At 44.2% G+C, this 115,343-nt stretch carries 95 protein-coding genes, 3 tRNA genes and 2 pseudogenes (1 of these 100 only partly in view); 49 read left to right on the top strand and 51 right to left on the bottom strand.

Features of this window, described 5'->3' with window-relative positions; translation table 11 throughout:
* From PSM36_RS03595 to arfB, 3 genes are all read right to left on the bottom strand, one after another.
* Nucleotides 1–2,577: the 5' portion of a SusC/RagA family TonB-linked outer membrane protein gene (locus PSM36_RS03595; RefSeq protein WP_076928926.1), read on the bottom strand. Its footprint begins 621 nt before the window's first position; only the first 2,577 of its 3,198 coding nucleotides appear in the window; it begins with the start codon at nucleotides 2,575–2,577; its stop codon lies beyond the left edge, outside the window.
* 265 nt (nucleotides 2,578–2,842) lie between these two features.
* Nucleotides 2,843–4,138 carry an O-acetylhomoserine aminocarboxypropyltransferase/cysteine synthase family protein gene (locus tag PSM36_RS03590; RefSeq protein WP_076928924.1) on the bottom strand — a complete coding sequence of 432 codons (1,296 nt, stop codon included), beginning with the start codon at nucleotides 4,136–4,138 and terminating at the stop codon, nucleotides 2,843–2,845.
* A gap of 348 nt (nucleotides 4,139–4,486) precedes the next feature.
* Nucleotides 4,487–4,900 (bottom strand): alternative ribosome rescue aminoacyl-tRNA hydrolase ArfB, encoded by a 414-nt coding sequence (gene arfB, locus PSM36_RS03585; RefSeq protein WP_026327335.1) that lies wholly within the window; start codon nucleotides 4,898–4,900, stop codon nucleotides 4,487–4,489.
* A 161-nt stretch (nucleotides 4,901–5,061) separates the two neighbouring features.
* Here arfB and PSM36_RS03580 point away from each other — a divergent pair, with 161 nt between their 5' ends.
* Both PSM36_RS03580 and PSM36_RS03575 read left to right on the top strand, forming a co-directional pair.
* Nucleotides 5,062–5,706, top strand: coding sequence for a response regulator transcription factor (locus PSM36_RS03580; RefSeq protein WP_019539570.1), 645 nt, complete (start codon nucleotides 5,062–5,064; stop codon nucleotides 5,704–5,706).
* Between the two features lie 383 nt (nucleotides 5,707–6,089).
* Nucleotides 6,090–7,295 carry an NAD(P)/FAD-dependent oxidoreductase gene (locus PSM36_RS03575; RefSeq protein WP_019539568.1) on the top strand — a complete coding sequence of 402 codons (1,206 nt, stop codon included), beginning with the start codon at nucleotides 6,090–6,092 and terminating at the stop codon, nucleotides 7,293–7,295.
* Between the two features lie 53 nt (nucleotides 7,296–7,348).
* Here PSM36_RS03575 and PSM36_RS03570 read toward each other — a convergent pair whose 3' ends face one another.
* Both PSM36_RS03570 and PSM36_RS03565 read right to left on the bottom strand, forming a co-directional pair.
* Nucleotides 7,349–7,765: a Fur family transcriptional regulator gene (locus tag PSM36_RS03570; RefSeq protein WP_019539567.1), complete on the bottom strand. Its 417-nt coding sequence runs from the start codon at nucleotides 7,763–7,765 to the stop codon at nucleotides 7,349–7,351.
* A gap of 132 nt (nucleotides 7,766–7,897) precedes the next feature.
* Complete coding sequence (locus tag PSM36_RS03565) at nucleotides 7,898–9,856, bottom strand: heavy metal translocating P-type ATPase (protein ID WP_076928921.1); 1,959 nt, start codon at nucleotides 9,854–9,856, stop codon at nucleotides 7,898–7,900.
* A gap of 280 nt (nucleotides 9,857–10,136) precedes the next feature.
* Between PSM36_RS03565 and PSM36_RS03560 the strand changes: the two genes are divergently transcribed.
* Both PSM36_RS03560 and PSM36_RS03555 read left to right on the top strand, forming a co-directional pair.
* The gene (locus PSM36_RS03560) at nucleotides 10,137–11,774 is read left to right on the top strand and encodes an ATP-binding cassette domain-containing protein (RefSeq protein WP_019539565.1); all 1,638 of its coding nucleotides are present in this window, start codon (nucleotides 10,137–10,139) and stop codon (nucleotides 11,772–11,774) included.
* Nucleotides 11,775–11,885: 111 nt separating this feature from the next.
* Nucleotides 11,886–13,484 carry an ATP-binding cassette domain-containing protein gene (locus PSM36_RS03555; RefSeq protein ID WP_076928919.1) on the top strand — a complete coding sequence of 533 codons (1,599 nt, stop codon included), beginning with the start codon at nucleotides 11,886–11,888 and terminating at the stop codon, nucleotides 13,482–13,484.
* Between the two features lie 12 nt (nucleotides 13,485–13,496).
* Here PSM36_RS03555 and PSM36_RS03550 read toward each other — a convergent pair whose 3' ends face one another.
* Nucleotides 13,497–14,405: a metallophosphoesterase family protein gene (locus PSM36_RS03550; RefSeq protein ID WP_076928917.1), complete on the bottom strand. Its 909-nt coding sequence runs from the start codon at nucleotides 14,403–14,405 to the stop codon at nucleotides 13,497–13,499.
* A gap of 203 nt (nucleotides 14,406–14,608) precedes the next feature.
* On the opposite strand from PSM36_RS03550, the gene PSM36_RS03545 reads away from it, so the two are divergent.
* The 3 genes from PSM36_RS03545 to PSM36_RS03535 all read left to right on the top strand — a co-directional run bounded on the left by PSM36_RS03545 (nucleotide 14,609) and on the right by PSM36_RS03535 (nucleotide 18,438).
* Nucleotides 14,609–17,137 (top strand): outer membrane beta-barrel family protein, encoded by a 2,529-nt coding sequence (locus PSM36_RS03545; protein ID WP_083710915.1) that lies wholly within the window; start codon nucleotides 14,609–14,611, stop codon nucleotides 17,135–17,137.
* 211 nt (nucleotides 17,138–17,348) lie between these two features.
* A complete protein-coding gene (locus PSM36_RS03540; protein WP_076928914.1) occupies nucleotides 17,349–17,852 on the top strand; it encodes an RNA polymerase sigma factor in 504 nt (167 codons plus the stop codon).
* Nucleotides 17,839–18,438: a hypothetical protein gene (locus PSM36_RS03535; protein ID WP_076928912.1), complete on the top strand. Its 600-nt coding sequence runs from the start codon at nucleotides 17,839–17,841 to the stop codon at nucleotides 18,436–18,438. Before PSM36_RS03540 ends, PSM36_RS03535 begins: the two co-directional genes overlap by 14 nt.
* A gap of 447 nt (nucleotides 18,439–18,885) precedes the next feature.
* Here the strand turns inward: PSM36_RS03535 and PSM36_RS03530 are convergent.
* Nucleotides 18,886–18,970: transfer RNA gene (locus PSM36_RS03530), tRNA-Ser, on the bottom strand.
* 136 nt (nucleotides 18,971–19,106) lie between these two features.
* Here PSM36_RS03530 and PSM36_RS03525 point away from each other — a divergent pair.
* A pseudogene (locus tag PSM36_RS03525) lies at nucleotides 19,107–20,354 on the top strand (DEAD/DEAH box helicase); the annotation flags it as partial.
* Between the two features lie 468 nt (nucleotides 20,355–20,822).
* Here PSM36_RS03525 and PSM36_RS03520 read toward each other — a convergent pair.
* The 15 genes and pseudogenes from PSM36_RS03520 to PSM36_RS03455 form a co-directional block, all read right to left on the bottom strand.
* Nucleotides 20,823–21,377: a 2-oxoacid:acceptor oxidoreductase family protein gene (locus PSM36_RS03520; RefSeq protein ID WP_076928909.1), complete on the bottom strand. Its 555-nt coding sequence runs from the start codon at nucleotides 21,375–21,377 to the stop codon at nucleotides 20,823–20,825.
* A gap of 14 nt (nucleotides 21,378–21,391) precedes the next feature.
* Nucleotides 21,392–22,153, bottom strand: coding sequence for a thiamine pyrophosphate-dependent enzyme (locus PSM36_RS03515; protein ID WP_076928906.1), 762 nt, complete (start codon nucleotides 22,151–22,153; stop codon nucleotides 21,392–21,394).
* A gap of 145 nt (nucleotides 22,154–22,298) precedes the next feature.
* A complete protein-coding gene (locus PSM36_RS17520; protein WP_173823114.1) occupies nucleotides 22,299–22,460 on the bottom strand; it encodes a hypothetical protein in 162 nt (53 codons plus the stop codon).
* 14 nt (nucleotides 22,461–22,474) lie between these two features.
* Nucleotides 22,475–23,557 (bottom strand): 3-methyl-2-oxobutanoate dehydrogenase subunit VorB, encoded by a 1,083-nt coding sequence (locus tag PSM36_RS03510; RefSeq protein WP_076928903.1) that lies wholly within the window; start codon nucleotides 23,555–23,557, stop codon nucleotides 22,475–22,477.
* A gap of 37 nt (nucleotides 23,558–23,594) precedes the next feature.
* Nucleotides 23,595–23,825 carry a 4Fe-4S dicluster domain-containing protein gene (locus PSM36_RS03505; protein ID WP_076928900.1) on the bottom strand — a complete coding sequence of 77 codons (231 nt, stop codon included), beginning with the start codon at nucleotides 23,823–23,825 and terminating at the stop codon, nucleotides 23,595–23,597.
* Between the two features lie 151 nt (nucleotides 23,826–23,976).
* Nucleotides 23,977–24,735 carry a Rossmann-like and DUF2520 domain-containing protein gene (locus tag PSM36_RS03500; RefSeq protein WP_076928898.1) on the bottom strand — a complete coding sequence of 253 codons (759 nt, stop codon included), beginning with the start codon at nucleotides 24,733–24,735 and terminating at the stop codon, nucleotides 23,977–23,979.
* A gap of 18 nt (nucleotides 24,736–24,753) precedes the next feature.
* Nucleotides 24,754–25,248 (bottom strand): gliding motility lipoprotein GldH, encoded by a 495-nt coding sequence (locus PSM36_RS03495; RefSeq protein ID WP_076928896.1) that lies wholly within the window; start codon nucleotides 25,246–25,248, stop codon nucleotides 24,754–24,756.
* Nucleotides 25,249–25,288: 40 nt separating this feature from the next.
* Nucleotides 25,289–26,407, bottom strand: a pseudogene (locus tag PSM36_RS03490) (PSP1 domain-containing protein); the annotation flags it as partial.
* Between the two features lie 179 nt (nucleotides 26,408–26,586).
* On the bottom strand, nucleotides 26,587–27,696 hold the full coding sequence (locus tag PSM36_RS03485) for a DNA polymerase III subunit (protein ID WP_076928891.1): 1,110 nt from the start codon (nucleotides 27,694–27,696) through the stop codon (nucleotides 26,587–26,589).
* Complete coding sequence (locus PSM36_RS03480; protein WP_076932017.1) at nucleotides 27,696–28,646, bottom strand: methylenetetrahydrofolate reductase; 951 nt, start codon at nucleotides 28,644–28,646, stop codon at nucleotides 27,696–27,698. The genes PSM36_RS03485 and PSM36_RS03480 overlap by 1 nt, the downstream gene beginning before the upstream one ends.
* A gap of 83 nt (nucleotides 28,647–28,729) precedes the next feature.
* Entirely contained in the window at nucleotides 28,730–30,052 is a 1,323-nt protein-coding gene (gene rseP / locus PSM36_RS03475; RefSeq protein ID WP_076928889.1) for an RIP metalloprotease RseP, read from the bottom strand.
* A gap of 42 nt (nucleotides 30,053–30,094) precedes the next feature.
* Nucleotides 30,095–31,267 carry a 1-deoxy-D-xylulose-5-phosphate reductoisomerase gene (locus PSM36_RS03470; RefSeq protein ID WP_076928886.1) on the bottom strand — a complete coding sequence of 391 codons (1,173 nt, stop codon included), beginning with the start codon at nucleotides 31,265–31,267 and terminating at the stop codon, nucleotides 30,095–30,097.
* Between the two features lie 105 nt (nucleotides 31,268–31,372).
* Entirely contained in the window at nucleotides 31,373–31,894 is a 522-nt protein-coding gene (gene rimM, locus PSM36_RS03465) for a ribosome maturation factor RimM (RefSeq protein ID WP_076928883.1), read from the bottom strand.
* 4 nt (nucleotides 31,895–31,898) lie between these two features.
* On the bottom strand, nucleotides 31,899–32,492 hold the full coding sequence (locus PSM36_RS03460) for a DUF4290 domain-containing protein (protein ID WP_076928880.1): 594 nt from the start codon (nucleotides 32,490–32,492) through the stop codon (nucleotides 31,899–31,901).
* Nucleotides 32,493–32,561: 69 nt separating this feature from the next.
* The gene (locus PSM36_RS03455) at nucleotides 32,562–33,512 is read right to left on the bottom strand and encodes a glucosaminidase domain-containing protein (RefSeq protein WP_076928878.1); all 951 of its coding nucleotides are present in this window, start codon (nucleotides 33,510–33,512) and stop codon (nucleotides 32,562–32,564) included.
* 1 nt (nucleotide 33,513) lies between these two features.
* On the opposite strand from PSM36_RS03455, the gene cdd reads away from it, so the two are divergent.
* A complete protein-coding gene (gene cdd, locus PSM36_RS03450; protein ID WP_076928876.1) occupies nucleotides 33,514–33,993 on the top strand; it encodes a cytidine deaminase in 480 nt (159 codons plus the stop codon).
* Here the strand turns inward: cdd and PSM36_RS03445 are convergent.
* Entirely contained in the window at nucleotides 33,985–34,482 is a 498-nt protein-coding gene (locus PSM36_RS03445) for a DUF4348 domain-containing protein (RefSeq protein ID WP_076928874.1), read from the bottom strand. The two genes, cdd and PSM36_RS03445, sit on opposite strands and share 9 nt — an antisense overlap.
* A 176-nt stretch (nucleotides 34,483–34,658) precedes the next feature.
* Here PSM36_RS03445 and PSM36_RS03440 point away from each other — a divergent pair, with 176 nt between their 5' ends.
* The 4 genes from PSM36_RS03440 to PSM36_RS03425 all read left to right on the top strand — a co-directional run bounded on the left by PSM36_RS03440 (nucleotide 34,659) and on the right by PSM36_RS03425 (nucleotide 40,056).
* Nucleotides 34,659–35,501: a DUF4922 domain-containing protein gene (locus tag PSM36_RS03440; RefSeq protein WP_076928872.1), complete on the top strand. Its 843-nt coding sequence runs from the start codon at nucleotides 34,659–34,661 to the stop codon at nucleotides 35,499–35,501.
* 60 nt (nucleotides 35,502–35,561) lie between these two features.
* Complete coding sequence (gene serB, locus PSM36_RS03435; RefSeq protein WP_173823111.1) at nucleotides 35,562–36,794, top strand: phosphoserine phosphatase SerB; 1,233 nt, start codon at nucleotides 35,562–35,564, stop codon at nucleotides 36,792–36,794.
* 24 nt (nucleotides 36,795–36,818) lie between these two features.
* On the top strand, nucleotides 36,819–37,730 hold the full coding sequence (locus PSM36_RS03430) for a hypothetical protein (RefSeq protein ID WP_076928868.1): 912 nt from the start codon (nucleotides 36,819–36,821) through the stop codon (nucleotides 37,728–37,730).
* A 106-nt stretch (nucleotides 37,731–37,836) separates the two neighbouring features.
* The gene (locus PSM36_RS03425) at nucleotides 37,837–40,056 is read left to right on the top strand and encodes a tetratricopeptide repeat protein (protein WP_076928866.1); all 2,220 of its coding nucleotides are present in this window, start codon (nucleotides 37,837–37,839) and stop codon (nucleotides 40,054–40,056) included.
* 7 nt (nucleotides 40,057–40,063) lie between these two features.
* On the opposite strand, the gene nadD is transcribed toward PSM36_RS03425, so the two are convergent.
* The 4 genes from nadD to PSM36_RS03405 all read right to left on the bottom strand — a co-directional run bounded on the left by nadD (nucleotide 40,064) and on the right by PSM36_RS03405 (nucleotide 42,929).
* Nucleotides 40,064–40,648: a nicotinate (nicotinamide) nucleotide adenylyltransferase gene (gene nadD, locus PSM36_RS03420; RefSeq protein WP_076932016.1), complete on the bottom strand. Its 585-nt coding sequence runs from the start codon at nucleotides 40,646–40,648 to the stop codon at nucleotides 40,064–40,066.
* A 111-nt stretch (nucleotides 40,649–40,759) separates the two neighbouring features.
* A complete protein-coding gene (locus tag PSM36_RS03415) occupies nucleotides 40,760–41,008 on the bottom strand; it encodes a GlsB/YeaQ/YmgE family stress response membrane protein (protein WP_076928865.1) in 249 nt (82 codons plus the stop codon).
* A 138-nt stretch (nucleotides 41,009–41,146) separates the two neighbouring features.
* The gene (gene nspC, locus PSM36_RS03410) at nucleotides 41,147–42,289 is read right to left on the bottom strand and encodes a carboxynorspermidine decarboxylase (protein WP_076928863.1); all 1,143 of its coding nucleotides are present in this window, start codon (nucleotides 42,287–42,289) and stop codon (nucleotides 41,147–41,149) included.
* Nucleotides 42,290–42,392: 103 nt separating this feature from the next.
* Nucleotides 42,393–42,929: a nitroreductase family protein gene (locus PSM36_RS03405; RefSeq protein WP_076928861.1), complete on the bottom strand. Its 537-nt coding sequence runs from the start codon at nucleotides 42,927–42,929 to the stop codon at nucleotides 42,393–42,395.
* Between the two features lie 165 nt (nucleotides 42,930–43,094).
* Here PSM36_RS03405 and PSM36_RS03400 point away from each other — a divergent pair, with 165 nt between their 5' ends.
* The 4 genes from PSM36_RS03400 to sucD all read left to right on the top strand — a co-directional run bounded on the left by PSM36_RS03400 (nucleotide 43,095) and on the right by sucD (nucleotide 46,833).
* Entirely contained in the window at nucleotides 43,095–43,808 is a 714-nt protein-coding gene (locus tag PSM36_RS03400) for a hemerythrin domain-containing protein (RefSeq protein WP_139233462.1), read from the top strand.
* Nucleotides 43,801–44,406 (top strand): helix-turn-helix transcriptional regulator, encoded by a 606-nt coding sequence (locus PSM36_RS03395; protein ID WP_076928857.1) that lies wholly within the window; start codon nucleotides 43,801–43,803, stop codon nucleotides 44,404–44,406. The genes PSM36_RS03400 and PSM36_RS03395 overlap by 8 nt, the downstream gene beginning before the upstream one ends.
* Before the next feature lie 309 nt (nucleotides 44,407–44,715).
* Nucleotides 44,716–45,846 (top strand): ADP-forming succinate--CoA ligase subunit beta, encoded by a 1,131-nt coding sequence (gene sucC / locus PSM36_RS03390; protein ID WP_076928854.1) that lies wholly within the window; start codon nucleotides 44,716–44,718, stop codon nucleotides 45,844–45,846.
* Nucleotides 45,847–45,966: 120 nt separating this feature from the next.
* Entirely contained in the window at nucleotides 45,967–46,833 is an 867-nt protein-coding gene (gene sucD / locus PSM36_RS03385; protein WP_076928851.1) for a succinate--CoA ligase subunit alpha, read from the top strand.
* Between the two features lie 104 nt (nucleotides 46,834–46,937).
* Here sucD and PSM36_RS03380 read toward each other — a convergent pair whose 3' ends face one another.
* From PSM36_RS03380 to PSM36_RS03340, 9 genes are all read right to left on the bottom strand, one after another.
* Nucleotides 46,938–48,365 (bottom strand): Gfo/Idh/MocA family protein, encoded by a 1,428-nt coding sequence (locus PSM36_RS03380; protein WP_076928848.1) that lies wholly within the window; start codon nucleotides 48,363–48,365, stop codon nucleotides 46,938–46,940.
* A gap of 90 nt (nucleotides 48,366–48,455) precedes the next feature.
* A complete protein-coding gene (locus PSM36_RS03375; RefSeq protein WP_154670955.1) occupies nucleotides 48,456–48,737 on the bottom strand; it encodes a hypothetical protein in 282 nt (93 codons plus the stop codon).
* Between the two features lie 49 nt (nucleotides 48,738–48,786).
* Entirely contained in the window at nucleotides 48,787–49,401 is a 615-nt protein-coding gene (locus PSM36_RS03370; RefSeq protein WP_076928843.1) for an HU family DNA-binding protein, read from the bottom strand.
* A gap of 104 nt (nucleotides 49,402–49,505) precedes the next feature.
* Entirely contained in the window at nucleotides 49,506–50,798 is a 1,293-nt protein-coding gene (gene rimO, locus PSM36_RS03365; protein WP_076928840.1) for a 30S ribosomal protein S12 methylthiotransferase RimO, read from the bottom strand.
* A 15-nt stretch (nucleotides 50,799–50,813) separates the two neighbouring features.
* Nucleotides 50,814–51,767 (bottom strand): signal recognition particle-docking protein FtsY, encoded by a 954-nt coding sequence (gene ftsY, locus PSM36_RS03360; RefSeq protein WP_076928837.1) that lies wholly within the window; start codon nucleotides 51,765–51,767, stop codon nucleotides 50,814–50,816.
* Nucleotides 51,768–51,986: 219 nt separating this feature from the next.
* A complete protein-coding gene (locus tag PSM36_RS03355) occupies nucleotides 51,987–52,148 on the bottom strand; it encodes a DUF4295 domain-containing protein (protein WP_019539519.1) in 162 nt (53 codons plus the stop codon).
* A gap of 13 nt (nucleotides 52,149–52,161) precedes the next feature.
* Nucleotides 52,162–52,350: a 50S ribosomal protein L33 gene (gene rpmG, locus PSM36_RS03350; protein WP_076928834.1), complete on the bottom strand. Its 189-nt coding sequence runs from the start codon at nucleotides 52,348–52,350 to the stop codon at nucleotides 52,162–52,164.
* Nucleotides 52,351–52,369: 19 nt separating this feature from the next.
* Nucleotides 52,370–52,609 carry a 50S ribosomal protein L28 gene (gene rpmB / locus PSM36_RS03345; protein ID WP_026327329.1) on the bottom strand — a complete coding sequence of 80 codons (240 nt, stop codon included), beginning with the start codon at nucleotides 52,607–52,609 and terminating at the stop codon, nucleotides 52,370–52,372.
* Nucleotides 52,610–52,812: 203 nt separating this feature from the next.
* Nucleotides 52,813–53,355, bottom strand: coding sequence for a hypothetical protein (locus PSM36_RS03340; protein WP_154670954.1), 543 nt, complete (start codon nucleotides 53,353–53,355; stop codon nucleotides 52,813–52,815).
* A gap of 263 nt (nucleotides 53,356–53,618) precedes the next feature.
* On the opposite strand from PSM36_RS03340, the gene PSM36_RS03335 reads away from it, so the two are divergent.
* The 5 genes from PSM36_RS03335 (at nucleotide 53,619) to PSM36_RS03315 (ending at nucleotide 56,600) form a co-directional block, all read left to right on the top strand.
* Nucleotides 53,619–54,323 carry a tetratricopeptide repeat protein gene (locus tag PSM36_RS03335; protein WP_076928830.1) on the top strand — a complete coding sequence of 235 codons (705 nt, stop codon included), beginning with the start codon at nucleotides 53,619–53,621 and terminating at the stop codon, nucleotides 54,321–54,323.
* A 7-nt stretch (nucleotides 54,324–54,330) separates the two neighbouring features.
* On the top strand, nucleotides 54,331–54,822 hold the full coding sequence (gene ribH, locus PSM36_RS03330) for a 6,7-dimethyl-8-ribityllumazine synthase (RefSeq protein ID WP_076928828.1): 492 nt from the start codon (nucleotides 54,331–54,333) through the stop codon (nucleotides 54,820–54,822).
* Nucleotides 54,823–54,847: 25 nt separating this feature from the next.
* Nucleotides 54,848–54,930: transfer RNA gene (locus tag PSM36_RS03325), tRNA-Tyr, on the top strand.
* Between the two features lie 93 nt (nucleotides 54,931–55,023).
* Nucleotides 55,024–55,099, top strand: a tRNA-Gly gene (locus PSM36_RS03320).
* A gap of 121 nt (nucleotides 55,100–55,220) precedes the next feature.
* Nucleotides 55,221–56,600 (top strand): MATE family efflux transporter, encoded by a 1,380-nt coding sequence (locus tag PSM36_RS03315; RefSeq protein ID WP_154670953.1) that lies wholly within the window; start codon nucleotides 55,221–55,223, stop codon nucleotides 56,598–56,600.
* 65 nt (nucleotides 56,601–56,665) lie between these two features.
* On the opposite strand, the gene PSM36_RS03310 is transcribed toward PSM36_RS03315, so the two are convergent.
* The 9 genes from PSM36_RS03310 to PSM36_RS03270 form a co-directional block, all read right to left on the bottom strand.
* The gene (locus PSM36_RS03310; RefSeq protein WP_076928823.1) at nucleotides 56,666–57,874 is read right to left on the bottom strand and encodes an alanine dehydrogenase; all 1,209 of its coding nucleotides are present in this window, start codon (nucleotides 57,872–57,874) and stop codon (nucleotides 56,666–56,668) included.
* Nucleotides 57,871–58,410 carry a shikimate kinase gene (locus PSM36_RS03305; protein ID WP_076928821.1) on the bottom strand — a complete coding sequence of 180 codons (540 nt, stop codon included), beginning with the start codon at nucleotides 58,408–58,410 and terminating at the stop codon, nucleotides 57,871–57,873. The genes PSM36_RS03310 and PSM36_RS03305 overlap by 4 nt, the downstream gene beginning before the upstream one ends.
* 91 nt (nucleotides 58,411–58,501) lie before the next feature.
* Nucleotides 58,502–59,932 carry a cardiolipin synthase gene (cls, locus tag PSM36_RS03300; RefSeq protein ID WP_076928819.1) on the bottom strand — a complete coding sequence of 477 codons (1,431 nt, stop codon included), beginning with the start codon at nucleotides 59,930–59,932 and terminating at the stop codon, nucleotides 58,502–58,504.
* Nucleotides 59,929–60,891 (bottom strand): ribosome small subunit-dependent GTPase A, encoded by a 963-nt coding sequence (gene rsgA / locus PSM36_RS03295; RefSeq protein WP_173823108.1) that lies wholly within the window; start codon nucleotides 60,889–60,891, stop codon nucleotides 59,929–59,931. The genes cls and rsgA overlap by 4 nt, the downstream gene beginning before the upstream one ends.
* Entirely contained in the window at nucleotides 60,891–61,448 is a 558-nt protein-coding gene (gene frr, locus PSM36_RS03290; protein ID WP_076928817.1) for a ribosome recycling factor, read from the bottom strand. The genes rsgA and frr overlap by 1 nt, the downstream gene beginning before the upstream one ends.
* 81 nt (nucleotides 61,449–61,529) lie before the next feature.
* The gene (gene pyrH, locus PSM36_RS03285) at nucleotides 61,530–62,237 is read right to left on the bottom strand and encodes a UMP kinase (protein WP_076928815.1); all 708 of its coding nucleotides are present in this window, start codon (nucleotides 62,235–62,237) and stop codon (nucleotides 61,530–61,532) included.
* A 76-nt stretch (nucleotides 62,238–62,313) separates the two neighbouring features.
* Nucleotides 62,314–63,066, bottom strand: coding sequence for a biotin--[acetyl-CoA-carboxylase] ligase (locus tag PSM36_RS03280; protein WP_076928813.1), 753 nt, complete (start codon nucleotides 63,064–63,066; stop codon nucleotides 62,314–62,316).
* Nucleotides 63,050–63,412, bottom strand: coding sequence for an MmcQ/YjbR family DNA-binding protein (locus tag PSM36_RS03275; RefSeq protein WP_076928811.1), 363 nt, complete (start codon nucleotides 63,410–63,412; stop codon nucleotides 63,050–63,052). The genes PSM36_RS03280 and PSM36_RS03275 overlap by 17 nt, the downstream gene beginning before the upstream one ends.
* Nucleotides 63,413–63,480: 68 nt before the next feature.
* A complete protein-coding gene (locus PSM36_RS03270) occupies nucleotides 63,481–63,843 on the bottom strand; it encodes a YraN family protein (protein ID WP_076928809.1) in 363 nt (120 codons plus the stop codon).
* Nucleotides 63,844–63,976: 133 nt separating this feature from the next.
* Between PSM36_RS03270 and PSM36_RS17500 the strand changes: the two genes are divergently transcribed.
* From PSM36_RS17500 to PSM36_RS03255, 3 genes are all read left to right on the top strand, one after another.
* Nucleotides 63,977–64,204 carry a hypothetical protein gene (locus PSM36_RS17500; protein ID WP_394333045.1) on the top strand — a complete coding sequence of 76 codons (228 nt, stop codon included), beginning with the start codon at nucleotides 63,977–63,979 and terminating at the stop codon, nucleotides 64,202–64,204.
* Between the two features lie 110 nt (nucleotides 64,205–64,314).
* A complete protein-coding gene (locus PSM36_RS03260) occupies nucleotides 64,315–64,752 on the top strand; it encodes a nucleoside deaminase (protein ID WP_076928804.1) in 438 nt (145 codons plus the stop codon).
* Nucleotides 64,753–64,909: 157 nt separating this feature from the next.
* On the top strand, nucleotides 64,910–65,458 hold the full coding sequence (locus PSM36_RS03255; protein WP_076928801.1) for an NADPH-dependent FMN reductase: 549 nt from the start codon (nucleotides 64,910–64,912) through the stop codon (nucleotides 65,456–65,458).
* 83 nt (nucleotides 65,459–65,541) lie between these two features.
* Here the strand turns inward: PSM36_RS03255 and PSM36_RS03250 are convergent, their stop codons facing one another.
* Together PSM36_RS03250 and PSM36_RS03240 are read right to left on the bottom strand one after the other, a co-directional pair.
* Nucleotides 65,542–66,915 (bottom strand): Gfo/Idh/MocA family protein, encoded by a 1,374-nt coding sequence (locus PSM36_RS03250; RefSeq protein ID WP_076928799.1) that lies wholly within the window; start codon nucleotides 66,913–66,915, stop codon nucleotides 65,542–65,544.
* A 474-nt stretch (nucleotides 66,916–67,389) separates the two neighbouring features.
* Nucleotides 67,390–68,553: an IS4 family transposase gene (locus PSM36_RS03240; protein WP_076928794.1), complete on the bottom strand. Its 1,164-nt coding sequence runs from the start codon at nucleotides 68,551–68,553 to the stop codon at nucleotides 67,390–67,392.
* Between the two features lie 105 nt (nucleotides 68,554–68,658).
* On the opposite strand from PSM36_RS03240, the gene PSM36_RS03235 reads away from it, so the two are divergent.
* The 6 genes from PSM36_RS03235 (at nucleotide 68,659) to PSM36_RS03210 (ending at nucleotide 77,603) form a co-directional block, all read left to right on the top strand.
* Complete coding sequence (locus PSM36_RS03235) at nucleotides 68,659–70,218, top strand: alanine/glycine:cation symporter family protein (protein WP_232001506.1); 1,560 nt, start codon at nucleotides 68,659–68,661, stop codon at nucleotides 70,216–70,218.
* A 199-nt stretch (nucleotides 70,219–70,417) separates the two neighbouring features.
* Nucleotides 70,418–72,460 (top strand): methionine--tRNA ligase, encoded by a 2,043-nt coding sequence (gene metG / locus PSM36_RS03230; RefSeq protein ID WP_076928792.1) that lies wholly within the window; start codon nucleotides 70,418–70,420, stop codon nucleotides 72,458–72,460.
* A gap of 208 nt (nucleotides 72,461–72,668) precedes the next feature.
* Entirely contained in the window at nucleotides 72,669–73,190 is a 522-nt protein-coding gene (locus PSM36_RS03225) for a hypothetical protein (RefSeq protein WP_076928789.1), read from the top strand.
* Nucleotides 73,191–73,394: 204 nt separating this feature from the next.
* Nucleotides 73,395–75,905, top strand: a complete 2,511-nt coding sequence (locus PSM36_RS03220; protein ID WP_076932014.1) for a YfhO family protein — start codon at nucleotides 73,395–73,397, stop codon at nucleotides 75,903–75,905.
* Between the two features lie 235 nt (nucleotides 75,906–76,140).
* Nucleotides 76,141–76,953 (top strand): copper resistance protein NlpE N-terminal domain-containing protein, encoded by an 813-nt coding sequence (locus PSM36_RS03215; RefSeq protein ID WP_083710911.1) that lies wholly within the window; start codon nucleotides 76,141–76,143, stop codon nucleotides 76,951–76,953.
* Nucleotides 76,950–77,603, top strand: a complete 654-nt coding sequence (locus PSM36_RS03210) for an HAD family hydrolase (RefSeq protein WP_076928787.1) — start codon at nucleotides 76,950–76,952, stop codon at nucleotides 77,601–77,603. Before PSM36_RS03215 ends, PSM36_RS03210 begins: the two co-directional genes overlap by 4 nt.
* Here the strand turns inward: PSM36_RS03210 and PSM36_RS03205 are convergent.
* Both PSM36_RS03205 and PSM36_RS03200 read right to left on the bottom strand, forming a co-directional pair.
* Entirely contained in the window at nucleotides 77,581–80,592 is a 3,012-nt protein-coding gene (locus PSM36_RS03205) for a PD-(D/E)XK nuclease family protein (protein ID WP_076928785.1), read from the bottom strand. The two genes, PSM36_RS03210 and PSM36_RS03205, sit on opposite strands and share 23 nt — an antisense overlap.
* A gap of 312 nt (nucleotides 80,593–80,904) precedes the next feature.
* Complete coding sequence (locus tag PSM36_RS03200; RefSeq protein ID WP_076928783.1) at nucleotides 80,905–81,138, bottom strand: hypothetical protein; 234 nt, start codon at nucleotides 81,136–81,138, stop codon at nucleotides 80,905–80,907.
* Between the two features lie 397 nt (nucleotides 81,139–81,535).
* Here PSM36_RS03200 and PSM36_RS03190 point away from each other — a divergent pair, with 397 nt between their 5' ends.
* From PSM36_RS03190 to PSM36_RS03170, 5 genes are all read left to right on the top strand, one after another.
* Nucleotides 81,536–82,891, top strand: a complete 1,356-nt coding sequence (locus PSM36_RS03190) for an IS4 family transposase (protein ID WP_083710910.1) — start codon at nucleotides 81,536–81,538, stop codon at nucleotides 82,889–82,891.
* A 62-nt stretch (nucleotides 82,892–82,953) separates the two neighbouring features.
* Entirely contained in the window at nucleotides 82,954–84,222 is a 1,269-nt protein-coding gene (locus tag PSM36_RS03185; protein WP_232001505.1) for a RagB/SusD family nutrient uptake outer membrane protein, read from the top strand.
* Nucleotides 84,223–84,233: 11 nt separating this feature from the next.
* Nucleotides 84,234–86,096, top strand: a complete 1,863-nt coding sequence (locus tag PSM36_RS03180; protein ID WP_076928774.1) for a glycoside hydrolase family 127 protein — start codon at nucleotides 84,234–84,236, stop codon at nucleotides 86,094–86,096.
* 14 nt (nucleotides 86,097–86,110) lie between these two features.
* A complete protein-coding gene (locus tag PSM36_RS03175) occupies nucleotides 86,111–88,585 on the top strand; it encodes a glycoside hydrolase family 127 protein (protein ID WP_076928772.1) in 2,475 nt (824 codons plus the stop codon).
* A gap of 118 nt (nucleotides 88,586–88,703) precedes the next feature.
* Complete coding sequence (locus PSM36_RS03170) at nucleotides 88,704–90,746, top strand: beta-L-arabinofuranosidase domain-containing protein (protein ID WP_076928770.1); 2,043 nt, start codon at nucleotides 88,704–88,706, stop codon at nucleotides 90,744–90,746.
* A gap of 120 nt (nucleotides 90,747–90,866) precedes the next feature.
* Here the strand turns inward: PSM36_RS03170 and PSM36_RS03165 are convergent, their stop codons facing one another.
* Nucleotides 90,867–91,925 (bottom strand): class I fructose-bisphosphate aldolase, encoded by a 1,059-nt coding sequence (locus PSM36_RS03165; RefSeq protein ID WP_076928767.1) that lies wholly within the window; start codon nucleotides 91,923–91,925, stop codon nucleotides 90,867–90,869.
* A gap of 423 nt (nucleotides 91,926–92,348) precedes the next feature.
* Between PSM36_RS03165 and PSM36_RS03160 the strand changes: the two genes are divergently transcribed.
* The 8 genes from PSM36_RS03160 (at nucleotide 92,349) to PSM36_RS03125 (ending at nucleotide 105,902) form a co-directional block, all read left to right on the top strand.
* A complete protein-coding gene (locus PSM36_RS03160) occupies nucleotides 92,349–94,196 on the top strand; it encodes a ChbG/HpnK family deacetylase (RefSeq protein WP_076928764.1) in 1,848 nt (615 codons plus the stop codon).
* Between the two features lie 492 nt (nucleotides 94,197–94,688).
* Complete coding sequence (locus PSM36_RS03155) at nucleotides 94,689–95,225, top strand: RNA polymerase sigma-70 factor (RefSeq protein WP_076928761.1); 537 nt, start codon at nucleotides 94,689–94,691, stop codon at nucleotides 95,223–95,225.
* Between the two features lie 97 nt (nucleotides 95,226–95,322).
* On the top strand, nucleotides 95,323–96,312 hold the full coding sequence (locus PSM36_RS03150) for a FecR family protein (RefSeq protein WP_076928759.1): 990 nt from the start codon (nucleotides 95,323–95,325) through the stop codon (nucleotides 96,310–96,312).
* Between the two features lie 182 nt (nucleotides 96,313–96,494).
* Nucleotides 96,495–99,716 (top strand): TonB-dependent receptor, encoded by a 3,222-nt coding sequence (locus tag PSM36_RS03145; RefSeq protein ID WP_092117942.1) that lies wholly within the window; start codon nucleotides 96,495–96,497, stop codon nucleotides 99,714–99,716.
* Nucleotides 99,717–99,727: 11 nt separating this feature from the next.
* Nucleotides 99,728–101,266 carry a RagB/SusD family nutrient uptake outer membrane protein gene (locus PSM36_RS03140; protein ID WP_076928756.1) on the top strand — a complete coding sequence of 513 codons (1,539 nt, stop codon included), beginning with the start codon at nucleotides 99,728–99,730 and terminating at the stop codon, nucleotides 101,264–101,266.
* 161 nt (nucleotides 101,267–101,427) lie between these two features.
* The gene (locus PSM36_RS03135; RefSeq protein WP_076928752.1) at nucleotides 101,428–102,828 is read left to right on the top strand and encodes a cadherin repeat domain-containing protein; all 1,401 of its coding nucleotides are present in this window, start codon (nucleotides 101,428–101,430) and stop codon (nucleotides 102,826–102,828) included.
* Nucleotides 102,829–103,032: 204 nt separating this feature from the next.
* Nucleotides 103,033–104,550: a glycoside hydrolase family 30 protein gene (locus tag PSM36_RS03130; RefSeq protein ID WP_076928751.1), complete on the top strand. Its 1,518-nt coding sequence runs from the start codon at nucleotides 103,033–103,035 to the stop codon at nucleotides 104,548–104,550.
* Between the two features lie 20 nt (nucleotides 104,551–104,570).
* Complete coding sequence (locus PSM36_RS03125) at nucleotides 104,571–105,902, top strand: DUF5121 domain-containing protein (protein WP_076932011.1); 1,332 nt, start codon at nucleotides 104,571–104,573, stop codon at nucleotides 105,900–105,902.
* Nucleotides 105,903–106,081: 179 nt separating this feature from the next.
* Here PSM36_RS03125 and gdhA read toward each other — a convergent pair whose 3' ends face one another.
* On the bottom strand, nucleotides 106,082–107,419 hold the full coding sequence (gene gdhA / locus PSM36_RS03120) for an NADP-specific glutamate dehydrogenase (protein WP_076928750.1): 1,338 nt from the start codon (nucleotides 107,417–107,419) through the stop codon (nucleotides 106,082–106,084).
* Between the two features lie 288 nt (nucleotides 107,420–107,707).
* On the opposite strand from gdhA, the gene trmB reads away from it, so the two are divergent.
* The 5 genes from trmB (at nucleotide 107,708) to PSM36_RS03095 (ending at nucleotide 115,000) form a co-directional block, all read left to right on the top strand.
* Nucleotides 107,708–108,445 (top strand): tRNA (guanosine(46)-N7)-methyltransferase TrmB, encoded by a 738-nt coding sequence (gene trmB / locus PSM36_RS03115; RefSeq protein ID WP_076928749.1) that lies wholly within the window; start codon nucleotides 107,708–107,710, stop codon nucleotides 108,443–108,445.
* Nucleotides 108,446–108,465: 20 nt separating this feature from the next.
* Entirely contained in the window at nucleotides 108,466–109,575 is a 1,110-nt protein-coding gene (locus PSM36_RS03110; protein WP_076928748.1) for an Mrp/NBP35 family ATP-binding protein, read from the top strand.
* A 97-nt stretch (nucleotides 109,576–109,672) separates the two neighbouring features.
* Nucleotides 109,673–110,197 carry an NUDIX hydrolase gene (locus PSM36_RS03105; protein ID WP_076928746.1) on the top strand — a complete coding sequence of 175 codons (525 nt, stop codon included), beginning with the start codon at nucleotides 109,673–109,675 and terminating at the stop codon, nucleotides 110,195–110,197.
* An 8-nt stretch (nucleotides 110,198–110,205) separates the two neighbouring features.
* A complete protein-coding gene (locus tag PSM36_RS03100; RefSeq protein ID WP_076928744.1) occupies nucleotides 110,206–113,196 on the top strand; it encodes a tetratricopeptide repeat protein in 2,991 nt (996 codons plus the stop codon).
* A 94-nt stretch (nucleotides 113,197–113,290) separates the two neighbouring features.
* Complete coding sequence (locus tag PSM36_RS03095; protein ID WP_076928743.1) at nucleotides 113,291–115,000, top strand: TonB-dependent receptor; 1,710 nt, start codon at nucleotides 113,291–113,293, stop codon at nucleotides 114,998–115,000.
* The last annotated feature ends 343 nt before the right edge of the window (nucleotides 115,001–115,343 follow it).

Here is a 115,343-nt window from a genome sequence, read left to right as displayed (position 1 = left end):
TTGTCCATCAGGAGCATACACGAAATCATAACCATACAATTGTCCGTAACTTTCACCCTCCTGGGCAACCAAACTGACCAGTGAAGTACTTAAATCGAGACGGCTTACGGCATCGGAAAGTTCGATGATCCTGTTGCTGTTTTTAGAGTAATTGACTGAAAAATTCCAGTCAAGATCGCGGGTTCTAACCGGATTCACTCCAAGAATCACCTCAACACCTTTGTTATTGATCTCACCGGCGTTAATCAACTTTGAAGAGTAACCGAACGCGTCGGAGGTAGGAAGCGAAATAATCTGATTGCGACTTGTATTGTTGTAATAAGTGAAGTCGATACTCAACAGGTTTTTGAACAGTTGGAGTTCTAACCCGGTTTCAAGTGAAGAGGTAATTTCGGGTTTGAGGTTCAGGTTGTTCAACTGGTCCGGTAACGTATAGGCAATATTCCCGTTAATGGGTGTGATAGCCTGATATACTTTATAGAGCCGATAGGGATCGGTATCGTTCCCAACCTGCGCCCATCCCAAACGGTATTTTGCAAACGACAGCCATCTTTGTTCTCTCAAACCGGGTAGTTCACTCAGGATAACCGATGAAGTTACCGAAGGATAAAAATAGGAATTATGCCCTACAGGCAAAGTCGAGGACCAGTCGTTACGGAATGTACCGTCGAGATAAACAGTACTTCTCCATCCATAAGAGACACTTCCGAAAACAGAAGAGAGTTCTTTTTTGTATAATCCTGTTTCAGGGCTGATGACTGTAGAGGTAGCGTTATTCAGACTGTAGTAATTAGGCACAATCAATCCGCCCGAAGTAGATATATCGCTGATACGACGGTTCCTCTGTAGGAAGTTTGTCCCTAAATTAGCAACCAGTGAATGGACATCCCATGAACGATTGAGGGTAGTCAATAATTCGTAATTAAATTCGCCATACTTTTGGCTATATTCCTGGTACATGGATTGCGAACGGGAATTATACGCAATCCTGTCCTGAAAGTTGTACTGAAAAACATCGGCATAAATACGGCCGGTCACCGAAAACCATGATACGGGGGAGACTTGTATTCCGAAATTTCCGTACAATCTGTCCCTGTCTTCCTCAAGATAACTCTCATAGGCAGACCAGTAGGGATTGTCGATATATTTTGTCTTTTCGTCTTCAACCGTGTTTCTGTAACCGGTACGGTTCCATGCACGGGGCGTTCCGTCCGGGCGTTTGTATTCACTCAGTTTCTTGTAATCCACCTGCACCGCTCCCCATTGGTACGCTTCGAGGATGATATTCCGGTTGGATGCACCTGTCCACGGACGGCCTTTGGATACCGTCTTCAGGTAATTGGCACTTGCAAAGAACGAAACATATTCTCCGTCCACGTTTCCGGAAAGAATAAGCGAGTTCTTGTCGAGTGAAGCATTCGGAATAGTTCCCGTTACGTTTTTATTGGTGAACGATACCCGGAAAGCAGAATTTTCATTTGATTTGGAGAGCGAAATATTGTTTGTATTGGCAATCCCGGTTCTAAAGAAATAATTCACATCGTTCTCGGGATATACCCATGGTTCCGGTCTCAGGTATTGATCCGGATATTCGGGATCGAGATTGTACCAGTGCAACACAGGGGTACCGTCTAATTTAGGCCCCCAGCTTTCGTCGGCAGCATAATCCACTATATTGTAGGTCTGGCCGTCGATGGTCGCCGTGGCAAAACTCATATTATACCCGCCACCGTATAATTTCTGGCGTTCCGGCAATCGTACCACATTTTCAAATTCCAGGCCGGTATTGATTTCAATGGCAATCTTACCGGCACTGCTCTCTCCTTTTTTAGTGGTGATCAGGATCACCCCATTGGCAGCACGGGAACCGTAGAGAGCAGCTGCGGATGGACCTTTCAGCACGTTTACTGAGGCAATATCATCCGGATTAATATCCTGGATAGTACTGCCGACATCTTTCCCTGCACTGCCGTGGATTGTAGAGGAGCTGTTCAGATCGCTGTTATCCAGCGGAACACCATCGATAACATACAACGGTTGGTTGGTTCCGGTGATGGAATTAATTCCGCGCAAGGTTATTCGCGAAGAACCACCAAGGTTACTTCCACCCGAGATAACCTGCAACCCTGCTATCTTACCGGAAAGGGCTGTCAACGGATTCGTCGGCCGCGTCTGAAATGCATCGGATGAAACATTCTGCACCGCATAACCAAGCGCTTTCCTTTCTCGGGGGATATTCAGGGAAGTAATCACCACTTCGCTCAACGTCGTAGTGCTTTCCTGCAGGATGATATCGATTCTTTCCGATTTTGATACCTGAACCTCCTGACTTGTAAAGCCTATATAGGAAAATTCGAGGACTGTTCCACTTTCAATGTTTATACTGTAATCGCCCTCAATATCAGATACCGTCCCCACTGCGGGATTATTCTTATCCACAATGGTAACACCGGTAAGCGGACTTCCTTGTGGATCGGTTACATTTCCGGTAATGGTAACCGTGCCTCTATTCTGTGCCGAAAGACTAAGCACAAAAAGGCTGAGAAATAGAACTAGACTTGCTTTGATAACCTTCATCTTCTCTCAATATTTATGTTAGAAAAATATCTTTTCTCTGTTTTAATAATTTGTGAAGTTTCTCTTCTAAATGTTGACTACAAATTGTCTCCTATGAAAAACGGCTGATTCATTTTAATGATCAGCCGTTTCTTTTTATATACCTGTTTCACCTATGTACATAAGAGATACCGACTGTCGGGTAATTTGCGACAATTCATCATCGTGATATGCATGCGCTTAGCGTTGAACAGGTGCATCTGGTTGTTATTTAAAGGGTTTATTCTTAAATTTTGTCAAGTGCCTGCTGCAGGTCGGCTTTGATATCATCGATATTTTCAATACCCACAGAAATACGAAGCAATCCAGGTTCCACACCGCTTGCTCTTTGGGCTTCAGGCGATAATTGCTCGTGCGTAGTAGCTGCCGGATGAATGATAAGCGACTTAGCATCTCCAACGTTGGCAAGATGGCTTAATAACTGTACACTATCGATCAGTTTGTCAGCATCCTCAGGTGCACCTTTCAATTTGAATGTAAGCACGGCTCCCGGTCCTTTGGGGAAATATTTCTGTGCCAAAGCATAATATTTACTGCTCTTCAATCCCGGATAGTTTACATATTCTACCTTCGGATGCTGCTCGAGCCATTCGGCCAGCGCCTGCGTATTCTCCACATGACGTTCCAGGCGAAGCGACAGGGTTTCCAATCCTTGTACAAGGAGGAAAGAATTGAACGGGCTGATGGTATTTCCCCAATCGCGCAATCCTTCTACCCGCGCACGGATATTGAAAGCAATATTCCCAAACGGGCCATTCGCACCAAATACATCCCAGAAAACCAATCCATGATAGCTTTCAGAAGGTTCGGTGAAGGAAGGGAATTTACCATTTCCCCAGTTGAATTTACCGCTATCCACAATCACTCCTCCAAGGGAGGTCCCGTGGCCGCCAATCCACTTAGTAGCCGACTCTACCACTACTGCTGCACCGTGTTCTATGGGACGGAAAAGATAACCGCCTGCACCGAATGTATTGTCCACGATCAGTGGAATATCGTGTTGACGGGCGACCTCGGCAATGGCATCGAAATCGGGAATATTCAGTTCCGGGTTACCGATCGACTCCAGATAAATGGCTTTGGTATTATTGTCAATCAGTTTTTCAAACTCTTCAGGATTTTCATTGGGAGTAAAACGAACTTCAATACCCAATCGTTTGAACTGCGATTTGAATTGATTATACGTCCCACCGTAAAGGAAAGGAGTCGAAACAAAATTATCTCCTACCTGTAAGATATTATTCAGTGCGATGAATTGCGCCGATTGTCCCGAAGAGGTGGCCAATCCGGTCACACCGCCCTCTAAAGCTGCCACACGTTTTTCAAAAACGTCGGTCGTCGGGTTTTGCAAACGGGTATAGATATTCCCGAATTTGCGAAGTCCGAAAAGATCGGCTCCGTCCTTCGCATCTTCAAACACATAGGATGATGTCTGATATATCGGTAAAGCACGGGCATGCGTTGTTTTATCCACTTCTTGTCCCGCGTGTACCTGCAGGGTTTCAAATTTATAATTGCTCATATTGGTAATGTTTTAAATAAAATACAATGTGTAAATAGAAAAATATTGAAGTTTTGCGATTGCAAAAAGGGTATGTAGAATTGCAGGTGTGCTGTCAGCAGCACATTCGGCTTAACGGGAGAGAAGCCTTATGGAGGTTGTTTGTATAGGGAAGAGAAGCAAAATAAATGTCTGTCGTTTTCATTATTTTTTTACTTTTAGTCTTGTTTAACGATGCAAAGATAGGGCAAGGGATAAAGTATGGCAATACCATAAATATAGTATATTTAAAAAAGAGTATCGTAGGGAGATATTTTTCGTTCTAAAGATGGATAAGTAGAATAGCATATCCGAAAGATTCGAAAAAATCTACATATCAAAATCACCGGAGCGGAGGCGCTTCTTCCCGGATTGTTGTTTTTTATCATCCAACCGTTTTTGTATGGATTGAAATGTCGGTTTGGTCGCAATCCGTTTCATTTCCGGTTTCAGGGCCTGACGGATAAGAAGCCGGAATTTTCCTATTGCTGTTTTTTTGTTCAGCCACTGGGTGCGTTCGGAATCGCTACTGACCTGCAATACTCCGTTTTTATTGATACGGTTGGATAATTTCCCGAGGATCAACTGTTTCTGGACATCAGTAAGGGCTTCCGAGGCGTTCACATCGAACGAGAGCACGACCTTCGAGGCTACTTTATTCACGTTCTGTCCCCCACTGCCACTACTCCTTACAGCAGTAAAAACACATTCCCCGACCACCTTCTCTATATCGATATCCATCATTACTACGGTTTGAAAACTGAATCACAAACATAATAAAAGCCAAGACGAGGCCCATCTTATGTTCTGCAAATATAACCTTATTTATACAAAAACTGAGCTTCCATAAAGGATGTTTTGAAACTTTTGTTTAACTTCGTAGTCAGTTCATTCAGAATAATAAAATGCGTACTTATCTCATCGCCGATAATCAGGATATTACACGGGAAGGACTTATATCTGTACTGAGATCACAGGATATGAAAAACCGTGTGGAAACGGCTCGTACCCGCAGCGAGCTGCAGGCACGATTGCGCAGCTATCCCGAATCGGTTGTGATACTGGATTACACGCTATTTGATTTTGTTTCCGTCAATCAACTTTTAAACATGAAGATGGGAGCAAAAGCATCGTCATGGATTTTGTTCTCTGACGAGTTGGAGGAGCGTTTTTTACATCAGATATTGTTGATCGATCCCAGTATCAGCGTAGTGATGAAGCACAATCCACTACAGAATATCCTCGATGCCATTACCTGTGCCACCTACGGTGAAACCTATTTATGCGATATTGCAGAGTCGGTACTAAAGGACGGAAACTTTCAGAAAAAAGAGTCGGATACTCTGACCCCCTCAGAGAAGAGTATTCTGCGGGAAATAGCCCTCGGGAAAACCACTAAAGAAATAGCTTTTGAGAAACACCTCAGTTTCCATACCGTAAATACCCACCGCCGGAATATTTTCCGGAAACTGGCCGTAAATAATGCGCACGAGGCCACAAAATATGCGCTGCAAGCCGGTTTACTCGATTTAATGGAGTATTATATTTAGAACGAAGAGACCGCCAACAATTTATAATCGAGATTATCGGTCGTAAGATCAAATTCCAGTGCGTGGTTTTCCTTAATACCGGATTATATTGTAACTTTTACTTTACATTACCCCATTTATCGTCATTTTTTTCTGACTCCACGACTACCACTACTACGAACATTTATAGTTTAATATTACAACAAACTAAATTACCGAAATGTTGTTATAAGAAAAATAAGTTTAAATTTTATTCATTCTTAAAAAATCAAAGCCTTATGAATACAGAAAATTTAAGTAACCATGCCGCCATTGACAAATTGAAGGAACTGATGGATAAAATCGACATCGGCAGGGAAGGGAAATTGTACTCATAATATATTACCACTTTAATACCAAGTAATATGGATGTAAAATCTAACGAACCATTCTGGTTGGTAAAGAACGGATTACTGGCATCTTATCCCTCGCTTCACAATGATGACGAATGCGACGTGCTGGTGGTTGGCGGCGGTATTACAGGCAGTTTGATAGCACACCAATGTGTTGGAGAAGGATATAAAACGATACTGATAGACAAGCGCGAGGTATGCAACGGAAGTTCTTCCGCTACCACCTCAATGCTCCAATTCGAGATTGATACTCCTTTGTATAAATTGATTGAATTAGTCGGCGAGAAAGGAGCCGTAGCAAGTTACGATGCTTGTTACAAGGCAATAGACCAATTGGGAGAAATTGCTTCGAAGATAAAATCGAAAGCCGGTTTCAAGAAAAAAGACTCACTCTATTTTGCCGCCTTTAAAAAAGATATGGATTGGCTCAAGAAAGAACTTGAAACAAGAAATAAGGCCGGATTTGAGGGAAAATGGCTCGAAGCAGAAGAAATCCTGAAAAAATATGGTATACACGGAACATACGGAGGCATTCTTTCTAAACAGGGAGCGAGCATAGATGCTTTCTGCCTGGCACACGAGTTGTTGGAATACAATCACAAGAAAGGATTACAGGTCTATGATAAAACCGAACTGACCAGTGTCGAGTACAAAAGAGGGTTCAATCACTGTACGACTGCTACCGGAGCGGTTATCAAAGCGAAAAAGGTCGTCTATTGCGTAGGTTACGAAGCCGTCAATATGATCAGGGAGAAGTTCGTGGACCTGCTCAGTTCCTATGCCATTATTTCGGAAGTGGACGAAAAACTCTACTGCCAATATAAAGATATACTCATCTGGAATACAGCAGATCCTTATTTATACATGCGTACTTCGGATGACGGCCGTTTCCTGATTGGAGGCGAAGACGAAGAATTCCGGAATCCATCCAAACGTGATGCACTGATCGGCAAGAAAGAGGAAAAGCTGGTCCAAGCATTCAAAAAACTGTTTCCCGATAAATCATTCTATTCCGATTTCGCATGGGCAGGTACTTTCGGCGAGACCAAAGACGGCTTACCCTACATCGGTGAACACTCCGATTTCAAAAACTCTTATTTTGTCTGTGGTTTTGGCGGCAACGGTATCACCTTCTCCGTAACTGGAATGGAGATGGTCTCCAACTGGCTTAAAGGGAAAAAGCATTTGTTATCACCCTATTTTGCTTTTGGACGCTAAGCAGTTTATGGAATATAAAAAAGCCAGTTTGAATTATTATTAACCGGAATTGTTTACCGGACGCACTGCGCACAAACTCCTTTCATCACGAAATTAACATTCTCAAGACGAAAGTTCCGGGGTAAAGGTATATCAGGGATGGAAATACTTTCCATACAGTAAGTGTTTCCACATTTATTACAATGGAAATGTACATGAAGGTCGCCAAGGGAGCATTGGCAATCGTCACGGCAGACCGAATATTTAATGGAGCCGGAACCGTCGTCTATGCTATGGATCAGATGATGTTGATGGAAAAGGTTTATCGTTCGCGATAGCGTAGACTTATCGACTGTTCCCATTTCACCCTCCAGATCGGAAAGGCTGAAAGCTGAATCATGATGAAGCATGGCTTCCAATACCAGCATCCTGATGGCGGTCGGCTTTATTTCCCTATGGTGAAGTATCTTTTCTATATGTTTCATATCCATAATTTACCAGTTCAACTTTCGCAAGTTGGTTTATTGCAACTAATGTATTTGTGAAAATATAGTTACTAATTATTATCCAATATAAGAAAGTATAAAGATAACCATTCTAGTCCGACTAAAAGCAAGATAGCACTAAAACTTCTTTCGCATGATACGGATGGCATTGAGTATAGCCAGTAACGATACGCCTACATCTGCAAATACCGCTTCCCACAAAGTGGCCAGTCCTCCGGCTCCAAGAATTAGCACGATAAGTTTAACACCAAAAGCCATTGTGATATTCTGTATTACGATCTGACGGGTAGCTTTGCCAATACGGATCGCCATAGGGATTTTAACCGGCTGGTCGGTCTGAATGACTACATCTGCCGTTTCTATAGCCACATCACTCCCCAAACCTCCCATCGCGATACCCACATCACTCATAGCCAGCACAGGAGCATCGTTTATTCCATCTCCCACAAAAGATACCTTATTGCCCGGATTAATAGAAAGTTCCTCAAACCGTTGTACCTTGCCTTCGGGCAACAGATCTCCGTAAGCACGGTCGATGCCCAACTCTCCGGCCAACTTCGAGACGATAGCTTGTTTATCACCCGAAAGCATCACGATATCTTTTATCCCGGCTTTGCGTAACTCTTCGACCGCCACTTTTGCATCCTCCTTAAGCTCATCGGCTACAACAATGTACCCGGCATACTTCCCATCTACTGCACACAAAACAGTAGTTTCGGGAATATCTGCCACTTCCGGAGGATAAGCGATACCATTGGTCTCCAACAGTTTCATGTTTCCGGCTAGGATCTTCTTCCCGTCGAGTTCAGCCTCCAGACCTTGTCCCGCCACCTCTTTGACATTTACCGGTTGTGCAAAGGGTATTCTTTCTTTGGGTACCGAAGAAACAATGGCTTTGGCTATCGGGTGGTTGCTCTGCGTTTCCACAATAGCCACGGCGTGCAACAATTCTTCTTTCGAAAAACCCTCTTCGGGAATGATATCCTGTACCTCGAATACACCTTTGGTCACCGTACCGGTCTTGTCCAACACCACAGTATTGATCCTGGTAATAGCATCCAGATAATTGCCGCCTTTGAACAGAATCCCCTGACGCGATGCGGCACCGATCCCACCGAAATAACCTAATGGTATACTGATCACCAATGCACATGGACAGGATATCACTAGAAATACCAATCCACGGTATAACCAATCATTGAACAGATACATAAACTCAGGGTCAATCAGCGACCACATCCAGGGCAATACCACAATCAGCACAGCCAACATAGTGACAACCGGGGTATAGATACGGGCGAATTTACGGATAAACTGTTCGGCCGGAGCCTTACGTTCAGTGGCATTTTGCACGAGTTCTAAAATACGTGCAAGCGCACTTTGCCCGAATGGTCTGGTTACTTTTATCCGGCAGACGCTATCCGTAGCGATCATACCCGCCAGTACCTCTTCCTCTTTTTTGATATTTCGGGGAACACTTTCACCCGTCAGCGCAGAAGTATTGAACGATCCCGAATCAGTGAGCATAATACCGTCCAACGGAACCCGTTCGCCGACCTTTACCTCGACCGTTTCACCTACACTGACCTCTTCAGACAAAACTGTCTCAATACCATTATCCCTGATCACAGATGCTTTCTCGGGACGGACATCAAGTAATGCCCCAATATTTCTCTTGGCCCGATTGACAGCCGCTTGCTGGAATAGTTCCCCGATGGAATAAAACAACATGACCGCTACGCCCTCCGGGTACTCTCCAATAAAGAAAGCCCCGATTGTGGCAATACTCATCAAGGTGAATTCATTGAAAATATCTTTTTCCTTCATGGCTTCCCAGGCTTCTTTTAATACGGGAATACCTACCGGAAAATAGGCAATAAGGTACCACACCAATCGTACCCATTGATTTTCGAAGAAGGAAATATTCGTAGCGGACATGGTTATTCCACCAATCAACAACACAAATGATATCACAGCTCTTGTAATGGGGCCTTTCTGAGATATCTTATCTGTTTTATTGGCGCTTAAAGTGGCCGGAGTTACCGAACAAGAGCCATTACTACAACAATTTGCCATAATATCGTATTTTGCTATTCAACTTTCGAAAGTTGAATAATTGTCACTAAATCATTCTCTGAATTTTTTCGACTTAATCGTATATTTTCATCTGATGTACTCGCGAAAGTTCAGTTTTAATATATCTAATGCAAAAGTACAACCAATCCGGTGCAACTGGGTTGCAATCTCCCATAGTCTTATTCGTTTTGTGGCTTTTATTTGCCTAAAATAATTATCTTTGCTGATAATAAAACCCATTCAATTTCAGCAAAAGGGAAATTAAGATCACAGATAATTAATGAGTTCAAATCAGGAAAGCGCTTCACAATGGCTGGGTAAGAGGATAGCAGAAGCAAAAGGAGCATATTTAGCTGCCTCGGTATTTACCGTTATTAGCGCGGCATCTTTTGTTGTTTTTTGCTGGTATTTGTCGGAATTCGCTGCAGCGTGGGTCGACAAGGGGATTGTACAACCCCATAGATTGCTGTATGCATCACTGTTTCTCACCGGCAGGTATGTTTTCGCCCATTTTGCTTCACAGTTCAACTACAATGCCGGCAATATAATCGTTTCCAAAATCAAGAAAAAAATATATCCTCTGTTACTTAACAACAGCCAACTGGACTCCACCTCAAGCGCTTTGTACGTTACGAGGATAAGCGACGACCTGAAGCCTTTTTACGCTTTTTTTATCCCCTATTCCGTGGCTACGGCTTTGGTCAGTACAGTGTTATTGATCGCCTGTTTCTGGATTGAAAGATGGGTAGGGATTATATTACTGGTATCGTTGCTGGTCATCCCCATGCAGATGGCGGTCATCGGTATAGGCGCTGAAGCGCTTCACAGAAAACATACCAATCTCTTCCTTAAATATTCAGCTGTGTTTTATAACCGTCTTCAAACCATTGCGGAGATCGTCAATCTGGACAACTTCAAAGCACAGTACCGCTTTTTATCGGGAAAGAGTAAGGAACTGAGTAAAGCGACAACCAGTGTCATGCGGGTTGCATTCCTATCGTCCACAGCGCTGGAACTTTTCGTTACAATTGCCATTGCCGCTATTGCCATTTACCTGGGGATGAGCTTACTTGGGATTATGCCCGGTCCCAATTACGGGAAAGGTTATGATTTCGGTACTGCATTGTTTTTGCTGACTATTACACCTTATTTTTTCTTCTATTTGCGGAAATTCGTAGGTGCTTATCACGACCGGAACAAGGCTTTGGCCTCGGCAGAACTATTGATGCCGATACTGAACCAGGAGATCATCCCTCCTTTATCCGACCTAAATGAAAAGATCAATAGTTTTGAGATCAAAGGTTTGCATTTTGCTTATCCCGATTCGCCGGTCAAAGTGCTGAATAATATCAACCTGCAACTGCCTGTAAAAGGATTGGTATTGGTGAAAGGTATTTCGGGTTCAGGAAAATCCACCCTGCTGAAAATCTGCACAGGTAGCCTGTTCCCGCAGGAGGGTATGGTTTCAGTCAATGGCAAGGACAACGAGTGGTCTCACCAGTGGTTAAAAGAGAACTCGTCGTATATGAACCAGTTTCCATTCATTTTCGACGGAACGCTGCGATACAACGTCTTCCTTGAGAAAGAGGCAGAGAAACAGGCCTGGTATCCTGAATTCCTGGACAAGATACTTGCTAAAAAGGAGGATGGATGGCAGACCGAATTGAGTCATAACGGAAAACAACTTTCGGGTGGAGAAAGACAACTGGTGACGCTTGCAAGGATGATGTTACATCCCAGGCCGGTAGCGATCATGGACGAACCGACGGCCAATTTGGATAGCGATACAATCGAAATCATTCTTCCTCAAATTGTTAAATTGGCCGAAGAGCGGTTGGTAATTGTTGCTTCGCACGAGAAAATGTTCGACGCTGTGGCCGATGTCACATTAAACTTAAACTGGGGGGAACAGATTTAATGTGCCAATATGCCAATGAGAATAATGTGAATAATAGAACTGATGGGACAATGGGACTAATGAGCCGCCCGATATCTCATTCAATTATGGTCAAAAAAGTAAATTAACCGTATGCATAAGTTTGTTGTAGAACATATATTGCAACCCTTCGCAGGTAAATGGGTAAGAGGTTTCTTGCTGCTCGCCCTATGGACGGCGGCATTTATAGCCCTTCCGGCTATCTCGGGGTGGTTTCTGGCCATCTGTAGTGTAGCATTCATCACGGCCAGCACCACATTCTCCTATCTGATCCCGTCTGCCATCATCCGTCTATTGGCGCTGCTACGCACTGCGACAAGGTATTTCGAGCGGATAGAAAATCACAAAACCACCCTCGACGCACAGCAGCGTATCCAGTTAAGGATATTCCGGGCGGTAGCTAAATTTCCCTATTTCAAGAAACAGGTCAACAACAACTCGACATTGTTGGAGAACAGCACACAAGGTGTTGAACAGATACTGAATTACATCCTCTTATGGCTTTTACCGCTCACGGCATTGGTAGTTACCCTTATCATCTACTTTGTTTTTCTTATCCTGTTCTCACAGGTCATAGCCATAGAGTTTTTGATTTCTGCCGCCATACTCCTGTTCATTGTCCCCCAACTCTTTTTCCGGAAAAACGGAAAACTCTACAAGTCATTGAAAACATATCGGGACGAAAACAACCAGGAACTTATCCAAAGTTTCCGGGGGCGGATAGAGATCTCAAAATACAATATGGAGGAAAAGGTGATCGGACAATACGAGCAAAGATTGGGACAACTTGAACGATTGGAAAATAAACTACAAACCAACTCATTCTATCTGCAACTGATTGCCGGACTCGGATTTAGCTATATAGCCGCTTTCCTTCTCTGGAATTCGGGTAATTACGGTATTGAGGCTTCCACCGCCATCGGGATATTCTTTGGTATCATGGCACAGGCCGAATTATCGGAGATGCTTTTCTCAGGAAAATCGGAAAAAAGCTCGGTCAAGCAGCAGATCAGTGATGTGGAGTCGATTATCAAGCAAGGTGAACAACCCGTTGAGACGGTACAGGTAAGTTCTGCCCTGGAAAATCTAACCCTGAATGGTGTAAGTGCGAAAATCCCCGATACGCCCGTACGCACTGCTGATGTGTCGTTAGAGATTAAAAAGGGAGAATGGATCGCACTCTTTGGCGAAACAGGGAAAGGGAAAACCACCCTGCTGAACAGCCTTTTTTACCCTGAGTACCGGCGTAGCGGCTCATTGACCTGGAACAGTGACAAGGAGTTGACTCATTTACCCGTGCCTGAAGCTGTCTATGTCACTCAAAAAGCCTACCTACTTACCGGCACCTTACGTGAAAATTTCGAAGGCTATCCAGATGAAGCGATTGAACAGGTGTTGAAAACAGTCGATCTCTCAAGCTGGCGGTCATCACTTCCCGATGGTCTGGGAAGCTGGCTGGGTGAAAACGGCGAAACGCTGAGCGGCGGACAGCGGAAGAAGTTACTGTTGGCACAGGCGCTCCTCAAAGAGCCACAACTGCTGGTCGTTGACGAACCCACTGCCGGTATCAGTTCCGAAAACGCAATTGATATTTTCCGTAATATTAAATCACAGTACCCTGACATCACCATTCTGATGGCTACCCACCTGAAAGACTTTGAAGGGGTGGTTGATAAAGTGGTAAGAATTTAAGACAGAGTTTCTTTATCTATTTTCCTGTTTGTTGGCTGCCTCCCAACCGTAATCAATATAATTCCATGACATATTCCCCTCGTTATCCACCCGGACGAGCATATATCCCTCTTCGGTATCGAGCAGCGGACCTCCCCACCATCCTGCAGAAACAGCTCCACCTGTCACAAAATAAGTATTGTTCACCAACAACTCTTCATGTAAATGTTGGTGTCCCTGAAGAATGACTTTCAAATTATAATCCAGCAGGATATCCCATACCTCCTTGAAATTGGAGAACATATCCGCATCTTTGACTACGCCTTCCATAGCAGGGTAATATAGCGACTGAAAAGGAACATGCGTAACAACCACCAGCGGAGTTTCCCGGGATATGGTTGCCAAATCGGATTTTAGCCATTCCACCTGTTCGGGACCTACGCAGTATTTCCCCGTTGAATCATTGATTTGCACGCTGTTTAATATCACAAAATGAACTCCCTTGTGATCAAAAGAATAATAGGTATCACCAAAATATTTTTCGAAAAATTTAGATCCCGACACATCGGGTTCATTATTAAACGTATAATATCTATCATGATTACCAATAGTTAAATAAGCTTTTACGCCGGATCCGGTTACGGCCGATTTAAATACGCTCATGAGAGAATCGGCTCTGAGTGAGTCCTGAGGTTGTAAGTGATCCAGATCTGCAAGGTCACCGCCAAAAATCACAAAATCTATGTTTTGCGATTTTGCATGTTCTAATGCCTGTTTTAGTCCGGCAGCACTGACATCCATATTATTGCTGTTCATATGCACATCTGTCAGAAATGCAAAACTGAACGCTACTTCTTTTCCCGGGTTGCTGTTTTTTCCGGAATTTTCTGTACAAGAAAGGAATAAAGCTATTAACGAAATGGCAATAATTAATTTTTTCATATGACTATTCTATTTTTTCCGGGATATGTTTCACACCCATTTCATCTTGATATTCATATTCAATACTACAAAGTTAATTCAAATAAATATTGTTAGTACTAAAAGAAGCTTTTATATTACTTTCAATAAATGATGAAATACGCAATTACATTTTTTGATAGTTTAATTTTACTTACATTTGCATTTTATTAGAATAATATCGTATGCGAATTTTTCAAGCAATAGTATCCAATCTTCTTTCATTTAGTTATCCACCGGATTTACAGCAATTGTTCCTTAATAGATTTTTATCAAACCTTTTCGTTATTCTGATACTGCTCTTCTTTCCGGCAGTCACAAATATCTTTGCACAAAGCAACGGAGCTTCATCAACCTATCAGGTAAAAGGCCGGATTATCAGCAAGACCGACAATACGCCCGTAGAATTTGCCAGTCTTGTTTTATACAATGCAAATGACAGTACACCTGTCGATTATACAGCTACCGATATCTCAGGAAATTTTAGCCTCACTCCCAGGAACAAAGGAGGGTATTTCATCGCGGTCAGCTTTATCGGATATGAACCACTCAAAACCAGTCCATTTGAAATTTCAACTGAAAAAAGAAAAATTGTATTACCCGATATCCTGTTAGAAGAGAGCGAGCAACTCTTATCTGAAGTTGTGGTAACGGGACGCAAGCGACAAGTCGTATATAAGCTGGACAAACAAGTGATCGAAGCGGCAGAATTTCTCTCTGCTGCGGGAGGCACCGCTGCAGACATTCTGATGCAGACTCCTTCAATTCGTGTAGATGCAGAAGGTGAAATAACCTTCCGGGGTAGTTCCGGGTTTAAAGTATATATCGACGGAAAACCGGGTTCCTTGAACGGTGCTGCCGCTCTGGAACAAATCTCTGCCGGACAGATCGATAATATTGAAGTGTTAACGACTCCCTCGGCCAGAAACGATGCGGATGGTGCGGTCGGTATTATCAATATCAACACAAAGAAAAGTGATATGGAGGGATGGAGCGGAATGGTCAACCTGATGGGAAGTTCCGTTTGGTCGAGAAATATCGATTTTCTGGTGGCACTCCGCAAAAAAGATTTCCGGTGGCAATTATCAGGCGAAGCGTCACGCCGTTTTGTGCTGAGTGATTACGATCAACTAAAGACAATCATCACTCCCGAATTATTGACAACAGACCATTCCACCGGCTTAAGGAAAAGACATACGGCATGGTATTACCTCACTTCGTCATTCGACTGGTTCAAGGAGAACACCATCTGGTCGGCAGGTATTACAGGAGGTTACAGGGACCGTTGGAGAGGCGGAGAGCTTCATTATGAAGACATATACGAGCCTGTAGCCACAGGAGAAAAAACGTACGGATCGTTTGATGGCAAGGATTTCGTGAACCTGTACGAATATCATTTACGAGGTGACCTGGGAGTGGAGCATAACTTCTCCGGAAGGGAAGGGCATAAATTGACCGCCTCTTTGTATGGATTATACGAAGGGGGAGCAATGGAAAATTTCCAGACCGACCTGTGGGATATGCAGGGAAAACAGGTAAATGGTCATCGTGCATGGGAGTATGAGTACCGGTTTACCGGCCAGGTAAATGCGGATTATGTTTACCCTTTTGATAATGAAACCGGAAAGTTTGAATCGGGCTATCAGTTGTTCTCTTACACCGAAGACGGGGATTATACAATCGATATGTTTGACCAGGAACAGGATGCTTTTATCAGGCGTGACGACCTGTACAACAAATACCTGTTTCGCCGGGATATACATGCAATGTATGCATTGGTATCCGATGTACACGAACGCTTCGGATACCAGTTAGGCCTACGGGGAGAATACACCTATCGTAAACTCGGGAACAACTTCGAATGGGCACGTCATAGTCGCCACCGTTTCGACCTCTTCCCGTCGGTACATGTTTCCTATACTTTAAATGACCATTCACAGATACGGGCAGCCTATACACGCAGGATCACCCAACCGGAACTGTTTTACATGGAGCCTTATGTGGTATATGTGGACTATAACACTGCCCAGATGGGAAACCCGTTTATCAAACCGGAATACACGAATTCTGTGGAGGGAGGGTATAATTATAATTTTAAGAATGGCAATACGATTTCCGCTACGCTCTTCCACCGTGCCCGAAAAGATAAAATCGAACGCCTCCGTGTTCCCTATCATTCAAGTGTCACACTCGACTCCATGGCAAATGTCGGCAACGACTATTCCACCGGTATGGAGTTAGCGGCGAACCTGCAATTCAATAAGTACTGGAACCTGGACGCAAACACAAGTTATTATTTCTACAGGATAAAAAACCAGTTTAAGATAGATGATGACGAGGAGAGTTGGAACTGGCAGTTAGCCGTCAACAATAACTTTGATGTAGCAAAGAATACACGCGTCCGGCTGGAAGCCTATTATGTAGGACCGATGGTGAGTACACAAGGACGGGTAGACGGATTTTTCTATCTGAATATCGCTGCCCGACAGCAATTTCCAAAACAGAAATTAACGGCCAGCCTTGTAGTCAGGGATATTCTCTCAACTGCAAAGTATACCAACACACGTTCCGGCATCGGAATGGAAACGCTTACTAAAATCTATCCGCGTTCCCCGTTGTTCACAATGACATTGACCTATACTTTCAATAATTTCAGACAACAGAGAAAAGCAGAAGGCCCCAATCATGATATGTTTGAGGGAACCAACAGATAAATTCCTGACATAGATCATTTTTGATAATTTAGAATACCCCTTCTAACTCTTTATGTTTTAAGATTTTAGATGATTTTAAATAATTGGTTGTTAATTGATTTGTCAAAAAAAATCAATTGATGATGCCGATTTTGTCATGCAATGAAAAACATTTTTTTCAATTTTGTAATAAAACCTCTCCTTCTCCGACTATAAAGTAAAGTCAAAACAAATGAAGTCAAATCAGGAAGAATTCCTAAAGATGCTATCTGCTTACCAAAGTATTATTCACAAGGTAAATCAGATTTATTTTAGGTCGAAAGCAGACAAAGAGGAGAATTTTCAGGAAGTCGTCTGTCAACTTTGGCGTTCTTTCCCTACATTCCGAAACAAAGGAAAACCTGCCTCATGGATTTATGCGGTAGCGATAAACACTTCCATTTCAAAGATCCGGAAGGACAGTCGCCTCAAATTCTCTGATAATATACCTGACGTTGCGACAGTTGATCCCTACGAACAACAAGAATGGGACGAGAATTACCAAAAGCTGATAAATGTCCTCTATGGGTTGAATGAAATAGACAGGTTTGTCATGTTACTCTACATGGAAGATTATAGTTATGAAGAGATTGCCGAAATCGTTGGTATGAGTAGTTCCAACATCGGCGTTAAGATTCACCGGCTTAAAGCCCAATTACAAAAACATTTTAACAGTAATATCAATGGAAGCAAATGACATTAAAAATATCTGGAAATCAGGAATAGAGGGAGATATCGACCGTTATTCCGATTCCGAACTAAATAAAATGGTTGTTAAGTCTGCACGAAAATCAATAAAGGCAGTATATCCGGGAACTATATTCCGGCTTATTATCATTGGGGTGATTATGTATCTTATCGCAATATTACTTTGGAGTAACCGAAGTAAAGAAGTGATATTCTTGGATTTTAGCGGATTAATAATACTATCTGTATCTTATTTTTTATGGGAACGCTCTGCCTACAAAATGAGAAAATATACTTATGGCATGCCGGTAAAGGAATGGTTAGAATATCGTATCAAACAAATTGAAAAAAGCATCAAGTTTAACAAGAAATATGATTTGCTTATATATGGTTGTTCTTTCCTTTTTGCAACAGGTTTCTATGCTTTTTATCAGGTAGCAACAAAGATGACTCCGGGTTTACTAAACTTATTTATTATTCCAATCGGACTTGTTATTTATCTTTGGATTGTAAGACGCTCTCTAAATAGGAATTACAGAAAGACTCTTAATGAGTTAAAAGAGTTATATACACAATTTGAAGAATCAAACGAATAAACACAAAACAGATGAAACGAAGAAGACGCTAACGTCCCGATAGAAAGTGTTTATGATTTGCGGGCACGATTTGATGTATGTAATAAAACGAACCTTACAATACATATTTTTGAAAAACATAACCATGATCTGAATTTTCAAGAATGTGGCTGACAAAAAAAGAATGGCCAGAAGGGTTCAAGCAAATATTTGCAACGGCTAAAGGAGTCTAAATAAAAACATATTCTCAAATAAACAACTATTCTGAATAATAACGTTTTAACTTTGGGGTAAAGAGAAACATTGCATATGTTTCGGAAATATCATATATTTTCACCAATAAAATAGTTTTTGATCATCAGAATAAAAAGCAATCGCTCAATAAAATAGAGAAGGAATATCCAAATAGCGTAAATATGGCAACAGTTTTATGAAAAAAGAGGTGGATTTTGACAAACCACCTCTAAGCGGAGAGAGAGGGATTCGAACCCCCGGAAGCTCTCACTTCAACGGTTTTCAAGACCGCCGCGATCGACCACTCTGCCATCTCTCCTTGCAATTTCTCTGAAAATGCGAGTGCAAAGGTAAAACTATTTTTGGAAAGAAAAAATAGCTATGTCACATTATTTTTCATTGACTTCAAAAAAATCAATTATTCATTGTATCTTTGCGTAAACTATCAATGAGTCATGTTATTTAACGAACTACCCCTATGCGACTCTCTGCTGGAAGGCCTGCAAGCAATGAACTTCAGAGAGACTACCCCTATACAGGAACAAGCTATTCCCGTCATCCTTGAAAAAAAGGATGTGATCGCCTGTGCCCAGACCGGTACAGGAAAAACAGCTGCTTTTCTGCTCCCTTTGCTTAATAATCTGCAGACTGATTCCCACGATGAAAGCAAGATCAACGCTATCGTGATGGCACCTACCCGTGAACTGGCACAACAGATCGACCAACAGATGGAGGGATTCTCCTATTTCACCCCTTTCTCTTCGGTAGCGGTATATGGTGGTAACGACGGGGAAGCATGGGACATACAGAAAAGAGGGTTAATGAGTGGCGCCGATGTAGTAATTGCTACGCCGGGAAGGCTTCTGTCGCATATCAATCTCTATAATATCGATTTTTCGGGGGTGAAGTATTTTATCTTAGATGAGGCGGACAGGATGCTGGATATGGGATTCCATGACGATATCATGAAGATTGAAAAGCTGCTCCCAAAAGAGAGGCAGACTATCATGTTCTCAGCTACGATGCCGCCTAAGATACAACAACTGGCAAAGAGCATACTACGCAACCCGGTAGATATCACCATCGCCGTTTCCAAGCCGCCTGAAACAATCCTGCAATCGGCCTACATCTGCCATGAAGCGCAGAAGATCAATATTGTAAAATATCTCTTCAAAGAGAAAGCGCCCAATAAGGTAATTCTCTTTTCCGGTTCAAAACAGAAAGTGAAAGAGATTGCCAAAATATTAACACACATGGGATTGTCGGCAGGAGAGATGCACTCCGATCTCGATCAGTCTCAGCGTAACCATGTGATGCATGAGTTCAAAAATGAACGGGTGAATATCCTGGTGGCGACTGATATTGTTGCGCGGGGCATTGATATTGATGATATTACCCTGGTGATCAATTTCGATGTACCTTATGACGCAGAAGATTACGTACACCGCATCGGACGTACAGCACGAGCCGGCGATTCGGGTATGGCCATCACCTTTGTATCACCCGAAGAGCAGTACCGTTTTTCCAAAATCGAAGAGTTTCTGGGAAAAAGGATATACCGGATTCCTGTTCCTTCGGAATTGGGAGAAACACCGGAATATAACCCTGTCCGTGATAACAGAAGAGGAGGCGGATCCTCCCGTTCAGCAAAAGGAAGCGGGAAAAAGGGAACAGGATCAGGAAAAGGCAATAAGTCGCGTTCGGATCACAATACCCGGAAGGAAGGAGTACCATCCCACCCCGAAAAACAAACCAAAGAAAGAGAAGTATTACATCCAGAAGGCGGTTCAAAACCAAACGAGTCCCCTCGCAGCGAAAAAAAGAAGATAGAAGGACAAGCATCCCAAAAACAAGGCGCACAAAAGAAACAGCGTGGACCTAAAAGAGAAGGAACCCCACAACAACAGGGAGTGTCCGGAAAAAGAGAGCAGGGATCATCCCGGGAACAAAGCAACTCAGAAAGACCCCGTAAACAAAGGATACCACGGAATTCCGATTCTCCGGCAACAGATACTTCCAAGAAAAATCCATCTACGAGGAACTTCTCAGAAACAAAACGAGTTTCGACACCCCAAAAAGCTGATGTAGCGCCGGAACAAGCTACTGATGGAAAGAAATCAAAAAGGTGGAGTTGGTGGCCATTTGGGAAGAAATGATTGGGATAATACTGATTACACCGCTTTCTGCTCCAGTTGGATGATCTCCATCCCCCGAAGGATGGCCTCTTCGTTCATGGGTAAAAGTTTATGATGACGCTCCGGAAGAGATTTTTTCAGGCCTTCCATCACATTTTCCACCTCCACCATAGGCGATATCTTGAGCAATCCACCCAACACGATCATATTAAATACTTTGGTATTATTCATCTTCATCGACTCGTCCATCGCGTTGATACGGTATACATTGATATCCCTCCGTTCTACTTTCTTATGGATACCATATCCATCATAGATCAGCGTCCCACCCGGTTTTACTCTTCCTTCAAATTTTTCGAGTGAGGGTTGGTTTAATACTATCGCAATATCGTACTGGTTCACCACAGGCGAACTGATGGATTCATCGGAAATGATGACCGTAACATTGGCTGTGCCGCCCCGTTGTTCCGGACCGTAAGCCGGAAACCATGATACTTCTTTATCTTCCATGATTCCCGAATAGGCGAGAATCTTCCCCATCGAGAGCACACCCTGCCCTCCAAAACCTGAAATGACTATCTCCTGTAACATTATATATCTTTACTTTAGATGTTTTTCAAATCACCAATGGGGTATACCGGAAACATATTTTCCACCATCCAATCGTTAGCAGCCGCAGGTGTCATTTTCCACCCGGCATTACAGGTAGAAACCACTTCCACGATAGAGGTTCCTTTTCCTGCCATGGAATTTTCAAAAGCTAGTTTGATCATCCGTCTTGTTTTTTTTACCGCTGCTGCCGTATGTACACTGACGCGGGTGGCAAGACAAACACCATCGAGTAGTGCCAGCAGATCGAGTATCTTCAGAGGACCACCCATAGTTTGCACATCGCGTCCGTCGGGGCTGGTCGATGTAACCATATTGCTTAAAGTAGTGGGAGCCATCTGTCCACCGGTCATCCCGTAAATACCGTTATTGATAAAGACTATGGCTATATTTTCACCACGGTTGGCTGCATGGATAGTCTCTGCCGTCCCGATCGCGGCCAAGTCCCCATCACCCTGGTAAGTAAATACCATCCTGTCGGGCAACAACCTCTTAACAGCCGTGGCCACCGCGGGAGCACGCCCGTGGGCTGCTTCCTGCCAATCGATATCGAGATATTTATAGGCAAAAACAGCACACCCTACAGGTGCGACACCGATGGTCCTCTCCTGTAAGCCTAATTCCTTGATCACCTCCGCAACCACTTTATGCACTACTCCGTGGGAACATCCCGGACAATAATGCATATGATTATCGTTCATCAATTCCGGTTTTGCATAGACCAGGTTTTCAGGACTTACTATATCGCTTGCATTCATATGGTTATTTTTTTTCTAAGAAGTTAGAACTAAGAAATTAGAAATTAGAAGTCTGAAGTTAAGAAGTTAAGAAGTCAAGAATAATATTATCTCAAATTTTACGTCCGATGTCCTAAATCCCAAATCTTAAATCTTGAATCTAATTTCACTTTTTACTGAATCTAAATATCAGATAAAACAGGATGGCTGCTCCGCCAAAATACCAGGTAAGTTTCATATCCTGGTTAGAGGAGAAATAGACTATTATTGTCCCCACAAAGGCAAGCATAAACAACACCATGAATATATTTCGTATTTTGGGATCCATATTTCGTAATTTATCTATTTGACCACTTTTTCTTTTAACGCATCAAGCACACCATCGGGTGTAGGTACGATTCCTCCCAATCGTCCGTAGTGTTCCACGGGTATTTTTCCGTTCACCGCAAGGCGTACATCCTCCACCATCTGTCCCGCATTGAGTTCCACGGTAAGCATCCCTTTCACTTTATCTGCATAACTATGCAGTATCTTACCGGGGAAGGGCCACAGTGTAATGGGTCTGAGGAGTCCTACCTTAATTCCTTCTTCCCGCGCCATTTCAATCGTCTTCAGACAGATGCGTGCTGCGGATCCGAAAGCGACCAACAGGTAGTCGGCATCGTCGCATTTCACCTCTTCATACAGCACTTCATTCTCTTCCACGACACGGTATTTCGCCTGGAACCGTTCGTTATTCTTCTCCATCAATGCCGAATCGAGTTCAAGGGATGTGATGATATTAGGTTCCCTGTCCGGCGTTTTTCCGAGGGTTGCCCATGGGCATTGGGCCCTGACCTCTTCATCGGTCCGTCTGCGCCGGAATTCAGGAAGCCTCACCTTCTCCATCATTTGTCCGATCACGCCATCGGTCAGTATCATGGCCGGATTGCGGTATTTAAACGCCAGTTCGAAACCGAGCGCTACAAAATCAGCCATCTCCTGCACAGAGTTGGGGGCAAGGGTAATTAACTTGTAATCTCCATGCCCACCCCCTTTCACCGTCTGGAAATAGTCGGCCTGCGATGGCTGGATCGTCCCCAGACCGGGACCGCCTCGTTGTACATTCACGATGAGACAGGGTAACTCTGCTCCCGCCATATAAGAGATACCTTCCTGCTTCAAGCTGATACCCGGACTGGAAGAGCTGGTCATAGAATATTTACCGCAGGCAGCTCCACCATACACCATATTGATAGCAGCCACCTCACTTTCGGCCTGTAGTACCACCATTCCTGTCGTTTTCCAGGGAGCTGCTTCCATGAGTGTCTCTATTATTTCCGACTGAGGGGTGATAGGATAACCGAAATAACCATCTACCCCATAGCGTATAGCAGCATGGGCAATGGCTTCGTTTCCTTTCATCAAAGAAATTTCTTCTGACATAATATTAGTTTTGTTACTGTTCTCTTTCGGAAAATAATCATACCATCTTCTTCCGATAGACCGTAATACATCCTTCCGGACATACAAATCCACAGTTCGCGCATCCGATACAATCATCGGGACTCTTCATATAGGCATAATGATATCCGCGGTCATTCACTTCGCGCGGCTGTAAATCTAATGTATCGGTAGGGCACGATACAACGCAGAGATTACAACCCTTACAGCGACCCGTATTCACCTCCACATAACCCTTGACTTTTCCCATTATTAGATGTGGTTTTTTAATTGTCTGTTACAAAAGTAACAGTTGTTTTCAAACAACTCAATTTTTCTATGTTAATTTTTCATCTTATGTTAATAGTTTATTCGGGTAACTAAAGGCCTCCGCTTTAGTTGCCCTGATGATGCAAAAGTTTCTATTGATGAGTCTTGTGAATACTTCTGCTCAGCAGGGCATAAATTTCCCTCTTCCGAGGGTCATTTAACAGCTCCTGATGTTTGCGGATTACTTTTTCATCGAACCGGACAGCAGGGCCTGTTTGTGCTGTATGGGGATCCATCTTCGTCGCTTTGGCAGCTGTTTCAGTGATCAAAGGATTCAACAGATGATATGAAATTCCCTCTTCATCCATTATTTCTGATGCGAGTGCATACATATGATTGGTAAAATTACAGGCAAAAACGGCTGCAAGGTGAAGGAAACGCCGTTTATCGCCGGAAAGCAGATGGACGTTTCCGGATATCGTTTCAGCCAATTCCTTCAATAGAGCAACTGTCTCTTCACTTTCCCCCTCTATAAAGAGTGGAATATCCCTAAAATTCAGTGTTCTGTCCCTGCTGAATGTCTGTAACGGATAAAGCACTCCCCTTTCCTTATGCGGAGAAAGTACCGAGACAGGAATACTTCCTGCCGTATGTGCCCATACACCTGTAGTCGGCGGCATTTGGGATACGATATCCGGCAGGGAATCATCCTTTACTGAAAAAATATAGAGTTCGGCAGAGCAATGGATAGCATCCAAGCCACTGATCGGTTCGGCACCAACCTTAGAGGCAAGCTGTTCCGCATTCTTTATAGTTCGACTATACACCTGTACAATCTTGTGACCCGCTCTATTTAGCGCCACGGCCATATGGGTAGCCACATTACCTGATCCCAGGACTACAATCTCCATAATACGAATGAATTACATTTATCGATAACTTCTATTCATCTCTACCATCTCAATTCCCACTCTTTCCACCCCACGTAACAGTTCTTCCTCCATTCCGTGGCGGATTACAAGTTGGTAGCTACAGGCCGAATCCCGTGGAATGAAACTACGGTAAGGCAAAGACAACTGGTTCAATCCTCCGACGCTACCTCCCAGCCATTTCCCATGTTCATCGGCTAAGATACAACGAAGGGTATCGGTATGGAAAAGAGAATCCGTCAGGTTGTGATCTATAAATAACCAGAGATCCCGGTAAAGGTAACTGCGATTGGTCGTCAGCTCCACTGTCACATTATATTCCACAGCGGGAGGAGGTAGCAATGAGTCAATCTTAAAAACAAGCACAGAGTCACGATACCACTTCCCGTCTTCAATATGGTGAAACCGGGAATAGGCCTCTCCTCCCGAACAGGAGATAAGAATGGCAAAAAGAAGGCCTGCAAATAGTATAAAGATATTACTCTTTGTCCTCACCCGGAGATTTTCTGTTTCTGGGTTTTCTGTTTTCTGAAAAATTATCGGGGCGTTTTTTCCGGGGTTTCCTCCTTCTCCTACCCTGGTTTTCACCCTGGCCATCGAAACGGGTAATGCTCTGGTCTCCGAGAATATCCCCGGGATACGCTCCATTATTACCGGATTTTTCCTCGGTTTCCACAGTCAGTTTGAGCGGTTTCTCCCCTTTCTTATTCATTTTGATGATTTCAAACACACGGTCTTTGTCAATAGTCACTAAATTGGCGGCATTGTACTTATCTGACGAATAGGTGATCTTACCGGCGAAGACATCGGTTTTGAAATGGTAATAGCTGGCATCTTTTGTTTCCAGCACGATCTCACGCGAAGGCAGTGCACGTTGTGCCTCCACATAAGCATCCACTTCATAGTTCATGCAACACTTCAGTTTTCCGCACTGCCCTGCCAGTTTCTGGGGATTGATAGATATATCCTGGCATCTGGCAGCAGAGGTAGAGACCGATACGAAACTCGACATCCAGCGACTGCAACACATCTCGCGTCCGCACGGACCAATTCCGCCGATACGACCGGCTTCCTGACGTGCGCCTATCTGTTTCATCTCAATTTTCACTCTGAATTCCGCAGCCAACACTTTGATAAGTTGGCGGAAATCTACTCTCTCATCGGCAATATAATAGAAAATGGCTTTGTTCCCGTCGCCCTGGTATTCCACATCACCGATTTTCATTTTCAACCCCAGTTCTTCGGCGATTTCCCTGGAGCGTATCATGGTAGACTGTTCTCGTGCTTTTGCCTGCTCATATTTCTCCAGGTCGGCGGGACGAGCTATCCGGTAAATCCGTTTCAGTCCCCCGTTGACATCATCCCTGAAGTTGTTTTTCTTCATCTGCAACTCGACCAGCTTTCCAGTCAGTGTCACAGTACCAATATCGTGGCCGGGCAAGGCTTCCACAGCCACTACATCACCCTGTTCGAGTTGAAGGTCATTACTGTTGATATAATAGCCTTTACGGGTATTTTTAAACTGCACCTCCACCATCTTTGTGGCCTTTTGCAGTTCGGGAAAATCGTGTAACCAGTCGTAAACGTGAAGTTTGTTATTGTGACGGGTACATCCCCGGCAACTCTTTGTATTTCGTATAGTAGTAGCACTCAATGGCGCTATATCCGCTAATCTGTCTGCTAATTGTTCTTTGTCCATATATATAAACCGCCTTGTTTTTCCTGGCGGGAGAATTAAATTTGAATGGATCAGGGATCGACGCAATAAAAATTTGCGCTGCTAATTCCTAAATCTAAAAACTAAAATCCTAAATCTGAACGCAAGTTACAAAATTATTTTCTTAAAAACATCGTCACTTTCAGACAAAGATCAAGGAAAATAATTTTAGCATTGCCATTTTGTTCTATCTGGCGGTAAGCAAGAGAAAACTCCTCGCTCAAAGATTCTATATTTTTTTCGTTGATGAAAGGGGCAAACCGTTCGCCGAACTGCCACTCGTCATTGTTCAGGTATACCATTCCCGGTTCATGAAGATTACTCACAAAATATTCCCTGAACAGTCTCAACGAATAGAGTAGGAAGCTTTTCTGCATTTCCCGGCCGATCCCGGCAATCTCAAAAGCAATCTCTTTAATGGCCTTAATTTTGCCGGAGAAAGCGTTGCGCATCATCTGCCTGAATAGTTCAAAAAAGTATTCGGTATGTTCGGATGCCTGTATTATTTCGATAGCTTTGGTGAAACTACCATTGGCTATATGCGCCGTTGAGCGAGCTTTTTCATTGTCCAATCCGAATTTCTGTTGCAATGCCACCACCATCTCATCTTTTTCTATGGCACGGATATGCAGCGGCTGGCAGCGCGACCAGATGGTCTGCAGTACATTTTCCCTATCCTCTGAAACCAAAAGGAAAATTGTATACTCGGGTGGTTCCTCAACCAGCTTCAGCAACTTATTGGCACACGCCTCATGCATTTTCTCCGGTAGCCATATGACCATGATCTTGTATGGTGCCTCATACACTTTAAGATTGAGTTTGCGGATGATCTCATCGCTCTCTTTGGAATAGATAATTCCCTGCGCATTTTGAGCATCAATAAAGTTGAGCCAGTCGTTCAGATTGAAATAGCGATGCTCCGACAGGAATTCCCTCCATTGAGGCAGGTACTGGTCACTCACTTTTGATTTCACTACGGGAAATACAAAGTGCAGGTCGGGATGTGCCAGTTTATCAAATTTATGGCACGACGGACATTCACCACAAGCATCTTCGGCACCCCGGTTGCTGCAATTCAGATATCTGGCGTAAGCGATGGCCAGGGGCAACTTCCCCACTCCTTCCGGTCCGTAAAAGATACGGGCATGAGGAATAAATCCCTTCCCCACCGAATTGATCAGGTGTTCTTTTACATCGTGGAGCCCTATGACATCGCGAAAATACATCAGTATATCTCCTCTGCTACCCTACGTACGCTCTCAGTTGCCATCAATGAATAGAAATGAATGCTGGGAACCTGATTGCGGATCAGCTCCTTACACTGCGTAATACACCATTCCACACCTACCTCTTTTGCCTCATCATCATCTTTACACTTACGAAGCGCTACAGCCAGTTCTTCGGGAATATCAGAACGGAAGATACGGGGCAGTGCCGTAAGTTGATTCTTCAGATGGATTGGTTTGATCCCGGGAACAATAGGTACATTGATCCCTACTTCACGACAGCGTTTCACGAAGTCAAAGTATTTGCTATTATCGAAAAACATCTGAGTCACAAGATATTCGGCACCATTATCCACCTTCATTTTGGTATAATAGATCTCCGACTCCATATTGGGCGACTCCTCATGTTTTTCGGGATAGCAGGCCATACCATAAGAGAAAGGCTCTTCAGGGGGAGTGAACGAGGATCCGTCAAATGTAATCCCTTCATTGAAGTTATTCACCTGCTCCTGAAGACCGGTAGCATGTTGATGGCAATCCATTTTCCGCTGTTCTGCATCCAGTTTTTTTGTATCACCCCTAAGTAACAGCAAATCGGTAACTCCCAAAAAGGAGAGGTCTATCAATGCATATTCGGTCTCTTCTCTCGAAAAACCCTGGGAAATGATATGAGGTACTGCCCGTATCCCGTATTTGTTTTGTATTGCTGCAGCGATGGCTACTGATCCGGGACGTCTCCGTACATTCACTTTCCGGTAAGTACCGTTCTCATCTTCCTTATAAATACTTTCACTGTGGTGTGTAGTTATATTGATATATTTCGGGTCGAACTCCTTCAGGCGGTCGATAGCATTGTACACCTGCTGAATACTGTTTCCCTTCAACGGGGGTAATAGTTCGAATGAAAAAGCAGTCTTCCCTGTATTGTTAATTAATTCCGAAACCCTCATCTTACATTGATTTGATGATCCCGACAAGTCGGGACAAGTTATGATGATTTTTTGATTGTTTATCACTAAATCATCCGAAAGCACTAATTAAAAATAGCCCTGACCACATCCATACCGTTTGCATACAGCACCAATCCTAAAAGCAGGATCATACCTGCCACCTGGGCATACTCCATAAATTTCTCGTTGGGCTTCCGCCGGGTAATCACCTCATAAATAAGGAACATCACATGGCCACCGTCGAGGGCCGGAATAGGCAGGATATTCATAAAAGCGAGGATCACCGACAGGAAGGCGGTCATCATCCAGAATGCCTGCCAGTTCCACTGTGCGGGGAAAAGGTTTCCGATCGCCCCAAATCCGCCTAAAGAAGAAGCACCCGCTTTGGTGAACACATATTTGAACTGTGCCACGTAATCCTTCAATGTCTGTATACCCAATCTGACCCCTGCCGGGAATGACTCGAAGAATCCATACTCAATCGTAACGGTCTGATAAACCTGTCCCAATCCCATTGCATAGAAACCTAAAGTTCCGGCTGAATCCACCTCTATAGTTGCGGTTTGTAATGTTCCGTTCCGGTAATAATCGAGCGTAACCTGTTGGTTGCGATTGTCGTCGAGGACCGCCCGCAGGTCACTGAAAACCGGTGTAGCCATACCGTTCACCCCCACAATACTGTCACCGGTAGTCAGTCCCGCCCGATCGGCGGCACTTCCCTCCATTGTCTGATATACAACGGCAGGTATCCTCTCAACGGCAAACCCTTCTTTATCTTTCAGCAGGTTTTCCATCAATCCTTCCTGCATGGTCAGTTGCACTTCCTCACCATTACGCAATACTGTCACCTTTTCTGCATTGGCTACATCAAGCAGTGTACGCACACCGAAGCGTTGCAGTTCCTTATTGTCGGCCCTGAGCAAAATATCCCCGTCCTGAAAGCCTGCCCGGTGTGCCGCCTGGCTGAACTCCATCCCTTGAGTCACATTTTTCAGGGGAAGATAGGTATCATTCCAGGTAAAGAGCACCATAGAGTAGATAAAAAATGCCAGCAACAGGTTGAAAACTACACCTGCAACCATTACCAGCAGTCGTTGGCCTGCAGGTTTAGAGCGAAATTCCCACGGCTCTGCGGGACGCGACATCTGTTCCTTGTCCATCGACTCATCGATCATTCCTGCTATTTTCACATAACCACCCAGGGGTAACCAACCGATACCATATTCGGTATGGCTGTTTTTGGGTTTGTAGCGGAAGAGTGCGAACCAGGGATCAAAGAAAAGATAAAATTTCTCGACCCTTATCTTGAACATCCTCGCAAAGATATAATGTCCGAACTCGTGTACAACCACCAATATCGACAAACTCAAGATGAGTTGTAACGCCTTAATTAAAAATGTCTCCATTCAGTTATTATTGCACACACCTTACCGGTGGTGCTACTTTTATCAATTAGTAAATTCAATTATTTGTTCTCTTGTTATTACTCTTGCTTCTGCATCGCTTTGCAAATAGTCACTTAACGACGGTGATTGCACGAACGATACTTTCTGCATGGTTTTTTCTATCAAATGGCTCATTTGCATATAGCCTATTTTTTCCTGTAAGAACAGTTCCACCGCCACTTCGTTAGCAGCGTTCAGTATACAGGGCATATTCCCGCCTGCTGCAATCGCCTCATAAGCAAACAAAAGACCGGGAAATCTATCCGTGTCGGGCGCTTCAAATGTCAGCTGCGACAATTCGAGGAAGTCCAGCGGCCTGATATCCGACCTGAGCCTGACCGGATATGAAAAGGCATACTGGATAGGCATACGCATATCGGGATCTCCCAACTGGGCTATCACAGAGCGGTCTTCGAACTGTACCATAGAGTGAATGATGGACTGGGGATGTATGAGTACTTCAATCTGAGACGGTTCCACCCCAAACAACCATTTCGCCTCAATCACCTCTAACCCTTTGTTGATAAGGGTAGATGAGTCGATGGTCACTTTTTCACCCATACTCCAGTTAGGATGAGCCAGCGCTTCTTTCCTGGTCACATATAGCAACCGCTCTTTTGAGAAAGTGCGGAAAGGTCCTCCCGAAGCGGTAAGCAATATTTTTTCGATTCTGTTATCACCCTCACCGTTCAAACACTGAAAAATAGCTGAATGTTCCGAATCTACCGGCAGGATAGGTGTTCTATGCTTTAGTGCCAACGAAGTGATCAATTCTCCGGCTACGACCAATGTCTCCTTATTGGCCAGAGCAATGGTCTTTCCGGCTTTTATCGCATTTATTGTAGGCTGCAGACCCGAAAAACCGACCATAGCTGTAAGTACCATATCGATCGGTTCATCCTGCACCACCTGCTCGATGGCCTTGCTTCCACACCATACCTTAATGGGCAGGTCACTCAACGCATCTTTCAATTGATCATATTTCGATTCGTTGGCAATCACCACTACTTCGGGGAGATAAATCCGAGCCTGCTCTATAAGTAACTCAACCCGGTTATTGGCAACCAGCGCATAAGCTCCAAACCGGTCCGGGTGACGGGAGATAACTTCCAACGCCTGCGTGCCGATTGAACCTGTTGAACCTAAAATGGCAATATTTCGTTTTCCATCTTCCATATCGGGATTGCTTATCTACTGTAAAGCCTGCAAAGATAATAAAAATTTGGTATGGTTTTTTCCCTAATCTGCGGAAGAGCCACGATTATTAGCAGCTTTCCGGATTCACTCTTCGATCAGTCCATCCGGAAGAAACATCTCTATCAGATTCTCCTCTTCATCAATAGCTTCTATGAAATCCTCGGTAGCCGGGATCAGATATTCCTTTTGATCATTTTTCACGACAAAGAGTACATTCATGGTGGAATTGTCCACTTCTTCTATAATACCCAGTCGCTTTCCATACTGATCAATGACTGTAAAACCCGTAAAGTAATCCCAATCGGCCGTCTCCTGCTCTGCCTGCAATTTCACCAAGTCGCGTGGAAGATAAATATCTGTGTTGACATATCGTGCCGCCGCTGTCTCATCGTCGACATCTTCTAACTTCACCCGGGCTGTTACATCGGTTGAGTAGGTAAATTCCTCCACAAAGAAGGGTACGGGAATACCCTCTATCTCCAGAAAATAGTATTCCGTATCTATATCGGCATACTCAGCCTTACGGAACCGGATAACGATTTCACCCTTTATTCCGTATGGTTTCTGTGTACTCCCAACCTGAAGGATATCTTTCCTGGAAATCACCTTTTTATTTTCTACGTTGATATTTGATGTTTTTCAGCTTATCCCGGTTGGTATTTACTTTCACCTCGGGAATCACATACTCTTCCGAGTCAATCTTTATTTTGCCTTCCGATAGTAGGTAGAGGTCGTGAAATATCTTCTGATCATCCGCCTCCTTGTTCCATTGGGAATAAGAGCGCTTCATCTGGCTGAGTAACAGCTTCACCAGATAATTTTTCTTCTCCCCTTCCTCCATATTGGCGGCGATCTTGATCATTCTTTCCATGATCTTGCCATAATGGCGATATTGCATTGTAGGCCTGCTATAATCAAGATGTCCGGGAGGGGTATTCAGTTCCTCCCTGGTAATCACTTCATAGGGGTATTCAATATCGAGCTTAAAATCGGACATAATGGCCAGATGATCCCACAGAATATGTTTGAAATTGTTCACATCACGAAGGTGAGGAAACATACTCCCCATAATATCGATAACGGTATAGGCACACCTTTTGCGCTCTTCGGGATTTTCAATTCCCACGCAGTGATCCACCATATTCTGGATATTACGCCCATATTCCGGCAGTGCCAGCTTTTTCAATTGTGTGTTGTATTGCATATTTCTATTGTTATTCTATTGTTGTTCGGTTGTTATTGTTAATTATGTGCAAAGCACTTTTTCTCCTTTTCACCTCAATTTAAGCACATCCCCCTCTTCAGGAATATACTCGTAGCTCTTCTTGTTAAGCCGGTATAAATTACGCAGTTGAATACCATATTTTTGAGAAATACTGTACATAGATTCCCCTACCTGTACGGTATGGAATTCATAGGGCTTATCGGCACGTGTTTTCTTTTTCTGGAAATATACAATATCTCCTTCACTCAGGGGAAAATCTTCAGGGACTTCGTTGAATTTCAACAGGTCTTTTTCCTTGAACCCGAATTCCCGGGCTATGTTGGCGAATGTATCACCATCAACCGCGACCACATATACCAGACCGTGAGTGATATAGGGTTGATGCGTCCAAGTTACCCGTGCCACTTCTCTTTTGCGTTGCTCATCCCGTTCCTTCCGACTGACCCCTTTCCGGTATTTTTTATCATCAAAACGGTAGAGCTCATAATCCTCTATCAGTTTTATCAACTTATTGGCATACGCCCTGTCGGTGGCATAACCCAACTTTTGAAGCCCCCTTGCCCATCCCTTGTAATCAGTAACAGAGAGATCGAACAAGGTTTTATAACGGCTGCCATAGGCCAAGAACTCAGAGTGATCCTGATAAGAATCCTCGACACTTCTATATTTCCGAAAGCAATCATTGGGCGTATCGTCGGCTGCATATACCGTTCCACCATCCCATCCGCGATGACATTTAATCCCGAAATGGTTGTTAGAACGGCGAGCCAGGTCACTCATTCCCGCTCCCGACTCAAGTATTCCCTGCGCCAGTGTAATGGATGCAGGTATTTTATATTTCTCCATATGCTCTATCGCCAGGTCGCTGTATTTACGAATGTAATTCTCATAAGTACTCACCCTGGCCTGTGCTGAAAGGTGATGTGCAGGAGCAAATAAAAAGGAGAAAACGACAAAGAGCGGTAAAATATATCTATATTTGCGAAACAAATTTTGCATTATGAAAGAAATCAATTTAGCCACAAAGATAGCTGTTTATCTTTTAGAGGAATGCTCCGAAATGGAAAAAAAACTTATCGAAGCGGCAAAAGAGGCCACAAAAAATGCATATGCTCCCTATTCGGGGTTTAGGGTAGGTGCCGCAGTTTTGTTGGCAAATGGCAAAATCATCTCAGGCAACAACCAGGAGAATGCAGCTTACCCATCGGGATTGTGTGCTGAGCGGACCACCGTTTTTTTTGCCAATGCCTCCTATCCTGATCAGAAAATTGTAGCCATCGCCGTAGCTGCCTGGCATAATGGATGCTTCACCGACGATGTGATCACGCCCTGCGGTGGTTGCCGGCAGGTGCTCTTGGAGGCGGAGAACCGCTTCAAGGAACCTATGAAGGTATTGATGTACGGCAACAAGGGCGTCTATATGCTCGGGAGTGCAAAAGACCTGTTACCGCTCAGTTTCGGAGATGAGATGTTAAAATGACGCTTCATAAAGTGTTACCAGATACCACTTTCTATCAATCAATGCAAAGTAGTAATCGGCATAAATACCATTGTTGATTCCTCGGATCTCCACCACAGCGGTATCTTTCCCGTAGCGTACGCCTTGATAATACTGATCGTAAGGACGTGTCAGGTAAGTACTATCATAGGTAAGATCGAGCAGTTCCCATTCATATCTCCCGATTGTCTCCTCCATAGGAGCCATTCCCTCATCTTCATCATCAGGGACAATCACGTTGATCGGGAACTTGATCCGTTCCAACTGGAAAGACTCCTGGGTACTGAATTTACGGATAAACTGATCAAAATTTTCCTCACCCGAGATAGCTTCCTGCCCACTGTCTGCCATGTTTGCTTCCGTTTCAGCCCCTCCTTTACCCGCCACACGCCCTTTCTTTTCCGTAGCCTCCGTACAGGAGAAAATGAAAAAGGCAAGCAAGCAAAAAAAGATATGATTCAAAATTTTCATTGCTGAGCAGTCCTCTATTGATTCGGTTTTGATTCCGACTATTCGTTATTACAACGCAAAGGTATAAAAATTAGGATGATAATCAAAGAGTAATACCACTATTTTTATTTCCTCCCACATCCGTAAAGAGTAAAAGAAAATATCCTTATCTTTGTTTTTATAAAAATCAGTACTGAATGGATCTTCAAACGGAAATAGGCCATTTATTTTCTGCACAACAGGCAGACTGGGAGCAATTAAAAAATGGTATTTTACAGATGGATAATCTGCGGGAAAGAGAGTTTGCATGGGGAGGTGATTACCAGGTAAAACTACAGTTCAATCCTGCACGGATGGTCTCTACTTCAGCGTCTATCACTAAGGAAGCGCTTGAAAAGAGGCCCTGTTTTTTATGTGAAAGCAACCGACCTCCTCAACAAAGAGGGATTCCGTTCATGGAAAAATATATTATTCTCTGCAATCCGTTTCCCATACTTAGGAATCATATTACAATCCCCCTCCATTCACATGTACCCCAACGTATCCGTAAAAAAACGGAAGACATGCTCACACTGGCTGAACAACTCCCCGATTATCTGATCTTTTACAATGGCCCGAAATGTGGCGCATCAGCACCCGATCATTTCCATTTACAGGCAGGACTCAAAACTCCTTTGCTCATGCAAGGCGATAACGAACTTCGTTCATGCCTGCAAATCGAAAGTGAAAAAAGAAGTGAAGCACAAGAGCTTTTTGAGGATGTATATCAATACCTGCATCAACTGCAACCGGAAGAGGCGGAACCCATGATGAATGTAATCGCCTTTACGGAAGATAATAAATATAAACTCCACGTCTTTCCGCGTAAAGCACACCGTCCGGGACATTATTACGAAAAAGGGAAAAAACAATTGCTTATCAGCCCCGGTGCGCTTGATATGGCAGGACTGATGATATGTGTAAGAGAAGAGGATTTTGAGAAAATCAGCAAACAAGACATTGAAGATATTTACTCCCAGGTATCCATGCCTGTTATTTGAAACGGGAAAAGAGACCGGCAACGAGGTTCAATGCCATAACAATACAATATTATCATAATAATGGAAAAATCAGAAATTATTTTACTCAATATCAACGGAGAAGACAAACCAGGCCTGACCGCTGCCCTTACAGAAATTCTGGCCAGACATGGTGCATTTATTCTTGACATTGGGCAATCGGATATACACCGGAATTTGTCATTAGGTATCCTATTCAGGTCGAAGACCAATATTTCCGGTGAAATAATGAAGGACCTGCTCTTCAAAGCCTACGAGATGGATGTGAATGTCCGATTTACTCCTATTTCTGACGAAGAATACTCCAACTGGGTGGGCCTGCAGGGCAAGAACCGCTATATCATTACCCTTTTGGGAAGGATACTCACTGCCAAACAGATTGCAGCCGTATCGAAAATCATAGCAGAACAAAATCTCAATATCGATAATATAGTGCGCCTGACCGGCCGTATCCCACTCGACGAGAAACAGCGCGCACCCCAGTCGTGTGTAGAATTGTCGGTAAGGGGTACGCCTACCGACCGCCAACAGATGCAGCAAGCCTTTCTTGAGCTTGCCTCTACACTCAACTTCGACATTTCCTTCCAGGAAGAGAGTATGTTCAGGCGTATGCGTAGGCTTATCTGTTTCGATATGGACTCCACACTCATTCAAACGGAGGTGATCGATGAACTGGCTGAAAGGGCAGGTGTGGGCAGTCAGGTAAAGACCATCACAGAGCAGGCCATGCAGGGTGAAATAGATTTCAATGAAAGTTTTCGTCAACGGGTAAAATTGCTTAAAGGGCTGGATGTTTCAGTGATGAAAGAAATTGCGGAAAATCTCCCCATCACCGAGGGTGTAGACCGGTTGGTAAAAGTATTACAAAAAGTAGGGTTTAAAACCGCCATATTGTCAGGAGGATTTACCTACTTCGGTAACTACCTGAAGGATAAATTCGGGTTTGACTACATGTATGCCAATGAACTTGAAATTGAGAATGGGAAGCTCACCGGGAACTATCTGGGAGATATTGTAGACGGTAAACGAAAAGCGGAATTATTAAGGCTTATAGCGCAGGTGGAAAGGATTGACCTTCGCCAAACGGTGGCGGTGGGTGATGGAGCCAATGACCTGCCCATGCTGGGAATAGCCGGTTTGGGTATCGCCTTTCATGCCAAACCAAAGGTAAAACGAAATGCAGGACAATCGCTCTCCACGGTAGGTATTGACGGCATCCTCTATTTCCTTGGGTACAAGGACTCGATGCTCGACAGCGAAATTATCAACAGTTAATTTGATCACTAAAAACAGGGTGGTATGGATTTTGCGGATATGTTATCAAATCGCTTCGACGGCGAGGCGGAAATGAAAAAAAACAATAGTGCATTGATCTGTTTCTCTTCATTGGAAACGGGTAAAGTATTGAGCAGGCTGGCCACCCGGATTATACGGTCGAAATCGGAAAAGTCGTCCATCACGCTCCTTTATTTTATTGATAAATCGGAGGAAATACGACTCAGCGAAGGGATGGACGAATATAAGCATAGGATTATCTCCGATATCCTCTCCACGGAGGAGAGGGATAAGATCACCCTGCGTCTGTTCATTCAACCTACCGACGATTACTATGCCGATATTATAAGGATTTCGGAGGAGCAGAAATCAAATCTGATCTTACTGGGTATAAATAATAAAGAGTTTGATCCCGGATTAGTAAAAAAATATGGTCAACTCAAAAGTGATCCCACGCATTCCGAGATCTTCATACTCGAGCAATTTGAGGAGAGGGAAGCCGAAACGTTGAAAAACCTCAACGCACTATTCAACCGGGAGAGCGTGTCTACAGGCCTGTTTTTTGATAACGGCTCTATGCAGTTCAGGAAAATATTTATTCCCATTCTGCAAAAATCCGATATACATATCTTCACTTATCTCTATCGGATCGCCCAACGGGAGAATGTGAAGATTATGATCTGGGATGCGATTGGTATTATTGAATCGGAAGCGAAGATGCAAAAACTCTACCAGTTCATCACGAAGAAGACGGAAGGACGTATCTACCTATGGGACAATAACAAGAAGATAGGATGCGACTTTATCCGCGATCAGGATCTTGTTATCATCGGTACGGAAGGATGGGGTAAATTGATTTGTACTCCACTGCCATGGACTGACTGTCTCCCGTCGACACTGATCATCAAAGAGACAACAAATTCAATCCAATTATGAAACGAGCATGATAACCGTTCTCTCCCGAGTTCATGAATTACTTTGTAATCGACGGAGTCAATATCGGCGAGTTCCATACACCGACAAGAAAAAATAAAATAATCGTATGAATTCATCCGAAATAAGAAAAAAACTGGCAATCATCTACTCATATATCGAACAAAAGCAACTCAAAGATGCCCTTGAGGGTGTCAAGGAGCTTTCATCCATACAACAGAATTGGGCGGTGACAGAAAAAATAAACGAACTGACCACCAATTACCGGTTTATGCTCCACTACCTGATTGAAGGTAAAAAAGACCCGGAACAGCAACGTATTTACAATAAATTGATCCGCGACATATATATTGTGGCTGAAGATGCTGCAGAACAATTGTTCCTGCAAGAGAGCACCTCTCTCTTTTTCGATAAAATAAGATTGATGGGGGTGCGTACTCCCATAACCATGGAGGAGTATAGGAGCATCATCACCAAACAGGCAGACACCATCTCTTTCATCGACTTGCTGGAGGATGGCCCCGAAAAAGAGTCACGCATAAGGCAAACAACAATCACCCACGAAAATACCCAACAAGACCTGTTCTATACAATTTTTGTCTCTCCACGGGCAAACGATGATTTCATCGCCTCCTGCCGTCATTTCATGGAAGACGAGTCAGTTCCGCAACAGGATAAAATGTTGTTTATCTCGGCACTGACGATGAATATCCTACAACGCTTCGATGCGCGCAAGATTGAATTCCTGCTTGATCTCTGCAACCACCCGGAGGCAGAACTTGCAATCCGGGCGGTGACGGGCATCATACCCATTTTCCAGATATATAGCCCACGATTAGAATTGTATTCCGGATGCAGCGACCGCCTGAAGTTATTGTCCGATGACAAGACTTTTGGCCGTCGTTTTATTGCAGCCATTATTGGCTTCATCCAGGCACACGAGACGGAAAAAATCACAAAAAAGCTGACCGAAGAGATTATTCCCGAAATGATGAAGCTGAGCCCCATGATAGGCAAGAAGATAAAACTGGACGAATGGATGGGTGAAACCGGGTTTGACGAGAAGAATCCCGAATGGCAGAAGATACTGGATGAAACCGGGTTGACGGACAAATTACAAGAGTTTACCGAATTACAGTTAGAGGGTGCCGACGTGTTCCATTCCACCTTCTCGAACCTTAAGTCCTACCCCTTCTTTCAACAGATGAGCAATTGGTTTCTTCCGTTCACACCCCAACACAGCAGCGTACAACAACTCTTTAGCAACCGGTCGGAAAGAGATTCCCTCGTGGAAGCCCTTTCGGGATCGTCACTTATCTGCAATTCCGATAAATACTCTTTCTGCCTCAGCATCATGATGATGCCCGAGAATTACCGGAAGATGATGGCCTCCCAACTGGGAGCCGAAAGTGCGGAACTGAAGAATATGCAGGCCGAAGAGGAGGCGCTAAAGCCTTTCCAAAAGGAAGAGACAATAAGCAAGCAGTATATCCAGGATCTATACCGCTTCTTTAAACTGTTTCCCCGTCGTGCCGAATTCCGTGATATTTTCGAGCTGCCCCTCAACTATCACCGGTTACCCGCATTTCAACCGGTAGTCATGCAGCCAAACCATTTAGAGAAAATAGCGCTTTACTATTTCGAGAAAAATAATTTCACTGAAGCACTCAGTGCCTATACCCTACTCGCAGAAACAAGGAACGGCAAGAGCGAAATTTGGCAGAAGATCGGCTATTGCCGACAGATGATGGCCGATATGAAAGGAGCTTTGGAAGCCTACCTGCATGCCGATCTGATAGAAGAAAACAACACATGGGTACTGCAACGGATTGCGTATTGTTACAGGGTACTGAAAGAACCCATAACCGCTCTCGAATATTACCGCCGTCTGGAACAGTTCCGTCCCGACGATCTCAATATACAGCTTAACATCGGGCACTGTTATCTTGAATTGAAAGAGTATGAGAAAGCACTTAACTATTACTTCAAGGTGGAGATGCTCAACAGCAACAATACCCGGGCATGGCGCTCCATAGCCTGGTGCGCTTTCCTTTCACGTAAACTCGATGTAGCCGAAAGATATTACGCCCGCATATTGGAAACAAAACCCAATGCCCATGACTATCTCAATGCCGGACATGTGGCACTATGTCTCGAACAGACAAAAAGATCGGTGGAGCTATACAAACTGTCACTCGGGAAAGCAGGCAATTTTGAAACATTCGAGACGATGCTCGCCGAAGATGAAGATGAGTTACAAGAAGCAGGAGTAGACATCTCCATCTTGCCTGTCATCCTGGACAAGATTAGGTACGATAAGGAAGAGTAACCCGGTTTTAACGGTACAACCCCTTTTTGGTTATAAAATCATATACTTTGGGAGGGAGGAAACTGCGCATATTCTTCCCATTCCTGATGCTTTCCCGGATAAAAGTAGAAGATATCTCCACGACAGGAGCATCAATAAGCCGTGCGGATGTTTGTAATTCTGTGGGAATCACCACCTCTTCACCCAGTCGCGGGTAAATAAAGATCTGGTAATTTTTGATCAACCGGTCAAACTCTTTCCATCTGTAGAACTGCTTCCAGTTATCACCACCTATAATCAGTGTAAAAACATTATCGGGATACTCGCCCGTCAATTTTGTCAGGGTATCTATGGTATAGGAAGGGCGAGGCATATGGAATTCCACATCGGAAACCTTCATAAGAGTGAATTCTTCCAGTGCCAGACGTACTATCTCCAGACGCAGATTATCATCCAAGAGGTCTTCTGCCTCTTTTAGCGGATTATGCGGGCTTACCACAAACCAGACCTCATCCAGATCAGTGAACTCACAGATGTAATTTGCCAGAATGAGATGCCCGATGTGGATGGGGTTAAATGATCCGGAAAAGATACCGACCGACTTTTTCTGCATAAGGCACAATGATATATATACTTATCAGATAGATTGGGTTATTTTTTAAACAGAAAAACCGATATGCGACTAAAACACATCGATTTTTCTAATTATTTCCCAGGGATCCCGTCACCTGTTCTTTTTAAAGAGAGAAACAATCCAGAGCAGCAATATAGCACCTACAAGCGCGGTAACAAGACTGCCTATAATACCATCTCCGGTACTGATTCCCAACAGGCCGAAGACCCAGCCTCCAATAACGGCACCCACGATGCCTACCAGGAGGTTCACAAGAAAACCGAAACCTCCGCCTCTCATCAAATTACCTGCCAGCCAGCCGGCAACAGCACCTACAATAATCCACCATAACCAACCCATAATTAATTGTTTTTAATATTAATACTTTTTGATTAATTGGAGAAATCAAATTTCTCAATTTGTAAACGCTGTCAGCTTGGAAATTGTTTAAAAATATCAACGTTTTCGTTAAGCAATATGAACAGAAGACAAGTTTATTCAGCTCATCCTCTGTTTATAATCCTCATAACCGAACCGGCGATAGAGTTCGAACTCTCCTTTTGTAGTCCAAAGCCCGATGGACGGGTGAGATACACCATTAAACATAGTAGTCTTTACGATCGTATAATGAATCATATCCTCAAAAACCACCCTGTCACCCACCTGCAGCGGTTCGTCGAAAGACCAGTCACCCATAAAGTCCCCACTCAGGCAACTGTTTCCTCCCATACGGTAGGTGGGTTTACCGGGAACCGGCTCCTGACCGGCACCTCTGATACGGGGCTTATAAGGCATCTCCAGGCAGTCCGGCATATGACAGGCAAAAGATACATTGAGCATTGCAGTCTTTATCCCCCGGTTCTCCACAATATCTGCCACGGTTGCCACCAATATGCCGGTTTCCCAGGCGAAAGCGCTACCCGGCTCCATAATGATGTGTAAATGAGGATAACGTTCTTTTAAACCGGTTAACACCCCTATCAGGTGTTCCACGTTGTAATCCTTATGGGTCATCAGATGCCCGCCTCCAAGATTGAGCCATTGCACTTGTCCGAAAAGGTGCCCGAACTTTTGCTCCACCACTTCCAGTGTTTTTTCCAGATCGTAAGAGTTATTTTCACACAGATTATGCAGATGTAACCCAGTAATGCCTTCAGGCAACTCTGTTCCTATCTTGTCGGCAGTAACACCCAGACGCGACCCCGGGGCACTTGGGTTGTACAGGTCGGTATCCACCACCGAAAATTCAGGATTAATCCTTATTCCACATTCTATTTTTTTTCCCGACAACTGTACCTGTGGATAAAAACGCTCGAACTGTGTGAATGAATTAAAGGTGATATGGCTGCTGTACTTGAGAAAATATGGAAAATCGCTGTCGATATATGCAGGTGCATAGGTATGGGCAGGGCTACCCATCTCCTCAAATGCCAACTGCGCTTCTGCGACAGAACTAGCAGTTGAATGTCTGATATATTCCCTTACAATCGGAAATGACTTCCACATGGCAAATGCTTTGAAAGCCAAAATAATCTGCACACCGGCACGATCTTGTACCGACCGGATCAACCGGAGATTCCGGCGAAGCAGTTCCTCTTCCATCACAAAACACGGAGAGGGTATTTTTGAAAAATCAATCATAATTGTTCAGTTGTTGTTCGATTGTTGTTCAGTTGTAATTTGAAATAATCCCGCAAGGCAGGAAACAACAGCGTAGCTGAACAACGGTAAAGCCGAATTCTCATCACACCGGCCCGTATGCCCCGACATGCACCTTTTCCCAATGAAGATTATCCGGATCGGCCGGAGTCTTCTCCTTCTCTTTTTTTCCAAAGGCGATCACACACAACACCTCCATCGGCATGGGAATATCCAGCAGTTCATTGATATATTCACCTGCTGATATTGTATCGGAATAATTACGGTTTCTCACCTGCACCCAACAACTGCCTATACCCAACTCTTCGGCCTGTAACTGCATATTGATCGCAGCGATGGAGGCATCTTCCACCCAGGCATCACTAATCAGCGGGTTTCCCAGTACTACAACGGCCAAGGCAGCATCGGCTATAAAGGAAGCACTTCCCGGTTTACAAACCGACAACTTAGCCAGGGTCCCATTCTCTTCCACAGCGATAAATTCCCATGAGTGCCTGTTTTTGGAAGTAGGCGAAAGCAGGGCAGCTTCAATGATTTTCCGGATCTCATCCGGAGATAATAATTCTGCACTAAATTTTCTGATGCTGCGCCTACGAATCAGTAAATTTTGAAAATCGAACATTTTTTCTTGTAATTTGGAGCGCAATAATACGAAAAAAATCCGGGATAAAACATCATTTTTTGAAAATCAAGACAACTTATCCGAGATTAATATAGAACCATTCTAAATTATCATCTTTTTTTACTATTTTTGTATCACTTTTACTAAGCTAATCGATTTTACGGTATGTATCATTCTTCAAGGATAAGAGTAAAGCCATATATGAAGGTGGCAGACCTGATTGACAGTAACCCTTACCTGTTGCTCATGTTGCAGCATTTCAACATCGACTTCCGGGTAAGCGACCGTACCGTGCTGCAGCTTTGTATCCAGTATGACATTAGTGAACAGTTATTCATCAGCATTGCCAATCTTTATAACGGGTCCGGAATCAGAGGAGAACGCCCCTTCACAAGGAAGGACCTGCTTCAGGTAATCGATTTTCTGAAGAACAGCCATAACTATTATCGATTTGATAAATACCCGCAAATCAGCACTTATATCCGCCAGCTTCAGGAAAATCATCCTGAGAAAGAATTGAAGTTATTGGAGAAATTCTTTAACGAATATTTCACGGAAGTCAGGGAACATCTCGACTATGAAGACGAAGTGGCTTTTCCTTATTTTATTACACTCTTGGGAAACAACCAGTACGATAACACCCAGGAAGTTTACTCCTCCCTGGAATACAGTGACCATCATACTGATATAGAATTGAAACTGAAGGATCTAAAAAATCTTCTATTAAAATATATACAGATCGATAATGACCTGGATCTTCGTCGTAAGTTGTTCATGTCGCTTTATGAACTTGAGTTCGATTTATACATTCACTCCTTGATAGAGGAGACGATTCTTATCCCGTCAGGAATAGATATTGAAAGGGAACAAAATGAATAAGTCTGCACAGCTCCATATAGCCATTTTAGAATCATCGAAGATTATTTGCGAAGGGATACAGGCGACTCTCTACCAATCGGATATGGATTGCCGCATCTACCGGTTAGAAACATTGGATGACTTGATCGAACTCCTCGAATCCAACCCTGTCGACATACTGATCGCTAATCCGGTACAATTCGTAAACCGGGAGAAAGAAATTAATAAGATCAAAAAGAATTACCCCTCCCTATCTATTGCCGGCATCGATTTCGGGATGATGCATAAACCATCCACACTGACCGATATCACTTTTACCCTTTACGACTCAACCGAACATATCGTACACCTGCTTCTGAAGCTCGATAAAAAGAGCCAATCCCAGCCAAATGATAAAGAGGGAGAAGAGAACCTCACCAAAAGAGAAATTGAAGTATTGACCGGACTTGTCAACGGTATGTTGAACAAGGAAATTGCCGATGCACTCAACATCAGCATCCATACGGTTGTAAGACACAGGAAAAATATTGCCATGAAAACCGGAATACGCAGCCAGTCAGGACTTACCATCTATGCTATTTCCAAGAAAATTATCTCTATCGAAGATATCGATATTTAGTTGAAGGAAAAATTCACTGAATGCTGTTAAACAATTTAACGCAATGAAGCGTTCTCCATTAACACTATTGGATTTCATCCGATTAAAATTATTTATTTTCAATTTCATTAGACTTTTTCAGCGTTCAACATAGTCAAAACAAGTTTTGCCTCTGTATTCACTTATCGAAAAAGTTCAAATGTATCGAATGGAACTCGCTTTAATCATGTACTTGTGTGACAATGATTATCATGCTCGTTTCTTAATTCAAAATATTTTATTAGATTTACAGCAATTTAGAATCATCAAATAAATTTATAGAAAAAGCCCATGAAAATTCATGAATATCAGGCAAAAGAATTGTTTGCAACGTATGGGATACCCGTCGACAGGAGTATAGTATGCCGTTCAGTGGAAGACGCAGTGAAAGCTTACAGTCAACTGGACTCACAAAAAGTAATTGTAAAGGCACAAGTACATACCGGTGGCCGGGGAAAAGCTGGTGGCGTAAAGCTGGCCAATGGGGAAGTAGAATTGCGCAAGCATGCTGCTGCAATCCTGGGAATGGATATCAAGGGATTCATTGTCGACCGTATTTTGGTAGGCCAGGCCATCAATATTGAAAAAGAATATTATGTAAGTTACGTCGTCGACAGAAAATCCAAATCTACCATTCTCATGCTAAGTAAAGAGGGTGGAATGGATATCGAAGAGGTGGCCCGTACTTCACCGGAAAAGATTCACAGGTTTGTAATTGACCCTTCGATAGGTGTACCTGATTATCTGGCCCGTGAGGCAGCATTTAAACTATTCGACGATATCAAACAGGTACGTCAGGCTGCCGTAATTTTCCAGAAACTTTACAAACTATTTGTGGCCACCGATGCTTCTTTGGCTGAAATCAATCCGTTAGTGCTTACCAAAGAAGGAGATATCATGGCTATCGACGCAAAAATGACATTCGACGACAATGCACTTTTCCGCCATCCCAAAATAGCAGCACTTAACGAACCCACCGAAGAGGAGAAAAAAGAACAAAACGCCAAAAGTAAAGGATTCAGCTATGTAAACCTGGGAGGAGAGATAGGTTGCATGGTGAACGGTGCCGGTCTTGCAATGGCTACTATGGACATGATAAAACTTTATGGCGGCAACCCGGCCAACTTCCTCGACATCGGAGGAAGTTCCAATCCAACAAAAGTGATTGAAGCAATGAAGTTGCTGCTGAGCGATCAAAATGTAAAAGTAGTAATGATCAATATTTTCGGAGGTATCACCCGGTGCGACGACGTGGCAAAGGGTTTATTGGAAGCCTTCAAGCAATTTAAAACAGACATCCCCGTCGTCATCCGCCTTACCGGAACCAATGAAAAAGAGGGGCGCGCCATGTTACAAGGATCCGGCCTTTATGTGGCTGAAACTATGGGAGAGGCTACTGAAAAAGCGGTATCACTGACCTAATGTGCTAATATGCCAATCGAAGCGCAGCGGAGATCCCGGCTTGACGGGATGAGAATAATAAAATAATCTTTCACTTTTAGTTCTTATTTTTTAGTTTTTCACCTTTAGTTTACATAATATATGAGTATCCTTATAGATAAAAATACCCGAGTAATCGTTCAAGGAATAACCGGCCGCGACGGTGGATTTCACACATCAAAAATGAAAGCCTACGGGACCAATATAGTGGGTGGGACGTCACCCGGTAAGGCAGGAGAACTTGTAGACGGAGTTCCTGTATTCAATACGGTTAGGGACGCAGTAGTGGAAACAGGCGCCGATACGTCGGTTATCTTTGTCCCTGCCCCATTTGCAAAAGACGCCATGCTGGAAGCCGCAGATGCTGGTGTAAAACTGATTGTCACTATTACTGAAGGCGTACCTACACTCGATGTGATAGAAGCATACCACTATATCAAACACAAGGGAGCCAATCTTATCGGCCCCAATTGTCCGGGACTGATTTCTCCGGGGAAAAGTCTGGTAGGGATTATGCCGTCTATGATTTTCAAACAGGGAGGTACTGGTGTGATCAGCCGTAGCGGCACTCTTACTTACGAAGTAGTTTACAATCTCACAGAGAATGGGATAGGGCAATCCACCGCTGTAGGAGTGGGGGGTGATCCGGTCGTAGGACTCTACTTCATAGAACTTCTTGAAATGTTCGAGAATGATCCCGACACCGATTCCATTGTATTGATCGGCGAGATCGGAGGCGATGCAGAGGAGCGTGCTGCAGCTTATATCAAAGAACATGTCACCAAACCTGTAGCTGTATTTATTGCAGGACAACAAGCCCCTCCCGGAAAACAGATGGGGCATGCAGGTGCTATCATCTCCAGCGGAAGCGGTACCGCAGCCGAAAAGATAGCTGCATTCGAGGCAGCAGGTGTACCGGTAGCAAAAGAACCGAGTTTGATCCCGGAACTATTAAAGAGAAAGATTTAAAGGGAGAAGGATAAGAGATAAAAGATTTTTTTAAATAAAAGGGACTTCTATTAATGCCTGACGACAAGAAGTCCCTTCACACCTATCTTTTCAAATCCTATCTATCAATCCACAAATGCATGTCTGAATCCCTGGGTCTTGTCCCAGTTGCCCCGGGTAAAGTCGGGCACTTCCACTGGCGCGCTGTTGTTCTCTATCGAGATACGGCTCAACTCAGCCAGGCTGCACCACTCCGCCAGGTCATACACATCCATGTCCAACGGTAATCCGTTCCGCAGACAGTAAATCAAGCGGTAATCCATGATAAAGTCCATGCCGCCATGGCCGCCCACTTCCTTGGCCTTTTCCTCCAATTCGCGGTGGATGCGGTGCTTGTATTTATCCATCAAGGCATCACGCACATCTTGCGGTACATAGTTGTGGGCGCTCAGGTTCTCATGGTTGGGTACGCCATCCCCTGCCAACATATCGCCCTCAAGGGCATAACCCGCATTCGGGTACTTGTTGGCGAAACCCTTCGTGCCGCTCACCTGGTACATCCGGCTGTAAGGACGCGGAGATGCCACATCATGCTGGATATGGATCGTCTTGCCCTTTTCAGTGCGGATCATCGTCATCGTGTGCTGGCCGTTGGCAAACCGGTAGGCGCTGTCGCGGTCCACACCCCTCTTCTCGACCAGGTATTCGGGTATATTTACCGGTTTGGTGTCCATCGCCACCAGGGTGTTCATCTTGTCCCCACGGTGGATGTCCAGCGCCTGTGCGGCCGGCCCCATACCATGGGTGGCATACACGTCACCCCGGAACTCCTTGTTGTACTGCAAACGCCAGTCCCCTTCATAGGCACCCCAGAAATCGCCCAGGTCGTGGATATAGGCTCCCTCGGCATGCAATATCTCGCCGAAAAGGCCATGTTGGGCCATGTTCAGCGTGGTCAGCTCAAAGAAGTCATACACGCAGTTCTCCAGTTGCATGCAGTGCAACTGCGTCCGTTCGGCGGTGTTCACCACGTCCCAGATCTCGTCAAGGGTCATGGCGGCGGGTACTTCGCAGGCTACATGCTTGCCCTGCTCCATGGCATAGACCATCATCGGGGCATGTTTTTTCCAGTCGGTGGCGATGTAGACCAGGTCGATGTCATCACGCCGGCAGAGTTCCTTCCAGGCCTCTTCGCTGCCGCTGTAGGAGGCGGCACGGGGCAAGCCGGCCCTCTCGAGGATACCCTGTGCCTTTTCCACCCTCTCCCCATGCAGGTCGCACAAGGCTACAATTTTTGTCCCCGGTATATGGGTAAAGCGCTGCACGGCGCCCGGGCCGCGCATGCCCAGGCCGATAAAGCCGACACGCACAGTGTCGATCTTTTCGGTTACCAGACCAAGCACATCCTTTTGTCCCGCCGGGCGTTCAGGCACTTCCGTGCGGATGGGTTGGCATTTCCCTCCTTCTCCTTTTCTCCCCTGCGTGCCGTTGGTGCAGCTGAACAGGATAATAGTTGCCAGTAATATGGCAAATGTTGTCAGTTGTTTTTGCATAAGATTGTTTATTTAGCATTGATAATATAAATCCTTACTATTTTATTTCCGTCTTGACTATATTAAAATAGTTTTAATGATTACGATCCACTAAAATGCTCTCAGCACTTCATCTCCAAGGGATTTTGCTTTGGCTACCGAATGGGGATCTGCCGCATTTATAGGATAGGCTGACTTCTCGGGCAGGACCAATGTTGTTCCTGAAGGAACTCTATTGGGATTAGGTATTTTATCTTTATTCGCCAGGTAGATATAGACCCAAAACTCCCGGTTTCCCCAAAGATCAAGCGCCAGCAACCGTAATGTTTTTCCTTCAGAAAGAACTACAGTTTTTATCTCTTGATGAGGGACAGGTGGCGTAACCGGCTCCATTCGAGAGGATTCCTCTATCTGGAGCGTATCTTCAGCTATTGTCTCTGCCTTACCTATTCCTGTCTCCTTTGAAAAAAAAAAGTGACGCCACAACAATGGCTATCCCCCCCGCAATCGGAATCCAAACAAGTGATGTTCTTTTATTACTTCTCATTCTTCGATGAGAGCGAGAGTGAGGCGGCTCCACGGATGAAATCTCTTCCGGCATAGCATTTTGTTCTTCCTGCGAAAGTGGAGGTTCTACAATCTCGTTTTCAGCTTCTTGCTCACCAAACACAATTTCCGGAATACCGGGAAACCCTACATCCTCATCCAATGGTGTCGGCTCAAAGTGTGAGAAAGAACTATTCACTTCATTATATAGTATCTCATCGAGTGTAAAATCAACAAAGGATGAATTTTCCCCGTTTTCCTGAGAAGGGACTTCAAAAATGACTTCAACGGCAGGTGGCATCAAATACCGTTCTTTGGTTTCGGGATTTACCAGGATATATTCCGGTTGAATATCGATCTTCAAAGTACCGAAATCATCGATGATCACAGGATTGTTCATTTTCAATTCTGTGCTCACCACCTCCAGTATCGTTTCAATGACACCGGATATCTTTTCTTCCGGCCATTCAAGCCGTTTCGCCACTTCAGCAATAAAATCCCTGTGAGTCATACCTCTTAATATTCAAGATTCAAAATTTAGGATTCCTGGTTTCTCGAACTTCTCCACATTATTAGGCTTCTAACCAATAATTGGTAATTAGTAATTGGTAATTACTACACCGTTCCCATCAAGTCGAAAGGCATTGCCGCATTGATTTTCACATCGTAAAACCGGCCAATTCCCAACACTCTCGACTTATCGATCAACACCTCTCCATCCACTTCCGGCGAGTCGAATTCGGTTCGACCGACGTAGAACTCAGGATCTTCCCGGTCGACAATCACTTTCAGTATCTCTCCCACTTTTGCTTCATTCACCGACAGGGCTATCCCCTCCTGCAGTTCCATCAGCCTGTTCATCCTTTGCTGTTTCACCTCCGCAGGCACGTCATCGGAATAATACCTGTAATTATGCGTATCTTCCTCGTGCGAATAGGGAAAAGCACCAAGCCGTTCGAACCGGGTCTTTTCGACGAATTCAAGTAGTTCCAGATAGTCCTCTTCCGTTTCTCCGGGATGTCCCACCATCATAGTAGTACGCAGATGGATACCCGGCACCTCTTCGCGAAAACGTTGAATCAGATCAATAGTCTGCTGCCTGGTGATATTGCGACGCATGGTTTTCAGCATATGGTCGCTGATATGCTGTAGGGCAATGTCGAGATAGTTACATACATTTTCCCGTTCGCGTATCACCCGTAACAGGTCGGTCGGGAAATGGGTCGGATAAGCATAATGAAGACGTATCCATTCCACTCCCTCTATATCAGAAACCCGCTCTATCAACTCCGGCAATTTCATCTGCCGGTACAGGTCGAGCCCATAATAGGTAAGATCCTGCGCAATAAACTGGAATTCTTTTACACCTTTGATCACCAACCGGCGGATCTCATCTTCGATCTCTTCGACAGGGCGCGATTTATATTTCCCGGTGATCAACGGGATAGAGCAGTATGAACAAGTCCTGTCGCACCCTTCCGATATTTTCACATAGGCATAATGGGAAGGAGTCGATAGCGACCGGTCGAACTCCCACTCCTTATAATAGGATTTACCCAGGTCTGTAATAAGGCCTTTCCAGTCGAATTTACCGTAAAACCTGTCCACTTCGGGGATCTCTTCCAACAATTCTTCCCTATATCGTTCCGAGAGGCATCCCATTACAAACAGTTTTTTGAGTTTATTTCGTTTTTTAGCTTCGGCAAAAGAGAGGATCATATTGATCGATTCTTCTTTTGCATCGCCAATAAAGCCACATGTATTGATCACAGCAATATCGCCGCGGGGCGTTTCAGGATCATGTTCCACGGTATACCCGTTGGCCACCAGTTGCCTCATCAGTAATTCCGAATCGACAAGATTTTTCGAGCACCCCAATGTAACAACATCTATCTTGTTATTAACCATATATTTTATTATTCATCACTCTCCAAACAGGGAATCCACAAATTCCCGCCTGCGGAACACCTGCAGATCCTCTATTCCTTCACCCAGGCCGATATATTTCACCGGAATTCTAAACTGGTCGGAAATTCCGATCACCACACCACCCTTGGCAGTTCCATCAAGCTTAGTGATGGCAAGCGCTGTTACTTCGGTTGCGGCAGTGAACTGTTTAGCCTGTTCAAAAGCATTCTGACCGGTAGAACCGTCAAGGACAAGGAGTACTTCATCCGGTGTACCTGGAACGATCTTTCCCATCACATTCTTTATCTTGGTCAGCTCGTTCATCAGGTTAACCTTGTTATGCAGACGGCCGGCGGTATCTATGATTACTACATCGGCATCATGCGCTTTGGCCGAACTGACTGCATCGAACGCCACAGAAGCGGGATCGGATCCCATTTTTTGCTTGATTACCGGCACACCTACCCTTTGCCCCCAGATATCAAGCTGCTCCACTGCCGCTGCACGAAACGTATCGGCTGCTCCCAGATAAACAGAGTATCCTTTTTGTTTGAATTGATATGCCAACTTACCAATAGTAGTTGTTTTTCCTACACCATTTACTCCCACTACCATAATCACATAAGGCTTTTTCCTTTCGGGAAGAGTGAATTCCGACAGGTCGTCACTGTTATTTTCAGTCAGAAGCAGCGCAATCTCATCGCGAAGCATAGCCGTTAACTCATCTGTCCCCACATATTTATCCCTGGCCACACGTGCTTCGATACGTTCAATAATTTTGAGAGTGGTATCCACGCCTACATCGGAGGTAACCAATATCTCCTCCAGATTGTCGAGCAGATCATCGTCGACCTTCGACTTACCGGCAACTGCACGTGTGATCTTCGAAAAAAAGTTCTCCTTTGTCTTTTCGAGACCTTTATCCAGTGTTTCTTTTTTCCCTTTTGTGAATCTGTCAAAAAAGCTCATAGAACAATTATTAAGATACCTTTGATTTTTCCATTTGTTAGGATTTGGCAGGCAACCCGCACAATCTACAAAGCTACAAAATAGTCAATAAAAAACTTCCCTGCGTTTGAGCACAGGGAAGCTTTTATATATTTTTAACCGACTTTTCAGACTAAACAATTCCAAAAAATAAACCTATCTGTTTTTGCCAAGCCTGAAAAATCCTAAATTTGATCGGATTTATTTCGAAAAATAATCTTTCACCTGGTCGTTCAGGATCATCTCTTCTTTGAAGCTGTATGCACCAGTCTTAGGCGATTTTACCATTTTGATCACTTTGGTATGACTACGCCCGGTAGTTGTATTTTTGTCACGGAATCCCGCCACTGCTTTCTTTGCCATAGTCTATCTTGTTTTACTTGATTTCTTTATGAACAGTCATTCTTTTAAGGATGGGATTGTATTTTTTCAACTCCAACCGCTCTGTCGTATTCTTTCTGTTCTTCGTAGTGATATACCTCGAAGTACCGGGCATACCACTTTCCTTATGCTCAGTACATTCCATGATCACCTGTATCCTGTTTCCTTTTACTTTTTTTGCCATTGCTGCTTCCTCCCTATCATTAAGCGTTTAAATATCCATTTGCAGCGGCTTTTTTCAAGGCTGCATCCAAACCGATCTTATTGATGGTACGCAAACCGGATGCCGATATGTTGAGGCTGATCCAGCAATCTTCTTCCACCCAATAGAATTTTTTTCTGAACAAATTGACATTGAACTTACGTTTCGTTTTCCTGTTGGAGTGAGAAACGTTGTTGCCAACCATTGCTCTTTTACCTGTTATTTGACAAATCTTAGACATTGCTATATAATGTGTTTACTTTATTATTCACCAACAATTTATATCTATGGATCACACCCACAGCACTTCACCGAAACATCATTTTCCGGTAAATCAGGGCGCAAAATTAATCATATAATTTCAATCTACCAAAGTTTTCATACGATAATTTAAATTTAACCCGGTAAATCGATCATGCAAATCGCACGAGTGTAGATGGTTTATTAAAACAGGCCTAACACCTCTTTATATAGACTATTCAGAAACGAAAGGGTCGCTTTTCGTGTGCCACTCCTTATTTTCCCCTCTTCTCCCGGTGCACTCACTGCCTGATCGGTAATGGTCTGCTCGGCAGTAATGGTCTTCGGAAAAGAAGATGCTCCCTGTTTCGGTGCACTTTGATAGGTGATATCCCTTACCACCAATACACATCCGGCACTGGCTACGGAAAGGTCGAACCGGTAATTCATCACAGGATTTTCCGGCACGCCTGTCAATTCTGTTTTTGCACTTACTGTAGCAGATTGATTTTTATCATCGAAACGAATACTCGACACCAATGGACTACCGGTATACTTATCCTTCACCCACTTTTGCAGGATAGCATATTTCTGATTAGCAGAAAGTCCCTGATCGGTAAGTATGAACTGCTCAAAGACCACTTTACCATTCACCACCGGAACAGTAGCAAAACCTGCGTCGACCTGTGCTGTCATATTCGACAGCCCCATTATCAACACACCTACAATGAACATATACTTCTTCATATTAAAATCTTCTTTAGAGGCAAAACTATTGTGAACTAAAAACTAAATTCGTGCAAAGCACATTATCTTCTTCCACCTTCCCTCCTCTTCATCTAACCACCTTGATAAATTGATGCCAAACTCCCGATTAGACTACAAACCTACGAAAAAGATTAAAACAACTCATCATTTTTATAAAAAACCGGTGTTGAAATTTTATTTATCATTTAAAAACTGTACTTTTGCATCTCGAAAAATAAAACGTAACATTTTTTCAAAGAAATATGTCTGCTAAAAAAACAAAAGAGTCGAAAGCCGAAAAGAATTTCGAAAATATCGGGGAGGCACTTACCACTTCCGAACAGTTTCTCGAAAAAAATCAGAAAATCATTGTAACTGGATTGCTGATAGTAATTGCTCTCGTAGGGGCTTTTCTCGCCTACCACTATTTGCACAAGACACCCCGCACTGAGAAAGCACAAGCTGCTCTCTTTAAGGGAGAACGCTATTTCCAGAACGGAGACGACTCCCTGGCTCTTTTCGGGAACGGCAACGATTATATAGGATTTGAATCCATCATAGATCGTTATAAAGGAACCAAAACGGCTGACCTGGCACATGCTTATGCCGGCATTTCTTACAGCCGGATAGGTAATAATGAGAAAGCGCTGGAACACCTGAAGAAATTCAAAGGAGGAGATTTGCTGATCACTCCGGCCGTCACCGGTGCGATAGGTGATGTATATATGAATATGGGACAGGCCGACCAGGCTATTAACAACTTTCTCAAAGCGGCCAAGGAAGCTGACAACGAAATGCTCAGCCCCATCTATTATAAAAAAGCAGGCGAAGCATATTTGAGTAAAGCCGACTACGACAAAGCTATTGAGGTTTTCACACAGATCAAAGAAACCTATCTCAACTCTCCTGAATCCCGGGAAGCAGATAAGTTCATCCAACAGGCTCTCTTCCTGAAAGAAAATAAGTAATAAGGTCATGGCAACAGCATTGAGTAACCTCTCGTCATATGATCCCACGGCAGTTGCCGATGGGAAAGGGAAACGGGTAGGCATCGTGGTGTCCGACTGGAATTCGTCTGTCACCCACAGTTTACTGAACGGAGCAACCAATACATTGCTGAAGTTCGGTGTATCGGCCGATGATATAATCATTGAACACGTGCCCGGCAGTTTTGAGCTGACATACGCTGCAAAGGTGATGATCGAGAAAGCGAAGGTTGACAGCGTTATCATTCTGGGATGTGTCATTCAGGGGGAAACACCACATTTCACATTTGTCTGTGACAGTGTGACCGAGGGTGCCACCCAACTGAACCTCAAGTACGACATACCGGTAATTTTCGGATTGCTCACCACCCTCACACTCGACCAGGCACAAGCCAGGGCAGGTGGCAGACACGGGAATAAAGGTGACGAAGCGGCCATCACCGCGTTAAAAATGATGGAACTTCACTCAAGATACAAATAATTTTTTGTATCTTTGCACTCGCAAAGGGCAGTTACCAGAGTGGCCAAATGGGGCTGACTGTAACTCAGCTGGCTTACGCCTTCGGTGGTTCGAATCCATCACTGCCCACTGACGAATGGACAATTGAGAATTAACAATGCACAATGAGGGGAACACCAATCAAAATTGTCAATTACCCATTTTCAATTGTCAATTAATTTTGCGGAAGTAGCTCAGTTGATAGAGCATTAGCCTTCCAAGCTGAGGGTCGCGGGTTTGAGTCCCGTCTTCCGCTCCAGAGAGGAGAGGGGAAATTTACTCCGGTACCACCGGAAAATCTCCTCTTCCTCTTATCTAAAACAGCATATAAGGGAGTAACTTCAACGGTTACTTCCTTTTTTAATAAAAAAGGGTTGCCGGTGGAATCTCAATCTTTACAAACATCTGCAGTGCGCGATCTTACCCGGGGAGGCATTTTCCGGCAGTTGCTCACGTTAGCCCTCCCGTTGATGGCAATCAGTTTTATCCAGATGGCCTACAACCTGGTGGACATCATCTGGATAGGACGGTTGGGCAGTCAGTCGGTCGCGGCAGTAGGCGCCGTGGGGATGCTTATGTGGATGATGAACTCAGTCGCGCTTATTTCCAAGGTGGCTGCCGAGATATCTATCGGACAGTCCATCGGCGCCCGTCGGTTAGACCAGGCATCACTCTATGCTTCGCATACCACCACCATCGCTATACTGCTAGGGCTCCTCTTCGGTATGTTTTTCCTTCTTTTCCCCCACCCTTATATATCATTTTACAAACTGGAACAGGAGATTGCAGTGGAAGCAACCGGATATCTGCAGATCATCTCCTTAGGGATTCCTATCATGTTTCTGATTCTCAACTTCTCCGGCATCTATATCGGTTCCGGACGGAGTGATATCCCCTTTTATTTCAACGCTACCGGCCTTGTTTTAAATATTGTGCTGGACCCGCTTCTGATCTTCGGGGCTGGGCCTATTCCTGCTATGGGTGTAAAAGGCGCAGCACTGGCTACCATCCTGTCTCAGAGCGTGGTACTCCTATTGTTCGTCCGACACCTGAAAAAGAAGAACGGATTGTTGGGGAAATTCCCATTTCTGATCCGCCCACGCAGAAGGTACACACTGAATATCCTGAAATTAGGGTTGCCGGTGGCCGCCATGAATACCTATTTCGCATTTATCAATATGAATCTGGCCCGTATCGCATCGTTGTACGGAGGACATTTGGGTATCACCAGCCAGACCACCGGGGGACAGATCGAGGGGATTACATGGAATACCTCCACCGGCTTTTCCACTGCACTCGGCAGCTTTGTGGCGCAGAATTTTGCCGCACTTAAGATGAGTCGTGCCAACAGGGCTTTCCGTTATACTTTGATGATGATGGGAGCATTGGGAATCGCAGTAACCCTGGCATTTGTATTATACGGGGAAGGGATATTTTCTGTCTTTGTCCCGGAAAAAGAAGCCTATGAAGCCGGCGGTGAGTATCTGTTGATCATAGGGATCTCCCAGGTTTTTATGATGTTGGAGATCACCACCCAGGGCATGTTCAATGGTTTAGGCAGGACCACTCCACCGGCCATCATCAGCATTGTATTCAACACATTACGGATCCCTATCGCCATGGTACTGGGCACCCGCATGGGTGTGACCGGAGTCTGGTGGGCCCTGTCCATCACCTCAATATTCAAAGGGATCATCCTGTTTATCTGGTATCTGATCCTGCAGAAGAGGTTGTCTTCCGAACCCGTTTCGGAAAAGTAGTTTATTTCATATCGATCCTGACGGGAGATCATTTTCCCAGCCCAGTGGAATATTCAAATAATATGTTAATACCCCGGCAAGAACAATCCGATATCGGTTACAGGTATATTGAAGTGGTTGCCCACATACCGGTTGACCATCTTTCCGGAGTAAAGGTAGAAGCCGGCGGCAAAACCGCGGTCGAATCGTGCAAAATGGTCGGTTCCTCCACAATCAGCCATGGTAGAGAACAATGATACAAAAATATTGCTCAAGGCGATGGAAGCGGTACGGGCTACACGCGAACTAAGGCTCATCTCACAGAAATGCAACACGCCGAATTTCTCAAAAACCGCCGGATGGCCGGGCAAACAGGCTTCCATGGTGGTTTCGAAACATCCTCCCTGCGCCATTCGCACATCGATGATCACGGCTCCCTGTTTCATCTCCCGGATCAGGTCGTTGGAGATACGGTAAAAGTGGGTTTTATTGATATACTGCATGGCCCCGATCACTACATCGGCAGAACGAAACACATTTCTTAGTACATTGGGCTGAAGCGTGGAAGTAAATACCAGATTACCCAACTCATGGCGGATAGTACGCAGCTTCACCACATCGTTGTCGAACACTTTCACCGACGCACCCATGGCCAACACCGCACGGGCGGCCATGGTACCGGCCACCCCCGCCCCGATCACCACCACCTCGGTAGGTGATATGCCGGGGATACCTCCCAATAAAATGCCTTTTCCACCGTGGGCATTGCTTAAGAGTTCTGCCGCCAGGGTAATGGAATAAGTACCTTCGATCTCGGATATGGATGTCACAAACGGAGAGACGCCCGTATTGTCGTATAAAAGTTCATAAGCCAGCGCGTTGATCTTCTTTTCAGACATCAACTCCAGCAAAGAAAGAGATAATTTATGGATATGGAGAAACGAAAAAACAGTAGCACGCGGCCGCATCATACTCACTTCTTCCAATGTAGGAGGTAATATCTTCAGGATCAGGTCGGCCTGGAAAACCTCTTCAGGAGTCTCGACTATCTCTGCACCCGATTCGGCATAATAGCTGTCGGTATAATTGATGGTCATCCCCGTCCCGGCTTCAAGCAGTACCCTGTAGCCTGACTCGACCAGCAACGAAACGGTTTCGGGCGTCAACGGCACCCGTTTTTCATGTTTGTGGTCTTCCCGGGGAATCCCGATCACTAAGGATGCTCTCTGCTTTTCTACCTTTTGCAGCAATTCACGCACGACAAACGAAGTGCTTCTGTGGGAATCGTACATCATTCCGCGTTCCTCCTTTTTATTAGTTCTTCAATACCGCACACCGTTAGATGGATCTCATCCTTTGTATTCATCCGGTCAATGGGGTAAATAATCTTTGCTTTCCGGTAATGGCTCTCTCTGCGGGCCAAATGCTCCGAGATAAAGGGGATAAGTTCCTCCCTCGACTTCCCGGCAATGAGAGGTCGCACTGTTTTCGACGCCAGTAAATGATCGGCAAGATCTTCGGGATGAGCCTCAAGGTAAATAGTGAGGCCAGCACGATTCATTACCTCCATATTATCAAAGAAACAGGGTGTACCTCCTCCGGTAGAGATCACCACATCCTCGAACTCTGCAACTTCCCGAAGCGATTGCCCCTCTATCTTCCGAAAACCATCCTCTCCCTTCTCTTCGAAAAGAGCGGGAATGGTCTTTCGATACTTATTCTCGATATAAGCGTCGAGATCGACAAACGAAAGAGAAAGCGATCCGGCCAACCGTTTCCCTACCGTGGTTTTACCCGAGCCCATATAGCCTATAATAAAAATTCGTTCCATCTAATTAAATACTAGAGCCAAGAATCAAGATACAAGACATTTTAACTTTAAACACGTGCATAAACCTGTATCCCATGAGTGTTCTATGATTTTACATCAAAGGGGCAAAGAGTCGTAGAAAAGAATCTATAAATCTCTTTTTCACGCTCCGCTTATACCATTCACGCATTGAAACGGGATCTGAAAAACGTTGATCCTCCACAAAAATATCATTAGCCTGCATCCCCAATTTTTCGTCATAGATAAATGCCTCCACTTCAAAATTTTGTTCGAAGCTACGCGAGTCGAAGTTGGCCGAACCAACCAGCGTAAGCGATCCGTCGAATACCATCATCTTGGAATGTAGGAAGCCTTTGTGGTACATATACACTTTCACTCCCGCCTTCAGCATATCCTTAATATAAGAGAATGAAGCTCTTTGTACCAGAGGGACATCCGATCGTTTAGACATCATAACCCTCACATCGACACCCCTGATAGCTGCTGCCTGTAGTGCATCGGCCATCGCGTCAGGAGGCAGAAAATAGGGAGTCTGGATAAAAATCGATTTACGTGCATTATAAATAGCTTGCATAATGCCATGCGATATTTCATTCGTTTCACTCAGGGGGCCGCTATTTACTATCTGCATGGGACATTCACCATAATTTCCAAGTACAGGAAAATAATCACGGGAAGTAATCAGCGTCTGCGATACAAAATACCAGTCGATCAGAAAGACCGACTGCAATCCTTGTACCCCCTTCCCTTCGATCCGGGCGTGGGTATCACGCCAGCAGCCCCAATCAAGTCCTTTCAGGTAGCGGTCAGCCACATTCATTCCTCCCACGTAGCCTATCCGTCCATCGATAACCACAATCTTGCGGTGTGTACGGTAATTGAGCCTCGAAGTAAGTCTCGAAAGACTCAGCTTTAAAAAAGGTTCGGTTTCTATGCCTGCTTTCCTGAAATCTTCAAAAAATTTCCTCTTCGCCTTCCTCGATCCGAAACTGTCATAAATAATACGTATCTCCACTCCCTCCCTGGCCTTACGGATAAGCGCCTGCTGGAGTTTCAGGCCCAATTCGTCGTCAAGCAATACATAATACTCTATATGAATATGCTTTTCGGCCTTTTCGATATCGGCAAACAGGCTTGCGAATTTATCCCCACCATTGGTAAACAACGTCACATCATTTCCTCCCAGCAACGGCGTATAATCCATATTCTGGAGCAGGTTAATAAGGTTAATATACTCTTCCGGGAAAATATGCTCTACGGCAGTTTCCATCCCGTCCAGGGGGCGTTTCTTCAACTTGCTGTACATCCGGCGGGAGATTACCTGTTTTTTTGTCGCGTCTTGTCCGAAGAAGGCGTACCAGATAATACCGATAAAGGGCAGAAACACCACCGCCATTATCCATGCCACCGTTTTGATGGGATTCCGGTTTTCGGAGATCACCACCACTACAATACCTACTACTGTGAGCAGGTAGAGTATTTCAATGATCAGGAGCAGTGCACTGTTAAGTTGTATAGTCATAACCGGTATTTTCCTTCCTCAATGTCTTCCAGTATATTCAGGTATGAATGATAGCGGCTTTCACTGATGTAGTGATTTTCGACTGCCTCCAACACTGCACAGCCAGGTTCATTAAGATGCAGGCAACTGTTATATTTACAGTTTTTCGATATCCTGAATATTTCAGGGAAATAGTGCGATACTTCGGCACGACTCATATCAATGGTACCGAAACCTTTGATACCCGGGGTATCAATCAAGAAACCACCATTCTCCAATTCGATCATCTCCGAAAAAGTGGTGGTATGCATCCCTTTATGATGATAACCGGATATCTCTCTCACTTTTTGCGCCTGATCCCCTACCAGAAGGTTAACGATGCTCGATTTCCCCACCCCCGAATGCCCAGCAAGTAAAACGGTCTTTCCTTCTGCCAAAGCCTCCAGTTGACCTTTACCTTCACCGGTCACTGTCGATGTTCTCAGACATTGATAGCCAATTGTGGAATAGAGATGCATCAGTGCATTCAGGTATTCACTCTCCTCCTCATCATACAAGTCTATTTTATTGAAAATAAGACAGACCGGTACCGAATATGCTTCTGCGGTAGTCAGGAAACGATCGATGAATACGGTAGTTGTTTCAGGATAACTCACCGTGACACAAAGGAATGCCAGATCTATATTGGCAGCCAGTATATGCGCATGTTTGGAGAGATTGGAAGCCTTACGGACGATATAATTCTTCCGTTCGGCAATATCGGTGATAAAAGCGGTACCGTCGGGGTTGGGATCCATAAAGACCCGGTCGCCCACTACAATAGGGCTTGTACTTCTGATCCCTTTAAGTCTCAGATTTCCCTTTGCTATGCCAATGATATCGTTGCCGTTATCATCACGCACCAGATAGGCATTCCCGGTATTCCTGACAACCAGCCCCTGCAGTCCTATCTTACCGCTTTCATCCCCGCCTTTTGCCATTAAACGGTAAGTATCTCCTTCTCCTTTTCGGCGAACATCTCATCCACTTTCTTGATATACTTATCGTGAAGTTTTTGCAGTTCGTTTTCTCCATCTTTTCCCATATCTTCGGCCATACCCTCTTTGACAGCCTTTTTCACCTCATCAATTCCTTCACGGCGCGCATTGCGGATACTGATCTTTGCCTCTTCTGCCTCCTGTTTGGTCTGTTTCACCAATTGCTTGCGCCGTTCTTCCGTAAGCGGCGGAATCCCTAAACGAATTACCTCTCCGTTATTCTCGGGAGTAATGCCCACATCGGAGTCCAAAATAGCTTTTTCCACTATTCTCAACATCGCTTTTTCCCAGGGTTGAACCATAATAGTCTTGGCATCGGGTGTGGTCACTGTTGCAACATTCGACAACGGTACAAGACTACCATAATATTCCACGCGTATACCGTCCAGGATACGGGCATTTGCACGGCCTGCACGAATACGTGAAAAAGTTTCATCCAGGAATTCGAGGGTCATCTGCATCTTTTCCTCGGCCTCTTTTCTGATTGTCGTTATTTCCATAAGTATCTTCAATAAATTTTAGTGAATTCAATCGTCATTGCACTTAACGAAAAAGTTGTGAACAAAAATAGTGAAATTTTTCTAAACATGCACCAGTGTTCCGATATCTTCGCCTTCAAGCACTCTTTTCAGGTTTCCATAACTATCCATATCAAAGACGACGATGGACAGGTTGTTCTCCTTACACATCGTTGTAGCGGTCAGATCCATCACTTTCAGTCCACGATTGTAGACTTCATCGAAAGTGATCGTCTTGAATTTGGTAGCGGTAGGATCTTTTTCCGGATCAGCCGTATATACGCCGTCTACACGGGTTCCTTTGAACATCGCATCGGCTTCGATTTCAATTCCCCGGAGTGCGGATGCGGTATCGGTCGTAAAGAAAGGATTTCCGGTACCGGCGGCGAGAATTGCGATTTCACCTCTTTCCAACGACTCAATGGCCTTCCATTTAGAATAAAGCTCACCTACAGGCTCCATACGAACCGCCGTGAAAACACGGTTTTCCTGTCCAACGGCGGTGAGTGCCGAACTCAGCGCAAGGCTGTTGATTACAGTGGCCAGCATCCCCATCTGATCGCCTTTTACCCGGTCAAATCCTTTGGTAGCACCACTCAGGCCACGGAAAATATTTCCTCCGCCAATCACGACACCTATTTGCACGCCTGTCTGTGCCGCTTCATATATCTGTTCGGCATATTCCTGCAGACGCTTTTCGTCAATTCCGTACTGTTTGTCGCCCATCAGCGATTCGCCGCTGAGTTTGAGTAAAATCCTATTAAATTGCATTTTTTAAACTAAAAACTAATAGTGAAAAACTAAAAATGAAAATGTTAGATATTAGAAGCCCGATGCAGTCACCCACTCATTCCACAAAGGTGACCTCTTTAAACGCGTACTTCCGTTCCTCTTCTGTATCGATTGTTTTCAACACCAGATGACCCGAAGGGAGTACATCTTCGACCTTCGCCATAAACCGGCCATTCTTGTCTTCGTACCAATAATAACCATTTACCCGGTACAGATCGAGCATATATTCATCTTCAATAGTTTTGATTTCCCCTTTCTCAAAATCACGATAGAGCAGGAAAAACTCCCTTTGAAAAATATCGAGGATGTAATCCCGATCCTGTACTGAGCCGATAATTTGCCAAAGTGACACAGGATTGGAAAGCTCGGGTGGAAATATTTGCTGATTGACATTGATCCCGATCCCGATCACTGAATTGGCGATATATTTGTTATCAATATCATTTTCTATCAGTATCCCCGCTATTTTTTGCTCTTTCCAATAGATATCGTTCGGCCATTTGATACGAATATCGTCCGTAAACCGGTCGAGCGTATTCTTAACAGCCAGTGAAGCAATGCGGGAAATAATGAATTGTTCATTGGCCAGCACCTCCTTGGGATAGATCAACAGGCTGAATAAGAGATTTTCACCTTTCGAAGAAAACCAGGAATTCCCCATCTGCCCTCGTCCAACGGTCTGAAAATCGGCTATAACCATCGATCCCTCTTCAAGGTGCTCCTCCCTGGCCAGTTGTTTTAAATAGAGATTGGTTGACTCAGTCTCTTCCAACCGGATTATTTGGCGATCTTTACTTAATTGTTCCATAATATTGTTGCTGCTGCTTTTTTGGCAATTTCTTTATAACCTCTTCTACAGAATGATTAATCCACTCCCTGAGTTCATCATCGGGCATATCCCTATCCAAATAAATGGTATTCCAGTAGGTTTTGTTCATATGATAAGCCCCTTCCACACATACATATTTTTCACGCAGTGTGATGGCTTTTGCCGGGTCACACTTGAGACTGATACAAAATCTGTCCCCATCCGTAGGTATCAATGCGAACATCTTCCCCATCACTTTCATTACGATGGTCCACTCATCGAAGGGGGTCGTCGCTTCCGCACCCTGAATGGATTGACAATAATCAAAAAGTTCTTCGATATTCATACCCCGTTTGATTCCCGTTTTATGCAATTAAAATTGTCATACCATATTGTATTCAGTCAAAGCTCTTTTCACAAAAAAGGTAAAAATGCATCTTCGATATGTTCCAGTTCGAAATTCTGTTCTTTGCCTATTACCGTAACAATATCGAAGCGGGCCGGTTTATCGATATGGTTTATTTTCAGATAGTGACTGGCAGCACGTATCATACGTCGCATACGTTGCTCAGTAACAGCATTTTCCGGATTACCCCATTCGACAGAACTACGGGTCTTAACCTCTACGAACACGATAAATTCTTCATATTCTGATATTATATCGATTTCATAACCGGAAAAAGACCAATTCCGTTCCAGAACCCGGTGTCCCTTCCTTTTAAGACAATTCACCGCAGCTTCTTCACCTTTCCTTCCCAACTCATTGTGTTTGGCCATCTCTCTTGATACAAAACAGCTTTTAAACCTTGTAAAAATACAACTTTACCCTGTAAATCCCCCGTTTTATCGAAAATATTTTGTTTTTTTGCACTGGCAAAGGAAAAGCGCATGCAGAAATTTCAATAGTTATTTGATGAGAACGAAACAATACAAACCGCAGGGCAAGATCAAGCCACGTACAAAAAAGGCCGTGTTTTTGCTCAGCGATGAAGAATACAGTCTGATTCATTTCTATCTGAAAAAGTATAAAATCACAAACCGTTCCAGATGGTTCCGTGAAACCGTTCTCAACCATGTGCTAAAAAATATGGAACAGGACTATCCTACACTGTTCGAAGAAAATGAGATGAGGAGATAATCTTTTGATTTTATAATTTGATGATTTAAAGATTCAAGAATTCAAGATTCAAGATTCAAGATTTTTGACTTCTTGGACTTCTAATTGGTAATTAGTAATTTTTCTAACTGATGCTCGACGATCGATATTTTATGCAACAGGCTTTGCGGGAAGCACACAAAGCTTTCGAAAATGGAGAAGTACCCGTCGGTGCAGTTGTCGTAGTGAACGAACGCATTATTACCCGTGCTCACAATCTAACAGAAACCCTGAATGATGTTACAGCCCATGCCGAGATGCAAGCCATCACTGCTGCAGCCAATGTGTTGGGGGGGAAATACCTGACCGATTGCACCCTCTACGTGACAGTAGAACCCTGCCCTATGTGTGCCGGTGCACTGAGATGGGCACAAATATCGCGTGTAGTATACGGGGCATCAGATGAAAAAAGAGGCTATACACAGATCTCACCTTATCTCCTCCATCCCAAGACTACCGTTACTTCTGGTGTACTAGCCGATGATTGCGCTGACCTGATGAAACTTTTCTTCGCACGTTTCAGGAAATAATTCAAAGACTTTTACTGCTTCCCTCTGCTGTTATTCCAAAACCGGAACCCGATAGCCTATCAATATTTACTATCAAACAAAAGCCATGGAAAAAGCGTTAATACTAATACGGAAATTTTTATGTATAAATCTGCAAATCAACTAAAAAACAGGTGTTATGAGTAAAAAGAAAATAGCTGTCCTGGTAGGCAGCCTGCGAAAAGAATCGGTCAACAGAAAGTTGGCAAATGAGGTAATTAGGTTAGCTCCTGATTCCTTGGAGTTGGAGATTATAGAAATAGGGCAGTTAGCTCACTACAATGAGGACCTCGATGCAAATCCTCCGGCAGAATGGGTTGAATTCCGCAAAAAGATCGGTGAGGCTGATGGATATCTTTTTTTCACTCCTGAGTATAACCGAAGTACTTCCGGGGTAATGAAAAATGCACTTGATGTAGGATCAAGACCTTATGGGCAGAATAAATGGGCAGGAAAGCCGGGAGCTATCGTGAGCAGTTCCATGAGTCCTCTTGGCGGCTCAGTAGCTAACCACGCACTGCGTCAACCCATGGTCTTCCTGAACATCTATATGATGCAACAACCCGAAGCATATATCGGAAATTCATGGGAGCTGTTCGACGAACAAAACAACCTGAAGAACGAAAGCACCAAAGAATTTCTGAAGAATTGGGTAAATGCATTTGCCAAATGGGTATACAAGTTTTAAGATATCCACCTATTATATAAAATTTCGCTCCGGCTGTGTGATTATACTTCCGGAGCGATTTTCATTTATACCCATAAAAAATATCAGAGTTCCGGCAATTTCCATGGAGCGCGGTAATTTGCCTTGATTAACCTGTTGGCTTCGTCATTACCGACAAATTTTCCAGCTTTGTCATCCCAGTTCAGTGCAGTCCCTACACGACATGAGATATTCCCCAAATGACTCAGTTTAGCCACTTCAGCGCCAATGGCGATATCAGCATTAGGCAATTCACGTGAACGCATACAATCGAGCATATTGCCGGCATGCAGATAGAGACCTCTGCCTGTACCTTTCTTTTTTTCCACTGCTTCCATCCGGAGCGTATTGGGTTTTCTTTCATCGTCACAAGGGTAACAATATGGGAACGTACGGCTATTGATAGCTTGTTCGGGGACTACCTCCCACCCCTGGCGGGTAAGGATCAGCGTACCGTTCTCTCCAAAAAAGGCAACCCCTTCCCTGAGACCGAACAATCCTGTACCTATTCCACATGCATGATCCCAGATGATATTGAAATCAGGATATTTATAAGTCACCATCAGTGTATCGGGCGTCTCCATGGCATCATCCGGATAGCCATATTTTCCTCCGGCGCCATAGACATATGAAGGTAATCCCACATTCATCCCTTTCATGGCATAATCAAGCAGGTGCACACCCCAATCGGCCATCAACCCACCGGCGTAATCCCAGAAGAAACGGAAATTATAATGAAACCTGTTTTGGTTAAAAGTACGCTTAGGCGCCGGACCTAACCACATGTCATAATCCACGCCTGCAGGTGGTGCCGAATCGGGGACTACCGGCAATGTCCATTTGCTGGTCTGATAAGCCCATACTTTTACGGTTCTCACACGGCCCAGTTCTCCGCTTTGCACATATGCAGCCGCTTCGTCCCAGTGTGGGTCACTACGTTGCCACTGCCCCACCTGCACAATACGGTTATATTTACGCGTAGCTTTTACCATCAGGTCGCACTCCTCAATAGTATTGGCCAGCGGTTTTTCCACAAAGACATCCTTACCTGCCTCACAGGCAGCGATCAACTGGAGACAGTGCCAATGGTCGGGGGTCCCGATAATCACCATGTCCACATCTTTGTTATCGATCACCCTGCGCCAGTCCTTCACCAACTGAGGTGGCTTTTTACCGGTCAACTCTTCCAAATCGGAAGCACGTTGATAGAGCCATTGATCATCCACATCACACATGGAGATACACTCCACGTCGGGGTATTGAAGAAAAGCTTTCAGATTACTCCATCCTTGATTACGGCACCCGATCAGGCCTACCTTGATTTTATTACCCGGTGAAGATTGACCGAAAACGGAAGAATAGGAGCTTCCCATCAACGGAGCCAGGCTTAACCCCGTTGCTGAAATGGCGGATTTCTTTAAAAAATTTCGTCTGTCCATGATAAAGTATTATTTTAAATTTATATTTGGTCTGTTTCTATATATTTTGTTAGTTTCGGTCTGTACGAACTATCCACCAGAAAATTATCGGATTGGCAATCATGTTCACGTCAACACCTCAGTACTGCAATAGAAAAGAAATAACATCAAAAGTAAAGACAAAGATAATAAAGTTTGTACAAAACGTCATATTAATCTTTTTTTAAGTGAATGTTTGATTTTTTAAATGAATAACTATATTTGCAAACTGGTCATCGATTACTCTACCTATAATTTAGTTTTATGCAACAACTCAACGAATTCTTTCTCTTTATACATCAATATATTGCAGGAAACAACTGGTTTATTTTTCTACTTCTGGGAACAGGCGTTTTTTTCACATTCTACTTAAAGTTTCCTCAAATCAGGTATTTTTCACATGCTATCCGCATTGTAAAAGGAAAATCACAAGTGTCCACTAAAAATTGGACACGGTTAAAAGTTGAATAAATTTAGTTCACTCGAACCATAGAGATCTTTGACATCATTGATATTCTTTTTGTCGAACAAGTCCCGCAAATGGGTCTTGTCGGTAAGCGAGATTCCAAGAATTTGAAGGACTTCGTAGATGCTGCGTTCCAATTTCATGCCGTGTTGAACTATTGCTACAAGGCAATAAGTAATTATTGCACAATAGATTTGGACACGCACGGCATTCTCTGATGTACCCCAGAACTTCTTGATTCGGAGATGTTGCTTCACCCATTTGAAGAATAGTTCCACACTCCACCGATTGCGGTAAAGTTCCGAAATCAGAGAGGCCGTGGCTGTCAGATTATTGGTAAGAAAAATGTATTTGCTACCATCCTCAGGATCGATGCAAATCACCTTTCGCAGTTCCTCCGGATAAACCTTGGTGCTTTTATACACGGTGAAAGTGCCGACTATGTCGGAAACGATGCCTCGCGCAAGTCGCCTTTTCCAAGTTCTCGGCTTCATCTGGACGTTGTTTTTGGCTCTCAGAACGAAGAATCCTTTAGTGCGGTGAATAGTGTACAGGTTGCCGTAATCGTTGTAGCCGCGATCGAAAATATAATGGGCCCCTGGCTCGTATGGTATCTCAAGCATAGCCTTGGAATCGTGTACGTTTGCCGGAGTAATATGCACGAAAGCAGGAACTTGAGCCTCTATATCGTAAAGCGTGTGCATCTTGATGCCGCCTTTATGCTTACGGAATTTAGCCCATTCGAACACCGACAGACACAGGTCAATCGTAGTCGAATCGAACGCATAGACATGCCCTTCAAGCTCGAAGATTTTGTCAATCCGCCGCTTCCTTGCCTCGTTGATCATGAACTTGGCATAGTCCTCGAATATACGATAGTCGCGCTGCTCATTAGCCTTGCTAAGATTGCTTCGGGTCACCGACTTTCCCATTCCAAGATGGTAAAGTTTGCCGCTATGCGCCTCGGTCGCTACAATTAGATCGCGGAGGCTTTCGCGGTTGGTCAGTTGCCCGAACATCATCGTAAGTAGCTGATTCCAACAGGTAAAGCTCTTGACGTATCTATCACCTTCATACTTGCGTACAAGGTAATTGAAGTGATTCCTATCCATGAACTGGACTAATTGGGAGAAAACGAATGGGTCTTTATGCATAACGGTCTGATTCTGACCGCAAAGATAAATTCAAATCCGTTGACTCGAAAATCGGATACAATAAATTGAATATCAACAATTTCAAAGAACTATTATGATTTTTTAGTGGACACTAATGAAGGAAAATACGACAAAAAGACAGACAAAGGCGACACATCCCATTTTCAGGCGTTGGCTACCGCCCTTTCAGGAACGGTGGGTACCGGGAATATTGCCGGAGTGGCGCTGGCTGTCCATTTGGGAGGACCGGCTGCATTGTTCTGGATGCTGATGACTGCATTTTTAGGGATGTGTACCAAATTCGTGGAAGTAACCCTGTCACATAAATACCGGGATTTTGATGAAAAAGGGATGGTAGCCGGTGGCCCCATGTATTATATGAAAAAACGGTTAAATATCAATCTGAAAAATGGGAAGCAAATCAAAACAGGATACTGGATAGGGGGATTTTTCGCGATAGCTACCATTTTATCTTCTTTCGGGACCGGAAGCCTGCCACAGATAAACAGCATATCGAATGCCATGTTTGCCACTTTCGGGATACAACATATGGTAACGGGGGCTGTCTTATCCGTCTTACTCGGCTTGATTATCATCGGAGGGATCAAAAGGATAGCACAGGTAACCGAAAAACTGGTCCCTTTCATGGCGATCATCTATTTTGCAGGAGCCATAGCGGTCATTTTCTCCAATTATCAAAATATTATCCCTTCATTTATATCTATATTCAGTGATATCTTTTCCGGTACAGCTGCTGTCGGCGGTTTTCTGGGAGCCGGATTCGCTTTCGCATTCAACAATGGAGTAAACAGAGGATTATTCTCCAATGAGGCGGGACAGGGTTCCGCACCCATCGCCCATGCTGCAGCCAAAGCCCATGAACCGGTTTCAGAAGGGATGGTTGCCATCCTGGAACCGTTCATCGACACCATCATCATCTGTTTTCTTACCGGCATGGTGCTCTTATCATCAGGTGTATGGAATGAAAAACTCTCCAATCAGTTCCAGCAAACCGATATCGAAATTCTGGCAGGTTATTATCACGAACAAAATGAAGAAAATCTAGCTGCCCTCAAGAACCATCTGAATAATAAGGATAAGGTATCCCTCTTCACAGGGGAAATTCAGATAGAAGAAGGTAAAATCCTGGATAAGATTTCCATTATTCATGCACGTTCATTGGCAGAAAATATTGAAGTTCGACAGGGTGGAGATCTTTTCTCCGGCAAAATTCCGGTCACTAATGGTAAGATAACCGACCGGTCCGGTAATTTAACCTTCACCGGGCAATCCCTTATTCACAGTGCCCCTCTCTCTACCGCGGCTTTCTCGAAAAGCATACTAGGCAACTCCGGACAATATATTGTCGCCATTGCATTACTCCTGTTTGCTTTCTCCACCGCTATCGCCTGGTCTTATTACGGGGACAGAAGTGTCACTTACTTAGTAGGAGCAAAATATATAGTGGTCTATAGGATCATTTTCGTATTGGGATTTTTTCTTGCTTCCTTTACCGATACCACAATCATCTGGAGTTTATCGTTGATCACCATCGCCCTTATGACAGTCCCGAACCTGATCGGACTACTTATTCTGCACAAAGAGGTGAAATCGACAATCAAAGATTACTGGATAGATTTTAAGAAAGAACATCCAAAAAATTGATGTGCCAATATGCTAATGTGCCAATACAGATTTACTCTGTAAATTTGAACAACTATCGAATAACTACTGAATAACCATCGAATAAAGTTAGTTTCAAAAAAATCATGTAAATTTGCAAGCTCTAATGAAAGGGGTGTTTGTCCATGTGAAAACGTTTTTTCGAAGCATGAGCACACAGTCCGTAATTTGAAATTCGAATATGTCAAAACAATTTAAACGCACGCTCATTACATCGGCGCTGCCGTATGCGAACGGTCCGGTACATATCGGACATCTGGCCGGGGTGTATGTCCCTGCTGATATCTATGCCCGTTATCTGCGCCTGAAAGGAGAAGAGGTACTTCTTATCGGTGGTTCTGACGAACATGGAATTCCTATCACCATCAAAGCCCGTAACGAGGGAGTTACTCCCCAGGATATCGTGGATCGCTACCATACGCTGATCAAAAAATCGTTCGAAGAGTTTGGCATTACATTCGACATCTACTCACGTACCACATCGGATATCCACAAGGAGACAGCATCCAATTTTTTTCGCACCTTGTACGACAAAGATGAATTCTCTGAACAGGAGAGCGAACAATATTACGATGAAGAAGCCGGACAGTTCCTTGCCGACCGTTATATCACCGGCACCTGTCCCCACTGCGGAAATGAGAAAGCCTACGGTGACCAGTGCGAACAATGTGGCACATCACTCAGTCCTTCGGACCTTATTAATCCAAAATCCACGCTCAGCGGCAGCAAGCCTGTAATGCGAAAGACCAAACATTGGTACCTGCCTCTGGATAGACATGAAGCATGGCTGCGCCAATGGATACTTGAGGATCACAAGGAATGGAAAACAAACGTGTACGGCCAGTGTAAATCGTGGCTGGATCTGGGATTACAACCGCGTGCCGTGAGCCGCGACCTCGACTGGGGCGTACCGGTACCCGTGGAAGGTGCCGATGGCAAAGTACTCTATGTATGGTTTGACGCGCCCATCGGATATATTTCCAATACCAAAGAGCTGTTGCCCGACAACTGGGAGAAATGGTGGAAAGATGAAGAAACCAAACTGGTGCATTTCATCGGCAAAGACAATATCGTGTTCCACTGTATTGTCTTCCCTGCCATGCTGAAAGCAGAAGGTTCTTTCATTCTGCCGGAAAACGTTCCGGCCAATGAGTTCCTCAACCTTGAAAATGACAAGATATCCACCTCACGCAACTGGGCGGTATGGTTGCATGAGTATCTGGAAGAATTCCCCGGCAAACAGGATATCCTCCGCTACGTACTCACTGCCAATGCTCCGGAGACCAAAGACAACGATTTCACCTGGAAAGATTTTCAGGCACGTAACAATAACGAGTTGGTAGCCGTACTTGGCAACTTTGTGAACCGCGCATTGGTACTTACACAGAAGTATTTCGACAATAAAGTGCCCGCATCGGGAGAACTGACCGAATATGATCGTGAAACAATTGCCGAAGCGGGAAAAGTAAAGGCAGTTGTTGAATACAATCTTGAAAGCTATCATTTCCGTGAAGCACAAAAAGAAGCAATGAACCTTGCCCGTCTCGGAAATAAATACCTGGCAGACTCTGAACCGTGGAAGATAGCCAAGACCGATATGGAACGGACTGCCACCATCCTTAACATAGCACTGCAGATCACAGCCAACCTCGCCATTGTTTTTGAACCGTTCCTACCCTTCTCATCGGCAAAGATCAAAACCTTCATCAATACCGAAAATCTGGGATGGAACGATTTAGGCAAATTCAACTTGCTTCCGGAAGGACATACATTGGGAGAGTCAGCATTGCTATTTGAAAAAATAGAAGATGAGGTAATTGAAAAACAGATTCAAAAGTTGCTCGACACAAAGAAAGCGAATGAAGCAAGTGAACACAAGGCCAACCCGATAAAAGAGGTTATCCAGTTCGACATATTCGAAAAACTGGATATCCGGGTGGGCAGGGTATTGGAATGTGAAAAAGTCCCCAAAACCGACAAATTGCTCCGTTTCCTCCTCGACGATGGACTGAAGAAACGGACTATTCTCTCCGGCATCGCGGCTCATTACCCTAATCCCCAAGAACTGATCGGTAAGCAGGTATGTTTCATTGCAAACCTCGAACCGAGAAAAATGAGAGGCTTGCTTTCCGAAGGGATGATCCTTTCGGCAGAAAATGCCGACGGCAGCCTCTCCTTGGTAGCGCCTACGAAAGAGGTATTGCCCGGAAGCCAGGTAGTGTGATTTGAAATAGAGATAGTCTTTCGTTGAAAGTAAGAGAAGAAAAATTGGGATTCATTAAACATTTCGTTATTTTTAACATAGTTATAGGTAACCTTTTTTCGTTATTTGCATCTTGAGAATAGAGACAAGAGGTGCTCAGCACGTAATAAGCATAATACAAGGTTGCTGTTGCGTGAAATAAACGAATTCCAAACTAAAAACTACTTTTATGAAAAAACAAGCTATTCTCGCTATCGCGTTATTGGTTAGCTTCAGTGCTTTTTCCCAAAAGACACACCGCGTGATGGGATGGAAAATATCGAGAGATATTCCACAAAACGAAGTGAAATTAAACCTCGGAACTACTATTTTCGGGCTGTATCCCGAAGTTTCATACGAACGGATCCTTAGCGAAGACTTCAGCCTGGGGGTAACAGCAGGAGTAAGTCTTGATGAGGACGAATATCCTTTGAGTTTTGGACTAATGCCTTATGCACGTTGGTTTTTTGGAGGAAGTTCCCAAAATTTACAAAAGTATGGCGCCGGATTTTTCATTGAGGCCAACGGAGCCCTGTTATCTCAAAAAGAATATTCCGCATCTGAATTTGGTGCCGGATTGGGATTAGCCTTAGGATGGAAATATCTTACACGCAATAACTGGGTAGGAGAATTCTATTTTGGAGCCGGACGGGATTTTGTCAATGACGGAGCTTATCCCCGGTTAGGTATCTCTATCGGAAAGCGGTTTTAAAAGAAACAGTTATAAGATATTCAGCAGAGAGAGCCACTATAAAGTGGTTCTCTCTTTTTTTGCCCGGTGGAGCCCAAAAGAATTGTACCAAAAATAAGGCTTTCACGGAATAATCTGTTAATTTTGTGATTTAAACAATAAACGGTAGTCAATTTAATGATATGCTGACGTGAATTGAATCCGCAGGAAATTTATTTTAATCATATGAAAAATTCTTTCGATTTCAAAAAAATACTACCCGACCTGATCGTGATCGCAGGATTCATCCTGGTCTCATTTATCTATTTCGCTTCGCCAGTGACAGAGGGACGTGTAATCGCACAAAGCGACTCCTTGGCTGCCATCGGACAGGGACAGGAGCAGCGCGATTATATGGAACGCCACGATGGAAAACGTACAAGATGGAATCTCTCCATGTTCAGCGGAATGCCTTCCTATCAGATGAGTCCCACCTACGACTCTTCCAAACCACAGGATGCTGTTAAAAAGGCCTATTCGCTCTTTCTGCCGAATTATGTCGGTCTGGCATTCATTATGCTGCTCGGGTTTTATATCCTGATGCGTGCATTGAAGGCCTCCCCTCTATTGAGTGCACTGGGAGCTGTTATCTGGGCTTTCTCATCCTATTTCTTCATCCTTATCGCAGCAGGACATATCTGGAAATTTGTCACGCTTGCCTATATTCCACCCACTATAGCCGGGATGATCTATATCTACCGAAAGAAATACCTCTTGGGCGGACTGGTCTTCATGCTCTTCGTTGCTTTCCAGGTATCGTCCAACCACCCGCAGATGACCTACTACTTTTTGTTCGTCATGCTTTTTATAGCGATTGCTTTTTTTATAGAAGCCATTCAAAAAAAAGAGTTACCCGGTTTCGTGAGATCGACAGCGGTGCTGCTTGCAGCGGGGATCATCGGTGTGGCGGCCAACGCGAGTAACCTTTACCACACTTACGAATATTCGAAAGAGACCATGCGGGGTAAATCAGAATTAGCCCATCATGGAGAAGAGAATAAAACCGGAAATGGGCTGGAACGTGATTATATCACCGCCTGGAGCTATGGTATAGGTGAAACATGGACATTGCTGGTACCTAATACCAAAGGTGGAACTTCCGCCGCTAGAATTGCTGAGAATGAAAGGGCAATGAGTAAAGCACGCCCGGAATATCAACAACTCTATCAACAGATCGGACAGTACTGGGGGGAGCAACCTTTTACAGCAGGACCGGTCTATGTAGGTGCCTTTGTGTTGGCTCTCTTCGTATTGGGGCTTTTTATTGTGAAAGGGCCATTGAAATGGGCCTTATTGGCCGGTACCCTCTTCTCTATCCTGCTCTCCTGGGGAAAGAATTTCATGGGGTTGACTGATTTTTTTATCGATTGGATCCCGATGTACAATAAATTCCGGGCAGTCTCCTCTATCCTGGTGGTAGCCGAATTCTGTATCCCGCTCCTGGCCGTACTGGCAGTGAAGGAACTGATTCAAAAGCCGGAAATACTGAAAAACAATGTAAAACAACTCTATATCAGCCTTGGGGTAACCGGTGGAATGGCATTATTATTTGCCGTCGCACCAAAACTCTTCTTCTCTTCCTTTATCTCCGGACAGGAAACGCAGGCATTACAATCACTGCCACCCGAGCATATTCAAGCGGTGATCGCCAATCTGACCGATATGCGTGTTGCCATCTTTACGGCAGATGCCTGGCGCAGCTTTTTTATTGTTGCCATCGGAGGAGTTCTTGTTTGGCTGTTCATCAATAAAAAGTTAAAAGCAGAATGGACGGTAGCAGCCATTTTACTGCTTTGTTTAGTGGATATGTGGGGGGTGAACAAACGTTACCTGAACGATAGTGATTTCGTACCGGAAAGTAACCAGCAACAACTATTTGCCCCATCACCTGCCGACCAGTATATATTACAGGATACCACCAAATATTATCGTGTGTTGAATATGGCAACCAGTACCTTTGACGACGGTATTACACCCTACCACCATAAAGTGATCGGAGGGTATCATGCCGCAAAACTGCGTCGTTATCAGGATCTGATAGACATACATCTCAGATCCGAAATGATGGCTTTACAACAAGGAATTATCCAGGCACAAGGCGAAATGGATTCCTTGAATGCCGACAGGTTCAAAGTGTTGAATATGCTCAATGCCAAATGGATCATTATGCCGGCACAGGATGGCGCCACTATTCCTCTGGAGAATCCGTATGCCATGGGGAATGCGTGGTTTGTAGATGATATACGTTTTGTAGAGAATGCCGACGAAGAAATCGACGCATTGGGAGCTATCGATCTCCGGAAAGAAGCAGTAGCTGATAAAAAATATGAGTCAATCCTCGCCGGCTTCCGACCGACACCGGCCGATTCGGCATCGACCATCCAGTTAACCGACTACGATTCCGATTTTGTGACTTATGCTGTAGATGCAAAAAAAGATGAACTGGCTTTGTTCTCAGAAATTTATTATCCCAAGGGATGGCAGATTACTATCGACGGACAGCCGGCAGAGATGCTGCGGGCCAACTACACCCTGCGGGCACTCCATATTCCGGCGGGACAACATACAGTCGAATTCCATTTCGATCCGCAAAGCATCAAGGTGACGGACAGCATCGCCTATGCAGCGCTGATTATCATGCTGCTCACTGTCCTCTTTCTTGTGTACAATGCGGTAAGACGCAATGATCGACCATAATTCCCCTATTTTTTCTTGTGTCTGCCGCATAATCTAAAAATTATAGCATATATTTGTAATATGACTGTAAAGGAGTAGCAGGAGATTGTAAATTGTTCGGTACGAGGATCAAAATCCGAGATACCGAAGCAGAGGTGATCCTATTTGGGCTCCGTGTGAGGGGACAAGCGCACGAAGAGTAAGAATAGGTTAAAAAATTTAATTGACTAATTACACAAACAATCAAAACAAAACTATGAAGAAAAGTATCGTTTTATTATGTATCGTAGTGGCTGCGCTCAGTGCGTGCAATACAGGTAAACGGAGCAGTAATGCCCAGACAAATGAAACAGAAGTTGCCGACCCGGCCCATAACAGCCGCAATTCACTGGATTGGGCGGGAGTATACAAGGGAACACTACCTTGTGCTGACTGTGAAGGAATACAGGAAGAGATCCGCCTGAACGATGACCTGACCTATGAAATGGTTTCGACCTATCTGGGAAAGGGTGAAAACCGGTTTCCAGATAACGGCCGGTTCGAATGGGATGAAGCGGGAAGCAGGATCAAACTGACCAGCACCACCTCTACCAACGATACGGACAGATGGTTTAAGGTGGGCGAAAACCAACTGATAGCACTCGATATCGAAGGGAATCCGATTGAAAGCAGCTTACCAGCGGAAATCTATATTTTCAGGAAGATAGATATGGACAATGTCATCACCGAAAAATACTGGAAACTGGTAGAACTGAACGGAAAAGAGATCTCTCCTTCCGAAACCGGTGGCAGGGAAGCCCATTTTATCCTGAAAAATGAAGATAACCGGATAATAGGTAATACGGGGTGCAACAACATGAATGGAAGTTACTCTTTTTCCGCAGAAGACAACGGTATCCATTTCACGCCTCTGGCAACCACCAGGATGGCCTGCATCGGGATCGATTACGAGCATGAATACCTTCAGGTATTTGAATTGAGTGATAACTATGTTGTTCAGAATGATACGCTCACACTGAGTAAGGGAGAAACGCCGCTGGCCAGATTTGTGGCAGTCTATTTACAATGAAGTTAAAGACTATTTTATTTGATATGGATGGTGTGGTCATCGATTCGGAAAAACTACACCTCCGGGCTATGGGGCTCACTTTGGAACAGCATGGTATCAAATATTCACAATCGTTTCTAAACGATTATGTGGGGAGATCGGATGAGTCATTCTTTCGGTATGTATATGAAAACATGGACAACACTCACTCCATGGAAGAGCTGCTGGAAGAGAAAAATGCTTTTTTTGAAGATCTTTTGAAAGAGTTGAAGTATGTAGAAGGGTTTACTGATTTTATTCAAAAAGTAAAATCCATAAAACTACAGGCCGGATTGGTTACCTCCTCCTCGCTTTTCACAGTGCGAAAAGTGGACAAACTATTGAATCTGACTTCTTTTTTCGATATTGTCATCACGGAGGAGGATACCCAAAAGCATAAACCAAATCCGGAACCTTATCTTCTGGCGTTGGAAAATTTAGGGGCTGATCACAGATCGACCCTCATTATTGAAGATTCCATCAATGGGATACTCGCCGGAAAAGCAGCCGGATGTAGGGTAGCCGGATTGACTACTTCATTTGACGCTGCAACCTTACAAGATGCCGGAGCAGATTGGGTGATCAACAGTTTTTCCGATCTCCCCCCATTCACCTATTACAAAGTTCTTTAAAAGCACACCATTGGCAGTTTTTGGTATTCCTTGTTTGGGTAAACGGGATTTCGGGATTGAAAATCTCCTCAAGGCAATTGTTGAATAACGACAGAAACTCGTCCATGAAAACCAAGATATCAGATATAGGACGTTTATTACAGGTAACAGCCGGTGATGGATCACCAAAAATGGAACGAAGGTAATAAATGGCCGGTGATAATCGCACATCAGGATATTCCTGGGCGTAAAACAGTGCGTACACGAATACCTGCAGGATCTGGTATGGCCGGTTCGGTTTTGATCCGTCAAACAGGTCAGCGATCTGCTTGAAATCAGTCATCCCCGTTCCGGTCTTATAGTCGATGATACGATAACTATCCCCCACTTTGTCGATCCGGTCTATAATCCCCTTGAAATTCACCGAGAGTCCAGCATTCACACGATATGGTGTGCGGAAACGGTATTCCGCCCCTACAAATTCAAAGGGTGTAAACTGTTTGTCCGTTTCCAGGGTTTGTTTAACATAGCTCCGGAGAATCTCCCCGATCAGATAATGCTGCCCCAGCAACGGCCGGGGTTCATCCTTCTGTTTGAAATAATACTCCGCAAATGCCTTTTCGAGCAGCTTCGTCAGCAAAGCATCATCTTTAGCAATCGATGTCAGCACATCAGGCGTAACCGTTTTGGCTTTATAACGACTATAGATCGTCTCCATCAACTTGTGGAAGATCGAGCCGAACAGGTCAGACTCTACCGACTCCCGCACTTCATCTTCTTCGTAGAGACCTTCCACCGCTGTAAAATAAAACTGCAGGGGACAATTGATGTAGTTGTTGATGAGCGAGGCCGACAGAAACGACTCCCCACCCTTTCTGAATGCATCTAACATCCGCAATACTTCCGGCGTTTTAGTGACCGATACCGGTAATATTTCGGGTGCAGCCACATCGTAAGCCACCACTCGCTCCGAAATATTGAAATAATCAGGATAAAGATATTTCAACTGATAAAAATAGCGGCTTACTTCGCCCGTCTGCATCTCCTCCGTACGCGTATCATACAGCATAAACACCCTCTTCGCACGGCTGATCATACGGTAAAAATGATATGCATAAGTACTGTCCTGGTGTTCGTATACCGGAAGACCGAATCCTTTCCGCAATGTGAATGGGATAAAAGAGTTGACCGGATCTTTCAAGGGGAAAACGCCTTCATTCATCGAAAGGATAATCAGGTTTTCGAAATCGATCACACGTGTTTCCAGCACACCCATCACCTGCAAGCCCGAGAGCGGTTCACCGCTGAATGCCACACTGATGGAATGTGCCAGTTTGTTCAACAGCCGGAAACAGGTTTCCAGCGACATGTTTCTCGCAGTATGAAGCCTGTCCTGCAAACGGGTCACGGTTTTATGATACTGTACGATAAACTCCCGTTCCAGATCTATCGGCCGTGTACTGTCTCCGGCCTCTTCCTTAACCCGTTTTTCATCTGTAAGGGTGTTGTAGATAAAGGTGAGGATGTCTTTTATATATTCAAAAATATCATGCCATGCAGTTAACGGTCGAAATATCAGTTGAAGCAGAGGATGTTGCGGAAACTCCGAATCCGACACAACAATCCGGTTATTGGTTAGGATATATGTTTTTAGCGCTTCAACCTCCTCTTTGGCCGATGTATACACCAACGGATGATTCAGGATCGATAACACATTCCGGTGATAAAACATCATTTCTCCGGCCGATTCCCGTATATTACGCTGTAAACCGGCAATATGTTCCATCAGCGCCGAGATCGATGAATAAGAGAGCCCATACCCCATAGTGACGTTTATCTTTTCAATCTCTTCAGGAATGGAATAGAGTACCGGTAACAAAAGCCGTTCATCCGGCAGCACTATGGCCGTATTGATCGCCTCATCCGGATTGGGGATAGCCCCTGAACCGATTAGTCGCAAAAGGATCTGCGTAACATGTTTCGCCTGCCCTACCCCTGAGGGAACGCCAATCACCTCTATGCTTGTTTTCTCCGGCCTCCCTGCATCTGTTTTCCCACCCTCTCCATTGCCGGTACTATCCTGCAGGATAAATTTCGAAGGAAACCTCCGCAGGTTGTCTTTGACCCATAACGACGCCCGGTTTTGGCTGTCATGCACCTGCGGTGATTCGTAATCCCAGTAAAAATCGGCGATCCCCTGGTTTTTCACATATTCGAGTAGTGCTATTTCCGTCGGTGTGAGCGCGTTCAATCCTACAAATATGTAGCTTGCCGACTGGTCATAACTCTGCTCTCCCTGTCCGTTTGGTTTATCCGCTCTGTCTTGTCCATCCGGGAATCCCGGTTTATCCTGATTTCCTTGTTCTGCCAACCCGGCATGTTTACCCGGACTGTCTAATCCCCCCGCCCCGGCGCGTTCTGCCACCTCCCGGAACATCATTCCTTCATAAGCGAGCCTCTTTTCTTGTAATTCCGCACGGAAAGACGAGTACAATTCATACAATATCTGCCATGTCTTTTGAAACTTTTTCTTGGTTTCGCTCTCCCCTACCGGCATAAAATTGGTCCAGAAACGACGGATAGCTTCTTTCTGTTTTTCGGTAAGATGGGTCAGATCATCATCCATCGACCGGAAATCATGTACATTGCGGAATAGCTGTTTAGCATCCGCCATGTACTTATCCACATCATTGAAATCATTCAGCAGCATTTCGCCCCAGTACAGAAAATCGTCGAACGACTCGTCGGAACCGCTGATCCTGCCGAAATGATCGTAGAGCATCACAAGCATCTCTATTTTATCGGCCGGCCGGTAGGGTGACAAAGACGCAAAAAGCTCCTGGATAGTTATTACGGAAGGAGAAAAAAGCGGCTTACCGGCAATTTCCGCAAGGTATTTCTGAAAGAAAAAACCGGCACGCCGATTTGGGAACACAAACGTATGTCGATATAGTTCGTTACCGTATTGCGCATAAAAGACTTCCGCTATTTTATACAGGAATGGGGTCATAAAAGGTTATAAACTGGTTACAAGGTTCGCTGATATAATCCGGTGAATATATACAATATCGCCGTGTACAGTGTAGATAATCGCCATTTTTTTGTAATTTATACGACGGACATTTGGTCCAAAACGCAGAAAAAATTTGAGATTTGCAATGGATGACGTTCAGGAAAAAATTTAAGACTATTAATACAATTTGAAAGTCCTGCATAATGTTTTGTAGCTGTAATAGGTGCATGGTACACAGCCCGAATATGATATATGTATTCATCAAAATCCTTTTCCGCTTCGTCTGAAAGCTTTATGCGATACATTTCATTATAATTTTATATCATGCTCTTTTGCCAATTTACGTATATCAGTATTGTATAATTCACTCAATTTATCCAGCCCCCGTTCATACACCTCTTCCCAGTCATGCCCCTTATCAATAATTTCTTCAGGCAAGGGGTATTCAAGTGTTACGGCTCTTTTGTTTTGCAGTTCACGCACAATCTTGCGACCGGATGGCCGGGATATGTCTATGGTGGCTATTACTTTGTTATTACCCATGTGATGAATCTCCTTTCTTATACAAATTTACGCAATTTATTTTGTAACAGGAAACGTTTATTTTTTTGTTTTCCACGAATATATTTCTTTTTTCTTTTATTTTTTCATTATTTTGCATACGCATTCGCTCAACTGTTCGTATTTATTTAGATAATTATTCACTCAAGTTTCCCACCTTTTATAAAAGATTGAGAATGAGTTAAAATAATAGGGAAAAAGCGATGGTAATTTAAAATAAATTGCTATTTTTGAGGTAGTTAAACAGAAAATATAACAATTCTAAAACTACCATCACTTATGAGTACGAAAGTAGGCAAATTAGACGAATTAAGCAACATCCTAAGGCAAAAAGACAAGGACAGGGGAGAAGGTCCTCTCCTTTTCAAGACAATTCAATATGGGGCAGCTATTAAAGCCTTTTTCAACATCAAAAAAGCAAGGTTACCCGTTAATAGGGATGCTGGTAGCGATGATTTTGAGCCGTATGGGCGGATTTAGCGTCCACTCCGCGCAAAAAACGGGATATATCGGATTTGACGACAACACGGTATACCGTTTGATGAACAACCCGCTTGTTGATTGGAGGTCGGTTCTAATGTCGTTTGCCCGGCAATTCATCCGGTGTGTCATTCGCAAAGGCGATTTGGACAGTAAGTCCATAAAATGTTTTGTCCTTGATGATACCGACATTGAAAAGAGTGGCAGGACATTTGAGGGTATCAGCAAAATCTACAGCCACAAGGAACATGGGTTCCTGTTCGGTTTCAAGCTGTTGCTGCTTTGTTTCTGGGATGGCAAAAGTTTGATCCCTTGCGATTTTTCGTTTCATCGGGAAAACAAGAAAAATGGGTACGGGTTGGATAAAAACTCACAGGATCGGCAGTTCGCAGGAAAGAGGGACGTCGAAAGCCATTTCGGGGAACGCCATGGCGAACTGGACGAAGACAAACTCTCCGTGGGCGTTAAGATGTTGAAACAATGTGTGAAACGGGCCATTACGGCAAGCTATGTGCTGATGGACAGTTGGTTCGTGACCGATGGCATGATCAGGGAAATCCGCAAGATTGGCAAGGGGATGCTGCATGTGGTCGGCATGTGCAAAATGGACAAGCGCCGGTTTGAGGTAGACGGGAAAGAGCTTAACTCGAAGGCAATCGTCAGGATTAATGAATCCCGCTCCAATAAGGTACATAGTTGCCACAAGTACAAGTCACGGTATTTTTCTGTTGTTGCCAATTACAAGGGTACGCCGGTTAAATTATTCTATGTCAAATATAAAAATGCGACAAGCTGGGCGCTTTTGCTCACGACCGACACCTCCCTGACGTTTGTCAAGGCAATGGAACTCTACCAAATACGTTGGGGTATCGAGGTCCTGTTCAAGGAATGCAAACAATACCTGCGGCTCGGAAAATCTCAAAACACTGATTTTTGCGGACAGGTGGCCGATACCACTTTAGTGATGATAACATACACCATATTATCACTATACAAGCGTTTCCAGGCATATGAGACGTTGGGAGCCCTGTTCCGGGACACACGGGAAGAGATGTTGGAAAAAACGCTATGTGAACGGATTGAATTGGTTATATTGAAAATACTGCGGGATTTATTGGAATTGCTATGTATTGACATCGAAAGGACTCTTTACAAGTTGACTTCTTCAGAAAAGACATCCCAAGAGATCCTTGTTTTGCTAAATGCAGTAAATCATTTAGATAGCTGCAATGTTAAATCCAATAAAGCTTCTTGATAAATGATTAAATATGAGATTAATATAAAATCAAACCACTTCAATTATCGCTATAAGGAGAGGTGGGAAACTTGAATAATATCATTCATCAGATTGAAAGTGAAGCATTACCGTCTCCTTCCTCTCAGGAAAAAGAAGCCGGGTTGGCTGAAGTAAGGGCGATGAGAGCATTTTATTACTGGCTGATATTGGATAATTATGGAGATGCCCCTTTAGTTACCGGGATAGAAACTGATCTCCCGGCTAAAACTCCCCGCAAAGAAATCTTTGATTTCGTAGTAAAAGAACTCAATGAAGTAATTCCTATGCTATCTGAAGAGGTAGGTGGAAATTACTACGGTAGAATGACAAAATGGGCTGCCAAAGCGACACTGGCAAATATATACCTGAATGGTGAAGTATATAGTGGACAGGTATACTGGAATGAATGTCTTGCTCAGTGTAATGATATTATCAATAGCCAGAAATTTATATTGTCTCCCAACTTTAAAGATCCGTTCCGTGCCACAGGCGTGGAGACCAATAAAGAGGTGATTTTCACAATCCCGTTCGACCGTGATTTTGGTGGTGGAAATTATATCCACATGTTCTCCTGGCATGGTGAACTGAAAAAAAAGTTCGTGATAGAAGCTACCCCGTGGGGAAGTGGTGCTGCAATGGGATTAACACAATTCATCAATACCTATGATGTGGACGATAGCCGTCTGACAGACACATGGTTGATGGGACCTCAATACGATGCCAACGGAGAACAACTCAAAGGAACCTACGATAAACAAGGAGAACCTTTTGTGTATACAAAAGAAGTACCAAGCGCAAGCTATACCAGCGAAATGGAAGGCTACCGTATGAATAAATTTGAAGTTGCCGAAGGCAGTACTCACAATAGTACAACAGACATTCCCGTCTTTCGGTACACTCATGTATTATTAATGAAAGCCGAATGCCTACTTCGTACAAATCAGGCAGGCGCAGGTGAACTGGTTACCCAGGTAAGGCAAAGGGCCTTTAAGGATAACCCGACGAAGGCAACGGTTACTGATGAACAATTGAAACAAAACTCTGCCTATCAATACGGATATGTAGAAAATTATCAGATTGTAGATCCGGGTAACCAGGATCCCATCCAGTTCGGAAGATTACTCGATGAATATGCCTGGGAACTCGTCTGGGAAATGCATCGTAGAAGAGATTTGATCCGCTTTGGAATATATACTAAAAAAAGCTGGTTATCACACAAACCCCAGGGGGACTACCGCACTGTATTCCCGATTCCTGACGGTATTATAAATGCGAATCCGAATCTGGAACAAAACCCTAACTACAAATAATTTTTGATGTCATGAAACGTTATTTGTTATTACTCATATCCTGTGCAGCCCTTTTGGGCTGCCAGGAATCTCAAAAGATAAAAGAACAGCCATTCAAAATGATCGAACAGGTTAATTTTTCGAATGTGCAGATTACAGATGACTTCTGGGCTCCCCGGTTAGAGAAACATGCTACTACTACCCTGGCTGTGTGTATCGATCAGATCGAGAATCAGACAGGACGTATCCGTAATTTCGAGAATGTGGCAAAAAAGCAAGGAGAACACTCAGGGATCTATTTCGATGACTCTGATGTATACAAAGCTCTGGAAGGTATTGCTTATTCATTAATTAATAACCCCGATCCGGCACTCGAAGCAAAAGCAGATGAATGGATCGACAAGTTTGCGGCTGCACAGGAGCCGGATGGATATATAAATACCTATTACTCTCTGACCGGATTGGATAAACGCTGGCAAAATATGTGGATGCACGAAATGTATTGTGCGGGACATCTCATAGAAGCGGCAGTAGCCTATTATCAGGCTACGGGGAAGAGGAAACTGCTGGATGTATCTATCCGCATGACGGAACATATGATGGATATCTTCGGGCCAGGAAAACGGCATTGGGTTACCGGACATGAAGAGGTTGAACTGGCGCTGGTAAGACTGTATAATGTTACCGGCGATGAACGTTACCTTGACTTCTCAAATTGGTTAATCGAAGAACGTGGTCATGGGCACGGACGGGGTAAGGACGATAATGACTGGAACCCGGAGTATTGCCAGGATGATAAACCTGTGCGGGAAATGACAGATATAGCCGGCCATGCTGTCCGTGCAATGTACCTGTATTGTGGAATGGCTGATGTAGCGGCTTTAAAAAATGATACAGGATATATTCAAGCTTTAGATCGCTTATGGAATGATGTCGTTTTTCGTAAGATGTACGTTACCGGAGGAATCGGTTCTTCCCGCCACAATGAAGGATTTACTGAACCTTATGACCTTCCTAACTACGATGCGTATTGTGAGACCTGTGCTTCTGTCGGTATGGTCTATTGGAATTCTCGAATGAATCAATTCACTGGTGATAGTAAATATATAGATGTGCTGGAACGTTCAATGTATAATGGAGCCTTAGCCGGAATCTCTCTGGAAGGCGACCGCTTCTTCTATGTCAATCCATTGGCTTCCCGGGGTAATCACCATCGCCAGGAGTGGTATGGTTGCGCTTGCTGTCCGAGCCAGATTTCAAGGTTTCTCCCTTCTATCGGGAATTATCTATATGGGCTTTCCAATGAAGCTATATGGGTAAATCTTTACATTGGAGGTGAAACAGTGCTAGATATTGATAAAAATAAGTTAACGATCGTCCAGGAAACCAATTATCCATGGGAAGGCGATATTTCATTAACAATAAAATCCATATCTTCACCGATTGAGAAAGAAGTACGTTTGCGTATACCCGATTGGTGCAAATCCTATTCATTAGCGATCAACGGACAAACGCAGATATCTCCTGTAACAGAAAAAGGATATGCTGTTATAAAGAACAAGTGGAACACAGGTGACAAGATCTCGCTTTCTTTTGAAATGCCGGTTGAGATTGTTGCTGCTGATCCGCAAGTGAAAGAGAATGTAGGGAAGCGAGCCGTTCAAAGAGGCCCGTTAGTGTATTGTATGGAAGAAACCGACAATACAAATTCTTTTGAAAAAGCTTTTCTCACCCCAAATACTACATTTTCGACGGTTTATAATCCTTCACTCTTACATGGAGTAGTTTCCATTACAGCCTCTACCCCGGGAAAGGACATCACTTTAATCCCTTACTATGCATGGGATAACCGGGAAGCAGGAGAAATGAAAGTTTGGATTGATTATAAAGAATAACAGACATTTACATCATGAAAATTAAGCAGTTATTAATTGTGACGCTCACAATTTTATCTCTTTCATTACCGGTAGTACAAGGACAAGAGATATTAACCCCGATACCATTTAATGAAGTTACGTTAGAAGATAATTTCTGGCTCCCTCGCTTGCATACGCAAAAAGAGGTATTGGTACCTTTTGCTCTTGATAAAACCAAACCAGCGGTTGAGAACTTACAAAGGACAGCCAATTTCCTGAAAGGTATTCCGGATGAATTACCTTTTCCTCACCGGTTTGTTTCTTCCGATTTGTATAAGGTAATGGAAGGGGCTGCTTATTTATTGAAACTGGAACGCGATCCTGAATTGGAAAAGGAGATGGACCGGATCATCGATATTATCTCCGAGGCCCAACAGGAAGACGGTTATAATTATGAATCCCATATTACGGGAGTAGCCAGGCACGATGTGAACGGAATGGGAGAACGGCCTTATTCTTACGTTGTCCATAGCCATGAATTGTATAATATGGGGCATATGTATGAAGGAGCTATTGCCTACTACCAGGCTACCGGTAAAGATAAATGGTTACGTGTGGCGGAAGCCAATGCCCGCCATATTAACAAAGTATTCTTTGAAGGTGATCCCAACTATAACGACGGTAAACCTGTCAATCAGGCGCCCGGACATCAGGAGATCGAACTGGCACTGGTAAAACTTTTCCGGGTAACCGGCGACAGCCTCTACTTGGATATGGCGAAGAAATTTATCGATATCCGGGGCGTTACTTATCGCCCGGAAGGAGAGGGCACCATGTCTCCCGAATATGCCCAGCAACATCTGCCGGTAAGGGAACAGACCAAAGCGGTAGGCCATGCCGTACGCGCCACTTACCTTTATTCCGGAATGGCGGATGTAAGTGTGTACACCCAGGATCCGAGCCTGCGACCGGCATTGGACAGTATCTGGCATAATATAGTAGATACCCGGATGCATATTACCGGAGGTTTGGGAGCAGTACATGGTATTGAAGGATTCGGCCCGGAATATGACCTGCCCAATAAAGAAGCTTTTGATGAGACTTGTGCAGCGGTAGGAAATGTTTTTTTCAATCATCGGATGTTCCTGATGGAAAAAGACGGCAAGTATATGGATGTGGCTGAAGTTGCCCTGCTAAACAACGTATTGGCAGGCGTCAACCTCGAAGGTAATCGTTTTTTCTATCTCAATCCCCTGGAAGCCGATGGCATCAAACCCTTCAATCACGGAATGCGGGGGCGTTCGCCCTGGTTCGGTACAGCCTGTTGTCCTTCGAATTTGGCAAGACTGATCCCGCAGGTTCCGGGATTAATGTATGCTACCACTCAAAATGAGATCTATTGTTCTTTTTATGCGGGAAGCACAACAACCCTTACATTAGAAAAGGGTAACGTTCACCTGAAACAGACCACGGAATATCCGTTCAGCGAAACAATCCGATGGGAAGTAACACCAGAGAAAGAGGGACAGCCCTTCACCATGCACCTGAGGATACCTACCTGGACAGGTAACCAGTTTGTACCCGGAGAGCTATACTCATATATAAATGCTGCACCTTCCGGCTGGACCGTCAAAGTGAACGGTAAAGAAACAAAAGCCGATTTGAGAAAAGGCTTTGCCATCATCGACCGGACATGGAAAAAAGGAGATGTCGTAGAATTGACGCTACCTATGCCATTGCGCTACTCCAAAGCGATCGAACAGGTAGTGGCCAACAAAGGACGTATTTGCCTCACCCGTGGCCCGTTGGTGTATGCTGCCGAGGGAGTGGATAATAACGACCGTTTGCCGAATGTATTTATTACCGACATGTCCGGCCTCTTCAATATCTCAACTTATTCGGACGGATTGATGAATAGAATTCCAAAAATAGAAGTCCCTGCATGGGAAAAAAAACCGGCAGGAAATAAAGAGATCAGCCTGGTGCTTTTGCCTTATTATGCCTGGAATAACCGGAACGATGGAAGCATGATGGTCTGGTTCCCTGAATCGGATACTGTTCAACCTTATGTCGACCGTTATATGGCAACTCACGGTAAATACAAAGCATTAGAAGCTTCTCATACCTATCAGGGCGATAATCTGGTAGCTGTGGCCGATAATGTAGTTCCTTCATCTTCTTCCGACAAACGGATACAGCGCTGGACCAGTTGGGGAAAACAGGGAAAAGACCAATGGATCACAATCACGCTGGATAAACCGACCAATATACAAAGCGTCTCCGTCTACTGGTTCGATGATGGCAGGGGAACCAAAGTTCCACAGGAGTGGTCATTGGAATACGAACAGGAGAATGAATGGAAAACATTCCCTCTATATCTGACCGATGCTTATAATGTTTTTAAAGATCAGTTCAACATGGTACATCCCGGGCGACAAATCATTACCGACAAAGTACGATTACTAATGAAGCCCCAGCCGGAACACGCAGTGGGTATCCTTGAAATCAATATTGAAGAAATAAAGTAAACTCATGAAATATAGAACATTTGATTTTTAATCAATGACAAGCAAAATGGGCACTGGAGCAATATCAATTTTCACACCGAGATAACACCCTATTAGCACATACCCTCTAGATAGCAATATGAAAAAGATCGGATTAGCATTTCTTTCTTTATTCACTGTGGCGGCAATGACCACAGCAGCATCCCCTCCGGGGAAAAACCTGAGCGGCAATTACCGGAATAACCGTGCTCCTTTGTTGACAAAGCCTTATATGGAACTACCCATTGGCAATATCAAACCTTCCGGTTGGCTGGAAGAGCAGCTCAATCGTATGGTAACCGGAATGACCGGCCATATGGATACGATTTACGAACAGGTCATGGGCCCGCGCAACGGCTGGCTCGGTGGGGACGGTGATGTATGGGAACGGGGTCCCTACTGGATCGACGGTCTGCTTCCATTGGCTTATATTCTGGAAGATAAAGCCATGATCGACAAGGTACAACCCTGGATCGAATGGACTTTGGCATCACAGAAACCGAACGGTTATTTCGGGCCGGATACCGACCGCCCACATGAACACGGACTCCAAAGGAATAATTCACAGGATTGGTGGCCTAAGATGGTCATGCTAAAGGTAATGCAGCAATATTATTCCGCAACCCGCGACCAACGGGTTATTCCGTTTATGACCAATTACTTCAGGTATCAGTTGCAGGAACTACCCAACACACCACTGGGACACTGGACTTTTTGGGGGCAACAACGCGGAGGTGATAACCTGATGGTTGTTTATTGGCTCTACAATATCACCGGCGATAAATTCCTTCTGGAACTGGGGGAACTTATTCACAAACAAACCCTGGACTGGACTGATATCTTTCTCCATCAGGATCACCTGAAGCGCCAGCATAGCCTTCACTGTGTAAATCTGGCACAGGGCTTTAAGGAGCCGGTAATCTATTACCAGCAGAATAAAGACGCTAAACAGATACAGGCTGTAAAAAAAGCCGTAAAAGACATGCGTACTACCATTGCTTTTCCTACCGGTTTATGGGCGGGTGACGAACTGCTTCGTTTTGGGAACCCGAATCTGGGTTCGGAATTATGTACGGCTGTCGAGATGATGTTCTCTTTGGAAAAGATGCTCGAAATCACAGGTGATGTCCAGTGGGCCGATCATCTGGAACGGGTCACTTTTAACGCCCTGCCCACCCAGATTACCGATGATTTCTCTGCCCGCCAGTATTATCATCAGATCAACCAGATAGCCGTCAGCCGTGAATGGCGTGATTTTGTGACGCCTCACGAAGATACGGATAACCTTCACGGCATCCTGTGCGGCTACCCATGCTGTACCTCCAACCTGCATCAGGGTTGGCCGAAATTCCTGCAGAATCTATGGTATGCCACAGCCGATAACGGTATTGCAGCACTGGTATATGCTCCTTCCAAGGTAAAAGCCAGGGTGGCAAACGGTACTGAAGTATATATTACCGAGGAGACTGCTTATCCGTTTGAGGAAGCTATCCATTTCAATATCTCCTTTACGGAGAGAAATGTGAAAAAGGCTTTTTTCCCTTTTCATTTGCGCGTGCCGGCGTGGTGTAAACAGCCGGTTGTCCGTCTCAACGGAGAAGTGATTCCGGTCGATGCCTATCAGGGAGAGATTTTGCGTATTAACCGGGAATGGCAACAGGGAGATAAACTGACGCTCGAACTTCCGATGCATCTCGAAGCCACGTATTGGTTTGATGGCGCTGCTGTAATCGAACGCGGACCACTGGTCTATGCATTGAAAATGGAGGAAAACTGGGAAAAGAAAACAATGGAACCCGAAAAAGTGCGTGAATACGGCGAATGGTACTACGAGGTAACTTCCGATAGCCCCTGGAATTTCGCACTGAGCAGTCGGCAACTCCGCCCTGAGGTTATCAATGATCATTTTAAAGTAGAGAAAACGCCTACAGTTGCCACTTATCCCTGGACATTAGAAAGTGCCCCGATCACTATCAAAGCGAAAGGTCGCCCGATTCCTACCTGGAAAGAATACAGGGGTTCGGCCGGTTCCGTTCCCTATTTCACCCAGCAAGGCCCCGACACCACCGAAGAGGTGGAAATCGAATTGATCCCGTTTGGCTGCACCACACTCAGGATCACTGAATTTCCCGTCAGGAATTAAAGGTCTATATTATTGAATTTAAAACACCTATTGTAAATGAGAACACGGACAACTCAAGCGGTTATCCGTGTTCTTTGTTAATATGGTCTCTATTTTATGATGAAAAGAGATCACAATCCACTAAGCCAGGGTGATTCCTTTATCAAGATAAACATCCTGAATGGCATGGATCAGTTCCACACCATCTTTCATTGGCTTTTGGAAAGCTTTACGACCAGCGATAAGCCCTATTCCTCCGGCGCGTTTGTTCACCACCGCGGTATAAACCGCTTCTGCCAGATCGCTCTCGCCACGTGATTCCCCTCCTGAATTGATCAGTCCTATCCGTCCCATATAGCCGTTGATCACCTGATACCGGCAAAGGTCTATCGGGTGCTGGGAACTCAATTGATCGTACATGCCGGGATTCGTTTTTCCGAAGCCAATAGCGGGGAAGCCTCCATTATTGGTCGGCAGCTTCTGCTTGATGATATCTGCCTTGATTGTCACTCCGATATGGTCAGCCTGGCCGGTCAGGTCGGCTGCACTGTGATAATCCACTCCATCTTTCTTGAAAGCGTTATTACGCAGATAACACCACAGGATAGTTCCCATCCCTAACTCATGTGCGTATTCAAACGCTTCAGCCACCTCTACAATCTGACGGCGACTCTCTTCCGACCCGAAGTAAATAGTTGCTCCTATCGCGGCAGCACCTAAGTTCCAGGCCTCTTTTACAGTACCGAAAGGAATCTGATTATAGGAATTCGGATAGGTCAACAATTCATTGTGATTCATTTTAACCACAAAAGGGATCTTGTGTGCATACTTTCTGGCTACAGAAGCCAATACTCCGAAAGTGGATGCTACAGCATTACAATCGGCTTCAAGTGCCAGTTTCACAATATTTTCCGGATCGAAATAAATAGGATTGGGTGCAAAAGAAGCACCTGCCGTATGTTCAATTCCCTGATCTACAGGCAATATCGACAAGTAGCCGGTATTCGCCAGACGTCCATGCCCAAACAGACGCTGGAGATTATTCAAAGTCGGAATATTCCGGTCGGAATCAATCCATAACCTTTCAATAACATCCGGTCCGGTAGGATGAATCATTGACTTCTCAACGGTTTTGCTCACATGGTTCAGGAGATAATCACTTTGGTTTCCCAGCAGTTGTATTATAGTAGAATGTGCCATAATATGAATGAATTAATTGTGGATAATAATCTAATACATGTCAAACAAATGGTAGAGGGATTGGTTCGATTTTTTACTTTTGTTATCACACTACTACCCACAAGATATTATAGGGTACTTCGATAAATAAATGGTTACACTTAGTGAAAGCCGATATCCGTTAATCTTAGTTGAAAATGTAAATCCAATTTAAAAAAGAACCATTATCTTTGTGCCATTCGTAATAAATATACCACTTAAGAAACATGCATGAGAATCATATGAAACGAGCATGATAATTGTTCACACCCAAGAAACATGAATTACGAAGTAATCGACATAGTCAATATTGCAAGTTGCCTCCGGATATTACTTTTAAATGAAGTCGGTGATTTCGCTTCGCTCAATTGTCATACACCATAATGAAAAAAATAAAATAATCGTATGAAACCATTATCAATAAAAGGGATATTCTTCTTCACCCTATTTTCAGTCACCACGATCACTCTCTTCTCTCAGGAAAAACCGCGTTTAATTGTGCGTTCCGATGATATGGGAGCGTTCCATTCTGTGAATGTTGCATGTATTGAAGCATATAAAAAGGGTATTCAGACCGTTGTCGAAGTTATGCCTGTCACTGCATGGTTTCCGGAAGCAGCCCGTATGCTGAACGAAAATCAAGGTATTGATGTCGGCATACATCTGGCTATTACCAGTGAATGGGAAAACATTAAATGGCGTCCGTTGACTTATTGTCCAAGCCTGACAGATGAGAACGGCTATTTTTACCCCATGATAAACCCTCATAATGCTTATCCCGGTCAATCCATTCTTGAAAATAAATGGGATATAGATGAGATAGAAAAAGAATTCAGGGCACAAATAGAGCTGACGCTAAAAAATATACCCCAGGCAAGCCATCTTTCCGGACACATGGGCGCTTTGCGCTTTGACCCAAAAGTACTTGAATTGACTCATAAGTTAGCCCGGGAATATAATCTGACATTTGTTGAGAGCGACGATTTAAGACAGAAATACAATGCCACTTCTGTCTGGTATGACGGTTCTAATGAAACGGATAAAAAGGAAGCAGGTTTTGTCAGTATGCTGAACAAACTCGAAGCAGGAAAGAATTACATATTCGTTGATCATCCGGCATTGGATAACGATGAAATGAAAACTGTCGGACATATTGGTTATGAATGGGTGGCAGAAGACCGTCAGGGAGTCACAGATATATTAACCAGTAAAAAAGTTAAACAAACGATCAACGAAAAAGGGATAGAACTGATCACTTATAATGATCTTACGAAAGCACTTCCCCGCAGTACTCCGGACACAGAAAAGGTTTCGGCAAAAGGTATCCAGAATTATCTGGATACTGTAAAGAAAAGCGGGCAGGATTTACATAGCATTATGATTCTCAGGAATGGAAAAGTTGTTGCAGAACACTGGTTAGGAGAGCATGCAGCCAATAAACCCCATATAATGAACTCCGTAAGCAAGACCTATACAGCCACAGCTATTGGTTTTGCTGTCTCGGAAGGTAAACTCAATGTGGCTGACAAGGTAATATCATTCTTCCCCGATAAGTTACCTGACAATGTAAGCCAGAATTTAAACGATCTGGAAATAAAGCATCTATTGACAATGTCCGTAGGACATGATCCCAATGCTGTAAGAGAAAAAACACGGAATAATGACGACTGGGTCGAAGCATTTCTGGCTGAACCCATTACAGAGAAACCGGGAACACAATTCAACTATAACAGTTTGGCCACCTATATGCTTTCCGCCATAATACAACAGGTGACAGGTGAGAAACTGATCGATTATCTGTATCCCCGTTTATTCCGTCCATTAGGAATAGTAGGAGCCAGATGGGAAGAATGTCCGCAAGGGATAAACATCGGTGGCTGGGGGTTGTATGTCAAAACCGAAGATATGGCGAAACTCGGTCAGTTTTTCTTACAGAAAGGGAAATGGAAAGGAGAGCAACTGCTTCCCGAATCATGGATTGTCGAAGCCACCACTTCGCATATAGCATCGCTTCCTGCAGGCATAAAAAAAGAAGATCTGAAAATAAAACCGGATGAGAGTGACTGGCTACAGGGATATGGCTATCAAATGTGGCGTAGCCGGCATAACGGCTATCGTGCTGATGGGGCAAACGGACAATTTATTCTTGTTCTTCCTGAAAAAGAAGCTGTTATTGTCACAACGGCCAATATTGGCGATATGCAGGCAGAACTTAATCTTATATGGGAATATCTATTACCTGCAATAAAATAGTAAACTTTCCCGGATGATTGTCGAATAACACGTACTTGAGAACAAGTCTCCGATGAAAAACGTTTTGATTATGCCATATGTTGATACGTACTCGTTGATGCATTTTCTATGGGCAAGGACACAAAGGGCAAGGACTTACAAATAAATTTCGATTGAATAATACTATCTTTGCCGCGAGGGGTACTTTTGATTTTGATAGTGTAGACCTCATGGAAGACTATCAGGTTGTGAGTGAATGAATGATTGAGATAAATGAACGTTTTCGTTAAGCTAAATGAGCAAAGTCAAACTAGTTTGAACTTTGCCATAGCGAGAAAATGTCTGATGAAATCGAACATTTTCGTTAAGCAATACGAACAGAAGACAAGCTCACTTGGATTATGTTGTTGCGAGAATTGGAAATCGAGGAGCAAAGGCGACTCAAAATGTCTGATGAAATCGAATGGTTTTGTCAAGCAAGCATAAAAAATAGTCTAAATTTGAATATATTCCATGAATACTGAATCATACAGGAGGGAGTTTGAAGAAATATTCATTCAGTATTTTCCGAAAGTCAGAACGTTTGCCGCCATTCTTCTTAAATCGGAACAGGAAGCTGAGGACATAGCACAGGATATCTTTGTAAAATTATGGGAACAACCTGATTTATGGGAAGGAAATCTTGTGAGAAACTATCTGTATACGATGGTTAAGAACCATGTTTTTAATCGCATTAAACGGAAAAATATAGAATCGAAATATATAAACTCCCGGATGAACCGGCATTCTTTGGAGGAGATAACCGAATTTAAAGACCCTCTTAATGAGATATACGTTCAAGAGTTACAGCTATTATTGAGATTATCACTGGAACAGTTGCCCGACAAGCGCAGGCAAATATTTGAGATGAGTCGCTTTGAAAATTTGAGCAATAACGAAATTGCAGAAAGATTGAATTTGTCGGTGCGAACAGTAGAACAACACATCTATTTGGTCTTAAAGGATCTCAAAAAACTTTTTCTTATTGCAATTTTTTTCATAAAATTTTAAGTAGTACTCCAGTCTCGATTGTATCTAATATATAATAGACAAACCAAATATAGCCGGCTTATTGAGAAAGACCGCTTTTATTAGATGGACACACGAGATGGAAAACTATTTTAATAAGATTATCGAATTATTTGTAAAATCCGATGTTTCAACTTCTTCGCAAGATGAATTTTATCGGTGGCTTATCGGAGAAAAATTCTCCGTGGAAAAAGAAAAGGCGCTGTACGGTTTGTGGGATAACTTGAAGGAAGGCACTCCTGCAGAAACTTCAACTCAAACTCAACAATCATTACATGATGTCCTAAAAAAGATAAAACAACGCCAACGCGGGACCAATGTCAGATTTCTCCGTTTCTGGCAGGTATCGGCTGCTGTTCTGCTAATCGCCCTGCTTTCAGCACTATATTCCCCTTCCAATAAAACTCTGGTGAACGCCGACCTTATAGAGCAGTATGTACCGGTCGCTGAAATGACCCGTCTGACCTTACCCGACGGGACTGAGGTACAAATGAACTCCACCACTACCTTGCTCTATCCGGAACAGTTCACCGGGGAAAGCAGAAGTGTTTATCTGCTCGGGGAAGCAAATTTCAAAGTAGCGAAAAATGAGAAACAGCCTTTCATTGTAAAATCTAACGATTTTCAGGTAACGGCATTGGGAACAGAATTCAACATGAAGGCATATCCCGGTGATTCGACCCTTTCAGCTATTCTGCTTTCAGGAAGCGTGGAGGTCAGGTTCAATAACCTGGCTTCAGCCCTGATATTAAAACCGAGTGAGCAATTTACTTATAACAGACAAACGAAAGAAGAAACGATCAGCCATCCCGATCTATATGATGCAACGGCATGGCAAAAAGGTGAACTTGTATTTAAGTCGACAAGCCTGAGAGAGATCATCACCGTGCTGGAACGAAAATACCCCTACTCGTTCGTTTATGCCCTGAATACCTTAAAAGATGACAAATACACCTTCCGTTTCAAGGATAAAACTTCATTGCAGGAAGTGATGGATATCATTGCAGAAGTATCGGGACATATAAGATACCGCATAGAAGATGATAAATGTTACATATTACCGTTGTAATAAGCTATTTGTAGTTTTTAATTTTTAATTTTTCACTTTTAATTTACTTTATATGGATACATCATAATAAAAAAAACCGGAATAAAGTGGCACCTCTATTCCGGCAAAATAAGCGTTAGAGTTATACTCTTGAAGAATAAGTCAAATTTCTAATCTAACACTAAGAAATAAATACTAAAGTTATGAAATTTTTTTACGTGAAAAAGGCAAAAACCCGATTTTTTATCTTTTTCGTCTGTTTTATTGCTTCGCAGACATTTTTGTTTGCCCAGAACAATGCCCTAATAACCATAAAACAAAACAATATTTCGGTTATAGAAGCGTTACAGGCAATTGAAAAACAGTCGAAAATGTTCGTAGCCTACAACGAATCACAGCTGAAGAATCAAAAGAGTCTTGATTTAAACATCAACAATCAGCCAATAGAGGATGTGCTGACCCAGATACTGAAGGGTACGGGGTTTTCATATCAACTGAAAGACAATTACATAGTGATTGTCCCGGAGAGACAAATCAGTCAAAGACAGATAAGCGGAACAATTATCGACGGGAACAACGAGCCTGTAATAGGTGCCAATGTAGTGGAAAAAGGAACTACAAATGGGACTGTTACGGATATCGATGGTAATTTCACATTGAACGTTGAAAACAACGCGGTGCTTCATATTTCATACATAGGTTATCTGTCACAGGAAATTAATACCGCCGGAAGAAGCACTTTCAATATTGTTTTACAGGAAGATTTACAAACACTCGAGGAATTAATAGTAATCGGTTACGGCACGGTAAGAAGAGGCGATATTACGACCGCCGTCTCCTCGGTCTCACTGAAAGACCTCGATGAACGGCCGATCACCTCTGCTGCCCAGGCCATACAAGGCAAGGCGGCGGGTGTGAATGTATATCGTCCCAGCGGTACACCCGGAGGAGAGATGGTAATACGTGTACGCGGAACAACCTCCTTTAACGGCAGCAATGACCCACTGTACGTGGTGGACGGTGTGCCTGTCGACAACCTCAATTTCCTGTCTCCTATGGATATTGCCGATATGCAGATTCTGAAAGATGCCTCGTCGGCGGCTATTTACGGTTCGCGCGCGGCGAATGGCGTAGTGCTGGTAACGACCAAACAGGCGACTGCGGGAGCAAAGGTTGCCGCAAATATACAGTATGGAATGAGTCGGGTAAGCAACCCTATTCAATCATTAAATGCCGCACAATACAAGGAATTGATCGATGAGATCCGTCCCGGCACCATCCCAGAGGGAACCACCGACCAGACAGACTGGTTCAAGGAGGTGTATGGCACCGGAATCACACAGAACTATCAACTACAGGTATCCGATGGAAACGACAGGTTGCGCTATTTCGTATCAGGAGGATACCTCGATGAACAAGGCATATTGAGTTCTGCATTTTTCCGCAGGTTCAATCTACGCAGCAATGTGGAGAGCCAGGTACGCAATTGGCTACGTTTCGGATTAAACTTATCTTACTCCGACAACACAAGTAATGGCGTTACCACCGGGCAAGGATCCAATCGTGGAGGAGTGGTGTTAGCTGTGGTAAATCTCCCTACTGCCGCTACCATCCGGAATGAGGAGACCGGATTGTATAACCGTCTTTTCTACGGACAGAACATTGCCAATCCCATCGAAGAGATTGAAAACGGTAAAAACAATAAGAATAACGAAAACCGTTTGATCGCTTCCGGTAACACAACCATCACTTTCATGCCGGAACTGGTTTTGAAAACATCATTCACATTGGACCGTCGCAATGGTAAGGAAACCGGGTTCACCCCTCCTTCACACGGTCCGGGCAGGGATGATTGGGGAAATGCGTGGGATAACCGTGCAATGAATACATTGCTGGTATTCGATAATGTACTGACCTATAAAAAAACCTTCGCAGAAAAGCACAATTTTGAAGGTATGGCCGGTACATCATGGACCGATTCCAAATGGTCGAAAAGTTATATCAGCGGATCCCATTTCAAGGATGGTCATATCCATACACTCAATGCAGCGAATAAAATCGACTGGAACAGTACAAGATCGGAAGCATCTGAATGGGCTATTATGTCGGGATTCGGACGAGTTTCCTATAATTACGACAGTAAATACCTCTTTACTTTCAATATTCGTGGCGACGGATCATCCAAACTGCATCCCGACCACCGATGGGGATATTTCCCGTCGTTTTCCGGTGCATGGCGCTTATCATCAGAAGACTTCATGAAAGATCTTAGCTGGATTGATGACCTGAAGATAAGGGGCGGTTGGGGACAAACGGGTAACCAGTCCGGTGTCGGTGATTACGCCTATCTGCAGCGGTATATTATTCGCCGGGAGCCCTGGTTTGAAGATGGCAAAGCAAATGCTGTGCCGGGGATTATTCCGGAAAATCTGCGTACGGCTGACCTTACATGGGAAACAACATCACAAACCAATATCGGTCTGGATGCAACGTTGTTAAAAAACCGGCTCACCATCGGCATGGATTACTATTACAAGCATACAACCGATATGCTGATGTATGTTGAAGTTCCGGCCGGAGGAGGAGAGATAACCTCCATTGTAAGGAACGAAGGTGTAATGACAAACCGCGGTTTTGAGTTCTCTGTGAACTCGCGTAATATGACCGGAACATTTACCTGGGATACCGATTTCAATATTTCATTTAACAGGAACAACTTAAAAAGTCTTGAACTGCAGAAAATTTATAAAGCTGCCCAAACCACCGACGCTTTTCATCAGACATACATCGTACGCAACGAACCGGGACGTCCCTTAGGAGGTTTCTGGGGATATATCAGCGACGGGGTAGATCCTGAAACCGGAGACTTAATGTACCGCGATATAAATGAAGACGGAAGAATCTCTGCTACGGATCAAACCTATATTGGGGATCCCAATCCGTTATTCACTTACGGATTGACCAATTCTTTCTCCTATAAAGGTTTCAGGCTGAATATATTTATCCAGGGATCACAGGGAAATGATATCTTTAACGCTTCAAAAGGTGATACGCAAGGGATGCATGATTTAAAAAACCAATCGGTAGAGGTATTGAGACGATGGCGTACGCCGGGACAGATTACCGACGTGCCCAGGGCACGCTTTAACCTCCAACCCTCGACCTACTTCGTGGAAGATGGAAGTTATCTCAGGGTAAAAGATATCACATTGTCATACAGTTTTAAAGGGAGTATCCTGGAAAGGGCCGGCATTTCACGCCTCCAACCTTATGTGACGGCCAACAACCTGCTGACACTCACCAAATACAAGGGTATGGACCCTGAAGTGAATCAATGGGGCAATAACGGTGCCGTACAAGGTATTGACTGGGGGACCTATCCCCATAGTAAAACATTTGTTTTTGGAGTGAATCTTGAATTTTAAATCATAAAAGAATGAAGACAAAATATATTTTATCCATCCTTTTCGCTTGTTTACTGGCTTCCTGCTCGCTGGATTATGATCCGGTAGGCATCTATTCGGATGTAACCGAAGGTGTGGAGACCGACAGTGTAAGGATCGTATTTAAAGACAAAGCGGCATTGCTGTCCCACAGGCAAACGCTGTTGAACCTGTTCAAAAACGGGCAGGAACACTGGTACCTCGATATGTTGCTGCTTGCCGAATCGCATTCCGATAATGCGTATGCCGGTGCGCCTAATGCCGAAACAACGCCGTTTGAGGTGAACTCCATCGAAGGATCGAACACAAACATGAGACGCGACTGGAACGGCCATATGACAAACATAGCCCATGCAAACAGGATGATCGTCAACATCGACAAAGTACCCGATCCGGCGTTGACCGAAGCAGAAAGAATCCAATACAAGGCTGAAGCCAAAATACTGAGGGCCATGATTTATTTCGATATGGTAAGAATATGGGGAAATGTTCCTCTGATCACTACCATAGCGGGGGATATTACTTCCGAAACCATTGCCGAAGTATATCCCGCTTATTTTCCGCCTCAAACGGATGCCCTCACGATCTATCAACAGATTGAGGAAGACCTGTTGGAAGGATTGCAATATGCTCCCGATAATAATCCGGCTGATAAGACACAGTTTTCGAAATCCGTGGCCCGTGCATTGCTGGCGAAGGTCTATGCCGAAAAACCGTTACGTGATTACGATAAGGTCATACAGTACGTTGATCAGCTTGCAGCCGACGGTTTTGCGCTGGTCGATGATTACAGTGATCTGTTTGAAGTGGTGCTGGCAGACCCGAACCTTCCTCCGTCACAACAAAACATGGCAATAGATGCAAAAGCGCGTAACACCAGGGAAAGCATCTTCGAAGCACAATTTTTTACGGGAAGTGGCAGTTGGGTCACCTGGATGTTCGGTCGTCCATTGAATAACTGGACGGAAGCGTTCACCTGGGCAAAATGGATCACGCCATCCCGCGACCTGATCAGGGCTTTTAACAGCGAACAGGGTGATAAACGCTATAACCAGACTGTTGTATTTTATCAGTGCGATTGGAGCATCTATTATCCGATGAATAATTATGCCTTCATGTACAAATGCCGTAGCGCTTATAACAGTATAATTAAAATGCGATATGCCGATCTTCTCCTGCTCAAAGCGGAGGCATTGATCGGAAAAGGCGATTACAGCGGCGCAGCCCAGATCATCAATCAGACACGCCGGCGGGCGGGGTTGAATAATTTACCCGCTTCAGCGTCGGCAAGCAAAGAAGCCATTCTCACCGCTTATCTGAAAGAGCGTCGTCTCGAGCTGGCGCTGGAGGGACAACGCTGGTTCGACCTGGTTCGTCTCGATAAAGTGGAAGAGGTGATGAATGCTGTATTTGATAAAGATGAAGGCCGTCCGGCACAGGTGTATCCTTACACAAGCCTGTCATATATTTTGCCTATTCCGCAGGATGTGATCGATCAGAATCCGAACCTTGTCCAGAATCCGGGATATTAAAAGAACAAAGAGCCAAGGACCAGGAGTCAAGACTCAAGAACAAAAAATAAAGACTAATTTACGAATGAGCCAATGTGGAAATAAGAAAATTCATTTTTAATTTTTCACTTATAAAGTCCTGGTTCTAAAATTGTTCCATACAATAATAAAAAAACAGCCATATGAACTTGATACATAAAATATTATTCATGACCGGAATAATTTCATTGTTGCTTATATCGTGTAATGATGATGAATACGGTCCCCGCAAAGAATCAACCCCGGTATTTGAGTCGGCAAGTATGAGTCCGTCCTCTTTTACGTTCGGAGATTCTGTTACACTTACGGCAAAAATAACCGATCCGGCTACTACCCTTACCACATTAGTTTATGAAATAGTTTCCGAAAACCGGGTCATTTCGTCAGGGGAAATACCCATAGGAGGTGACTCGTACGAAGTCTCCCATGCAATCTTTGTGCCGCTGCTGAATAATCAGGCCGATAATTCAGAAGTACAGGTCAACCTGGTTGCACGGAATATTTTGAAAGGATTCGCATCAACTCAGGTCACGGGTCTGACCGGGAACCGTCCGGTTTACCAGCAACTTTATCTGGTTACTGACAATGGAGGTATAGCCATTCTGGAGCCTCAGGCCTCAGATAAAAATAAATACCAGGCCGGAGAACTGACTTTCGACAGTTCATTTCAGTTCAGGATAGCGGAAAAACTCAATGCCGACAATACGATTGATTATACAGGAGATGTATATGGAAATGTGAACGGAAGGATAGCGATGATCAACGAGACCGGCGAATCGGCTTTTGTGTATGCCCCATCGGCTGATTATACAAAAGAACTCATCTTCGATCATTATGGATTTTCCGTAGCAACAACGGGAAGTACTCTCGGCGCGGAAGATCTGGCATTAAGCCTTTTCACCCCACAGGATATCAACGGCGAATCTTTCCTTGTGCTTAAACGTACACTGGAGAATGGTAAGACCTATTCGGTATTCGGAGTACTGGCTGAAACAAGAAATCTATTTAATCCGGATTTCTTCGGACGTACAGCTGCTGATAAGGTTACTTTCTTAGGAAAAACAGGGGAATATACCATTTATTATAATCCTGTCCGTAAGAACACTTTCGTGGGTGTAGAGAATCCTTCGTATCCTGATTATCTTCTGGCTTGCGGCTGGGGATTGGGGTATCCAACAAATATCACTTCCGAACAAATTGCTTCGGTATATCCGGGGAAAGGCAGAACCCATACCGATTGGGGATTCGGACATGTTATGAACTATGTGTTACTGCGTCAGATCGAAGATGGCGTGTATCAGGGAACATTCTATACGCCGGGTGACCACGACCATTATGCAAGCTTCAAACCGTTTGAAAATACCGGTTGGGGTAATGAAAAGCAAGCGGGTGGATTTACTTTTACCGGCGAACAGATCATTTCCGGCAGCAATAACTGGGATATCCCGAACGGAGAGAATGATCCGGTAATAGAATCCGCCAACTACAGGTTCACCATCAACCTGAATGACAACACAGTACATATTGAAAAGGTAATACTGTAATAATCCCGATAAATCGGGACAAGTAGTGCCAATTAATCAAACAACGTTCAACGGAACGGAGTGTAGTTAATATGCCAATGAGACAAACAACGTTCAACGGAGTGAAACGTAGTTAAATGTGATTAATTTTATGAATAATGCGAAGAATGAAATTTCATTTTTCACTTTTCATTTTTAATTTTTCACTTTCTAAAATATAATCGTATGAAGTTAATATTTAATTTAAAAATGACAACACTACTGATACTGGCGTTATGCTGCCTGTCATACTGCAGCGATGTCGAAAAAGAAGATAACGGGGGTACCACTCCCCCGCCGGAACCACCGGTAGCAGGCGATGTAACGATGTATATCACCACCAACACCCGTTCCCAGGATTTCAAAAAACAGACGGTCGATTTCAGCACAAAGGACAATATGTCGCCGACAACCCTCAAGCTGGAGCCCGGTACGCGTTACCAGACCATGGACGGTTTCGGGGCCGCCGTAACAGGATCTACCTGTTATAACCTGATGCAAATGACGCAGGAGAACCGCACCAAATTCCTGAAGGAAACATTCTCTACAACAGAAGGTATGGGACAAAGTTATATCAGGATATCTATCGGCTGTTCCGATTTCTCGTTGAGTGAATACACCTGTTGTGACACGCCCGGGTTGGAGAATTTTGCCCTAACCTCTGAAGAGACGGATTATGTGATTCCTATCCTGAAAGAGATCCTGGCTATCAATCCCGATATAAAGATCATGGGTTCACCGTGGACTCCTCCCCGGTGGATGAAAGTAAATAATCTCACCGACCTGCAACCGTTCAACTCGTGGACCAGCGGTCAGCTCAACCCGGCATATTATGCTGATTATGCCGATTATTTTGTAAAGTGGATCCAGGCTTTCGAGGCACAGGGAATAAAAATCTATTCGGTAACACCGCAGAATGAACCGCTCAACAGGGGGAATTCCGCTTCGCTGTATATGACGTGGCAGGAACAGCGTGATTTTGTAAAAACCGCGTTAGGTCCTAAAATGGAAACTGCAGGGTTAAACACCAGGATATATATCTACGACCATAATTATGATTACGACCGCAATAAGCCGGAGAATGCCGATCAGGGACAATATCCGCTGAAGATATATGAAGATGCGGCAGCGGCTGAATTTATTACCGGCGCGGCCTATCATAATTATGGAGGGAATAAGGAGGAGCTGAACTTTATCCATCAGTCACGGCCGGACAAGGAACTGGTATTTACCGAAACATCCATCGGCACATGGAACGACGGCCGTAATCTGGAAGTCCGACTGATCGATGATATGAGGGAAGTGGCACTGGGTACTGTAAACAACTGGTGCAAGGGTGTCATCGTGTGGAATCTGATGCTCGATACCGATCGCGGCCCCAATCGCGATGGTGGTTGCCAAACCTGTTACGGTGCTGTCGATATAGACCGTTCCAACTATTCAACCATCACCCGTAATTCACATTACTATATAGTCGGACACCTTTCATCGGTGGTAAAGCCTGGAGCAGTACGTATCGGCACATCGGGTTTTTCGGAATCCGGTTTCTACTATTCTGCATTTGAAAACCCCGACGGCACATACGCCGTAGTGTTGCTCAATAGTACTTCGGCAAACAGGATGATTACACTCGACGACGGGTCTCATCACTTCGCCTATGAAGTACCGGCCAAATCAGTTATCTCTTATCGATGGAAAAAATAAAACATAATAATCGTATGAACATGAAAAAAATAAAATATTGGATGTTTGCATTCATTGTTTCCCTTACACTGGCCTCATGCTCCAATGAGGTAGTAGAACCCCAACAGGAAGGGAATCCCACTATGCAGATAGAAAATCAATTTGCCGATGTGCATTTTGGAGATGTCCTGCCGTTCGAAGTGACGGTCAATGACAATGTACCCTTATCTACGTTGACAGCCATATTGTATTTCGGAGAAGAGGAAGTGTCTAAAACAACCATACGTACGAAAGAGAACGGTCAATATGCAGGAAGTATAGAAGTCCCTTACGGGAAAAATATTCCCGACGGAACTGCTACATTGGAATTTATTTTGGTGAATACCACGATGAAGAAAGCGACCCAGACATTCGATGTGCCGGTTACCCGCGCTCCCTACCCCTACCTCATCCTGGTAACCGCCGATGCATCTTATCCCATGCTTCCGACCGGTCAGCCTAATGAATATACGGTCTCATCTGCTTTTCCATCTACCGAATTACCGGCTTACATAAAAACACCGATAGTAGATGACAAGGGACGTGAAATCCTTTTTGGATGGAACGAAGGCGAAGGAGGAGTTGCCGAAGGCATTTCTACTGATATTCCATTTGCAAGTCCGTCCGGCGGTACTTATTCCGTAACTTTCAATACCAGGACGTTTGATGCGTCACCGTTCTTCGAAGTTGTACTTAACGGTCAAAAGATGAATATGCTCGACAAAGACAATTACCAGTTGGATATTGACCTGGTCCAGGGAGAGGAAATCACTTTTGAAGGACTGACAGGTTGGTGGGCAGATCCGGATTTCTTCGCGGAAGGGGAAGACAAGATGACTTTCGTACCGATCAGCGGAAAATACCGTGTAACGGCCAATCTTCCGCTCAACTACCTGAAAGTGGAAGCGCTTATTGGCAGCAACTTAGCCACACTTCAGCCAGACGGAACCGGTGCGATCTGGATTATCGGTGATAACATTGGTAAGCCTTCATACACAGCCAATCATGTAGGATGGAACCCACCAAAGGCATTGTGTATGGCTCCTGTAGGCGATAAAAAGTATCAGGTGACCGTAGTTGGGGGTGAAACCGTAAGTGTGGATGCCATAAACTTCAAATTCTTCCACCAGAAAGACTGGGGAGGAGAATTTGGAAGTCAATCGCTTACCAGCGAAAGCGACATCGTATTTGTCGGTAACGGAACCAATGGCCGGGATAACGGCAACCTGGGTATTATCGAGGGCAAAACGTTGACAGCTGGTAAAACTTATGTATTTACTGTAGATGTATCCGGAGGGATAAATAATGCGGTATTAATAGTAGAAGAGAAGTGATGTTGAAAAAGTGAAGAAGTCAAGAATTTTCTTAGGAACGAGAGCAAATGCAAACTTGTTTGTAATTTACCAAGTGACGACAGAAAATGGACGAAGTCAAGTTAAGAAGTAGAGAGATTGGTTAACAATCGGACATGGGGCAGCACGCCGGAATACGGAATGCGCCCCATGTTTTTTATTTATATTACCCCTTGGGCCATCATAGCATCGGCCACTTTCATGAAACCGGCGATATTGGCTCCTTTTACGTAGTTGATATATTGCCCGTTTTTACCATGCACCACACATTGTTCATGAATATCACTCATAATCTGGTGCAACCACTTGTCAACCTCTTCGTTGCTCCAGGAAATATGCATGGCGTTCTGTGTCATTTCCAGTCCCGAACAAGCCACACCACCCGCATTGGCCGCTTTTCCGGGAGCAAAGAGTATTTCATTCTCCAGGAAGAAATCTACCGCTTCGGCCGTACAACCCATATTAGAGACCTCTGCGACGAGCAATACTCCGTTCTCTTTCAAGCGCTTGGCATCTTCCAGGTTCAATTCGTTCTGAATAGCACAAGGCAAAGCGATATCGACTTTGAGTTCCCATGGTTTCCTTCCGGGATAGAAGGTTGCCCTCGGGAATTCCTCGGCATAAGGTGCTACCACATCATTTCCGGAGTTACGCAATTCAAGCATATAGTCGATCTTTTCAGGAGTATTCACACCATCCGGATCATAGATATAACCATCGGGGCCTGAGATCGCCACCACTTTGGCGCCCAACTCAGTAGCTTTTATGGTTGCACCCCATGCCACGTTTCCAAAACCGGAAACAGCTACGGTCTTTCCTTTGAGATCGATATTGTGTGCCTCGCACATCTTCTGCACAAAATAGAGTGCTCCAAATCCGGTAGCTTCCGGGCGAAGTCTCGAGCCTCCGAATGACATTCCCTTTCCTGTAAAGGTTCCCGTATGTTCGCGGGCCAACTTCTTGTACATACCGAACATATAGCCCACTTCGCGTCCACCAACGCCAATATCTCCGGCCGGCACATCGGTATCGGGACCGATATTCCGCCACAACTCCATCACAAAGGCCTGGCAGAAACGCATGATCTCCGCCTGGGAACGGCCTTTGGGAGAGAAATCAGATCCACCTTTACCACCTCCCATCGGAAGAGTAGTCAACGCGTTTTTAAAAGTCTGCTCAAATCCCAGAAATTTCAGGGAAGACAAGGTGACCGAGGAATGGAACCTAATCCCCCCTTTGTAAGGGCCTATTGCTCCATTAAATTGTACCCGGTAACCGATATTCACATGTACTTTCCCATTGTCGTCCACCCATGGGACACGGAAAGTAAACACACGGTCGGGTTCCACTATCCGTTCGATAATGCCCGCCTTTTCAAACTCAGGATGTTGGTTGTATACGTCTTCAATCGATACCAACACTTCTCTTACGGCTTGAAGATACTCAGACTCACCCGGGTGTTTTGCCTCGAGTTGTGTCATAATGTCATTCACTCTCATATTTATAAGGTTTATTTAGGAATTCAATCTGACAAAGGTATAGAATAATTTGGAATATTGATACTATTTAATTTAGGATTTTAGATTCAGAATTTAGGATTTGACTGCGTCGATTTGTAATTCAAGATTTCAAAATTTGGGACACTCTCCCGCTCAAGACACCTTTCCACCTAACCACTCATCCTCCTAACCACCCAGACACTTTATGCACTATTGCAATTCAAAAAACATTCGGATGTTAACGGTTAAATGCCTATTTTTGTGATGAATTTCTGATCTACTATTGAGATGGCAAAGAATAAACTGGCCAAATTTGCCGATATGGCCACTTACGAGAACGTGTTTCAATATACCTTCGATACGTTAAAGGAAGAAGGGTTTCCTTTCAAAGGAAAATGGCATACTTATTTTGGCAACACCAATCCTGTCGTACTTGAACTGGGTTGCGGTAAAGGAGAATATACAGTCGGACTGGCACGTAAATTTCCAGAGAAGAACTTTATCGGGATCGATATCAAAGGTGCACGAATGTGGACCGGTGCCTCCCAGGCGCTGGAAGAAGGTTTGACAAATGCAGCTTTTCTCCGGACACGTATCGAACTTATCAACCACTTCTTTGCTCAGGATGAAGTATCAGAGATATGGATCACTTTTCCTGATCCCCAGATGAAGAAAACCAACAAACGGCTCACATCTACCCGGTTTATGGAGCAGTACAGCCGGATGCTGAAAGAGGGGGGTATCATCCATCTGAAGACGGATAGTAATTTCCTGTACAGATACTCCAAAGTAATGATAGCGGAAAACCGGCTTGAAACCTTCTTTGATACAGAAGATCTCTACAACTCCGGATTGAATGGGGATATCCTCGAAATCCGCACGTTCTATGAACAACAGTGGCTCTCACGTGGTTTAAACATCAAATATATCCGCTTTCTCTGCCCGAAAAATCACAATTGGACAGAGCCGAACGTAGAAATAGAAAAAGACGAGTATCGCAGCTTTGGTCGCGATGCCCGCATATAGATGTGATAAAAATCAATATTATGGCTATATATCCACAATTAATCATCGACGCACTCAAGAATGTGCGCTACCCGGGAACGGGGCAAGACATTGTTTCTGCCGGCATGGTAGCCGACGACATCCGAATCGAAGGTATGAAAGTGAGCTTCTCGCTCATCACTGAAAAAGTAAATGATCCGTTTATTAAATCGGTCGTGAAAATGGCAGAGCAGGCTATCCTGATGTATGCCGACAAAAATATCGAGATACAGGGTAATATCTCTGTCAAGTCAAAACAACCTCCTCGTCCGGAACTCCCTGAACTACTGCCGGGAGTAAAAAATATTATTGCAGTGGCTTCGGGGAAAGGCGGAGTAGGCAAAAGCACCGTATGCACCAATCTCGCGGTGGCCTTGGCACAAAAAGGATATAAGGTAGGATTGCTCGATGCCGATATCTTCGGCCCGTCAGTCCCTAAAATGCTCGGGGTGGAAGATGAAGGGCCGGCTTTGGAGAAAAAAGATGGCCGTGACCTCATTGTTCCGATCGAAAACTATGGAATAAAAATGCTTTCCATAGGGTTCTTTGTCAAGAAAGAAGATGCTGTGGTCTGGCGTGGAGCAATGGCAGGCAATGCATTGAAACAACTGATCGGCGATGCCGATTGGGGAGAGCTGGATTATTTCCTGATTGATTTTCCGCCGGGGACAAGCGATATCCACCTGACCCTGGTACAGACACTTCCCATTACCGGTGCAGTGATCGTAAGTACTCCCCAGGAGGTGGCACTGGCAGACGCACGTAAGGGGATCAGCATGTTTACAGGAGATAAGGTGAATGTACCTATTCTGGGTTTAGTGGAAAATATGGCATGGTTCACACCTGCGGAACTGCCGGAGAATAAGTATTATATCTTCGGGAAAGAGGGTTGTAAACGATTGGCGGAAGAGCAGGGTTACGTTCTATTGGGACAGATACCAATTGTCCAGAGCATTCGTGAAGGTGGCGATGACGGCCAACCGGTAGCATTGCAGCAAAACAGTATCACCGGCATGGCTTTCTCCACACTGGCTGATAACTTGATTGCAGCAGTCGACAAACGAAACCGGGAACAACCCAGGACTCAAATAGTGGAAGTAAGCCGGAAGTAATTTACTAATCGTTGAATCGTTGAATTGTCAAATCTTAGGTTTTACCTTTTCAATTCAACAGTTAAACAATTCAACAGTTAAACACATCAACAAATCAATGAAACATCCTCTACATCAATTTCATTTTTGTCCGAAGTGCGGTTCAAACCGCTTTACCGAACATAATGAAAAGTCGAAGAAGTGTTCCGGCTGCGGATTTATCTATTATTTCAACTCATCGGCCGCCGTGGTGGCGGTAATTGAGAACAATAAAGGTGAAGTACTGGTGGCCCGCAGGGCAAAAGATCCTGCACAGGGCACCCTGGATCTTCCGGGTGGTTTCATTGATATGTACGAAACGGCGGAAGAGGCTGTCACCCGCGAGATTGGGGAAGAAACAGGCCTATCGATAAATTCATCACAATATCTGTTCTCTATTCCAAATATTTATCTATATTCGGGGTTTGAAGTGCATACTGTAGATATCTTCTTCAAGTGTAGAGTAAATGATTTCAATCATTTAACAGCTCAAGACGATGTCTCGGAATTGCTTTTTATTTCTTACGATAAAATTAATCCATCTGATTTTGGATTAGTCTCTATTCGTAAAGGAGTTGAAAAATTATTAAGTGAGAATAAATAATCTAAAATATGAAAAAAATAATCTTACTGTTTACCCTTGCTTTTATAGCACAGATTTCCATTGCGCAAAAGACAATATACTACACTCAGCCGGAACAGTTGTTCAATCGGGGAAAAGAGATGTTTCTTGGGGGAAATTGGGAAGGTGCGGAGCAATTACTGAAAAAGTTCGTTGCCGGGAGCGACGATACTTATTTGAGTGAGGAAGCAGCCTATATGATGGCTGTCTCTTCATTCTATAGAGGCAGTGATAACAGTGGATATATAATGGAAGCATTTCTCGACGCACATCCTGAAACCATCCACCGCGACCAAGTCAATTTCCTGATCGGCTCGTATCATTTCGATAAGAAAGAGTGGCAGGCTGCCGGAGAACGATTCAATCAGGCGGATCTCGATTACCTCACCCTTTCGGAACAGGAAGATTACAGTTTCCGGTCAGCTTACACCCAATTACAATTAGGAAACAAAGAGGAAGCTACCCGCCTATTTGGGTTACTCTCTCAAAACAGTAACAAATATCGGGATGCAGCCGCCTTTTATCTTGGATATATCGAATACTCCAGTGGAAATTATGCGGAAGCATTGCGTCGTTTTGAACGATTGCAAAATCATCCTGAATACAGTGAGGAAGTTGCTTTCTATACAGCCCAGGCAACTTTTTTCGACGGTAAAATAGAAGAAGCGGTCAGCTTGTCGGAAGCGTTCGTGCAGAGATATCCGGCAAGCGAACACCTTACCGAAGCATACAGAGTTCTCGGCAACAGTTATTACAGGCTGGGACAAGCCTCCAGGGCGGTATCCTATTACGAGAGATATCTTTCAGGCGTGGACAGGCCACTCAGGGGTGATGCATATTTCCTTGGATTATCCTATTTCGAAACCGGCAATTATAGCAAGGCTGTGCAGATGTTCCAGCAGGCGGTAGGAGAACCGGATGAACTCACTCAAAATGCACAACTGCAATTGGGGCAAACCTATTTACGGTTGAACCAGAAACAATCAGCCCAAATGGCTTTCGAAGCGGCTTCGCGGAATAATTTCAATCCTCAGGTACGTGAAACGGCTATGTTTAACTACGCATTGCTGGCCCACGAAACCAACTTCTCAGTCTTCAGTGAGTCCATCACCCTGTTTGAGAATTTTCTCAAAGAATTCCCTAATTCACCTCATAAAAATCAGGTAAACGATATTCTGGCCGAGACTTTCCTTACGACCAAAGATTATAATGCTGCCCTGAATGCTATCAACCGGATCAGCAACCCGGGACGCAGGATACTCGAAGCCAAACAGATGGTACTCTTCCAACTGGGAGCACAGGCCTTTATCAATGGCAACATGAATGAAGCCACACAGCATTTCAACAACAGCATCAGCCTGGGAAATCAGGATGCCAAAGCCCGTAATAATGCTTATTTCTGGCGAGGCGAGACATATTACAGGATGGGTAACTACAGCAATGCTGCCAGCGATTTCAGGCAATTCACCCAAAACGCCACCTCTACAGACGAAAATTACTCCCTCGGTTGGTACAACCTGGGATACGCACTCTTCAAGCAACAACAGTACAATCAGGCGGTCAATGCTTTTCAGCAATACATTTCGGCAGAGAAAACAAGGAACCGGCCTGAATATGCCGATGCACTCAACCGTATAGGTGATAGCTACTATTTTAACCGTAATTTTAACGAAGCGGAACGTTTCTATGCACAGGCAGCAGATATCAACCCTTCTTCCGCCGATTACGCCGCCTACCAGCGGGCATTTGTGATGGGATTACAACGTAACTATCAGGGAAAGATCACCGCATTGGACAACCTGATGCGCAATCACCCTAATTCCCAATACTTTGACGATGCCTTGTATGAAAAAAGCCGGGCACTCACCATGCTCAACAGGGAAAGCGAAGCCATTGCCGTACTACAACGGCTCGTAAATGATTTTCCAAAAAGTCCCCTTGCCAGCCAGGGGGGCGTTCAGTTAGGACAATTGTATTACAATACGGGTAATTATCAACAAAGTATTACTGCCTACAAAAATGTGATCTCCAACTTCCCCGGTTCGGACGACGCCCGTAATGCGCTGATCTCCCTGGAGACAGTATATCGTGATATGAACGATATCGACAATTATGTGAAATACGCCAATTCATTACCGGGCGGAATGCGGATTACACCGTCGAGACAGGACTCGCTCACCTATCTGGCAGCTGAAAGTGTGTATATGCGTGGTAATCGCGCAGATGCTGAATCAGCCATGACAAAGTATATCCAATCTTATCCCAACGGTGCATATAGCAGTGATGCCCATTACTATCTCGGAGTGATTGCCGATGAAAGGAAGAACCAGGATTTGGCACTATCCCATTTTCGGAAAGTAATTGATGCCGGCAATATAAAATTCCTTGACAACGCACTTATCTATACGGCACAAACGGAATACGGAAAGGGCAACTTCCGTCAGGCGCTTGCCGACTATTCCAGGCTGGCCAATTCAGCCCGAAACGCCACCAACAAGCAGTTGGGACAAATGGGAGTTGTACGCACCCAGTCAAAATTAGGAGGTTATCATGAAGCAGCACGTGCTGCAACCGAACTACTTTCCAACAGTAATCTTTCACCCGAAACAGTGACTGAAGCCAGATATTTACGTGGAAAGGCATACCAGCAAACGAATGAAACAGACAATGCGATGGCTGATTTTCAATTTGTAGCCAACGATACCCGCAGTGTTTATGGAGCGGAAGCGCAGTTCATCCTTGCGGATACTTATTATCGGTGGAAATCATATGATCGCGCCGAATCGCAAGTCAAGGAGTTCATGCAAAAAGGTACGCCTCACCAATACTGGATGGCTCGCGCACTTATAGTGCTATCGGACACCTATCTTGCCAAAGGAGACGAATTTCAGGCGAAACAATATATAGAAAGTCTGAAATCCAATTATAAAGGGGACGAAGCCGATATCCAACAAATGATCAATGAGAGACTCAACAATTAAAATTTGATTTCAGGATTTCAAGATTCTAAAATTATGAATTGAAAATCGACGTCGTGAAATTGTGAAATTAATAAATCAGTAAATTAACATACAAATGAAGAAGATATATATAGTTATAGCAGCATTGATGTTATCCGCCGGAAGTTTTGCTCAAACTGCAGACTCTCTGTTAAAGCGTCAAATGGAACTGGAACGCGACTTCAACCCCACCCTTCTTGATGCCGACAAGATCAATTCACTCCCGGCACTGCGAGAGCCGGTTGTCCAGAAAGCCAACACAAACTACTCCTCCTGGGCCGGACGTACGACTCCCCCATTGGAAATAGCACTACCCCGCCCGGGAAATATCATGACTGATATCCCTTTCAGCACAAAAAAGGGATATCTTTCATTCAGCGTGGGTAATTATGCCAACATGGATGGTGCTTTTGGTTATCGTCTGGTGGAAAACGAAAAAAATAACCTCACATTCTCATTTCTGCACAATTCCACAAATGGTGATATAAAATATATACAAAGTGTTGATGCAAAGACCAACAAAGCCTATTTCATGGATAATGAAGGACGTTTAGGATACCGTCACCGGGCCGAAGCGCTCACATTCAACATTGACCTCTCCTACCTTCACTCACTCTTCAATTATTATGGGAACAGATTCGACCATCCGGCTCTATATGAAGATGAAAACCAGCGTCTGGGAGTGTTGGATACAAAAATCAGCATTGCCTCACACGAATCGGAACTGCTGAATTATAGAGGATATATTAATTTCCGCAACTTCTCCACAGAATTCGGGGAACTCCTCAATTCGGAAGGAATAAAGGGGAATGAGGTGAATGCCATGGTAGGATTTGATAAACCTTTCGGCGATGCAGAAAGTAAATTGGGTATTGACGGAAAGATCTTCACCACCTTCTATAATGGTGATCTCGACAACTATTACCTGATGAGTGCCTCACCTTATATAACCTTTGGGACTCCCAACAGTTATGCCAGGTTAGGCGCCGATGTGCTTTTCCAGACTGCCGCCGGCACAAGAGCACGCGTTGCCCCCAACGTGAAACTACAATGGGCGGTGACTGAACATTCATCACTTTATGCAAATGTTCACGGCGGATTCAGCAATAACACCTTTCTCGAAATGATGCAGGAATCTCGATATATTCGTCCTTATGGCACAGTAAAACCTTCCTATTCCATTATTGATTTAGATGCCGGTGCAAAAATCGGTGAAGTCAGTGGATTCCGGTTCGACATCTTCGGTGGATTCAAAAAAACCGAGGATGAACATTTTCTGATATTGGATGGATATGATGTGGTTGAAGGAGGGGAATCGGATGCTCATAAAGAGGTACTCAACCCTGTTTATGGTGACTTGTCTCATGCGCATATCGGAGGAATGATCCAAACCAATATCTGGGCTCCGCTCGATGTATCGGTGCGATTGAAGAAGAATTTCTACAGCCTGGATCGTGTCACCCTTGATGAAGCAGAGATCAATGATCCCAAAGCCTACAACAAACCCGGTTTTGAAGTGGACATTCGTGCCGCATTCACTCTTACCGATTTCCTGAAACTTACGGCTAATTACTACTTTGCCGGAGACCGCTGGTCCTATTACGATGGGGCGAACGCGCAGATGGACAATATCAACGATCTCAATGCCGGCGCACTTTACCAGATCAACGACGCCTTCTCCATCCATCTGAGGGCAAACAACCTGTTATCTCAAAAATATGATATCTGGTATGGACATCCGGCACAGGGCATCAATGCTTCCGGTGGATTCACCTTCCGGTTCTGACGATATTTTCCTGTGAACGAACCGCCCGATTCTCCCTTCCGAAAGCCCGGGCGAATCTCGTTCCCGGTCTGACAGTGAGGTTGCATAGCATTGAAAAGCGTTTAAAACTATTTTTAATAGATCTCCCTTCTTGTTTACAATGCTTTTGTGTACTTTTGTAGAAAGTAAGATGCGTTTCGGGCGAGTCTGAAAATCTATTTTCGCCTTGCCGCTCAACGGTCATTACTTTTGTCGCAATCTTTCTGCGTTAATAAACTATTGGAGGAATAAGTAAGGTATGGGTAAACAAACAAAGGGTCAGAAGAAAAACCCGAAAACAAAGGATATATCACAAAAGAATGGC

Origin of the sequence: Proteiniphilum saccharofermentans (genome assembly GCF_900095135.1) — a bacterium.
GTDB classification, from domain to species: Bacteria; Bacteroidota; Bacteroidia; order Bacteroidales; family Dysgonomonadaceae; genus Proteiniphilum; species Proteiniphilum saccharofermentans.
Note: the sequence above shows the minus strand (reverse complement) of the source record. Positions and strands in the feature narration are given on the sequence as shown.

What these genes read in the sequence shown, in the direction of transcription:
- PSM36_RS03590 (WP_076928924.1), bottom strand. Translation starts at nt 4,138, where the DNA reads ATGAGCAATTATAAATTTGAAACCCTGCAGGTACACGCGGGACAAGAA.
- arfB (WP_026327335.1), bottom strand. Translation starts at nt 4,900, where the DNA reads ATGATGGATATCGATATAGAGAAGGTGGTCGGGGAATGTGTTTTTACT.
- PSM36_RS03580 (WP_019539570.1), top strand. Translation starts at nt 5,062, where the DNA reads ATGCGTACTTATCTCATCGCCGATAATCAGGATATTACACGGGAAGGA.
- PSM36_RS03575 (WP_019539568.1), top strand. Translation starts at nt 6,090, where the DNA reads ATGGATGTAAAATCTAACGAACCATTCTGGTTGGTAAAGAACGGATTA.
- PSM36_RS03570 (WP_019539567.1), bottom strand. Translation starts at nt 7,765, where the DNA reads ATGGATATGAAACATATAGAAAAGATACTTCACCATAGGGAAATAAAG.
- PSM36_RS03565 (WP_076928921.1), bottom strand. Translation starts at nt 9,856, where the DNA reads ATGGCAAATTGTTGTAGTAATGGCTCTTGTTCGGTAACTCCGGCCACT.
- PSM36_RS03560 (WP_019539565.1), top strand. Translation starts at nt 10,137, where the DNA reads ATGAGTTCAAATCAGGAAAGCGCTTCACAATGGCTGGGTAAGAGGATA.
- PSM36_RS03555 (WP_076928919.1), top strand. Translation starts at nt 11,886, where the DNA reads ATGCATAAGTTTGTTGTAGAACATATATTGCAACCCTTCGCAGGTAAA.
- PSM36_RS03550 (WP_076928917.1), bottom strand. Translation starts at nt 14,405, where the DNA reads ATGAAAAAATTAATTATTGCCATTTCGTTAATAGCTTTATTCCTTTCT.
- PSM36_RS03545 (WP_083710915.1), top strand. Translation starts at nt 14,609, where the DNA reads ATGCGAATTTTTCAAGCAATAGTATCCAATCTTCTTTCATTTAGTTAT.
- PSM36_RS03540 (WP_076928914.1), top strand. Translation starts at nt 17,349, where the DNA reads ATGAAGTCAAATCAGGAAGAATTCCTAAAGATGCTATCTGCTTACCAA.
- PSM36_RS03535 (WP_076928912.1), top strand. Translation starts at nt 17,839, where the DNA reads ATGGAAGCAAATGACATTAAAAATATCTGGAAATCAGGAATAGAGGGA.
- PSM36_RS03520 (WP_076928909.1), bottom strand. Translation starts at nt 21,377, where the DNA reads ATGTTACAGGAGATAGTCATTTCAGGTTTTGGAGGGCAGGGTGTGCTC.
- PSM36_RS03515 (WP_076928906.1), bottom strand. Translation starts at nt 22,153, where the DNA reads ATGAATGCAAGCGATATAGTAAGTCCTGAAAACCTGGTCTATGCAAAA.
- PSM36_RS17520 (WP_173823114.1), bottom strand. Translation starts at nt 22,460, where the DNA reads ATGGATCCCAAAATACGAAATATATTCATGGTGTTGTTTATGCTTGCC.
- PSM36_RS03510 (WP_076928903.1), bottom strand. Translation starts at nt 23,557, where the DNA reads ATGTCAGAAGAAATTTCTTTGATGAAAGGAAACGAAGCCATTGCCCAT.
- PSM36_RS03505 (WP_076928900.1), bottom strand. Translation starts at nt 23,825, where the DNA reads ATGGGAAAAGTCAAGGGTTATGTGGAGGTGAATACGGGTCGCTGTAAG.
- PSM36_RS03500 (WP_076928898.1), bottom strand. Translation starts at nt 24,735, where the DNA reads ATGGAGATTGTAGTCCTGGGATCAGGTAATGTGGCTACCCATATGGCC.
- PSM36_RS03485 (WP_076928891.1), bottom strand. Translation starts at nt 27,696, where the DNA reads ATGTATTTTCGCGATGTCATAGGGCTCCACGATGTAAAAGAACACCTG.
- PSM36_RS03480 (WP_076932017.1), bottom strand. Translation starts at nt 28,646, where the DNA reads ATGAGGGTTTCGGAATTAATTAACAATACAGGGAAGACTGCTTTTTCA.
- rseP (WP_076928889.1), bottom strand. Translation starts at nt 30,052, where the DNA reads ATGGAGACATTTTTAATTAAGGCGTTACAACTCATCTTGAGTTTGTCG.
- PSM36_RS03470 (WP_076928886.1), bottom strand. Translation starts at nt 31,267, where the DNA reads ATGGAAGATGGAAAACGAAATATTGCCATTTTAGGTTCAACAGGTTCA.
- PSM36_RS03460 (WP_076928880.1), bottom strand. Translation starts at nt 32,492, where the DNA reads ATGCAATACAACACACAATTGAAAAAGCTGGCACTGCCGGAATATGGG.
- PSM36_RS03455 (WP_076928878.1), bottom strand. Translation starts at nt 33,512, where the DNA reads ATGCAAAATTTGTTTCGCAAATATAGATATATTTTACCGCTCTTTGTC.
- cdd (WP_076928876.1), top strand. Translation starts at nt 33,514, where the DNA reads ATGAAAGAAATCAATTTAGCCACAAAGATAGCTGTTTATCTTTTAGAG.
- PSM36_RS03445 (WP_076928874.1), bottom strand. Translation starts at nt 34,482, where the DNA reads ATGAAAATTTTGAATCATATCTTTTTTTGCTTGCTTGCCTTTTTCATT.
- PSM36_RS03440 (WP_076928872.1), top strand. Translation starts at nt 34,659, where the DNA reads ATGGATCTTCAAACGGAAATAGGCCATTTATTTTCTGCACAACAGGCA.
- serB (WP_173823111.1), top strand. Translation starts at nt 35,562, where the DNA reads ATGGAAAAATCAGAAATTATTTTACTCAATATCAACGGAGAAGACAAA.
- PSM36_RS03430 (WP_076928868.1), top strand. Translation starts at nt 36,819, where the DNA reads ATGGATTTTGCGGATATGTTATCAAATCGCTTCGACGGCGAGGCGGAA.
- PSM36_RS03425 (WP_076928866.1), top strand. Translation starts at nt 37,837, where the DNA reads ATGAATTCATCCGAAATAAGAAAAAAACTGGCAATCATCTACTCATAT.
- nadD (WP_076932016.1), bottom strand. Translation starts at nt 40,648, where the DNA reads ATGCAGAAAAAGTCGGTCGGTATCTTTTCCGGATCATTTAACCCCATC.
- PSM36_RS03415 (WP_076928865.1), bottom strand. Translation starts at nt 41,008, where the DNA reads ATGGGTTGGTTATGGTGGATTATTGTAGGTGCTGTTGCCGGCTGGCTG.
- nspC (WP_076928863.1), bottom strand. Translation starts at nt 42,289, where the DNA reads ATGATTGATTTTTCAAAAATACCCTCTCCGTGTTTTGTGATGGAAGAG.
- PSM36_RS03405 (WP_076928861.1), bottom strand. Translation starts at nt 42,929, where the DNA reads ATGTTCGATTTTCAAAATTTACTGATTCGTAGGCGCAGCATCAGAAAA.
- PSM36_RS03400 (WP_139233462.1), top strand. Translation starts at nt 43,095, where the DNA reads ATGTATCATTCTTCAAGGATAAGAGTAAAGCCATATATGAAGGTGGCA.
- PSM36_RS03395 (WP_076928857.1), top strand. Translation starts at nt 43,801, where the DNA reads ATGAATAAGTCTGCACAGCTCCATATAGCCATTTTAGAATCATCGAAG.
- sucC (WP_076928854.1), top strand. Translation starts at nt 44,716, where the DNA reads ATGAAAATTCATGAATATCAGGCAAAAGAATTGTTTGCAACGTATGGG.
- sucD (WP_076928851.1), top strand. Translation starts at nt 45,967, where the DNA reads ATGAGTATCCTTATAGATAAAAATACCCGAGTAATCGTTCAAGGAATA.
- PSM36_RS03380 (WP_076928848.1), bottom strand. Translation starts at nt 48,365, where the DNA reads ATGCAAAAACAACTGACAACATTTGCCATATTACTGGCAACTATTATC.
- PSM36_RS03375 (WP_154670955.1), bottom strand. Translation starts at nt 48,737, where the DNA reads ATGGAGCCGGTTACGCCACCTGTCCCTCATCAAGAGATAAAAACTGTA.
- PSM36_RS03370 (WP_076928843.1), bottom strand. Translation starts at nt 49,401, where the DNA reads ATGACTCACAGGGATTTTATTGCTGAAGTGGCGAAACGGCTTGAATGG.
- rimO (WP_076928840.1), bottom strand. Translation starts at nt 50,798, where the DNA reads ATGGTTAATAACAAGATAGATGTTGTTACATTGGGGTGCTCGAAAAAT.
- ftsY (WP_076928837.1), bottom strand. Translation starts at nt 51,767, where the DNA reads ATGAGCTTTTTTGACAGATTCACAAAAGGGAAAAAAGAAACACTGGAT.
- PSM36_RS03355 (WP_019539519.1), bottom strand. Translation starts at nt 52,148, where the DNA reads ATGGCAAAGAAAGCAGTGGCGGGATTCCGTGACAAAAATACAACTACC.
- rpmG (WP_076928834.1), bottom strand. Translation starts at nt 52,350, where the DNA reads ATGGCAAAAAAAGTAAAAGGAAACAGGATACAGGTGATCATGGAATGT.
- rpmB (WP_026327329.1), bottom strand. Translation starts at nt 52,609, where the DNA reads ATGTCTAAGATTTGTCAAATAACAGGTAAAAGAGCAATGGTTGGCAAC.
- PSM36_RS03340 (WP_154670954.1), bottom strand. Translation starts at nt 53,355, where the DNA reads ATGAAGAAGTATATGTTCATTGTAGGTGTGTTGATAATGGGGCTGTCG.
- PSM36_RS03335 (WP_076928830.1), top strand. Translation starts at nt 53,619, where the DNA reads ATGTCTGCTAAAAAAACAAAAGAGTCGAAAGCCGAAAAGAATTTCGAA.
- ribH (WP_076928828.1), top strand. Translation starts at nt 54,331, where the DNA reads ATGGCAACAGCATTGAGTAACCTCTCGTCATATGATCCCACGGCAGTT.
- PSM36_RS03310 (WP_076928823.1), bottom strand. Translation starts at nt 57,874, where the DNA reads ATGATGTACGATTCCCACAGAAGCACTTCGTTTGTCGTGCGTGAATTG.
- PSM36_RS03305 (WP_076928821.1), bottom strand. Translation starts at nt 58,410, where the DNA reads ATGGAACGAATTTTTATTATAGGCTATATGGGCTCGGGTAAAACCACG.
- cls (WP_076928819.1), bottom strand. Translation starts at nt 59,932, where the DNA reads ATGACTATACAACTTAACAGTGCACTGCTCCTGATCATTGAAATACTC.
- rsgA (WP_173823108.1), bottom strand. Translation starts at nt 60,891, where the DNA reads ATGGCAAAAGGCGGGGATGAAAGCGGTAAGATAGGACTGCAGGGGCTG.
- frr (WP_076928817.1), bottom strand. Translation starts at nt 61,448, where the DNA reads ATGGAAATAACGACAATCAGAAAAGAGGCCGAGGAAAAGATGCAGATG.
- pyrH (WP_076928815.1), bottom strand. Translation starts at nt 62,237, where the DNA reads ATGCAATTTAATAGGATTTTACTCAAACTCAGCGGCGAATCGCTGATG.
- PSM36_RS03280 (WP_076928813.1), bottom strand. Translation starts at nt 63,066, where the DNA reads ATGGAACAATTAAGTAAAGATCGCCAAATAATCCGGTTGGAAGAGACT.
- PSM36_RS03275 (WP_076928811.1), bottom strand. Translation starts at nt 63,412, where the DNA reads ATGAATATCGAAGAACTTTTTGATTATTGTCAATCCATTCAGGGTGCG.
- PSM36_RS03270 (WP_076928809.1), bottom strand. Translation starts at nt 63,843, where the DNA reads ATGGCCAAACACAATGAGTTGGGAAGGAAAGGTGAAGAAGCTGCGGTG.
- PSM36_RS03260 (WP_076928804.1), top strand. Translation starts at nt 64,315, where the DNA reads ATGCTCGACGATCGATATTTTATGCAACAGGCTTTGCGGGAAGCACAC.
- PSM36_RS03255 (WP_076928801.1), top strand. Translation starts at nt 64,910, where the DNA reads ATGAGTAAAAAGAAAATAGCTGTCCTGGTAGGCAGCCTGCGAAAAGAA.
- PSM36_RS03250 (WP_076928799.1), bottom strand. Translation starts at nt 66,915, where the DNA reads ATGGACAGACGAAATTTTTTAAAGAAATCCGCCATTTCAGCAACGGGG.
- PSM36_RS03240 (WP_076928794.1), bottom strand. Translation starts at nt 68,553, where the DNA reads ATGCATAAAGACCCATTCGTTTTCTCCCAATTAGTCCAGTTCATGGAT.
- metG (WP_076928792.1), top strand. Translation starts at nt 70,418, where the DNA reads ATGTCAAAACAATTTAAACGCACGCTCATTACATCGGCGCTGCCGTAT.
- PSM36_RS03225 (WP_076928789.1), top strand. Translation starts at nt 72,669, where the DNA reads ATGAAAAAACAAGCTATTCTCGCTATCGCGTTATTGGTTAGCTTCAGT.
- PSM36_RS03220 (WP_076932014.1), top strand. Translation starts at nt 73,395, where the DNA reads ATGAAAAATTCTTTCGATTTCAAAAAAATACTACCCGACCTGATCGTG.
- PSM36_RS03215 (WP_083710911.1), top strand. Translation starts at nt 76,141, where the DNA reads ATGAAGAAAAGTATCGTTTTATTATGTATCGTAGTGGCTGCGCTCAGT.
- PSM36_RS03210 (WP_076928787.1), top strand. Translation starts at nt 76,950, where the DNA reads ATGAAGTTAAAGACTATTTTATTTGATATGGATGGTGTGGTCATCGAT.
- PSM36_RS03205 (WP_076928785.1), bottom strand. Translation starts at nt 80,592, where the DNA reads ATGACCCCATTCCTGTATAAAATAGCGGAAGTCTTTTATGCGCAATAC.
- PSM36_RS03200 (WP_076928783.1), bottom strand. Translation starts at nt 81,138, where the DNA reads ATGGGTAATAACAAAGTAATAGCCACCATAGACATATCCCGGCCATCC.
- PSM36_RS03190 (WP_083710910.1), top strand. Translation starts at nt 81,536, where the DNA reads ATGGGGCAGCTATTAAAGCCTTTTTCAACATCAAAAAAGCAAGGTTAC.
- PSM36_RS03180 (WP_076928774.1), top strand. Translation starts at nt 84,234, where the DNA reads ATGAAACGTTATTTGTTATTACTCATATCCTGTGCAGCCCTTTTGGGC.
- PSM36_RS03175 (WP_076928772.1), top strand. Translation starts at nt 86,111, where the DNA reads ATGAAAATTAAGCAGTTATTAATTGTGACGCTCACAATTTTATCTCTT.
- PSM36_RS03170 (WP_076928770.1), top strand. Translation starts at nt 88,704, where the DNA reads ATGAAAAAGATCGGATTAGCATTTCTTTCTTTATTCACTGTGGCGGCA.
- PSM36_RS03165 (WP_076928767.1), bottom strand. Translation starts at nt 91,925, where the DNA reads ATGGCACATTCTACTATAATACAACTGCTGGGAAACCAAAGTGATTAT.
- PSM36_RS03160 (WP_076928764.1), top strand. Translation starts at nt 92,349, where the DNA reads ATGAAACCATTATCAATAAAAGGGATATTCTTCTTCACCCTATTTTCA.
- PSM36_RS03155 (WP_076928761.1), top strand. Translation starts at nt 94,689, where the DNA reads ATGAATACTGAATCATACAGGAGGGAGTTTGAAGAAATATTCATTCAG.
- PSM36_RS03150 (WP_076928759.1), top strand. Translation starts at nt 95,323, where the DNA reads ATGGAAAACTATTTTAATAAGATTATCGAATTATTTGTAAAATCCGAT.
- PSM36_RS03145 (WP_092117942.1), top strand. Translation starts at nt 96,495, where the DNA reads ATGAAATTTTTTTACGTGAAAAAGGCAAAAACCCGATTTTTTATCTTT.
- PSM36_RS03140 (WP_076928756.1), top strand. Translation starts at nt 99,728, where the DNA reads ATGAAGACAAAATATATTTTATCCATCCTTTTCGCTTGTTTACTGGCT.
- PSM36_RS03135 (WP_076928752.1), top strand. Translation starts at nt 101,428, where the DNA reads ATGAACTTGATACATAAAATATTATTCATGACCGGAATAATTTCATTG.
- PSM36_RS03130 (WP_076928751.1), top strand. Translation starts at nt 103,033, where the DNA reads ATGAAGTTAATATTTAATTTAAAAATGACAACACTACTGATACTGGCG.
- PSM36_RS03125 (WP_076932011.1), top strand. Translation starts at nt 104,571, where the DNA reads ATGAAAAAAATAAAATATTGGATGTTTGCATTCATTGTTTCCCTTACA.
- gdhA (WP_076928750.1), bottom strand. Translation starts at nt 107,419, where the DNA reads ATGAGAGTGAATGACATTATGACACAACTCGAGGCAAAACACCCGGGT.
- trmB (WP_076928749.1), top strand. Translation starts at nt 107,708, where the DNA reads ATGGCAAAGAATAAACTGGCCAAATTTGCCGATATGGCCACTTACGAG.
- PSM36_RS03110 (WP_076928748.1), top strand. Translation starts at nt 108,466, where the DNA reads ATGGCTATATATCCACAATTAATCATCGACGCACTCAAGAATGTGCGC.
- PSM36_RS03105 (WP_076928746.1), top strand. Translation starts at nt 109,673, where the DNA reads ATGAAACATCCTCTACATCAATTTCATTTTTGTCCGAAGTGCGGTTCA.
- PSM36_RS03100 (WP_076928744.1), top strand. Translation starts at nt 110,206, where the DNA reads ATGAAAAAAATAATCTTACTGTTTACCCTTGCTTTTATAGCACAGATT.
- PSM36_RS03095 (WP_076928743.1), top strand. Translation starts at nt 113,291, where the DNA reads ATGAAGAAGATATATATAGTTATAGCAGCATTGATGTTATCCGCCGGA.